We start from the raw sequence: 93,684 nt of genomic DNA on the forward strand, positions 1-93,684 counted from the left end.
CAGCACGACCAGCGCTGCATGCTGGAGGCTCGTCTCGAAGGCCGGCAGCCGGTGGCGGTGACGGACCACGCCGCGACGCTGGAGCAGGCGGTCCAGGGCGCCGCGCAAAAGCTGGCGCGTCTGCTGGACAGCACGTTCGGGCGGATGCACGACCATCGCTAGAAGACGTCCGGCCTGCCCTTGTCCTATTTGCGCGGCAATGATTTGTTGTCTGCGTTTTCTTTTATCTGAAGAGTAAATACATCATGTTACATACGCTGAAAGATTTAGAAGGCTTTGCCATTCATGCCGCTGATGGCGATATTGGAGCAACCAAAGAATTTTATTTTGACGACAAGCAGTGGGTGATTCGTTATTTGGTGGTTGAAACGGGCCATTGGCTGGCCAGCAAAAAAGTATTGCTTTCACCAATCTCAATAAAAAATGTAAATCTCGAAGGTAAGACACTCACCGTCTCTATCTCCAGAGAACAGGTAAAAAACAGCCCCGACATTGACACCCAAAAGTCAGTTTCGCGGCAGCATGAAGTGGATTACCTCGGATATTACGGTTATCCACCTTATTGGGGTAATACTGGCCTCTGGGGTGGTTATTCTAGCCCGTATATGATTGCGCCGGGCTACTCTAGTGTGGCTCCACAGCCAGATGAAGGTATTGATATGTTTGCAGACGCGGATGCTATCCGACACCGCAATCAAGACCGTCATCTCCGTAGTAGTCTTGCCGTGATGGGTTATCACCTTGAGGCAACGGACGGTGACCTGGGCCACTTGCAAGGCATGTTGATAGACACCGACACCTGGGCTATTCGTTATTTGATTATTAACACCAGTAATTGGTGGCTGGGTCATCAGGTTTTGATCGCACCGAACTCGATTAAAGAGGTGAGTTGGGGTACCTCTAAAATTTATGTTGATATGACACAGCAACAAGTGAAAGGTGCTCCACTTTTTGACCCCGCCATCCCGTTCAATGACGAATAGGCGCTGAAGAAGATGGCATGATTGGTTATCTATAAGAGCAGGAGTTGTCTAATCGTCATTCGAATCCACAATCCAGGAAGAAATCTATAGCCTGCATGAACATCATTTCCCGATGCCGGAGCCTCTAGCAGCCTGTCGGACTTACCACTGATCTACTGCGGAAAAGCCGACTTTGGTCATTTTTCGTCCTCTTTTTTGTTAAATAGAACCACTATTTTCCTCAAAAGAGCTCAAAAACTGCCTCAAATCGGACTTTCCCTCACTACGACCGGCCAAGTCCGACAGGCTGCTAGTGAGGCGGCAGGTGTTGAGTCATGCATGCGCCTCAGGAGGAAATATGCAAAAGCTGGCCTTATTACTGATCGCCCCCGGCGCGCCTTTGTCGGACGTTCTGACGCTGCTGGCCTGGATTCGACTAGCTCTCCATTACTTCACTGATTGAACAGCCAACTTGACCTGGCTGATGCTCTGCTCGGTCGGAGCGCCACTGACGCGGGCGATGATCTGCCCTTCGGAATCCAGAACAATCACGTAAGCACTCGCGCTTCCCGTCGGAATATTGAGCGCCGTTTCAAGGCTCGTTTCATCGAGGATCCAGGTCTGGTCGTAGTAGCGAGCCGGAATCTTTTCCTTGGCGCGCCCTATGGCGTCGGCCTCGCTCATGAAGAACGGCAGATCGACAGCCAGCACGTCGCGGATGCGGATTGACTTCGGATCCAGGTTCTCCCGCAGCGCATTGGCCCACTTTCGCGTGTCTCCGGCAGCAGCTTTGCTGGGTGTGATGATCAGGATCATCGGCTGGCCGATGAGCTTGGCGTCGGTGATCTTCTCACCGCTCAGCGCGGTTGCCTCGAACGAAGGAATTGGACTGTTCGGAGCCGCACCCACCCAGGATGCGGTGAACAGGGCGCAAGCCGCGGCAACGACGAAGTAGGTACAAATATGACCTACAAACACCCAACGATCTTCCATCTCAGCCATGGCTTAATTTCCTCATAGGCATTCCAGCCTAAGTGCCACGAGCACACCAGCGCGATAAAGGTCGCGAATCCTTGGCGCATGTTTGACAACTTACGGTATATTCAGGAATATGCGCAGCACTGCGCGGTTCATATTTCAATGCAAATCACTACCATAATCGGATCAGCATTCAGTGCGATTTAACAGGGTCACCCATTAGCGCTGCTTCGTCCCCATATCCATATGCTCACCAGAAGCGTCGCTGCTGCTTACGCTGACATTTGGAAGCTCCAGAACCACCCGGTACGCATCCATTTCACGGCTGAGAAAGGCCTGGGCCGAGCCCCATAGATACAATCGAAAACGACGATAAAGCATCTCGCCCCAACGGCTGACTATTTCATCGCGAGCGTCCTCCAGACGCTCCGCCCAGATCTTGCACGTGAGGAAGTAGTTATGCCGGTCGTTATACACCCCCAACACATCCAGTTCGCTCCTGGCCACTTCTGCCAGGAAAGCGTGCAGGCAGAAATAAGCATGGTCGCCCGGAAAGATATAGCGGGATACGAAGGTAGGCTTGGAATACTTTTCCCGATATGCGCTGGCATCAAGGTACACGCGCCCCCCTGGTTTCAGCAAGCGTTGAAGATGCCGTAGAACGGCCGGATAGTCGGGCAGGTGTTCCATCACCCCAAGGATTACGATGGCATCGTAAGGGGCCGGCGATGTGTGTTCCCAAAAGTCTTGATTCAGCACCTTGCATGGGAGTTGCAGCCGCTCGATCAAGTCTGCCAGAAAAGCTTCGGACTGTTCTGAAATAGTCAGCGATGTGACGTGAATTCCGCGTCGTCCTGCATGCTCGGTGAAACTGCCCCAGCCGCCACCGACATCCAGGACGCGATCTCCCGGCTTCAACCGGCAGGCTTCGATGGCAAAATCGAGCTTGCGGTGCTGGGCTGTTTCCAGTGACTCGTCGTCGTGCTCGAATACCGCTTGCGAATAGCAGCGGCTAGGGTCCAGGAATTTGAGATAGAACTCGTTGCTGAAATCATAGTGACCGGCAATCGCCCGCCGGTCGGTCTGCTCCCGACCTACGAACAGTGGCGCAATCCGCAACCACAGAGCGTGCAGCGGATGATGGTCGCGCAACAGCCCGCGCAGACTGGCGAATCCCAGCATATCGCCCGCGACATCCAGGTTACCTGCCATGTAAGCTTCGCAAATTCTCACCTCATCCAGGTCTCTGAGGGCAGCCAGCCCGTGACGATTCTTGACCAGGATCTGGATTACGGGCTCGCCTTTGCCTAAACGATAGCTGTGGCCACCCCACAACTGGATTTCGACGGGTAGTTTTATCTTGTCGGCTACCCGCTTTTGAATCAGCCTGAATATTCTGTCATACGGCTCTGTCAATGCAGCATCAACAAATTGTCCCATCAATTGTACCTCCCCAAAGAATCAGCATTTCATCCACGCCTTCATGCCTGGTTTACTTTCGTCAGCGCGTCGCTTCGTGCCAGGATTTTGCGAAAGATTGCGCCCCCTCGCGCTGAACGGCACGTCTGCAGCCGGGAACACACTGAGAAGAATATCCGCCCCGACAGGACATATCTGTGCGTTACCGTACACAGACGGATGGTACGGGCACATCGATGCCGAGAAGGCCCGTATGGTGCAATAAATCGAACGGGTACGGTATTGCCCTTCCCGAAAACTCATACGCTCGGCTGGTGTTTGCAGTTCTGAGGTAATCCTTGAACTCACGTTGCACGTAGCCCGGCAATTCCCTGCCCTGCACCGCCAAATGGGCGTGAATGCCGAGTAGTGTTACTCAACGATCAGGTAGAGAAGGGTCTGCTCGGGCCGGTGACGCTGGTAACTGCCAGCCGGCCACTCCCCCTCGACACTCCTTGCCGCAGCGGTGAAAGGCATGATCCGCGTCCTTACGATACTGGGCACCTCGATTAACCGATATTTTTCGCTACATTTAGCAACAGCCGTACGACGACGACAAAAACAGGGTAATTTCCCCGGCAAGTGAAGGTTCATGTCACCATTTAATGCCTATCCGTAGATCGAATCACCCCTATTGGGCGCCATTCGACCCACAGCGGCCATCAGAAGGCCTCGATTCCGGCTCGGCGTAAATACACCAACCGCTTCAGATTGTAGCAGGTCGCCATCATCGTCATTTTTACGTTCGCCCGAGCCTGGCCGATGGTGCGTATCAGCATGCCTCCCATCTGTTCGATGGCCCCGAACACATGCTCCACCCGAGCACGGATCTTGGCGATGCGGTGGTTGCGGCGTTTTTAGCAGTCGGACAGTGGGCGGTTACGCGCCCCTTTGCGCTGAATTTCAGGGCGATTGCCACGCTGCCTGAGATCCGCTTCCCGCGCCTGGCTGGCATAGCCTCGATCGGCGTAGACATTCTGGCTGGTGTTATAGGGATCAAGTACCTGCTCGAAGTGGCGGCTGTCATGCACCGAGGCGGTGCTGGTCTCAATGGCGCGGATCACCTTATAACGCTTGTTCACGTTGATCTACAGCTTGTAGCCGAAGTGACTCTTGCCATGCTTCTTGGTCCAGGTGGCATCCAGGTCCTTCTGGCGGCGCTGGGCCGGTTTCCAGTCGGCGGGCGTGGCCTGCTGCTCGATGATGTATTTTTCATGGCGGCGGATATGCTGCTTGGGCGCAGGCACCAGGGTCGCATCAATGATCTGACCGCCGCGCGCAATATAGCCCGGCGCATCAGCTGATCCGCCACACCGTCAAACAGGGCTCTGGCGCCCGCTTCACCGATCCGGTTCTCAAACGTCCGGATCGTGGTGCGGTCCGGAATATTACTGACCTGCGTGAGTCCGCAAAAGCGCTGGTAACTCATGCGGTCCAGCAGTTGGTATTCCATCTGCTCGTCGGACTGGTTGTAAAGCCGCTGAGCACCATAATCCGCACCATCGTTTCCGTCGGGAAGGGAGGCCGGCCACCCTGCGAGCTAACCGGACGCGGCGCAACTCGATCAACGGCTGCCGCCAGGGCAGAAAAGTCGATGTGCAGATTGATCTCCGCCAGCGGATCGCCCAGGCGGTCGATCTTCTCCCGGTGCTGATCGGCGGCAAACAAATCGGTCTTGAGGGCGCTGCGTAGCTTCTTCATCGGTGTCAGTCCGTGGCTGTATCAGACGCTGTGAATTTTACCCAAGGGTACAGCTGGTCGGCGAGGTTTTTCGAGGTGCCCATTAGTACATAGCCATCTAAAAGCCCCGCATCTCAATCGCTTCTTTGACCCGTTCTACAGCTATCAAATAAGCCGCTTCACGATACGTATTCGATTCCTTTTGCTTCCGTTCCAGTACGGCATCCCATGCCCGCCTCAGCGTTGCTTCCAGTTCATGGTTCACGCGTTCCTCATCCCACCGGTATCTCTGCCGGTTTTGCACCCATTCGAGGTAGGAAACAATGACACCACCTGCGTTGGCAAGGATGTCGGGGATCACGGGAATCCCGCTGTCCGCCAGTATATTCGTGGCCTTGCAGGTGATCGGCACATTGGCAGCTTCAACGATCATCCGCGCGTTTACATCCTTGGCGTTCTCGTCCGTAATGGCGTTTTCCATGGCAGCAGGTATCAGGATATCAACGTCGAGCGAGAGCAATGCCTCGTTATCGAGCTTTTGGCCATCGACCTTCAAGTCGTAGAGCGACGTTCGACGATCCGTCTTTTCGGCCGCCTCGAAAAGCGATGCAGTGTTCAGTCCATCTTCGTTATATAACCCACCTTTGGAATCACTCACCGCTACGATGGTAGCGCCGTAGTCGGATAGAAACTTTGCCGCGAAACGGCCTACATTCCCGAAGCCCTGTATCGCCACAGTGGCACCTTCCAATTCAATGCCCTCCATATCAGCAGCCCATGACGTAACCAGGGCAACCCCTCTCCCCGTCGCCGCCGTTCTGCCCTGGGACCCACCGAGCTGAATGGGCTTGGCCGTTACGACCGCGGGTTCAAGCCCGTGTACGAGGCTATAGGCATCGTAGATCCAAGCCATGGTCTTTGGATTCGTCCCTACGTCCGGTGCCAGAATATCCACATCAGGGCCGATTACGCATTCAAGTCGTTGCGTAAGCTTCTTGGTCAGTAATTCAAGTTCGCGATCGGATAGCTGGCGGGGATCGCAATTGATTCCGCCCTTGGCGCCGCCAAAGGGAATGTCTACCAGCGCCGTTTTCCACGTCATGAGCTGGGCGAGTCCTTCGAAATGTTCACGATTGACGTCGGGATGGTACCGCAACCCTCCTTTGAAAGGCCCGCGACTGTGGTCGTGCTGTATCCGATAGCCACTGAAAACCCGCAGGCTACCGTCACCCAGCGTGATAGGGATCTCAAAACTGATTTCCCGGTGGGGTGAGCGAATCAGATGCTGCATCTGCTCATCAATTGCAAGCACATCAAAGGCGCCCTGGAGAAAGGATTCACTGCATATTTTGGGTGTCGATTTGCTCATGGTATCTAGTCCTTAACGTTGAGTCCTGTCGGGCTGAGTGGAAACATACAGGGTCTTGATGTTGACAAATTCCTTGATGCCATAGGAGGATAGCTCACGACCAAATCCGCTCTGCTTGATTCCCCCAAAGGGTAAACGCGGATCGGATTTAACGAACTCGTTGATGAAACAACAGCCGGCCTGCAACTCATGCTCCGCGATTTGCTTACCCCGCTGTATGTCGCGAGTAAACACCGTAGCACCCAATCCAAAGGATGTATCGTTGGCCACCGCCAGCGCCTCCTTTTCATCGGCCACAGAGATGACGGCAGCGACCGGGCCAAAAACTCCTCCTCGTAGGCCGGCATCCCCGGCGCGATGTCCGTTAGAACGGTTGGAGGGTAGTAGGCGCCCTTTCCATCAGGTATCGCTCCACCCAGCAGACACCGGACACCTTTTTCGATGCTGGCTTCGACTTGCGCATGCAGCGCATCTCTCAAATCTACCCGTGCCTGCGGTCCGATATCCGTCGAATCGTCCCTCGGGCCGCCCACCTTGGCGCTCTTCATGTTCTCGACGACCTTCGCTTCGAACACATCGCGGTTCTTCTTGGTAACGATGAACCGCTTCGCAGCGATGCAGCTCTGCCCACCGTTGTTCAGCCTGCTCTTTACACAGGTCTTTGCCGCATGATCGACGTCGGCATCATCCAGGATTACATAGGGATAGCTACCGCCCAGCTCCAGAACAGGATCTTCAGCTTGTTCCGCTGACGATTGCAGAAGATAAACCAAGCCTCGCTCAGCGGGTTGAGTTCGAGCACATCGCTGACGAGCAATGCCAGGCCATCGATTGATTTGCCCATCTCGGTCGCGCCGGCCACCAGGTAGATGTCGCCGCGTGGGATCATCGCAAGGCAGCCACGAGGCGTTGCAGGGTATCGGGTTCCAGCGCGGCCGAAAATGCCAACTGGCAGCCGTTGGGCAGGGTCAAGGTCAGGTGATGAGCCTGGTTATGTGGTCCTGGTTCAGACACCACCACCGGATGGATAGTGTGATACCGAAATGTCTCAGGCGCCTTGAGTTTAGTGGCCCAATAGTAAAAGGTTGACGGACGGATACCTTGGCGCTGGCAGAATGCGGCCTTGCTGAGGCCACTATCTGCCTGGGCTTGCAACTGGGCTTGCCAGTACTGACGTTTTTGCTGTGGGGTCATTGTCATTCCTCTTGTTGAGAGGAATAGCGTGCCGCAACGACGTTAGCGCGAGAAGATGGGGTTAATTAGCCGCTTACCTCTTTACCCGGAGATAGCTTCATGGTGACACCCAAGGGTAATGCATCATAGTTCAAAAAACGTACAGATTAATAGGGTGGCATTAGACCAAACAATAATGTGACTCATTCGAGGCTTTATGGTTTGATAAATCCTATGTATTGTTGATTGATTTATGAGCGATAGGCAGCTCAAAACAAGTCAAGCTTGTTCATAAAATGATCATGCGTCGGCCCTGTGGTAACACCCTGTTACGCACCCAAGATAAGGCCCCGTAATGAAAAAACGATACTGGCTGCTGGATATGAATCGCTATCTTAATTTATAAACGCTGACCGGGCGTTGCTTTCCCCGAGGGCTTGGGCTAGGGTATTGATACTGCTTTTTTATATATTTTTTAGTTACTTGGAATCTTCACTACTTACATAAGCACACACTCTCAGAGGGTTTTATGTATAAGTATCAGATCAATTTTCCGAGCCCAGCCCCCTTCTGCCCGGTTTAAGCCGGATGCTGTTTAGCATCCGGCCTGAATTCTGCGGCCGAGAATCACGGCCTGCCCCATCTTTATTTGGTATTGCCTGACCAGCACATCATAAGGAGATGCAGCCTTGAAGTATTCAGCCTGCCGTGCCCCCCTTTAAATGGGTGTAGCTCGAGTCTATTCAACTTGAGCTTATGAAAAAGTCTATTTTACAGGCCAGCGAGAAAAGAAAGCGGCGCTTTTCCGGCGGCCCGTCATCAAGGAGCTTGATCATGAGTAAGGAAAAAATAAAAAAGAAAGCGGAAAAGTCCCTGAAAGAAAAGCGTCAGGAGAAGCGCGACAAGCGCAAGAACCAGGAATAATCCCGAAGTTGGCCGAAAGGCCAACCGGTTTGCAGGCACAGGAGCCAGTGTCTGCGAGCCGACGTAGTAAAATGAGTAAGTAAAGTCGTATGGATAGCAAGCACGATCCAGTTGGGCGCCTCTCGGCGCCCTTTTTATCGGCGTCCGTCTTTGGCTACAGGTAAAAACTGTCGGTAAAAAATACAGCCTTATTCTTTTGCGGCCGAGGTTGCCATGCCGGCCAGCGCCTGCTCTATTTTCGATATCACCTCTTCGCAGCCGGTAATATCGTGTCTTTTCGCTAGATATCCCGGCTCGTTATAAGATATCCAGACCTTGTTTTCTTCATCTTGCCAGATCAGGGCTTTTTGCGGCAGGTCGATAGCCACACTTTGCCGGCACTTCATCAGCGGGCTGCCTACCTTGGGATTCCCGAACACGAGCAGCTCGGTATCTCGCAGCTCGACGCCGACGTTACCGGCACCCTGTGCGTGATCTATTCGATTGAATACCGTCATCCCTTTCTCTTTCAGGATGTGTTCCATTCGATCTGCCGTTTCCTTCACGGTAAACGTACTTTCGATATCCACCATGCCATCCGCTGCCTGGGCCGACACAGCAATAGTAACGGCGAAGAACAGGCTGAAAATTGATGTTTTCATGATCCTTCCTTTGATGAGTGGGACCGTTTCACGATGACATCACCGGGAAGAAACTAACAGCCGAAAGTAGATCTTATACCAAACAGATTAAAGAACTGATCTATTTGGTTGCTCTGCAAAGGTCGGACAAATGGCCCGCTCCGCCGACACGCCGTGAATACCTCCATGTAGGCTCCGCCGCGCCATCCTTGGCGCGGAGGGTCGGCGGAGCAGCTCCCTTTATCCTCCCTGATGCCAGGGAGTTGCCTGTTGGCATCGTCTACAAACAACTCGGTACTTGAGAAGAGGCAACAGAGATCGACTACCACGACCGTGAAATGCCATGGCCGAAAAATGCTCCTGCCGTTCCGGCATTCCCGCCCTCCCTGCCGGTCAGACGGCATTTCCCGAGCCCTCAGGGCGCGAGCTTGTCTCGCCGTGACGAACGGTTGCAGCCTGACCGAACATCCAGTGAATGCTCGAAGTAGGCTGCATGGTGAGTGTCATTTACCAGTGGCGTGTCGTGGGAGGCGGCTGTGTTGCCTCTGAGCTCGGGTTTAAAAATGATCAGATGTTTATTCAAATTGGTATTAGCCGACAACGGCAAACAAAAAGGGGCGCAAGCGCCCCTTTTCTCATCGTGCCTTACGCCAGATGGCGGTCAGCTCATTCCCACTCTATTGTAAACAAGAAAAACAAACATGTATATTTCAGTGACTTAATAGAGGGACATACTGTAATACCATAATATATACCATTGCCAAAATTATTTGCTACTGATACCTAATTTTTTGTGTTTTCAGTCAAATCTGTACGATAACTGACGATTTGAGCATGCCCCCGTAGAGCGTGCGGCTCGTATGCATAAGTAAGGCCGCATAACAGATGTGGATGTATAACTCTCAGGAATCAGCGCTGCTGGGCCATATGCACGAGTGCTTCCACATCAGTTACGCATGGTTACTTATGAGCTATATCCGTTCAAACGTTTAACCGACAATGTTGAATTCTATACTGGACAATGTGCCACGCTCTCCCAAAGCTTGGAAGTAATGAATAAATGATCGGCTTAGATAGTTAAATATGCAATATCAGTATATTAATGTAAATCGCATAACTGAAAACCATTGCCCTTCATAATAACGCATCCTCCTCAATTCTAGTCACTAATAATGTGAATATAATAAGTGGTTAAATATATCTACCCATAATTATATTTCATAAAAACATACGTTACTAAAGCGTATAGTTTTTAGAAAAAGAATTATTAACTGTGAAGACGAAGGACTCTTGTGCCAGCTTAATTAATCTTAGTCTTTCTATTGTTATATCCGAAATTGCGTTAAAACCAGATTTACGTGCTATATGATCTAGTGGGATCTGACTATCAGTCTCCATCAAAATACATTTTCTAGTGCATCCATATTCACTATTAAGCTCAGATATAGCTTGAGCTGTTGTCCCTGAGCCTGCAAAAAAATCAAGAACAAGTGCGTCTGTTGAAGAACATATATCAATTATTTTTTTAATAAATTCTAATGGCTTAGGTGTATCAAAAATCTTAGAGCCAAACAGCTTATTAATTTCGTTTGTTCCTCGTTCAGTATAAAATTCAGGCTCCGTCCAGAGGGTTCTTACTTTGGTCCTTTTTTCAGTAATGCCATCTCCAGCATAATTTTTAACATAAATCACACCATTCTTACTAGCATACAGCTGCCAAACCCGCTCTTTAGCTGTACCAGATCCCCATAGCCAGCGTCTTTCTATACCTTTTGAATCTACTGGATAAGTAGTCTTCCAGTTATCAATAGGCTCTACGGACACTTGACCACTAGTGGGATTAAAATAAAGCGGATAGTACATATTTGGCCTATCGGTTCTCAGACTAGCATCACCTTTTTTACGAAACAAACCATCTACTCTATATTGACCAAATTCATCTTCTTTATCGTATTCAGACTCATCAAGCTGACCGCGTAAAGAAGCTTTTTTTGATTTTCCATAAATTAGTAAGTATTCATGATTTGAAGCAAGATGTTTTTTACTTCCTTTACCATTTTTAGATCTACACACAATAATATTTCCGATAAAATTATCTTCTCCGAAAATATTATCCATTAGAATTTTTAGATGAGCATATTCATAATCATCAATACTGATAGCAATGATACCTGTATCTTTAAGCATTTCCCTAGAGGTAACCAAACGCGGTAACATAAACTCCATCCATGATGCATGTGATCCAAACATACCGCCTTTATCAGACCTCCGATTATCATTGTAGAGAAATTTTGATCCGGTATTATATGGAGGATCGATATAACACATATCTACAATTTCTGGACTATTGAGTGCAAACCCCTTCAAATAGGGCAAATTATCGCCAACAAAAAGTGTCGTATCAGCACTAGACCAGCTTTTGCAAACATCTGGACTATCATCTCTGCCCTCAAGAAGAAGGTTATGCTGAGGCTCTAGCCCTAGCGCCCTCTCTAAACTGCTGATTTTTAAGTCTATTTTTGATAACATGTCAACCTCCCTTAATAAAAGTATTATACCCTCGTTTGAGCTCAATATTTACAAAAGGATAAAAAATGCGGCTTCGCAAAGAAATTCTTGACACTTCAGAACAACTAGAAGAGTTTGATCAATGGCTTACGGCCAAATTGGACAGGATCAAGGACAGTGATAAGTTTACTACAGAGATAAAATCTCTCTGTGACTTTATTAAATCTATTTCAAGTTATCTTGATGACTTTTCGGATTATGATGATTGTAGCGTTAATAAATTATGCGATGCAGTTATTAATGCGAGTGAAAAAATAATAGTTGGTGATTGTTTTTTCAAAGACGAACAGAGAATATCTGACTTTTATGAAGCCTTCTTTAATTTGCTGTTTTTAACTTCAGGCGCAACTGATAACAACTTAAAAAACCACTTCTTGATAAAGCTAAATGAAGATGATGTAAGATCACTTATACCAAGAAGAGGGACATCTAGAAAGAATATAACCTTTATCCTACAGGAAATCCCTTCAACTACAAAAGCTGATTACATTGCAAAAACTTTAGCGTCTTGTTTCGTAGGATCACATGAAACATATAAGCTCTCCATTAAAACTGAGCCTTTACTCGACTTAAGTGTCTACCTAAAAATATTACTAAGAGAGTATGCAAGCCTCATCCTTGATGACTATGAGGATACAATGCAATTCTGGGCAATCTGCCGTTCATATGTATATTTGAATGGCCTATCACCTGATTCATCTTTAGGGAAATACTTACTTAATTCCTGCACAATATTTAAAGTTAGGGGTAGTGTATCTGCTTCTGGCGGACATATACCAGAAAATACTCTGAGAGAAAAATTATCCAAAATCGGACTTCGTCCTAACTCTGACTTTAATACGAATGACGTAAACATCGGCGAGGAGGAGATTGTAGAAGATGGTAAAAGAAAAAAGAAAACTAGAGCCTATGACTTTATTCTTCCTTACAACATAGATAACTGGGCCCCTAAGCCTAAACTATTTATTCAGTCACAATTTTACGCTGGGGATTCGGGCAGCGTTTCACACAAGGTGATTGACCAAACGCAAAACTCTAGAGCCTTCACTCTTGAAAAGTACGAATCTGCAAGGTTTGTAGAGTATTTAGATGGAGCTGGTTATTACGCATCATTACGCGGAGATCTTACTCATATGTTATCGTTCGATAACACAGCTTCATTTTTTCAAGTGAAAAGTATTCTTGTTAGGTTAAGACGAGAATTACAGAGCATTTACTTTCTAACTCCTATTGAGCTCGAACATTCGATATTAATGAGTGAAGACGGACTAAATAAAAGTGTTTATAAAACACTTGAAGACGACGGGTATCCGACAACAGAGATAGCACGTGTTATTTCAGTTTGCATAGAGCTTGGGTATATAACAGAAGACGATGGGAAATTAAAAATATCCCCTGGACGTTATAACATTTCAAGGCGCCTCTTAATTTTAGATATAGCTGCAAACTATGCATCTAAAATAACTGACTCGCAGAGAAAGAGTCAGAAATATTTATTAGTACCTGGGTACGGTGCTAATTATGGAATTCTAGAATCGGAACTAACAACTCTGGCTTGTTCTATGTGTAAGCAGTTTAATATAACTGCACCCACATTCTCTAGTGACATAGAATGGCTCTTGGATGAAGGTGTATTTAAACGCCGCTAACTTTTGTCAATGACAAATTAATGCCTAGGGATAGTTATTCTAGCGTATGATATTGAAGAACTGACAGGTACTCATCTTATTTCTACACCTGTCAGATTATAAGAATGCAGTTTGCCAGATATAGATTAGTCAGCGTATATTCTTATCTTCTTGTTCATAAGCTAGGTGCCGGACATCCCAGATTTCTACTACCCCGCTATCGCACTTCCATCTTCTAGGTGCGGCGTTACTCGGCGTACGTTCTTCGCTTCTTGTTCATAGGCTCTGTGCCGAACGTCCCAGATTTCTACGGCATGCTGAATATTGAGCCAAAACTCTGGGGTATTGCCTAATGCTGCAGCTAGCTTGATGGCCATAGGTGCAGTTAGTGTGCCCTTGTCGTGCACGATGCGGCTCAAGGTGTTTCTATGCACGCCCATGGCGTCTGATAGTTCGCTTATTTCGATGTTCATGGGTTCCAGAAATTCTATCACCAGCATTTGTCCAACTGTTACTGGGCGACGTTTTGTATTTCTCATAATTTCATACCTCCAAACGTGCTCCAACACACGCTTAACTATCCTTTGTACGCATGCGGGTCTAAGTATGTCTCTTGGGCTACGCCGTCTTCCCAACGGAAAATCAGTCGATATTGCTTGTTCACTCGGATCGAACACCAACCTGCTAAATTGCCCTGTAAATGTTCAAACCGATTACCTGGCGGAATCCTCAAATCTGACTCCTGAGTGGCAGCGTCCAAGATCTGTAGCTTTCTAAAGAGCGCACTTTCGATAGTGCTGGGTATCTTTTTGTAACTCTGATCGTCTTCGTAAAAGGCTTCTAGCCATGTGTCTTTAAATTCAATCGCCCATAGTGCCTAATCACTTTTCATTTATTGTATGCACAACATCATTGTGCGTCAAGATTGATAAAAACAAGAGTCCTTCTGTAAACGCGGTAACTTATCCACGCGCGATCACCCCCTGCCCTTCGCCTTCAATCTACGCATAATCCGACCCCCTAGCTTCAATCTACGCATAATCGCCCCCCTAGCATTTAGGTTTTTGCCAAAGGAAAGAGATCACAGATCTCTAAAACGATTAAGACCTAAAAGCGTTTAAAGCGACGCCAAAAGGAAAAACTAACAGCCTTCTGGACATAGCGAAGACCCATCTATTTCTTGTTCGTCGCGGTAGCGACTGCCAGCCTCGCAGAGCAGGGGTACCGTTGAGAGCCTCCGGCGCGAATAAGGGAAAGTGAAGTTAGTTAATTGGCTCCGCCGATTAGCTAACTTCACCTATCCTGCCCGGTACGTTCACATTATTAACCGTGAAAAATATGAAGCACTTTGTGAAAAACACTGAATTATGCGTGAGATATGTAGTGTTAAAACGTGAAAATAAGGGATTACAACATGAAAACGCTGCATTACAACGTAAAACTCAACTTAAGCCCGTAACAGCTCCGTTATCTTCAGTTAGTTATACTCGGTAGGGCATCACGTTGTAGTAGCCGTTCAAAGCTTTGTTACAGCGACCTAGCCCCGTTTTGTATGTTGTAGTGTCATGTGTTCTAAAACCTATCCGTTTATCAAGCTTGAGAGCCTGTGAGGAGCCGTAGATAACCCGTAACGCGCACCAAAGAGCAAAGCCAAGAAAACATATAGCTTTGCTGCTCTGCAGCCTTGTATGTGCTTTTAAGGGCTTATAAAAATGAATTGTTTGTACGCCAGAGAAAAATGGAGCACTGATGAGACGGCAGGCGCTTTTGACCTGATATACCAACTCTACCCATCCACTCGTGAATAATTGCAGCACTGTTATGTGAGCTGTGGTTTTAATGCCCTTCTCTTGGCGTTAAGCCGTAGGCCGATTGATAAAGTCCGTTAGGACTTTAATTGGTAAAGATGAAGGCGCCCACTAGGGCGCTGAAAGCTGCGCCTAGTAGATGATCTTAGATAGATCATAGATGGATTTTTTAGCCAATCGCTGTAAGCCTTTAGTAGCAAGGCTTACAGCGATTTTTAGCCTACCTAAAATGTGACGGTTATCATGGCGTTTGTGACCGTTAACGTGGGCTTTGTGACTGTTAACGTGGGGATAATACCAATATCGTGGCCCGAGTTATCTCGTACTTGCCTCGTGCATACTCGGTTATAGTCCAACCTAATGCTTCTATTTCCGGCAACGTCGCACGCACCCTTTGACGGCGTTTACGCATAGCTACTTCGTTAGCTTCTTCTGGCCACGCATAGCTACACAGTGTATCCAAAGTCACTTTTCCACGCTTATTAGGAGCAATCCAGCCACATAGTCGCTGATGCAGCAGACGAGCGGTGTCACTCTTTAACGCCCGCACCTCTTCCATACTAATGTGGATATGTTGTCCCCCGCATATAACCGCTTGGGCAATTAGCGGATTTAAAGCAACGAACAACCGCCCCTTGGTATCGTCGCTTGCATAATCGGCTAACAGACGAAAGCCTTGTCTCTTACGTCCATTCTGCGCAATGATTGAGACCTTCCACAGCCGCTCGATACAATCTCTGATCGGCTTAGTATCATCAATATTGGCATAGCCTACCTCTCGGGCAAGCGCACGGTAACTTCCCTTCACCACCATGGCGTTAGCATCCGTAGCTTCCCACCTTGGTTCTAGTAACAGCCGCAATTGCTGACCGCTCTCAGTTTTTGCATCAGGACCCAGCATCAGACCACTTGGCCCAGCCATGGCAATCAGCCCTTGTAGAATACGTAGATCATCTGCCCCTAGCGGCTCAGGACCACTAAATTCGATATACTTACCGTCACCATATTTATAGATAACGTCGAGCTTACTATGCTTACGTTCGCCCCGTTTGAGAGCACGGAACAAACCAGGGGCTAAGCAATGAGTCGGATCATGTCTAACGTGTGTCAGCTCGTACTTAGACTTCTTCACGCAGCTTCCCTTTAGCCTTACGCAGCGGCTCCAAAACCGCGGGCTTCAACACTCCGCCCTCTTGGCGTCTGAACCAACGTTCTTGAAAAGGGGCACCGTAATTTACCTTACTGACTCCATATCGAACGAAGTAACCACGCTGGCTATCATCAACGCCCCAGTCTCTGGCCTCGGACTGCGTCATACCGGATAAGTAAGATTGCCACCGAATATTATCGACAAGCACAGATGAACCGCGGCTAGCCTGTTGCTGATCGACGCCGCCCATCATGACCGTGCCTTTACTGGCATGATGCAAGAACACGATAGAACAACCCGTATCGGCAGCTATGGCTTCCATACAGCCAATAACTTGAGCCATGGGGCCACTGGCGTTCTCTTCTTCAAGATGAAACCTGCGTAAAGTGTCCAATACCATTAGGCGTCGCCCCTGGGCTGCTCGTTTTAAATAGTCGAACCAATCTTTATTTATGATATTGGGGCATTTGCCGATCAGTGGGTCTATCAGTAAAGCGTCAGCCACTATTTGCTGCTGTTCCGCTTTTAGATAAGTCCCTAAAGCATGCAAGCGATGATGAATGGCCACAGGTGGATCTTCTGCTGGCAAATATATTACTGGTCCAGTAGGCAGATCGCCGATGCCCAGTAGATCAGGCCCTCCTGCTATTTGCGTAGCAAGCTGTAGAGCAAGCATTGATTTTCCCGCTCCCCCTGGCGATACCAGTGCGCCCACCGTGCCAGCAACCATATTGGGCAGAACGTAATCAATGGGTGACGGTTTTTCAGTGAAAGCCGCCATAAGATCGAGAGCCATATTAATAGCCTCTTATGTAGCCAGGACGAGCAGCTCGAATACCTGACAATTTTCGTGACTCTATCCATTCCTCAACTTCGGTTAAATACCACACAACGTTACGGCTGGTTAAGGCAATGCGCTTCGGGAATTCTCCTCGTTGCTCAAGATTGTAAATCGTACGCTCGCACAGCGGAATTATCGCCAGCAAGGTCCTTTTATTGATAAGTGTCTTGTTTGTTATTGCTTTCATGGTTGACCTCCCATACTGATGAGTGCTGTATGGTGCCGGTTAATTCAACTTGCTTGAGCAGAGCTTTTGGACTATAAAGTTGACATGGAAAATAAAGTTAAAAAAAAATCCGCCCTGCCCAACGTAACTATATGGGAAAGCTGCGATGCATCTATCTCTATAGCTATAGAGGAATTTAGCGAGCAATCAGCACCCTATTCTACCTTTTCACGGCGCTATCCTATTTTGCGCTTGATAAAGGAAGTGATCGATCCTGCTGTGGTCGCTTATATGAAAACTCTTCCAGGCGACTATATGGGCTTTGTTCCAGGCGCGGGCAGAGAGATGCGGTACAGTGAAGTAACTCGATTGTTGGGCTTTGATATTATGGTGCGCGTACAACGCCAGTTGCTACGACACTTTTTAAAGACGAGAGATAAACATACCTCTAGAGATAAGTGCTTTATAGCGACGCTCGAATCCTTAGCCGACTTAATTTTTTTCTGCATGTATAAGCAGCCAAAAAATTCAACAGCCGCAGCTGATATCAATCTAAACACGCAACGTAGACAGGGTTTCTGCGAATTCTGTGGGAACTTAACGGAGCTCTCATCCTTCATTGAGACACTGATGACTGGAAAGCCCAATAACATAGAGCTTACTGAGGAAATAAAATTTGAGTTAAGCCACAAGTACTGTACTGAGCATAGGCCCCAGTTAATGAGTGGCGAGTGGAATCCAGCTTACAAACAAGCAAAACGTTCACTAACACAGTTTAATGTCGAATTAAGGCGTCTTAGCCTTCAATGTGCTCTGCGAGCAATACCGAATGCTCAGTCAGGAGATCAGCTGGTCGACGCTTATTTTTTCCAATACATGTTAAGCCAAACTTTATCTCCATCCGATAAAGCCGAGTTACGTAATCTAGCGCGGCTAATGGTAGACTCCAAACTATCAGACAATAAGAAAAAAATGCTGGTACTCCAGAAATTTGGATTCAGTCAATATGAGATCGGTCAGAAACTGCTAAGTAGAAAACAGCTGCCAATGACGCGCCAAGCAGTGTCTAAAGCACTATCAGCTATTCGCAAGCCGTTCCTGTTATCTGGTTAGAAAAGTATTTAGATAATTTTTTAGCCATGACAATTAACATACATGTTAAAAACACGCCAGCATTTTTAAACATTGTAGGTAGACCATATTATTAAAGACTGCTAAACATTTAATTTAAAAACCAAAACCATAGTTACATTAAAACAACATCAGAATAAAAAGTAAGCTTTAAATTATTTAGATAATTAAAAGGGGCAAACACCCCTTAAAATTACATTTGATCTTCAATTTTACGATCATTAAGTTTAGTATGAAAATCATTAATGAACATTACATTACTAACAATCACCTTACCAATACTAGTTATTTGAAGATAACTTAAGAAGAATATAACAGCAAAGCCAAAAGGTTTTATATATTTTACATTCTGCGCATAAAACTCTAAACCGCTAAAAGCAGTCTTAATTACAAAAAACAAAACAATACCAATAATCACCACTGCCGAAGTAACGATAATACCTACCAGCATTTCAATTCTTCTAGCGTCTTGTTCACCCGCAATATATTCCACACTCCCTGGTTTCACTATCGCTGTAATCGCATTAGGATAAATGTATGCTAGCCAAATACCTACAATTGTAAATATCATAGCTGAAGCATTTTTCAATATATCTATAAGATCTTTTAGATTTTCATAAACTAAAAAACTCTGAATTTTATAGCTAAACCAAAATATAACGGCTAAAAAAATAAAATTTAAAAATATTTTCACTGACATAGATCTATGCTTTTTCCGACTGTAGCTTTTCATATTCGACTACCTCTTCAGCCTCAATTTCTTCCTCAACACTTACTTCAGATTTTTTTGTAGTAATTTTATTAATTAGTCGTTTTCGTTGAGCATTAATAGCTACTAAGATTTGTTCAGCTGTATAAACCTCACTATCTACTTTAGTAATATTGAGCTCATCTCTTAGAACAAATTCATCAAGCCAAATAGTGGTCTCACTTCGCCCACCAACTTTTAAACCAATATTATTCCAAATAGAGTCTTCATCGTGCTCTTCAGTATATTTTTCAATCAGACTTGTTAATTCCTCGCCATTAGGTGATGCGTCAACAATCACTTCGATATGGCGTTCCGACTTCAAAGGCGGAGCTTTAATACCCATTGCAGGGCCAATAACATCGCAAATTTTTGCCCATGAAGGGCGACTATCGTCTATCTTTGCTGAAATTGTATCTCTATACACGATTTGAGTTACGTCTTTAGCAAGTTCAACATAGTTCAAAGATGAACTAGCCTTCTTGTAAAGCTGAGTTCTCATCTTAAACTTTGCGTGGAATATTTTATCTTTTTCATCTTTATATTCAAAGGTAAAAGACTTTATCTTAATCTCTCTTCCAGATAATGGATGAGTCATCATTCTTTCTGAGAATTTCTTATTGGGAAAATCACCTCGGAAGTCTACAAAAGCTTTGATATAATGTCCCAAAGAGTCTGTATCCGCAATTGAGTTGGCAAACTTTATAGATGCCACTTTATTCTCTTCTGGAATAATCCAGTAGTAACACGGCTGCCCCCAAATAACCTCTTTACCCGGCTCCCCAGCACTAGTAATGACTTCATTGAAAGCATCACTACCGACATCACTGCTTGCATAAGCTCCATGAACATTACCACTGCTATCACCCACTGCTTTCCACAATACCAATACCGTATCATTAGTAATAGAGTCAACCTTATAACTTCGGCAGTACATCTTAGTTCTTCTTTTATTCGTATCTACATCCCAAGGGATTGTATTTACAAGCATTTTCCCCTCAAGCCACATTACTAGGGACGCAACTACATCAGGGATTGTCCCGTCTATATGCTCTGGATTCTTACCTTGTCTTAATCGATAGAAACCAAACTCTTTGAGATCGAAGTAGGTTATAGATGCTTTTATCATCACATTAGGCATAATTAGCTCATAATTGAAATTATTATTTCCCATAAATATACACGCAAAACTATGTACTATCTATAAATAATTATAATGTAAATATCTAACAAATAATAAATCTTCACCTAGAAATTACAACAAACTATTTTATTACTGAGTGCTCAGGCTCATTGGATAGCATTTACAAACAATTAGAACATATCAATTAATTACTATAATTTAATAATTAAATTGTCCATCCATCAACCATATCCGCCCAGTCTTGCAACATAGCTGTACGCTGCTCACGGTATTCCGCTTTGTTGTACACCGCCCTGACGCCCTTTTGTTCGTGTGCCAGGCATTTCTCAATCCAATCGGTGTTATAACCAGCTTCATGCAGTAAGGTGCTGGAAGTACGACGCAAGTCATGGGGCCCAAATTTAGCAAGGGGCTTACCATCCTTCTGTGCCGCTTGGTATGTCAGATTCAAAACTCGATTAAGCGTGGCATTACTCATACACGCATCAGGACTGTATCGAGAAGGCAGTACATAGTTTGAACTACCCGCAAACGTTTTTAAGGCTATGAAAAACTCCATCACTTGTTGGGATAGAAAGACTACATGTGGATTACGTCGTTTCATTCGTTCTTTGGGAATTGTCCATACTGCTTCACTAAAATTAACCTCGTCCCAAGTGGCCTTAGTCAGCTCACTTTTACGAACCATAGTTAACAGCAATAATTTCACCGCGATTCTTGTTATTGGCGTGGTGCCTACTCGCTCTAAATAGTGGTACATCAAACCTATTTCTTCTGGCGTTAAAGTGCGATCACGCGGCTCAAACTTGGCGATAGAATTTGGTCGTACCTGTAAGGCAGGGTTTTCAACCTTTTGTCCTCGTTCAATAGCCCAGCGAAACACTTGCAGCACAATATCGCGGGCATGCACTGCGGTAGCGGGTGCTCCTCGCGCCACGATGGCGTCAGTTAAGGCCCGCAAGTCTTCAGCGGTAATTTCCATTAACTTGTGGTTGCCAAATTTTGGCATCAGCTCTCGCATATAGACTGATCGACGCATGTCTCGCGTGGAGTCAGCCATTTGATAACCAAGCAGCCACCGATCTCCCCAGGCACCAAACGTCTCAACGTCTTTAACTCTCGCTTTTTTTCTGGCTTTTTCTTTAGCGGGAGACTTACCTTCTATCACCATTTTTTTCGCTTCGTTTAGCTTTTCTCGTGCTTCAGCAAGCGTAATACCAGCCGCACCATAGCGGCCAAAGGTAATGGTTTCTTGTCGGCCGTGGATAGCATAGTTGTAGCGAAATGAAATAGTGCCCGCCGGAGTAACCGCTACGTAGAGGCCATCGCGGTCATTTACCTTAAAAAGTTTGTCTTTGGGTTTGAGGTTACGCAGCTTGGTATCAGTCAACATAAAGCGTCTTTCCTTGTAGGTTTTAATACCATGCATGAATTGAAACTTTAACTTTAAAATCATGTAGTTACACAACTTTAGTGCCATGACAAACGAGATAACACTGCATGGTATTAGGGCTCATCAAATGGCATTGATAAGGGATAATACCAACTTTAATACCACACACAAACTGTGCTTGGCGTTGCTAAACTTTGCCTGATAGTGCTTAACCAAAAAACAAAAAAGCCCATGTAAACATGGGCTTATGAGTCATTTTTGCTAGTTGATGCTAGCTAGTACCTAATGTGAGATCATTCCCACTCGATGGTGGCTGGCGGTTTACCGGATATATCGTAAACCACGCGGCTGATGCCATCGACTTCGTTGATGATGCGGTTAGACACATGACCCAGGAAATCGTACGGCAGGTGCGCCCAATGCGCGGTCATAAAATCGACCGTTTCTACCGCACGCAACGAGACTACCCAGTCGTATTTACGGGCATCGCCCATTACGCCCACGGAGCGTACCGGCAGGAACACGGTGAAGGCCTGGCTGACCTTGTTGTACAGGTCGTGCTTGTGCAGCTCTTCAATGAAGATGGCATCGGCCCGACGCAGCAGGTCGCAATATTCCTTCTTCACTTCGCCCAGCACGCGCACACCCAGACCCGGCCCCGGGAACGGATGACGATAGAGCATGTCGTAAGGCAGACCCAGCTCCAGACCCACCCGGCGGACTTCGTCCTTGAACAGCTCTTTCAGCGGCTCAACCAGCTTCATTTCCATGTCGTCCGGCAGGCCACCCACGTTGTGGTGTGACTTGATCACATGAGCCTTGCCGGTGGCAGAGCCGGCAGACTCGATCACGTCCGGATAAATGGTGCCTTGGGCCAGCCATTTAACGTCCTTGATCTTGCCCGCTTCTTCGTCGAACACTTCGATGAAGACGCGACCGATGATCTTGCGCTTGGCTTCCGGGTCATTTTCACCGGCCATGGCGTCCAGGAAACGGTGTTCGGCATTCACGTGCACTATGTTCAGGCCGAAGTGATCGCCAAACATGTCCATAACCTGCTCGGCTTCGTTCAAGCGCAGCAGGCCGTTGTCCACGAACACACAGGTCAGCTGCGGGCCAATGGCACGGTGCAGCAGCATGGCGGTCACGGAAGAGTCAACACCACCAGACAGACCCAGCAGCACCTTGTCGCTGCCTACCTGCTCGCGGATACGGGCAACCGCATCGTCGATGATGGTCGCAGGGGTCCACAGTGCATCACAGCCGCAGATGGTGCGAATGAAATGCTCCAGCATACGCGCGCCCTGACGGGTGTGGGTTACTTCCGGGTGGAACTGCACGCCGTAGAAATGACGGGTCTCGTCCGCCATGGCGGCAAAGGGGCAGCTGCCGGTCTGAGCAACCTTGTGGAAACCTTCGGGCAGGGCCACAACCTTGTCACCGTGACTCATCCACACATCCAGCAAGGAGTTACCATCGGTGTCGAGGGCGTCTTCGATGTTGGCGAACAGGGCGCAGTCGGCAACCCGCTGCACCTGGGCGTAACCGAATTCACGCTCGTTGGAGCCGGATACGGCACCGCCCAGCTGCTGGGCCATGGTCTGCATGCCGTAACAGATGCCAAATACCGGCACACCGGCGTTGAACACGTATTCCGGTGCGCGTGGGCTGCCGGCTTCGGTGACCGACTCGGGTCCCCCGGACAAGATAATGCCATTCGGATTGAAGTCACGGATCTGGGCTTCGGTGACGTCCCAGGCCCACAGCTCGCAATAAACGCCCAGCTCCCGAACCCGGCGGGCAATCAGCTGAGTGTACTGAGAGCCGAAATCCAGGATCAAGATCCGGTTATCATGAATATTTTTGGTCATCGTCTTCCTACTCGTTACAAAGACCGCCTGTGGGGGGCCAGACGGCAATAGAAAAACGGGGGGAACCAGCCCCCCGTCTACTGCGTTTCGGGATCAACCCAACCGGTAGTTGGGTGCTTCCTTGGTAATGGTCACGTCGTGCACGTGTGATTCCTGGATGCCCGCGCCGGATATCTTAACAAATTCTGCCTTGGTGCGCAGGTCATCAATGGTCGCACTGCCGGTCAGACCCATGGCACTGCGCAGACCCCCCATCTGCTGATGGATAATGGCCTTGAGCATGCCCTTGTAGGGTACCCGGCCTTCGATGCCTTCCGGTACCAGCTTGTCGGCGGCGTTGTCGGTCTGGAAGTAGCGGTCGCTTGAGCCCTTGCTCATGGCGCCCAGGGATCCCATGCCGCGGTAAGACTTGAAGGAACGGCCCTGGAACAGCTCGATTTCACCGGGAGATTCTTCGGTACCGGCAAACATGGAGCCCATCATCACGCAGTTGGCACCGGCGGCCAGCGCCTTGGCGATGTCACCGGAGAAGCGGATACCGCCATCGGCGATCACCGGAATATCCAGCGCCTTGAGCGCTTCAACCGCATTGGCCACGGCGGTGATCTGGGGCACACCACAACCGGTCACGATACGAGTGGTACAGATGGAGCCGGGGCCGATGCCCACCTTGACCGCGCTCACGCCGGCTTCGGCCAGGGCCAGGGCACCGGCGGCGGTGGCCACGTTACCGCCAATAATCGGCAGGTTCGGGAAAGCGGCACGGGTTTCGCGAATACGTTGCAGCACGCCTTCGGAATGACCGTGAGAGGAATCGATCAGCAGTACGTCGAGGCCCGCATCAACCAGCGCCTGAATGCGCTCTTCGTTGCCCGGTGCCGCACCGACTGCCGCGCCCACACGCAGGCGGCCCCGCTCGTCTTTACAGGCGTTGGGCTTGCTTTCGGCTTTCTGGAAGTCTTTGGCACTGATCATGCCGGTCAGCTGGCCGTTGGAGCCAACCACCAGCACTTTTTCGATACGATGCTGCTGCATCAGGGCTTCAACCTGGTCACGGGAGTCACCGGCCTTCACGGTAACCAGACGAGATTTATCGGTCATCACCTCGCTTACCAGCTTGCTCATGTCCTGTACGAAACGAACATCACGACCGGTAATGATGCCTGACAGCTCCCCCTCGGCACTCACCACCGGGTAACCGGCAAAACCATTCAGCAGGGTCAGTTCACGCACCTCGGCAATGGTCATGTCGGGGCGAACAGTGACCGGATCGGACACTACACCACTTTCGAATTTCTTGACCTTGCGAACCTGGGCGGCCTGGGCTTCAATCGACATGTTTTTGTGAATGAAGCCGATTCCCCCTTCCTGGGCCAGCGCGATCGCGAGATCGGCTTCGGTCACGGTGTCCATGGCGGCGGAAACAATGGGAATGTTAAGATGGATGTCCCGGGTCAGGCGGGTACGAAGATCCGCGGTGTTGGGAAGTACGGTGGAATGAGCTGGGACCAGCAGTACATCATCAAAGGTCAGGGCGTCTTGGGCAATCCTAAGCATCGCAATATTCACCATCAGTTGGGGGGAAAAATATTGCCGAAGAATTTTAGGCATCGGACCCCCTTCGGTAAAGCTATTTTTGTGATTTTGGCAAATTAAGCGCAAAATAGCCGGAAAACCGGCTTATTTTAATATAAAGATACTCATCAGGGGCCATTTTGCATCAGGATAAATTAACAGAGGTTTATACGGTCACCCGTCTTAACCGGCATGCGCGAATGCTGCTGGAAGGCGAGATGGGCGCGGTCACCCTGAGCGGGGAAATATCCAACCTCGCCACCCCCGGATCGGGCCACTGGTATTTTTCGCTGAAGGACAATCAGTCCCAGCTGCGCTGCGCCATGTTTCGCGGCAACAACCGCAACGTCGGCTTTCGGCCTAAAAATGGCGATCAGGTGCTTATCTTCGGCAAAGTGACGCTTTATGAACCGAGAGGCGACTACCAGCTGGTGGCGCAAACCATGTCCCCGGCCGGTGAAGGTTTGCTCAAACAGCAATTCGAGGCCCTCAAGCGCAACCTGGGCGATGAAGGCCTGTTCGACCAGGGTCGCAAGCGCCCGCTGCCCGAGCATCCGACCCGCATCGGCATCATCAGCTCCCCCACCGGGGCGGCGTTACACGACATTTTGACCGTGCTGGCCCGTCGAGCCCCCCATTTGCAGGTTATTCTCTATCCCAGTCAGGTACAGGGCGAGCCCGCAGCCATGCAGCTGGTGTCCGCCCTGGCCACCGCCAATCGCCGCGCCGAAACCGACGTGCTGATCCTGGCCCGCGGCGGCGGCTCGCTGGAAGACCTCTGGTGTTTCAACGACGAACGGCTGGTACGCGCCATCGCCGCATCACAGTTGCCGGTCGTCAGCGCCGTGGGTCACGAGGTGGATATCACCCTGAGCGACCTGGTGGCGGATCTACGGGCCCCTACTCCGTCCGCCGCCGCCGAGCTGATAAGCCGGGACGGCAGCGCCCAGCAGCAACAATATCAACAGTGGCAGCAGCGCTTGCAACAGGCACAGCGTCGCTACCTGTTGCAAAGCAGCAACCGGCTAACCCGCTTGAATGCTCGCCTGCAATTACAACATCCACGACAACAGCTGCAACAGCAGGCCCAGCGGCTGGACCAACTGCAGGCCCGACTGCAACGTGCCCTCCGCCAACGACTGGAGCAGGCTCAACAGCGCCTGAGCAATGGCCGGCTGAGCTTGCAACACCAACACCCGGCCCAACGACTGCAGAGCCGCCAGGCGTTGCTCAGCGGCCTTCAGCTGCGTCTGAACAGCCTGTTGAAAGCCCGACTCGACCACAGCGCCCACCGACTGGCCCTGGCCGGCTCCCGGCTCAACGCCATCAGTCCGCTGGCCACGCTCGCTCGTGGCTACAGTATCACCCAGCTGGACGCGCGAGTGATTACCGATGCCGGCCATCTGCAACCGGGCGACACCATACGCACCCGTCTGGCCCGGGGTGAAGTCATCAGCCAGGTGCTGGAAAGCCATGAGACGTCAGGGATCTGAATCAAAGCCCCATATGAGGCATTTCAAAGTCAACTTTAAGCAGGCGAGCTATACTGAAGGGGCAGCTAGAGAAGGCGGCCGATATGGCCTTGCCTTCGGGAGGTAGCTATGGGTATGTCAATAAAACTGAAACAATATCTGGATCAACATAATATTCCCTTTGAAACCGTGCACCACAGCTATGCGGAAGGCGCGACCCAAAGCGCTATCGCCAGCCGTGTTCCGCTCGCCCAGATGGCCAAGGCGGTTATTCTGGAGCGTGACGATGGCAAATCAGTCATGGCCGTGCTCCCTGCCGCCGACACCGTGGACTTTCAGCGCCTGAATTACCTGATTCACAGCGAGGTGCACCTGGCACCGGAACGCGTTCTGGTCCAGTGGTTCGCTGATTGTGATCCCGGCGCCATTCCCGCCCTCGGTGAGGCCTATGAGCTGGACACCCTGGTGGACGATGACGTGCTCGGCATGGCCGACATCTACATGGAAAGTGGTGACCACAGGGATTTGATCCACATGAAAGGCGACGACTTCCGCCGTCTGGCCAGTCGCTGGCAACACGGCCAGTTCAGCATCAAGCCCGATCCCTGGAGCCGCGTCGAACGGATGTGACACGAAACGTCAGTCGTGAGGCGTGAGGCGTGAGGCGTGAGGCGTGAAAATACGCGCAATAAAAAGGAGCCTTTCGGCTCCTTTTTTCTTTCTTCCAGCTTAAAGCTTATCGCTTAAAGCTGACAGCTTCGCTGTTACCAACCGGTTACTTCACGCAGTGCCTGACCGATATCGGCCAGGGAGCGTACGGTTTTGACACCGGCGTCCTGCAGGGCGGCAAACTTCTCGTCTGCGGTGCCCTTGCCACCGGAGATGATGGCGCCCGCATGGCCCATGCGCTTGCCCGGAGGCGCGGTTACACCGGCGATGTAAGACACCACCGGCTTGGTGACATGCTCCTTGATGTAGGCGGCGGCCTCTTCTTCGGCGGTACCACCGATTTCACCGATCATCACGATGGCTTCGGTTTCCGGATCTTTCTCGAACAACTCGAGAATGTCGATAAAGCTGGAGCCCGGAATCGGGTCACCACCAATGCCGATACAGCTGGACTGACCGAAACCTTCGTCTGTGGTCTGCTTGACCGCTTCGTAGGTCAGGGTGCCGGAGCGGGATACGATGCCCACCTTGCCCTTCTTGTGGATGTGGCCGGGCATGATGCCAATCTTGCACTCGTCGGGGGTGATCACGCCGGGGCAGTTGGGGCCAATCATGCGCACGCCGGTTTGTTCCAGCTTTACTTTCACGTCCAGCATATCCAGGGTCGGCACCCCTTCGGTGATGGTGACGATCAGCTCTATGCCTGCGTCGATGGCTTCCAGAATCGCATCTTTGCAGAAGGCCGCCGGTACATAAATCACGGTCGCGGTGGCGCCAGTCACTTCAACCGCTTCGCGCACGGTATTGAACACCGGCAGACCCAGATGTGTGGTGCCGCCCTTGCCGGGTGACACGCCGCCGACCATTCTGGTGCCGTATTCGATGGCCTGTTCGGAATGAAAAGTACCCTGGCCACCGGTGAAACCCTGACAAATCACCTTGGTGTTTTTGTTGATCAGAATGCTCATGCTGTTATTTCCCCTGTGCGGCGTTGACGACCCGAACGGCGGCGTCGGTCAGGCTGGTGGCGGCGATGATATTCAGGCCGGATTCGGCCAGCTTGGCGGTACCGGCTTCGGCATTGTTGCCTTCCAGACGCACCACCACAGGGACTTTGACGCCCACCTCTTTCACCGCACCGATAATGCCGTCGGCAATCATGTCGCAACGCACTATGCCGCCGAAGATGTTCACCAGCACCGCTTTCACATTGCTGTCGGAGAGAATAATCTTGAATGCTTCGGTTACCCGTTCCTTGGTGGCGCCGCCGCCTACGTCCAGGAAGTTGGCGGGTGAGCCGCCGTGCAGGTTGACGATGTCCATGGTGCCCATGGCCAGACCGGCACCATTTACCATGCAACCGATGTTGCCATCCAGAGCCACGTAGTTCAGCTCCCACTTGGCGGCGTGGGCTTCTCGAGCATCGTCCTGGGAGGGATCGTGCATATCACGCAGCTTGGGCTGGCGATAGAGGGCATTGGAGTCGATGTTGATCTTGCCGTCCAGGCACAGCAGGTCGCCGGCCTTGGTGATCACCAGAGGGTTTACTTCGAGCAGAGCAAAATCAAGGTCCAGGAACATCTGTCCCAGGCCGAGATAAATTTGGGTGAACTGTTTGACCTGGTTACCCTTGAGGCCCAGTTTGAATGCCAGTTCACGGCCTTGGTAAGCTTGCGGGCCTACCAGAGGATCGATGGCGGCCTTGTGGATCAGTTCCGGGGTCTCTTCGGCCACCTTCTCGATTTCCACACCACCTTCGGTCGATGCCATAAACACCACCCGACGGGTACCCCGGTCAACCACGGCACCCAGATACAGCTCTTTGTCGATATCGGTGCAGGACTCGACCAGTATCCTGGCAACCGGCTGACCTTTGGCATCGGTCTGATAGGTCACCAGGTTTTTACCCAGCCAGTGTTCTGCGAATTCTCGTATCTCTTCTTTGGTGTTAGCCAGCTTGACGCCACCGGCCTTACCGCGGCCTCCAGCGTGAACCTGACATTTCACCACCCACATACTACCGCCGATCTTGCTGGCGGCTTCCACTGCTTCCTGTGGATTGTCACATGCATAGCCTTCTGAAACGGGCAGACCGTATTCAGCAAACAATTTCTTTGCCTGATATTCATGCAAATTCATGTTGTATTTCCGTTGTTGTGTAGGGATTCAGAGTATATTTTTTTCCGTTATCTAATTGATATTCAGGTATAAAAAAAGGCCGGGCCGAAGCCCGACCTCATTATCGGTGTATATGGGTTTAAACGTCCAGCAATAAGCGGGTCGGATCTTCCAGCAGTTCCTTGATGGAAACCAGGAAGCTGACCGACTCACGTCCGTCGATGAGACGGTGATCGTAAGACAGTGCCAGATACATCATCGGCAGGATTTCGACCTTACCGTTAACAGCCATGGGGCGGTCCTGGATTTTGTGCATACCCAGAATAGCGCTCTGCGGCGGGTTGATGATGGGCGTCGACATCAGAGAACCGAACACACCACCGTTGGTGATGGTGAAGTTACCGCCGGTCATGTCGTCTACGGTCAGCTTGCCGTCACGACCCTTGATGGCCAGTTCCTTGATGCTCTTTTCGATGTCGGCCAGGCTCAGGCGATCACAGTCACGCAGCACAGGAGTTACCAGACCACGGGGGGTGGATACCGCTATGCTCACGTCGAAGTAGTTGTGATAGACAATATCGTCACCGTCGATCGACGCGTTCACTTCCGGGAAGCGCTTGAGCGACTCGACTACGGCTTTCACGTAGAAAGACATAAAGCCCAGACGAATACCGTGACGCTTCTCGAACACTTCCTGATACTGCTTGCGCAGGCTCATGATCGGACCCATGTTGACCTCGTTGAAGGTGGTCAGCATGGCGGTGGTGTTCTTGGCTTCGAGCAGACGCTCGGCTACACGCTTGCGCAGGCGGGTCATGGGCACCCGCTTCTCGGTACGCTCACCCAGCGGTACCACAGGGGCTTCGGCCTTGGCGGCAGGCGCCGCGGCTTTCTTGTCGCCACCCTTGATGAAGGCTTCCACATCTTCCTTGGTGATGCGGCCGCCCTTGCCGGAACCGGACAGCTTGGCCACGTCGATGCCGTGCTCGGCCACCAGGCGGCGAACCGCCGGGCTCAAGCTGTCATCGTCAGACTTGGCGTCGGCCTTGCTTTCTTCCTTGGCTTCACCATTGGTGGAAGAGGCAGCCTTTTCTTTGGTCGCTTCACCGGCCACGGCACCCTTCTTGAGCCTGCCGATCAGCTGCTGACCCAGCACGGTGGCGCCGGCGTCTTCGATAATGGCTTCCAGAATACCGGCTTCGGGCGCCGGTACTTCCAGTACCACTTTATCGGTTTCGATGTCGACGATCACTTCGTCGCGTTCAACCCGGTCACCCGGCTGTTTGTGCCAGGTGGCGATAGTGGCATCGGCGACGGACTCTGGTAAGTCGGGAACCTTGATTTCGATGGTCATCAATATGTCCTTTGTGCGTTATGCTTTGGTCAGCGTCAGTGCGTCTTCGACCAGCGCTTTTTGTTGTTGTAAGTGAACAGAGGTGTAGCCCACTGCCGGCGATGCGGAGGCTTCGCGACCTGTATAACGCAGGTTCGCTCCCGCCGGGATCGCAGCACGGAAGTGGTGCTGGCTGCAATACCAGGCCCCCTGGTTTTGCGGCTCTTCCTGACACCAGACGAAGTCGGTCACGTGCTGGTAGTCGGCAAAAATCGCGGCAACCTCTTCCTGAGGGAACGGATACAATTGTTCGATCCGAATAATGGCCACATCCGTTTGTTCATGCTTGCGCCGTGTTTCCAGCAAATCGTAATACACCTTGCCAGAACACAGAACAACACGCTTGACGCCTTTGGGATCCAGATCATCAATTTCGCCGATGGCATTCTGGAAAGTACCGCTAGCCAGGGTTTCCAGCTCGGAAACTGCCAGCGGATGACGCAGCAGCGACTTGGGCGTCATCACTACCAGCGGGCGGCGCATGGGTCGTATTACCTGACGACGCAGCATGTGGAACACCTGTGCCGGTGTGGTAGGCACACAAACCTGCATGTTGTGCTCGGCGCACAGCTGCAGATAACGCTCCAGACGCGCACTTGAGTGCTCCGGGCCCTGACCTTCATAGCCATGGGGCAGCAGCAGGGTAAGACCGCACATCCGGCCCCACTTCTGCTCACCGGAACTCAGGAACTGGTCGATCACCACCTGGGCACCGTTGGCAAAGTCACCGAACTGGGCTTCCCATACGGTCAGGCCTTCCGGCTCGGCGGTGGCATAGCCGTATTCGAAGGCCATGACCGCCTCTTCGCTCAGCACAGAGTCATACACCTGGAACTGGCCCTGGCTGTCGGACAGATGACACAGCGGGGTATAGGTGCTGGCATCGTTCTGGTTGTGCAGTACCGCATGACGATGGAAGAAAGTGCCGCGGCCGGAATCCTGACCGGTGAGGCGCACTTCATAGCCGTTGTCACACAGGGTGGCGTAGGCCAGCACTTCGGCAAAGCCCCAGTCCGCCAGTTTCTCGCCCTTGGCCATCAGCTTGCGATCGGCATAGATCTTGCCTACCTGACGCTGCAGGGTATGGCTCTCCGGGTACTCGGTGACCCGCTCGGCCAGCTCTTTCAGCTTGTCCAACTGATAGTCCGAGTCGTAGTTCATGTCCCACTCGTGACCCAGGTAGGGAGACCAGTCGACGGAGTGCTTCTCCATCGGACGCCATTCCTTGACCACACACTCGCCACTGTCCAGCAAATCACGGTATTCGTTGATCATCACTGTGGTGTCTTCCGGCGAGATGGTGCCCTTGGCAATCAGCTGATCGGCATAGATCTTGCGCGGAGTCGGGTGTTGCTTGATTTTCTTGTACATCAGCGGCTGGGTCGCACTCGGCTCATCGGCCTCGTTGTGACCATGACGGCGGTAACAGACCAGATCGATCACCACATCACGACCGAACTCGTTACGATAATCCAGCGCCAGCTGAGTCACCTGTACCACGGCCTCCGGATCATCCGCATTAACGTGGAAGATCGGCGCCTGCACCATCTTGGCGATATCGGTACAGTATTCGGTAGAGCGGGTATCGCGCGGGTTGGAGGTGGTAAAGCCAACCTGGTTGTTAATCACGATACGCACTGTGCCGCCCACACCGTAGCCTCGGGTCAGCGACATGTTGAAGGTTTCCGCCACCACGCCCTGACCGGCAAAGGCCGAGTCGCCGTGAATGGTGATCGGCAGCACCTTGCGGCCATCCGGGTTGGACAGTCGGTCCATGCGCGCACGCACCGAGCCGATGACCACCGGGTTGACGATTTCCAGATGCGAGGGGTTGAAGGCCAGCGCCAGATGCACGGAGCCACCCGGAGTCTCGAAGTCGGAGCTGAAGCCCATGTGGTACTTCACATCGCCCGAACTCTGTACTTCGTACTTGCCGGCAAATGCATCGAACAGGTCCTGAGGACGCTTGCCCAGCACGTTAACCAGCATGTTCAAGCGGCCACGGTGGGCCATGCCGATCACGACTTCACGACCACCATTCTCACCGAAACGGCGGATCAGCTCTTTGGTCATGGGCACCAGGGCATCGCCCCCTTCGAGGGAGAAACGCTTGGCGCCGGGGAACTTGGCGCCCAGGTATTTTTCCAGGCCTTCGGCCGCATTCAGGCTGTCGAGAAAACGCAGCTTGTCTTCCTGGCTGAATTTAGGCTCGCCGACTACTGGCTCAAGCTGACTTTGGATCCAGCGCTTTTCTCTGGTGCTGGTAATGTGCATATACTCGGCGCCAACCGGGCCGCAGTAAGTCTTTTTCAGCGCCGAAACCAGATCCTTCAGCTTCATGGTTTCCTGGCCGATGGCATAGGAACCCACGTTGAAGGTGGCGTCCAGATCGGCGCCAGTCAGGTTGTGGAACGCCGGGTCCAGCTCGGCCACCACCTTGCGATCCCACAAACCGAGCGGATCCAGGTTGGCATTCTGATGGCCACGGAAACGATAGGCGTTGATCAACTGCAGAACCTTGACCTGCTTGGCGTCAGTGTGGGGATCACTGACAGGAGTAGCATAGCGGGAGGTGTCTTTGGCAAGGCGGCGGAAGTAATCTCTTACTTGCGAATGAGGTTGATCCGGTACGTTCTCTTCTTGCACCGGCAGGCCGTTGAATACGGTCTGCCATTGCTCGGGAACGGACTCAGGATCGGCAAGGTAAGCCTCATAAAGGTCTTCTACATAGGTCGCATTGGCACCGGCCAGGTAAGAAGATTCCAGCCAGGCTTGCATTACGCCATTGTGCATCTTTATCCCTTTGTTACGTCTTGACAGGGCTACTGTCGTTCTGGTCATCGAGTCAAAGCCGCCCTCGCGGGCGGCGGATTATCTAGCTGGGACGATTAAACCGCCCGTTTCAACAGCATGGACTTGATGTGACCAATGGCCTTGGTGGGGTTCAGGCCTTTGGGACATACATTCACGCAGTTCATGATGCCATGGCAGCGGAATACGCTAAAAGCGTCATCCAGTTCGGACAGTCGTTCGTCGGCAGCGGTGTCGCGGCTGTCGGCCAGCCAGCGGTAGGCAGCCAGCAAACCGGCCGGGCCGATAAACTTGTCCGGATTCCACCAGAAAGACGGACAGGCCGTTGAACAGCAGGCGCACAGAATGCACTCGTACAGTCCATCCAGCTTGGCGCGTTCTTCCGGTGACTGCATGTGTTCCCGTGCCGGCGGTAATTTATCATCGGCAATCAGGAAGGGTTTAACCTTTTCCCACTGGGTGTAGAACTGGCTCATGTCGATCACCAGGTCACGCACCACCGGCAGGCCCGGCAGTGGCCGAATCACCACCTTGTTATCCTTGCCCAGCAAGTCGGACAGCGGCGTAATACAGGCCAGGCCGTTCTTGCCGTTCATGTTCATGCCATCGGAGCCACAGACACCTTCACGACAGGAACGACGGAAAGACAAGGACGGATCCTGTTCTTTCAATGCCAGCAGGGCATCCAGCACCATCATGTCGGAACCTTCGGCTACGTCCAGCCGATAGTCTTTCATGTAAGGCTTGGCATCGGTTTCCGGGTTGTAACGATAAACTGAAATAGTGACTTGCATCTTTATCCCCTCCCCTTAGTAAGTCCGCGCTTTCGGCGGGAATGCGTCACGAAGATTCGGTGACATATTCACGGACCGTCTGCTCATGGACTCGGTTTCCGGGCTGTACAGGGAATGACACAACCAGTTTTCGTCATCACGCTCCGGATAATCGAAACGAGAGTGAGCACCACGGCTTTCGGTGCGGAAGTTCGCGGCCACGGCGGTGGCGTAAGCGGTTTCCATCAGGTTGTCCAGTTCCAGACATTCGATACGCTGGGTATTGAAGTCACGGCTGGTATCATCCAGACGGGCGTTTTTGAGGCGCTCACGAATCTTCTTCAGCTCGGCCAGGCCGGACGCCATGGCATCACCTTCGCGGAATACCGAGAAGTTGTGCTGCATGCACTGTTGCAGATCTTTCTTGATCTGTGCCGGATCTTCGCCGTCGCGATTATTTTCCCAACGGTTATAACGGGCCATGGCCGCGTCTATATCCGCATCGGTAGCGTCTTTGATATCGGTCAGCTCGTTCAGGGCTTCAGTCAGGTGGCGACCCACTGCGCGACCGAACACCACCAGATCCAGCAGTGAGTTACCGCCCAGACGGTTGGCACCGTGTACCGATACGCAGGCAATCTCGCCGACCGCAAACAGACCTTTCACCGGCACATCTTTACCATCGGCATCGGTGGTCAGCGCCTGGCCGTTCACGTTGGTCGGAACGCCGCCCATCATGTAGTGACAGGTAGGAATAACCGGAATCGGCTCTACCACCGGATCCACGTGAGCGAAGGTGCGCGACAGCTCGCAGATGCCAGGCAGACGGGATTCGAGTACGTCCTTGCCCAGGTGATCCAGTTTCAGCTTCAGGTGCGGACCCCAGGGGCCATCGCAGCCGCGGCCTTCGCGGATCTCGATCATCATGGAACGGGCGACCACGTCACGACCGGCCAGGTCTTTGGCGTTGGGCGCATAACGCTCCATGAAGCGCTCGCCGTCCTTGTTCAGCAGATAACCGCCTTCACCGCGGCAACCTTCGGTCACCAGGGTACCCGCGCCGGCGATGCCGGTGGGGTGGAACTGCCACATTTCCATGTCCTGCACCGGCACGCCGGCACGCAGGGCCATACCCACGCCGTCACCGGTGTTGATATGTGCATTGGTAGTGGACTGGAAGATCCGACCGGCACCGCCGGTAGCCAGAATAGTGGCCTTGGCCTTGAAGTACACCAGCTCGCCGGTTTCGATATCGATGGCGGTACAACCCACCACGTCGCCGTCCTGGTTTTTCACCAGATCCAGCGCATACCATTCGGAGAAGACGGTGGTCTTGTGCTTGACATTTTGCTGATAGAGGGTGTGCAGCAGGGCATGACCGGTACGGTCGGAGGCCGCGGCGGTACGCGCCGCCTGTTCACCACCGAAGGCCTTGGACTGGCCGCCGAAGGGACGCTGATACACCTTGCCGTTGTCGAAGCGAGAAAAGGGCAGTCCCATTTTTTCCAGCTCGAGAATGGCTTCGGGGCCACTCTGACACATGAATTCGATCGCGTCCTGGTCACCGATGTAATCGGAGCCCTTGACCGTATCGTACATGTGCCATTCCCAGTTGTCCTCGTGGGCATTACCCAGCGCTACCGTAATACCACCCTGGGCGGATACGGTATGAGAACGGGTAGGAAAAACCTTGGACAAGAGCGCACAGCTCTTGCCGGACTCGGCTATTTGTAGCGCGGCACGCATGCCTGCTCCACCGGCGCCGATCACCACGGCGTCGAATTCGCGAATTGTAATAGTCACCTTATACACCCCACAGTACGACGATACCGGTCAGTACATAAACCAGCAGTAACACCACTATCCCAAACTGGGCCAGACCGCGCCACAAGGCCGGTTTGACGTAGTCAGACAGCACCTGCCAGGCACCAATCCAGCCGTGCATCAGCATGCTGAACAGCGCCAGTAGCGTAAACACCTTGGTAAAGGTCTTGTCGAAGAAGCCCGTCCAGACATCGAAGGTGATGTCGTTGAAGGCGATAAAACCCACCAGGTAGAGGGTGTATAAGGTCAGAATAACGGCCGACGCGCGCATCAACATAAAGTCGTGTACGCCGCTGCGACCAAAGGTTGCAGAATTGGTTACCATACCATTACCCCCGCCAGCAGTGACAACACGATAGTCACACCGAACGCCACCTTGGCGCTCAGCGCACCCGACTCCAGCTCTTCACAGTAGCCCAGGTCCATAATGAGGTGGCGAATGCCGCCTACTATGTGGTAGGCCAGCGCAGTCAGGACACCCCAGAGGATAAAGCCGACGAAGAAACCGTCGAGAATATCCACAACTGCCTTAAACCCGTCTTCGGAAGAAAGCGAGTAACTCAGCAGCCACAACAGGATGGCAAGTGCGAACAGCGTGATGACACCGGAAACCCGGTGCAGGATGGATGCGATTGCAGCGACAGGTTGGCGAATAGTCCGTAGGTCGAGGTTTACAGGTCTCTGTTTTTTAGTCACGGTCTTGCCCACTAGCTCCATTGAGCACGTTAGTTATTGTTTTAACGGATAAAGCCCGGATATACGAAATGGGATATGAGAGAAAATGCGCACGGAAATCCGGATGCCCGAGGGCGTTCTGAACACCAGTGATTACATTTACAACAGACCCAAAACTGCACCATATATCCTCGGGGTCCAGTATATGGAGGAGAAAAATAATTACAATGAAGGGTCTGCTGCAATTGCCAAATGTGTAAAGCCGATCGCACAACGACGTCAACCCCTTGTCCACCGCGTCGAGGAAAATTGACATTACCCCCCGGTTCTGTTTTCAATATGCCCGCACCATGGGAGGCAATAGTAGTTAGATATTTAATTGAACTATGTAAAAATGCCTATCCGTGGACCTATTATAAGAAAGCGAAGGAGACGTGCTATGGCTGACCAAAAGGCCACTCTACACTTGCCCGGCAAGGAACCCATTGAGCTTCCAATCGCCTCAGGCACTGCTGGTTATGATGTGATTGACATCACCACGCTGGGCTCACATGGGTACTTCACCTACGACCCCGGTTTTATGGCCACTGCGTCCTGCCAGTCCGAAATCACCTATATCGACGGTGACAAGGGCATACTGCTGCACCGCGGCTATCCCATCGACCAACTGGCCCAAAACGCCAGTTACCTCGAAGTCTGCTACCTGCTGCTGTACGGAGAGGCGCCCACCGCCAAGCAGTTCGATCAGTTCCAACGCCTTATCATGCGTCATACCATGGTACACGAGCAGCTGTCGTCCTTCTTCAAGGGCTACCGCCGTGACGCTCACCCCATGGCTATCGTCTGTGGTGTTATTGCCGGCCTGTCGGCCTTCTACCATGATCCGATGGACATCAATAACCAGGAACACCGGGAAATTGCCGCGCATCGCATGGTTGCCAAGATGCCGACCATCGCCGCCATGGCTTACAAATATTCCATCGGCCAGCCGTTCGTTTACCCGCGTAACGACCTGAGCTATGCGGCCAACTTCCTGCAGATGATGTTTGCCGTGCCGTGCGAAGACTACAAGGTCAACCCCATCGTCGAGCGCGCCATCGACCGCATCTTCACCCTGCATGCGGATCACGAGCAGAACGCTTCTACCTCGACCGTGCGCCTGGCCGGCTCCAGTGGTGCCAACCCCTTCGCCTGTATCGCCGCCGGCATTGCCTCGCTGTGGGGCCCCGCTCATGGGGGTGCCAACGAAGCTTGCCTGATGATGCTGGAAGAAATCGGCTCTGTGGATCGTATTCCCGAGTTTATCGATCGCGCCAAGGACAAGGACGACCCCTTCCGTCTGATGGGCTTCGGTCACCGGGTTTACAAGAACTTCGACCCGCGTGCCACCGTGATGCGCGACACCTGTCACGAAGTGCTGGACGATCTGAAAATCGAAGATCCGCTGCTGGACGTGGCCATGGAGCTGGAGCGTATCGCGCTGTCAGACCCCTACTTCGTCGATCGCCAGCTGTACCCGAACGTCGATTTCTATTCAGGCATCATCCTGAAGGCCATCGGTATTCCGACCTCCATGTTCACCGTGATCTTCGCCCTGGCGCGCACCGTGGGCTGGATGTCACACTGGAACGAGATGATGTCCGATACCAAGCAGAAAATCGGTCGTCCGCGCCAGCTGTACACCGGTGCACCCGAGCGTGAGTTCAAATCTCAGGTCGAGAAATAACCGCCGTTAAGCATTACCGCTAAACAGCAAAAAGCCGGCATCAAGTGCCGGCTTTTTTAGGGTGAAGAGAAAGCGCAGCGCCTGCGTTGTATGCATATTGCACGAATGTAGGCACTGCTTTAGCTGTGCAATATCGCGCTGCGATATCCCAACTCAGGTTTTTTCTGTACCGCTCTAAATGTTAAACCCACAGACCCATTCGGTGGCATGAGAACTCGTGCACCAGAACCTGCTGCGCAGGTTTTCGCGGCTAAAGCGCGCGACTACATTCGTGCAATATGCATGTGACGACGCCGCCGATATTTTCATACAGCCACAACAACAACACCGAACCTGTCGGGTTCGGTGTTTTGTATTTTACTTACAGCTTATCGCTGACGGCTTACCGCTTTGTGTTCGCTTATTCCGCTTCGTGGCTGGAATACTCAGCCATCAGTTCACCGGCCTTGTCGACCATCTTGCTCGAGCCCACAAAGTAGGGGGTGCGCTGATGCAGCTCGGTCGGCTTGATTTCCATGATACGGCGGAAACCATCGGTCGCCTTGCCACCGGCCTGCTCGGCCATGAACGCCAGCGGGTTACACTCATACAGTAACCGCAGCTTGCCCTTGGGGTTGCTGGTGCCGGACGGATAGATATAGATGCCGCCCTTGAGCATATTCCGATGGAAGTCCGATACCAGAGAGCCGATATAACGTGAGCTGTAGGGGCGCCTGGTTTCTGCATCTTTTTCCTGACAGAACTTCAGGTACTTCTTCACCCCTTCCGGAAACTTGATGTAGTTGCCTTCGTTGATGGAGTAGATGGTGCCCTGCTCGGGAATACGAATGTTCTCGTGAGACAGGCAGAAGGAGCCCAGGGTCGGGTCGTAGGTAAAGCCGTGCACGCCGTTACCGGTGGTGTAGACCAGCATGGTGGAAGAGCCGTACACCACGTAGCCGGCGGCCACCTGGTTCACGCCCGGCTGCAGGAAGTCTTCGATACCGACCGGCTGACCGGGCTCGCTGATGCGACGGTAGATGGAGAAAATGGTACCGATGGACACATTCACGTCGATGTTGGAAGAGCCGTCCAGCGGATCCATCAACACCACGTATTTGGCATTACACTGACTCTTGTCATCGAAGGCCACAAAGTGGTCTTCTTCTTCAGACGCAATGCCACAGACTTCGCCACGGGCTTCCAATGCCGCTTTAAATACGTCATTGGCGAACACATCCAGTTTCTGCTGTGTTTCACCCTGCACGTTTTCACTGCCATTGCTGCCACCAATAATGTCGGTGACAAGGCCGGCCCGGTTGATTTCCCGGTTCACCACCTTGGCGGCGCGACGGATAGACGACAACAGCGACGACAGCTCGCCGCTGGCGCTGGGGTATTCAGCCTGATTCTTAATGATGTATTCACCCAGGGTAATCATATAGTTCCTCGAACGTTTTCTTGAGACGCTTAGCCGCCATAACTGCGGGGCAATGTACCCCGTTAACGCTTTTATTGCATAATTTTTTGCTTATCGGACTGAGCCCGGCGTCAGCGAACAGCCAGCTGCCGACGTACTGCTTCCAGATCCTCCGGGGTATCAACCCCCGGCGGCGGTATCTCACAGGCATCGGCCAGCGCTATCGACTCGCCATGCCAGAGCACTCGCAGCTGCTCCAGTTTTTCCAGCTGCTCCAGCGGGCTGACCGGCAACGCCAGGTAGCGGCGAATAAAACCGGCCCGGTAGGCATAGATGCCGATATGCCGTCGGCAGTGGCCCAAATCCGGTGTGCCGTCGGCCATGCCATCCCGGTCGAAGGGAATGGCGGAGCGGCTGAAATACAGTGCTCGTCCGGCGTCACTCTGCACCACCTTGACCACATTGGGGTCGGTCAGCTGAGCTACGTGCTCAAGCGGGGTGGCCAGTGTCGCCATGGGCGCATCGCTGTCGGCCAGCAGGCCGGCCACCTGATCTACCAGAGTCGGCGGCAGCAGCGGCTCGTCACCCTGCACATTCACGACGATGTCATCCGCCGCCAGCCCCAGCAGTTCAACCACCTCGGCCAGGCGTTCGGTGCCGGACTCATGATGGGCGCCGGTCATGCAGACCTCGACGCCGCTGTGTGCCAGCGCATCGCGAATACGAACATCGTCGGTGGCCACCACGACCCGGCCGGCGCCGCTCTGTTGCGCCTGCTCCGCCACTCGCAGAATCATCGGCTTGCCGTGAATATCGGCCAGCGGCTTACCGGGCAGACGGGTCGAACTGAAACGGGCGGGGATCACCACGACGAAGCTCATGCGGGCAGCTCGTCCAGGTCCAGTTTGCGGGCCCGATTTTCCAGCAGTACCGGAATATTTTCGGTAATGGGATAAGCCAGTCGATCGAAGCGGCAAACCAGTTCGTTATGGGTCCGGTCCAGCTGTAACTTGCCCTTGCATACCGGGCAGGCAATAATTTCCACCAGTTTGGCGTCAATCGCCATGATCTAGCTCCTTGAGTCGAGTTAAAAGCAGTTGTTCGAATTCGGCGGGCAATCGGGCATCCACCGGCACAAACCAGGTATTGTCATGACCCCCCGGCCATTTGACGGCGTCTTTTTCGGTAATCAGCAGCGGCGCCGACTGCAAGCCGGTGAGTTGCTCAGGGGTCACCGCCTTGTGATCGGCCAGCGCCAGCCGCTGTTCCAGTATAAAGCCCAACTGCTCCAGGGTCGTAAAAAAACGCGGCGGATGACCGATGCCCGCCAGGGCATGAATGCGGTCGCCCGGCTCGGGGGTGGCCTGTGTGCCGCCGACCGCTTGCAGGGCACCGGGTTCGAGCGTCATCTGGTACTCTCCGGCATAGACCGGGCCGCCATTATTGATAATCGCATCCACCCGGTCCAGCCGCCACAAGCCCTCGCGCAGGGGGCCCATCGGCAGCAGGTGGCCGTTACCGAAGCGTCGCTTGCCATCCACCACCACCAGTTCGATGTCCCGGGCCAGGGCGTAATGCTGCAGGCCGTCGTCGCTGATGATGATATCAACTCCCAGGGACGCCAGCAGGGCCGCCGCCTCTCCCCGTTTGGGGCCAACGACCACGGGGCAGCCGGTGCGCCTGTGGATCAGCACCGGCTCGTCACCGGCCTGCCCGGGCCCGGTGTTCGCCTCAAGCAACAGCGGATACTGCTCGGCTTTGCCGCCGTAGCCGCGGCTGATCACCCCGGGGGTATAACCCTGCCGGCGCAGCCACTCTACCAGCCAGACAACCAACGGTGTCTTGCCGTTGCCGCCCACGGTCAGGTTACCGACCACCACCACCGGCACCGGCGCCCGGTACACCGCCTTGCTCCCCCGCCTGAACAGCCAGCGGCGCAGGCCGCTGACCAGCGCAAACAGCACGCTCACGGGGGCAAGCAACCACAGCCAGGTGGCGGTTTTGTACCAGGCCTGCATCAGCCCTCGCCGTACTGAATGCTTCTGAGCTGGGCATACACGCCCTGGCGCTCAAGCAGCTCGAGGTGAGAGCCCCGCTCCACCACCCGGCCTTCGTCGATCACCAGGATTTCGTCGGCGTTTTCGATGGTAGACAGGCGATGGGCAATCACCAGCGCGGTTCTGTCTTTGCGCAGGGCGTCCAGCGCCGCCTGAATATGGCGCTCAGACTCGGTGTCCAGCGCCGAAGTCGCCTCATCCAGGATCAACAACGGCGCATTGCGCAGCAGGGCCCGAGCGATGGCGACACGCTGACGCTGACCACCGGACAGGCTGGCACCGTTTTCGCCGATAATGGTGTCGTACCCCTGTTCCAGCTTGTTGATGAATTCATCCGCATAGGCCACCTTGGCCGCCGCGATAATTTGCTCCCGGCTGTATTTGCCTTCGGCCGCATAGGCGATATTGTTGGCGATGGTGTCGTTGAACAGATGTACCTGCTGGGACACCAGCGCAAACTGACGGCGCAAATCGCTCAATTTGTACTCGCGCAGGTCCACGCCGTCGAGGCGGATTTCGCCGGCATCGATATCGTAGAAACGGGTCAGCAGGCTGGCGATGGTGCTCTTGCCGGAGCCGGAGCGACCGACCAGTGCTATGGTCTTGCCGGGCTCAAGTGTGAAACTCACGTCCTTCAGCGCCGCATTTTCCTTGGTGGGATAGGTAAAGCCGACCCGGTCAAATTCGATCTGGCCACGGGCCCGGTCCAGAGGCCGGGTGCCCTGATCCTTCTCTCCTTCGCTATCGATCAGGCCGAACAGACTCTGACAGGCGGCGATACCGCGCTGATAGGAGGCATTGACCTGGGTCAGGCTCTTGAGCGGGCGCATCAGCATCATCATGGAGGTGACGATGACGGTAAAAGTGCCGGGGGTCAGTTGGTCCTGAATGTTGTCGAAGGTAGAGACATACAAGAGGATGGCCAGGGCGCTGGAGGCAATCACCTGTACCAGAGGGGTACCGATGGAGTCTGCCGCCACCATCTTCATGTTCTGCTGGCGCACCGCATTGCTGACCCGGTGAAAACGACCCGACTCCACCTTCTGGCCGTTGAACATCAGCACTTCTTTATGGCCTTTCAGCATCTGCTCCGTGCTGCTGGTGATGTTGCCCATCGCATCCTGCATGCCGCGACTGAGGCGACGAAAACGACGGCTGATCACCGCTATCATGACCCCGACTACGGGACCGACCGCGAAGAAGATCAGCGACAGCTGCCAGGAATGATAGAACATCAGCCCCAGCAGGCCGATCACGGTGGCGCCTTCGCGCACCAGGGTCACCAGGGTCGAGCTTGCCGCCGACGACACCTGAGAGGCGTCGTAGGTCACCTTGGACAGCAGGTTGCCGCTGTTATTGCGATCGAAAAAGGCCACCGGCATCGCCATCAGCTTGCCGAACACCTGCTGCTGCAGCGACATCACCACATGGTTGCCGACCCAGGCCATGCAATAGCCAGACAAAAAGGTACAGACACCGCGCAGAAATACGATGCCGATAACAAACAGCGGCATCCATTTCAGCACGTTGGGATCCTGACCGGTGAGTCCTTCATCGATCAGTGGCTTGATGGAATAGACAAAGGTGGTATCGACGGCCGCATAGCCCGCCATGCCGATAATGGCGGCCACCAGACCGAGTTTGCGCTCCTTCACATACCCCAGCAACCGCTTGAGCACGGGCCAGGAAGAGGAGTGGTCATCTTGGGACATAAAGTCTCTGCCTTGAAAAACGAGGCGCTATTCTAACGGCTTACTGGGTCTCCCGCCAGTCGTCAACCAGGCATTGAGCCGATGATACCAGGGGCCGGGCCGCCGGGACTGCAGCAGCCGCCAGCGGTGACCGTCTGAGACCAGGTGCACCATGCCATGATCTCCCGTGATCAACTGGGTCACCCCCTGGCGGTTGAAGCGGGCCACCACCTCGGAAGACGGAAAGCCCCAGCGATTGGCAAAACCGGCGGTATGCACCACCCAGTCCGGTGCCACCGCCCGGATAAAGGCGTCGCTGGAAGAGCTGCGACTGCCATGATGGGGGCTCAGCAACAGCTGGGCCCCCACCGGCTGACCCAAAGCCAGCAGGCCCTGCTCGGCCTTGGCTTCTATGTCTCCGGTCAGCAGCAAAGACACTGTGCCATCCCCTATATGCAGCACACAGGAGTCGTTGTTGCGATGGCCACTCGGGGTGACCGGCCACAGTGCCCGCATCGTCAGTATCCCCCAAACTTCCACTTGCCCCGCACGACAATGCAGCCCGTCCGGCCAGACACCCCGTCGAAAGTGCACCGGCAGAGTCGCGGCCAGATATTCCCGGTTTCCGCTATGATCCCGGTCGTCGTGACTGACCACCAGATAGTCGAGCTCGTCGATGCCCAGTCGGGTCAGCAGCGGCAGTATCACCCCGTCGGCCATGTTGAAACCCGAGTCGAAGCGGTTGCCGGTGTCATAGAGCAGCGCCCGCCGGCCCTGGGTCACCAGTACCGAGAGCCCCTGCCCCACATCCAGTATCCGCACCTCCCAGCGGGGCTGTGGCCCTTGTTTAAGCAGGATCGGTTGAAGTACGCCCGGTTGCAGCAAGACCAGATACATGCCCAGCGCCATCAGCCAGCGCGCCCTGGGTAACAGCCCGGCAAGCGACAGCAAAAACAGCAACAGCCAAAGCCCCTGGGCCCGGGCCGACAAAGCCTGCCAGGGCGACAGGCTGTCATTCAGCCAGTGCAGCCCATTCATCAAGGGCTCGAACAGGGCGTTCAGCAATACCAGCACCGCCATGGCAATCCCGGGTGCCGGCAGCAACAGCAGACAGGCCAGCAGCAACAGCGGGATCAGCAGCAGCGAAAACAAAGGGATCAACAGCATGTTGACCGGCAACGACAGCCAGCTGATGCCGCCGAACAGCAGGATAATCAGCGGCAGCAACAGCAGACTCAACCCCAGCTGCAATCGCCACAGGCTGCGTCCCTCAAGCCAGCCGGCACTCACCAGCAGGGCGGCCACCGCCAGCACCGACAGCCAGAACCCCAGATCCAGCGCCAGCCAGGGCATGACCGCCAGCAGCAGCGTCATGGTCAGCAATAACAGGCGTCGGCCGCTCCAGAAGCGTCCCCAGCAAAACAAGCCCAGCCACAGCAGCAACATCAGCAGCGCCCGCTGGGTGGGCACCGAAAAACCCGCCAGCCAGGCATACCCCAGTGCCAGCCCTCCCGCCACCACAGCGGCCAGTAGCCGACTGCCACTCAGGCGCCCGGCCAGCAGCCCCAGCCCCGCCACCAGCCCGATATGCAGGCCGGAGATGGCAAATAGATGGCTCACCCCCAGACCACGCAACATATCCCAGTCTGCCTGCTTCAGCCCGCTGCGATCCCCCACACTCAGGGCCAGCAGCCAGCGCCGGCCAGGCAAGTCGGCCGTCATGGTCCCGATATGTCGTGCCAGCCGGGTACGGTTTGATGCATCGGCGGCCTGGTGTCCCAGGGTGCCGGTCAGATAGCCACGGGCCGTGATCCCCTGCCCCAGCAGCCAGCGTGCACTGTTGAAGCTGCCCGGGTTATGCAGACTGTGGGCTGGCTGTAACCGACTGATCGACTGAATATTATCCCCGACGGCCGGCATCTCGTCCGGGCCATACCAGGACAGCAGCACCCGCGGCCGGGGGGAAAGTGCTTGACCATTCAGGCTTTTCAGACTGACAATCAGCCTACTTGCGCCACGCTCCCGGTGCTGAACACTGTCTACCGTACCGGCGACAAGCTGGCTGCGCTGGAACAAGTCGGGAGAGTGCAGCCAACTCAGTTGCCAGTGGCTGTAACACAGCGCCCAGACCAACCCGAACAACAGGCAGGCCATCGCCGGCCTTGGCCGCCAGCACAAGCAGCCCAGACAAACCAGTGGCAACCACCAGTCCCAGGCGGGAAGCCAGGGCCAGATCATGATGGTTGATATGCCGAAGCAGAAAAAGAACAGCCGCTTATCCATCCGATAAGTATTGCGGACCTGGAACAGATGCCAAAAAAGACGTTAAAACGCCTGATGCCCGATCCGGGCACCATTAAAAACCACAAGTACCTGAGCCTGCTTGGCAGCAGACTGCACGACAATAACCTGTGGCATCTCAATCGGCATTCGGCCGCCGGCGCCTTTGCCGTCGGTCTGTGTTGTGCCTGGCTGCCCATCCCCTTTCAGATGGTGCTGGCCGCCGTGCTGGCCATGACCTTCAGGGTCAACCTGCCGCTGTCGGCGGTGCTGGTCTGGATAAGCAACCCGCTGACCATGCCGCCGATGTTCTATTTTGCCTATCGGCTCGGCTCTTTTCTGCTCGACAGGCCCCAGCAATACAAACACTTCGAACTAAGCCTGAGCTGGCTAAGCAGCGCCATGACCACAGCCGGACCCTCTTTACTGCTGGGCTGCGGGGTCATGGCCCTGGTCAGTTCGGCGACCGGCTTCATGGTGATCCACGGGCTCTGGCGCTGGACGGTGTCGCGCCGCTGGAAACTGCGCAGGCGTCACCGCTGATGCTGCGCCAGTGGTTGCGAGACCGGATGCCAAGCCAGGACACCCTGCGTCAGCATCGCATACTGGCCCTGTTCGGCGAACGCCTGCTCGATCCCGACTACTGGTGCTGCAACCGCCATTCTGCCGCCGTGGCGGTGGCCGCCGGTCTCTTTGCCGCCTGGATGCCCCTGCCCATGCATACCCTGGTGGCCATTGGTCTGGCCGTGCAGTTTCGCGGCTACCTGCCGCTGGCCATCGCCATGGTGTGGGTCAACAACCCGCTCACCCTGGCACCGATGTTTTACTTCGCCTACCGGCTCGGCGCCCGGTTGCTGGATACCCCCGAACTGGTGTTCAACGGCTCACTGGAGCAAGAGGCCCTGGCCATGGCGATCCCCCTGCTGACCGGCACCCTGCTGATGGGGCTGAGTTGCGCCCTGCTGGGCTGGATAATCACCCGACTGGGCTGGCGCTGGAAGGTACAACTGGCCTGGAAACTACGGCGAGAAAAACGGCGGGAACAATAAGCAACAACACCCCGCCTCCCCCTGGTGAATATCCGCTGTTATGCCTGTCACGCCGCTGCCAAGGGGGAGGAGCAATTCGGCTCTGGTGATCAGCCTAACTCTGTGTACTCCCTCCCCTTAACCCCGGTCTGTCAGAACAACAGCGGGGTGCAACGCAAGGGGAGGGTCGGGGTGGAGTTACTGCATATCACTCATTTCTTACAGCTTATCGCTTAAAGCTGCTTTTAAGCTTCTCCCAGCAACTGCCTTGGCAGCAGCTTGCCCGCGCGCCAGGCCGGATAAAGGGTGGCGATAAAAATCAGCACCAACGCCGAACCGGTCACCAGCCATAAATCCGCCCAGTGAAACTCGGTGGGAATGAAGTCGATGAAATACACCTCCGGGTTCAGGAACTGATGCCCGGTCAGGCGTTCCAGACCCGCCACCAGCTCGGACAACCGGGTCGCCAGCAGTAGCCCCAGGGCGCCGCCGATCAGCACGCCGGTTACGCCGTTAAGCAGGCCCTGCACCATGAAGGCACCGCGGATCTGCCAGGGCCCCGCCCCCATGGTCTTGAGGATGGCGATATCGCCTTTTTTCTCGTTCACCGCCATCACCAGGGTCGAGACGATGTTGAAGCTGGCCACCGCCATCACCAGCAGCAGCACCACTATCATCAGGGTGCGCACCAGCTGTATGTCTCTATAAACATTGCCCTGGCTTTCCATCCAGCTGCTCACATAAAACGGCGCCGGCAGGCCCATGCCCGCATTCATGGTCAGGCGGTCGGCTGCCAGCACCTCATTCACCCGCAAATGAAAGCCGGAGATAGTATCACCCAGCTCTTTCAGCTCCTGGGCATCCTGCAGATGGGTATAGCCCAGCACGGTGTCGAGCTGACCGCCGATGCTCACCACTCCCTCCAGAGTAAAACTGTGCCGCCGGGGCGAGCCAAAGCCCTGACTGCCCGGCGAGGGCAGCAGCAAGGACACCCGGTCGCCTACCTCCAGCTCCAGCTGCTCGGCGATGGCCTTGCCGAGGATCAGCCCCCGCTCACCAGGAACCAGCACATTCAGGCTGGCGCCGCCGAGGTAGGGCGTCAGCTCCGATACTTTCGACTCAAGCTCCGGCACCACGCCCTGCAGTTGCACCGCCTTCAGCTTGTCGCCCCTGCTGAGCAGCCCTTCCAGCGGCACATAGGGCGACACCGCCAGTATGCCGGGTGCGGCCTCCATCTCGCTGACCATGTCGCGCCAGCCTTCGACCGGCCCCTCGGCGGTATGAAGCTGGCCGTGAGGCAGCACCGACAGGATGCGGTTTTCCAGCTCGCGTTCGAAGCCGTTCATCGCCGACAACCCCAGGATCAGCGCACTGACCCCGATGGCGATGCCCAGAATCGAGGCCACCGAAATAAAGGAAATAAAGCGGTTGCGCCGCCGGGCCCGGCTGAAACGCCAGCCCAGAAAGACACTTAACGGACGAAACATCAGCCTTGCTCCTGCTGTCGGCTATCAACCAGGCCGCCGTCCACCAAGCGGCCATCTACCAGCCGGCATTGTCGGTCGAGCCGGGCGGCCAGCGCCAGATCGTGGGTCACCACCACCAGGCCGGTGCCCAGCTCGCTTTGCAATTCGGCCAGCAGCGCAAACACCTCGGCGGCGTCTGTGGGCGTCCAGGTTACCGGTAGGCTCATCGGCCAGCACCTAGCCGGGGGTCTTGTTGACCAGGGCCCGGGCGATGGCCACCCGCTGGCGCTCACCGCCAGACAGGGCCGAGGGTCGGTGATCCAGCCGGTGACCCAGCCCCACCCGCCGGAGCAGGGCTTCGGCCTGCTCTTTGGCCTCGCTTACCGGCCGACCGGCAATCAGCAAGGGCATGGCGGCGTTTTCCAGGGCGCTGAACTCGCCCAGCAGGTGATGAAATTGATAGACAAAGCCCAATTTCTGGTTACGAAACCGGGCCTGGCTGCGGGCCGACATCTGGTGCAGGTCTTCCCCTTCCACCAGCACCCGGCCATGGGTCGGGGCATCCAGGCTGCCGAGCAGATGCAGCAGGGTACTCTTTCCCGAGCCGGAACTGCCCACCACCGCCAGGCTTTCGCCGGCGGAAAGTTGAAGGCTGATGCCATCCAGTATGGTGACCGGTTGCGCCCCGTCCTGATGGGTTTTACCCAGATTCTCGACCACTAACAGGGGGTTATTCATAACGCAAAGCCTCGGCTGGATGAACCCGTGACGCCCGCCAGGCCGGATAAAGGCTGGCCAGAACGCACAGTAATAAAGTGGAAAACAACACCATGATCAGTTGCCCCGGCAACAGTAACACCGGCAGCTGGTTGCCCCCGGCGGCGGAATAAAAGTTGATGCCCATCAGGTTAAGCACCCCGTCCAGATTCAGGCTCAGCAGCAGGCCCAGAGCAAAGCCCAGCAGGCTGCCCAGCACGCCGCTGAAACCGCCCTGGATCATGAACACCGCCATCACCCGGTAACGGCTCAGGCCCAGGGTTTGCAGCATGGCGATTTCGGCTTCCTTGTCGGTCACCACCATCACCATGGCCGACAGAATATTGAAGGCCGCCACCAGGATGATCAGCGCCAGCATCAGGCTCATCAACCGTTTCTCCATTGCCACCGCCTGAAACAGCTCACCCCGGCTCTGCTGCCAGGTTTCGTATTTCAGCCCTTGTGGCAGGGCCGGCAGCCGTGACAGCTCGAAGGGGTCGGTCAGCCACAGACGCAGGCCGGAGGCCTGACCCGGCGCATAGCGCAGCAGGCGGGCCGCATCGTCGAGCCGGGCCAGCACCAGCTGCCGGTCTACGTCGTTACCGGTACTGAAGGTGCCCACCAGAGTAAAGAGTCGCTGGCTCGGCACCCGACCCAGGGGTGTGAATCGGCTGCCCTCGGTCACCGTTACCCGCACCTGATCGCCAGGCACCACGCCAAGGCTTCGGGCCACACCCGCGCCCATCACCAGGCCATAAGGCAGATATTCGAAATATTCCCGGGTGCGCGGATCCAGCCCCTGCAGCAATTTATCCTGGTTATTGGCCGGATCCAGGCCGTAGAGCTCGACCCCGGTCAGATGACCCGGGCCCTGCACCATGGCCTCGGCACTGATAAAGGGCGTGGCGGCGGTCACCACCGAATCGGGAGCAAACAATTCCCGGTACTGGTCCGGCTCGTCCAGTCGGCGCTGGTCGTTGGTCACAATGGCATGGGGAATAACACCGAGCATGTGATCTTTCATCTGTTGCTCGAAGCCGTTCATCACCGCCGACACCAAAATCAGGGCGGTCACACCCAGCAGAATACCGATGGTGGAAAAGCCGGAAACAAAGGACGCGAAGCTGCGTCGCCCCCGGGCCCCGGCATAGCGTAAACCCAACATCAGCGTCAGGGGTTGAAACATGGTGTAATCTTCCGTTTTTTAAAGGGTTTTACGTCACCCGCAAGTTGCGGAATAATAAAGGCATGTGAATGGCGCAACAAGAGCAGCGAATGATGGCAGCCCCTTATTTCAGCATCGACTACCAGGATCAGGTTAACCTGATCCCCCTGACTGATGGCGAAACAGTGCCCGATGCGGACGCCCTGGAGGCCGAAATACCCGCGCCGTTCAAGCTTATCAGTGAAGTGACTCACATCGATACCAATAATGCCCTGATCCGCGCCAGCCTGCAGCTGCAGGCCAAACAACTCAAGGCCCGTGCCGAACGCCGCGCCCAACAGGACGATGCATCACGCCCATGATACAAATTCCCAGCCCCACTCCCCGCCCCAGAGCCAGCCTGGGCCAGCTGATTGGCAGCAGCCTGGCGCTGGCCATCGCCGAACAGGTCAGACAACAGCAACAGCTGGTGCTGCTGGTGGTTCCCGATACTCCCACGGCCCTGCGCCTGGAGCAGGAAGTACGCCACCTGCTGGCCGACGAGACACCGGTAGCGCTGTTTCCGGACTGGGAAACCCTGCCCTACGATCAGTTTTCGCCCCATCAGGACATCATCTCCCAGCGGCTAGAGACCCTGTATGGGTTGCCGGCGCTCAAGCGCGGCCTGCTGATTGCGCCCATCACCACCCTGATGCTGCGCACCCCGCCGCGCGACTGGCTGGAGCAGAACAGCCTGCTGCTGAACACCGGCGACAAACTGGACCTGCACGCCCTGCGCAGCCGGCTGGAGCGCGCCGGTTACCGAGCGGTGGAGCAGGTGCTGGAGCACGGTGAGTTTGCCGCCCGGGGCGCCCTGCTGGATCTGTACCCCATGGGAGCGAACGAGCCCGTGCGCATCGACTTTTTCGATGACGAAATCGACACCCTGCGCCCCTTCGACCCCGACACCCAGCGATCCAGCGACAAGGTGAAGCAGGTGCGGCTGCTGCCGGCGCGGGAATTCCCTACCGACGACGCCGCCATCGAGCGCTTTCGTGGCCAGTACCGGGAACGCTTCGCCCTGCGCAACGAGCCGGAGTCGCTTTATCACCGCGTGAGCCAGAGCCAGTTCCCGCCCGGTATCGAGCACTACTTTCCGCTGTTCTTCGAGCAAATCCAGACCCTGTTCGACTCGCTACCCGAGCAACTGCTGGTACTGGGTGTCGGCGAGCTGAACGAAGCCGCCGACGTCTTCTGGCAGGATGTACAGAGCCGCTATGAAGACCGGCGCCACGACCAGCTGCGCCCGCTGCTGTCCCCGGACGAGCTTTACCTCAAGCCCGACGCCCTCTTGCACCAGCTCAACAAGTGGCCCCGGCTGCAACTGAGCGCTACCCCGGTGCTGGAAAAAGGCGAGCGGCAAAACGCGCCTATCAGCGCCCTGCCCACGCTTGAAGTAGAGCACCAGAAAATCGAGCCTCTGGCCCGGCTGCTGAGCTTTTGCGAAAACTTCAAAGGCCGCATCCTGTTCTCGGTCGAAAGTGCCGGTCGGCGCGAGGCGCTGAGCGAGCTGCTGGCGGGCAGCTCAATCAAGCCCTGGCCCTGTGATAACTTCTCACATTTTCTGGCCGGCAAAGACCCGATTGGTCTGCTGGTCGGCCCCCTGTCTCAGGGCTTTATTCTCGACGACAAGCTGGCGCTGATTTGCGAAGGCGACCTGCTCGGCGGCCGGGTCATACAGCGCCGGCGGCGGGAAAAGTCCGCCAGCCTGAGTCCGGACACCCTGATCCGCAACCTGGCGGAGCTGTCCATCGGTCAGCCGGTGGTGCATCTGGATCACGGCGTAGGCCGCTACACCGGGCTGCAAACCCTGGACGCGGGCGGGCTCAAGTCCGAATACCTGACCCTGGAATACGCCGGTGGCGACAAGCTCTATGTGCCGGTCACCGCCCTGCATCTGGTGGGCCGCTACAGCGGCGCCGACGATCCCAATCTCAACCGGCTTGGCAACGACACCTGGGCCAAAGCCAAACGTAAGGCGGCGGAAAAGGTGCGTGACGTGGCCGCCGAGTTGCTGGATGTATACGCCCGTCGGGCCGCCCAGCCGGGCCAGGCCATCGTTCACGACAAGGTGGCCTATCGCCAGTTTGCCGACGCCTTTCCGTTTGAAGAAACCGACGATCAGCTCACCTCCATCAACGCCGTGCTCACAGACATGACCCAACCCAAGGCGATGGACCGGCTGGTGTGTGGCGACGTGGGCTTTGGCAAGACCGAAGTGGCCATGCGCGCCGCCTTTGTGGCCGTGCATGGCGGCAAGCAAGTGGCGGTACTGGTGCCCACCACATTGCTGGCCCAGCAGCATTACGACAACTTTCGCGACCGTTTCGCCAACTGGCCGGTGCAGGTAGACATCATCAGCCGCTTCAAGACCGGCAAAGAGCAGGACAAGGTGCTCACCGGCCTGACCGACGGCAGCATAGATATTGTGATCGGGACTCATAAACTGCTGAGCCAGGATGTGCGTTTCAAGGATCTCGGCCTGCTTATCGTGGACGAAGAGCACCGCTTCGGCGTTCGGCAGAAGGATCAGATCAAGGCCCTGCGCGTCGACGTGGACATTCTGACCCTGACCGCCACCCCGATTCCCCGTACCCTGAACATGGCCATGGGCGGCATGCGTGACCTGTCCATCATCGCCACCCCGCCCGCCAAACGGCTGGCGGTAAAGACCTTCGTGCGCGAGTCGGACCCGGCTACCATCCGCGAGGCCATACTGCGCGAGCTCAAGCGCGGCGGCCAGGTCTATTACCTGCACAACGAGGTGCAGACCATAGAGAACAGTGCCGACGCCCTGCGCGCCCTGGTGCCCGAGGCCCGCATCGGCATCGCCCACGGCCAGATGCGCGAGCGCGAACTGGAACAGGTGATGTCCGACTTCTACCATCAGCGCTTCAACGTGCTCTTGTGCTCGACCATCATAGAGACCGGCATCGACGTACCCAGCGCCAACACCATCATCATGGACAGGGCCGACAAGCTGGGTCTGGCCCAGTTGCACCAGTTGCGCGGCCGGGTGGGGCGTTCCCACCATCAGGCCTATGCCTATCTGCTGACGCCCCACCCCAAGCGCATGACCACGGACGCCAAAAAGCGACTGGAAGCCATTGCCGCATTGGAAGACCTGGGCGCCGGCTTTGCCCTGGCCACCCATGACCTGGAAATTCGCGGCGCCGGCGAGCTGCTGGGCGACGAACAGACCGGTCAGATCACCGCCATCGGTTTCAGCCTCTATATGGAGATGCTGGAGCAGGCGGTGAAGGCGCTGCAATCGGGCAAGGAGCCGGCGCTGGATCAGCTGCTGCGCGCACAAACCGAAATAGAGCTGCGCCTGCCCGCCCTGCTGCCGGACGACTACATTCCGGACGTGAACATGCGGTTGTCCATGTACAAGCGCATCGCCGCCGCCGAAGACGAGGCCGCCCTGCGCGAGCTGCAGGTAGAGCTGATTGACCGCTTCGGCCTGCTGCCGGAGCCGGGCAAGAACCTGGTGGCGCTGGCCGGACTCAAGCTCAAGGCCAACCTGCTGGGCATCGACAAAATCGACGCCAGTGCCAACGGTGGCAGCATCGCCTTTGCGCAAGATGCCAAGGTGGACCCCATGTATCTGGTGAGCCTGTTGCAGAGCCAGCCGCGCATCTACAAGATGGAGGGGCCCACCAAGTTGCGCTTCGCCATTCCCAGTGACGATGCCAAGAGCCGGCTGGCGCTGATTGGCGACATGCTGAACGAGCTGCATGCCCATCAGGCCTAGCCCTGCGTCATCATTGAATCATGATTTACCCCCACGGAAGGGATAAGATAGCGGCGCAGCCGGCCCCAGGGCCGTTCTGCTGCGCCAGGCCATGAACCATCAGCATCCTGACCGAGAAAAAATGAACGCGAATATTTGCCATACCTCCGCCCAGCGCCCGCTTAAAGTCGGCATTCTGGGCGGCGGTATCGCCGGTGCCACCGTGGCGTTGCGACTGGCGGACATGGGCATTCAGACCCTGCTTATCGAGGCCAGCAGCGGCCTGGTAAACGGCCCGCCCATCTGCCACCTGCACGCGGGCGGCAACCTGTACCGGGAAATCAGCGACCAGCAGTGCCTGACCCTGCTGCGCCAGTCCATCGCCTCGGTGCGCGCCTACCCCAACAGCATCAACCGCCGCCCCACCGTCATCGCCACCCCGATAACCGATCCGGGCGATGCCGAGGCCTTGTTGCCCCGGCTGAAACAGGTGGCGCAGGAATATCAACGGCTGGTGGACGAAGACCCGGCCAACAAGGTGCTGGGCGAACCGGACCAGTATTATCGCTGCTACAGCCGCGAGCAGTTCGAGGCGCTGGCCACTCGCCCCATGCCGGCACATGCCGAGTGTCAGGACGACTGGCTGACGCCGCTGGCCCACCATCTGGACCCGGCTACATTGAAGTTTCCGCTTATTCTGGTGCAGGAATACGGCTGGAGCCTGTTTCGCATGGCGGCCACCGCCACCCTGGCGCTGAACACCGCGCCGAGCTGCGAGCTGCATTTTCATACCCGGGCCACCAGACTGGAGCAATGGCCGGACGGCTGGACCATTCACGGCACTAACCAGGACGGGCAGGAACAGCCGTTCAAGGTGGACTTTCTGGTCAATGCCTGCGGCTTTCGTACCGGGCTGGTGGACGACATGGCCGGTTATCGCCGACAGCGGTTGGTGGAGTACAAGGCCGCCTACGTGGCCCGCTGGCAGACGAGCGGCGACTGGCCGGAGGTGATTTTTCACGGCCAGCGCGGCACGCCCAACGGCATGGCCCAGCTGACCCCCTATCCGAACGGCGTGTTTCAGCTGCACGGCATGACCGACGGCATCACCCTGTTCAAGGGCGGCCTGGCCGCCAGCTGCGACCTTAGCGCCCAGCCCCGGCTGCCCCAACCTTATGTGGCCCAGCTGGACAACGGCTGGCAAACGCCGGACATAGAAGTCCGCACCCAGGACGCCATCGCCCACCTGGCCCGCCTGCTGCCCGCCTTTGGCAAAGCACAGGTCGGCGGCAAGCCGCTGTTCGGTGCCCAGCAGATTCCGGGCAGTGACCCTTCGTTGCGGGCGGCGGACGTGTCGTTTGAGGGCAATCACTATGCGCGGGTAGAAATCGTGAAGGCCAGCTCGGCGCTGACCGCCGCCGACCGCATCGTCGGCCGGCTGGCCGAACTGGGCTGGCTGGAGATGGACGAACAACCCCTGTCACCGAGTCTTGCCCTCACCGAAAGCCAGGATGCCGCCGAGGTAGAGCAGGAAGCCATACGCCTGGCCCGCGAACGCGGCTACCCGGACGAACTGGCCCTGACCATGGGGTAAAGGGGAAACAAGAGGACAAAGGGCCCGCTCCGCCGACTCGCCTCGAGACCTGCCACTCACTGTATCAGCCTGCTGCGAACATTCACCGGATGTTCGGTCAGGCTGATACAACTCGTCACGGCGAGACAAGCTCGCCCCATGTACGCTCAACACATGACATCCCTGTCATGTGATGGTCGGCTGAGCAGATCCCTTTGTCCTCCTGTCGGTTCCTGCGTGGCCTGCAGAAACAAACCGCAACACCCGAACTACTCCGTAGCCGCCGCTTTAGCTGGCGGATCAGACCACTCTGTAGAAACAGGAAGCACAGCGGAAAATGGGGCACACCAAAAAAATCTGGTAAATTAGCCGGATCATGACTGACAGACATAAAGGAGAGTCAATGCGCAGTCACCCGTTGCGTGAGCAGATCATCGCAGAGGTTCATGCCCGACCATTTCAGAAGCTGCAGGCCCCGCTCGGAATGCGGCATATTGCGGTGGTGTATGACGGCGCCCCGCTGAAGGAAATACAGCAAAGCGTGCTCCGGCTCGGCGATATGCTGGGGCTGAAGGAGACCACCGGCAAGTCGCGGTTCTGGCAGGCCGAGAATGCCGACCTGGCACTGCGTTTTGAAGCTCACCACGAATTTTACACCCTGACACTGACCGCACTGAACACACAGGAACTGCCACAGCTGCCGGACGAATGGCTGGCGTGCGTGCCGGGCAGCTTTCTCTGCGGTGCCGAGATCCTGTTCCGCACCCATCAGGCAAATGCCGATGAAGATGCCTGGCTGAATCGGCACTTCGGTGACTATCAGGTCAATAGCTCCATGGTGATGTCTGGCGTCGGCCAGATGTGGACCGACTTTTACCCCCGTGAAGACAGCGGCATGGTACGGGTACTGGTAGAAGACCGCGGCCTGCAGCTACAGCAGGCCGGACGTTTGCTGCAGCGCATCTGCGAAATAGAAACCTATCGCCATGTCGCGCTGCTGGCGCTGCCACTGGCGAACGAAGTGGTGCCGGTGATCAACCAGCTTGAAGCCGAGCTGGTCGACCTCTCGACCCGGGTCGCGCTCGAAGAGCCCTCTGTGCTGCTGCATCAACTGATGAATCTTGCGGAGCGGCTGGAAGCACTGTCGGCAAAAACCTCCAACCGCTTCTCGGCGGCGGATGCCTATTTCGCGCTGGTGAACAAACGGATTGGCGAACTGCGCGAAACCCGCATAGAAGGCCGCCAGACCGTGGAACAGTTTATGGATCGCCGGCTGGACCCCGCCACCCGTACCTGCCGCACCGCCGGCCTGCGCATAGAGCAGCTCTCTCGCCGGCTGGCCCGTACCACCCAGCTGGTGCGATCCCAGGTGGACTTGTCGGTCGAGCAGCAGAACCGCGACATGCTCTCCAGCCTCAGCAAGCGGGCCGGCGAACAGCTGCGGCTGCAGGCCAAGCTGGAAAGCTTCTCCATTATCGTGGTGACCTATTACGCCTTTGACCTGATTGACCGTACGCTGCGCAACCTGGTCGAAAATGAAGAACACCGCCACCTGATGGAAGCGGGCCTGAGCCTATCGGTGCCCTTCATCGCCCTGATGCTCTGGCTCTATATCCGCCGTCTGCTGCGCGGCGTAGGTGAAGACTGACAAGAAAATCAGCTAGGTTTTGCTTCGCTCACAATTTTAGCCAACCATTACTTAGCCTATTATTTGGGCGTTAGCCGGTAAGGATAACGACATGCATATCGGTATTCTGACCATGACTTTTTCTCTGCCGGGATGTGGCTCTCTAAAAGAAAAACGCCAGCGTATAGGGGGCATGCACGAACGGTTCGGGCGCAACCCGGCGGTGGCGGTCTGTGAGAGTGGTGAACACAACAAGCACGATGCCAGCGAATGGTCGTTTGTGGTCGTGGCGGCCTCGAGACGCGAGGTCGAATCCCAGTGCAGCCAGATCGAAGACAAGATACAGCGCACCGTAGAAGGACGCGTGATCAAGGTCACCCGTGAACTCCTCTAGTTAAGTCATAAAATGCACAGGACCCACTATGAACAAAATACAGATAGATATCGTTTCCGATATCGCCTGCCCCTGGTGTGCTATCGGTTATGCCCGGCTGGAACAGGCCATGGAACGACTGGCACCAGAGTATGAGTTCACCATTCAGTGGCATGCATTTGAGCTGAACCCCGACCACACCGGCCAGGGGGAGCCCATACTGCCAGCCCTGGCCAGAAAATACGGGCGGAGCGAGGAAGAGATGCGGGAAAATCAGAGTCGTATGATGACGATTGCCGCCGATCTTGGCCTCAACTTCGAGAAGATACAGCAGCGATTTACCTGCAACACCTTCGATGCCCATCGGTTGGTGAAGTGGGCAGGTGAACAGGGCCGGCAAACCGCCATGAAACAAGCCCTGTTCGACGTGTATTTTGGCAAGGCGATGGATGTCTCCGATCACACTGTGCTATTGAGTTGCGTTGCGGCGCTGGGGCTGGATCCGGCAAAGGCCAAACAGGTACTGGACTCGGATCAATACACTGCCATGGTGCGAGAAGAGGAAGCCACTTACCAGCAGGCAGGTGTGACGTCCGTGCCGGCATTCATTATCAACAACAAGTACCTCATCTCCGGCGCTCAGGAGTCCGATGCCTGGGTGCGGGCATTGCAGGAGGTTGGCGCCGAATCCGCTTGAACTTACCTGACAGGCTTACGACTTAACGCTGCCCGCAGGGCCCATAAATTTTGTTGGCCCAACGGGTCAGGCCGGCGGTAACGCTGCCGAAGTGGTCACCGATCACGATGGGCGTATGCTGAAATTGCTGTTGCAAGAACTGATTCAATACGGGTGACTTGGCGGTACCGCCGGTCACGAATACCACATCCGGCTCACAGCCGGCCTGGGTTATCGCATCGGTCATGAGCGCGGCTATGGTACTCAGTTCTCGGTGGCAGGCCCTGGCAAAGCCGTCTCTGTCCAGATTTACGGTCAAGCCCTTATCTATGTCGGATAAATCGACGAGCTGCTCGGTGCAGTCCGTCAGGGCAATTTTGCTTTGTTCTGCGGCGTTGACCACGCGATAACTGAGTTTATGTTTTTGCACGGTCAACAAGCGCGATAACAGCTCAGGCTGTTCTGCATCACGGACCAGCTGCTCTAAAAACCGGCCATTGGCGGCACTGTAAAATTCGGTTTGATTATGAATGTTGTTAATGGAGACGGCTTGCGAGTAACTATTGGCCGGCACGGGCTTACCGGTTTTCAGCATGCTGTCCAGGCCAAAGCTGGGCATGATGCCTTTAAGCGCAAAGGTAATGTCAAAGTCATTACCACCAACACGTTCACCGGTGTGGCTTAACAAGTCACCGCTTCTGTCTTGTGAAGCCGCCTGTTTCGGCCCCATCAACAGCATGGAGCAATCGGTGGTACCACCGCCGATATCGACCACCAGCACCCGGGTTTCTTTAGTCAGGCAGGCTTCATACTCGAAGCCGGCGGCCACCGGCTCGAATTGAAATTCAACGTCTTTAAAGCCAACGCGTTTTGCGGCATTGGTCAGTATTTGCAGTGCTTGCCGGTTGCTTTCGTCACCTCGCAACCCCTGAAAGTTGACCGGGCGGCCAATCACCGTTTGGCTGACACTTCTGCCGAGTGCCGCTTCGGTTAGCGTTTTTACGTTACTCATCATGGCCGCAACAATGTCTTCAAATAATTCAACTTGTTGTGGCAGCAAGCCCGTCGCACCCAGGAAAGACTTGGGGGATTTGATGTAATAGCCTTCATCGGGCTCTTGCAGATAATGATTCAATGCTTGCTGGCCAAACGACAATTCAGTCGGGTAGCCATCCAATGCCAGCTCTTTTAATTCAATCTGCCCTTTTTGCAGTTGTCTTTGGCGTTGCTGCTGAAAGTTTTTCTGTTCTGCCACTGGCAAGTGTTTGTACAGCCAGTTGACAATAACGTCACGACTCGGGGCATACAACGTTGACGAGATATATCGACCATGATCACCTAGCGTTAAAATTTTCGGGTTATTTTCTTCCATAACGCCGACAGCACAGTTTGAGGTACCGTAGTCAAATCCGATCATGCAGACATCCAAAAACAAAAAGGCCGCGTAGAATACAGGGATGTTCAGCACCAGGCAAGTTGGTGGCGGCAACACCTCGGACAAAGAGCCCGCTCCGCCGACTCGCCGTAAATCCATCCGTGGAGGCTCTCTGTTTCATCCCTGAAACAGAAGGTCGGCCGAGCAGATCCCTTTGCCCTTCTGTTAATCCCGGCGTGCTCTGCGGAAAAACACAACATCAGAGTCAGAGCCTACCCTGTAGCCGCCACTTCAGTTGGCGGATCAGACTACTCCGTAGCAACAGACAGTACTGCGCAATATTGGCGGCAACACGTCGGACAAAGGGCCCGCTCCGCCGACTCGCCGTAAATCCATCCGTGGAGGCTCTCTGCTTCATCCCTGAAACAGAAGGTCGGCCGAGCAGATCCCTTTGCCCTCCTGTCAATCCCAGCGTGCTCTGCGGAAAAACACAACATCAGAGTCTACCCTGTAGCCGCCACTTCAGTTGGCGGATCAGACTACTCCGTAGCAACAACCAGTACTGCGCGATATCGGCAGCAACCTGTCGGACAAAGGGCCCGCTCCACCGACTCGCCGTAAATCCATCCGTGGAGGCTCAGCCGCGCCATCCGTGGCGCGGATGGTCGGCCGAGCAAATCCCTTTGCCCTCCTGTCAATTCCGGCGTGGCCTGAAAAAGAGGCCCCTTCCTCGAACCGCCCACAAAACCATCAACTAACCGTTATGCATCTCACTTTTTCATTTTTGCAATTGCCCTTCCCCACCTCTGCGGCCAGAATAGACGCATTTGAAAACCGGTGTAGCAGGGAATGACGGCCTGAAACGTCAGGGCGGTAGCGTGGGTGAATGATACGATTGGCATACCTGCCCGACCATCCAGACGACTGCATGTGCAGCATATTTAACAGCCATCTGGAAATGATGCGTGAAATCACCACAGGCGATGCGCATTTATCACCCATTGTAATGAGAAATTATCTGCAGATCAGCGGGTTAAGAAAACGTCAATGTTGATACTGCGCACATCTCGGAACAAATATGCGCATGCGTGTATATGAGCATGCGTAGTATTAAAATGTTATACCTAATAATCGAATCAGGAGAATTTATGATGAAGTGGCTATGGGTAGTTGCCGCAACTGTATTATTACAGCCTTCAATTGTAGTAGCAGAAGAAGGCTACATGTGCGGGCACTATTACAAAAACATTCAGAGAAAAGAGAAAAACATTAAGAGCTATGGCTCTGATCTATCTTCCATCGCTAGGGACAAGCTATTTGAAGATTTGAAATTTGACACTACACAGTGCATATCTGAATGCGAAGGTCAGAAATTCAAATATTGCAATGAGATAGCAAAATGGATTTCCAAGTAAGGTATAACAAGGCGCAGCAATCTGACTCCGCAAACCTTGTCACCTTTTCTGCATTCGCAGCAAAGCCGCCAAGTTTGCTACGCAGCTGTGCTAGGCGTTAGGCTTATCCGAGGAGCATATGGACGAAATGGATGATGAGTTAGCTCAAGTATTCGGATATGAAAGTACTGAGCATTACAGGCGTGAAACCGAAGAGCGTGAGCGGGTTTTTAACAAGTCAAGAGACTTTTACAATAAACCTCCGGAAGAATGGCCTGCTATAAAATTTAACTGGGATTACCGATTAGAATCTCAAAGATTTTGCTTTGATGGTCTAACACAGTCTGATTTTGAAAAAATGTATCCTGACGGACTGGTTCTTGGCCATATGCCTCTAAAAGAATTTGATAAATATTTGTGTCATTACAGTCGGCGAGATGGCGACGAATTATGGGAACTTGGCTGTCAATCGAAACTAGCCAAGATGATAGTGTATTTATCTGAGGGAAACCCTATTACTCCTCCTGTAATTAAGCCTATAGAGAATAACGAAGTTATTTTTCAAGGTGGTCATCATCGCTACGCTGTAGCTAAAGCTATAGAAAACGAAGAGGTTTTGTTCTATGCGTACCGTGAACACATTCCAAAACTTAATCAGTTTATGAATATACTTTGGGCATAAGCCTAACAAGTTATTGCAACAGGGAAAATAACAGTAGGCTTTGCTCCTGCGTCGCAAATTATAGCCAACTATTATTTTCCTCTGAGTGAAGCGTCATGCGTAAAGAGAAGGGAATCATGGATTCAGCATTTTCTTAATTAGTAAACTCTATCGGTCTGGAGGCCATAAAAATTATTGGGTCCGCCGCTGTCGCGGCATAATTTATTGCGCTACTTTTACATTTTAATTTCTAATTATTTTTACATTAATTTCATTTGAGGTGTGCCGTGGTTTTGTTGAATTTAGCTAAATTTTTTGTTTTACCTGTGTTAACTCTTATATCTTTCGGAACAAATTCTGCTGATTTAAACTTAAGGAAAGGGATGGGTTTGAATGATGGTAGTTATGTTCCAGCAGCTATAATTATTAAAGGTGATATTTCTCAGGGTGATTATGATAAGTTTTTCGGATTGTTTGTTGATTCACTAACGCATGAATATCCTGTTGAGGATATTGTTATTACTGGGTCTAATGGAGGAGATCTGGATGAGGCTATTAAAATAGGCAGGTTTATAGATAGGTTTTATTTGCCAGTTAAGTCGTTTGGTGATTGCTACAGTGCATGCTCGTTTATATTATTTTCGGCAAAGTATAGAATTTTTGTTGGTAGGGTTGGTTTGCATCGTCCATATTTTGATAAGGCATATTACGCTGGGTTATCTGCCGGTAAAGCACAGTTAAGATATAAAGAGATGAGTGCAGTGGTTAGAGAATATCTAATTGAACAGGATGTGGCGGTAAATGTTATTGATAAAATGTTTTCTGTGTCTTCATCGGATATGTGGATTCTTAATAGTAATGAGGCGTTTGAAATTTTTGGTATTATGAAGCCATCTTTTCATGAGTGGGTGAAAGCTAAGTGCTCAGGTGGTGGCTCAGTATATCTGGATGTCGATTCTGAATGTTTGAACAAGGTAATGTGGTCAGCAAAAAATGAAGAACTATTAAAGTGGCTTGAACAAGGTCTGGAAAGTATGTGATAGATACTTTCGTGACTTGGGAATAAAGAGCAATCTTATATCCGTCATTCCGCACCTAATTCCCGGATTTAAAATTGTGACGATTATCTCAAAATCACCGTCAGTATTAGGTTCTAGCTGACACTAGGAAGGGTATTGTGTATTAATGCTCGGTTACGCTATTTTTATCCCAAATTCAGGAGGTTGAAGGTTATGTCCTTCCTTTCGATAGCTCTGTATTACACATCGACATCAAAACCGCTAGTTCGCTTATTTTCTTAAAACGAGTAGACATCTTCGCCGAAAATAAATCTAAAAATAGGTGCGGAATGTCGGTTCATATTAAATAGAGCATCACGCTTGATCATCGGCGGGTACAGCTGCCACGAAAGAAATATATCAGCATTTTATCTATACGCGGCAGCGATTTCCCTGCAGATGAAAATGTGTTACCAGCTGCCTAGGGAAAATCTACCCACGATATCTGTGTTATAAAAATACCAGAGTCAATGCACAACGATATGACACACGACGGGCCTGACTGATTGAAATAAAAAATTTTATAATTAGTTAAAAATCATGTAAATAATGTGACCTGCGTAGAATAAAGCAAAGCCTAACAAGGCCAATCACAAACGCCAGCAAGCTGGCTGGACTCGCTGACGCTCGCCCGTGTTGGCGGCGTTACCTGACTGTAATACCAGCTCACGCCAGTCTACAAAAATATAAAGCGGGAAGGTCGCCCTCCCCGCTTTTTGCTTTCAGCCTGTTCTCTCTGGAAGTATTAATCAATCTGCTTGTCTTTGGTTATGGATAAAACGCCGATGCACACAACTGCCACGGCGATAAATCCGGCCAGAATAATCACGGGCATGGCGGCGTAGCCCAGTATATGCCATATAACGTATTCCAAGGTGCTCATCGCTTTCCCCTTCTTGTTTCCGGTCTCCGGTATTTATACCCATCGGACTAAAGATCTGATCGTTGCTGAGCTCGGTGGGAGCCCTTCTTTATTGCCTCTTCACGAGCGCCGAGCTATCTGTAGACGATACCAGCAGGCCACTCCCTGCCGTCAGGGAGGATAAAGGGTGCAGCTCCGCCGACCCTCCGCGCCATGGCCGAAAATTGCTCCTGCATTTTCGGCATTCCCGCCATCCCTGGCGGTCAGATGCGCGGCGGAGCCCCCATGGGGCGCGCTTGCTCGCCGTGACGAGATGTTTCAGCCCGACCGAACATCCGGCGAATGTTCGCAGCGGGTTGAAACATCGAGTGCCATGTCTTTACGGCGTGTCGGGGGAGCTGGCCGTTTATCCGACCTTTGCGCAGAGCCACCAAGCAGATCTGTCGTTTAACCTGTTTGGTATTATTGCCAGCCTTCCACGTCTCTCATGTCCGGCAGTTTATGGGCAATGCCCTTGTGGCAGTCCACACAGGTTTTGTCGCCAGCAGCCAGAGCGGTAGAGTGTTGGCTTACTGCACGCGGGCCCTGCTCCGAGAAGTCCATATAGTCGAACTGGTGACAGTTACGGCACTCCTGCGAGTTGTTTTCTTTCATTCGTTGCCACTCGCGGTGCGCCAGATGCCCGCGCCGTTCCTTGAACTTTTCGTCCGTATCTATGGTGCCAATAAAGTGAAAGGCCAGCTCTTTGGATGCCTGCACCTTGCGCACTATCTTATCGGTCCAGTTATGAGGAACGTGGCAGTCGGAGCAGATGGCACGCACACCCGAACGGTTGGAGTAGTGAATGGTTTCACGGATCTCCTTCACGATGGGGGCGTGACAGCCGGAACAGAACTGCTCCGTGTTGGTGGCTTCCATTCCGGTGTTAAAGGCACCCCAGAACAGTAATCCACCGATAAAGCCCATCAGCAACACAACCCCTGCCGCGGCCTTACTGGGTGTGGATAAACGCTTCCAGAATCTTTTTAATAATTTCATGACTCTCACTCTTAAGTCGCGCTTTATTACCGCAATGAATCGACGCTCTGGAAGCTGTTATCAACCAAAGGTTTTGCGTCTGCCTGTGGCACGTGACACTGCAAACAGAAGTAACGACGCGGCGACACATCCGACAGTACCTGTTCCTGACGATTCACATAATGAGTGACGCTGATTTTGGTGGCGCCCATTTCCTTGGCGTTTTTCCAGCTATGACAAGAAAGACACTTGTTGGCGTTTAACGACACTTCATAGTTACGGATGGTATGAGGCACAAGGGGTGGCTGATACACATAGTTACTGTCTAATTGGTGATCTTTGGGGAAGCGCTTGAAGTCGTCCGCAGGGCGCGTAGTTTCAATTTCGCTCATCCCACGTAAAGAGCCCACACCACCGATGCCGCCCGGATTACTGGCAGCCTGTGTGTAGATATCGTTGGCATCTTCTGCCTGTACTGCACCGAACAGCAGCGTACTTGCCGCGACCAATGCCATGATGATTTTTTTCATAACCTGCTCCGATTCTTTTTTGATCACCCAATACCACATGAATGGATTGGGTGATTGTCGGTGATGACGTTATACGCTCGCGATTCGGGTGATTTTCACCGGACACTTTTTGTAGTCCGTCTGCTTGGATAGCGGATCGGTGGCATCCAGAATCAACTTGTTGACCAGAATGCGCGCATCAAAGAAGGGAACGAATACCAGGCCTTGCGGCGGGCGGTTACGACCACGGGTTTCAACTCGGGCACGCACTTCACCCCGCGGTGACTGAATAAGCACTTCATCACCACGGCGCAGGTTACGCGCCTGGGCATCATCAGGGTGGATATAGCAATTCGCATCCGGTACCGCTTTGTAAAGCTCGGGCACACGACGGGTCATGGTACCGGTATGCCAGTGTTCCAGCACGCGGCCGGTACATAACCACAAGTCGTATTCATCATTGGGCACCTCTGGTGGTGCTTCGTAAGGCGCCGAAATGATCAGGGCCTTGCCATCGGGCTGACCGTAGAAGTCCCGGCCTTCACGTTTGGCATAGGGGTCATATTCGGGGTTGAAACGCCACAGGGTTTCCTTGCCATCCACCACCGGCCAACGCAAACCACGCACGTTATGATAAACATCGTAGGGGGCCAGATCGTGGCCGTGCCCGCGCCCAAACTCGGCATATTCTTCAAACAGGCCTTTTTGTACGTAGAAACCGGCATCCTTTGCATCGTCGTTCAGTTCCTGTGCTTCGGTCAGTGGGAATTGATCCACCTTGCCGTTGGCAAACAGGATGTCATACATGGTCTTGCCCCTAAGCTCTGGCGCCTTGGCCATCAATTCTTCATCCCACACTTCTTCGATGTTGAAGCGCTTGGCGAATTCCATGATTTGCCAAAGATCGGATCTTGCTCCTTCCACCGGCGACACCTGCTGGTACCACACCTGGGTACGACGCTCGGCATTGCCATAGGCCCCCTCTTTTTCTACCCACATGGCGGTAGGTAAAATCAGATCCGAGGCTTGTGCGGTCACCGTTGGGTAGGGGTCTGAACACACAATGAAGTTGTCGGGGTTGCGGTAACCCGGCAGGCGTTCGGTGTTGATGTTCGGGCCCGCCTGCATGTTGTTGTTACACATGACCCAGTACGCATTCAGTACACCGTCTTTGAGCATCCGGTCTTGCTGCACCGCATGAAAGCCCGGTTTTGGCGGTATGGTGCCTTCCGGCAGCTTCCAGATTTTTTCTGCAATCTTGCGGTGTTTTGGGTTGGCAACCAGTAAGTCCGCTGGCAGGCGGTGTGAAAAGGTGCCTACTTCACGGGCCGTACCACAAGCCGACGGCTGACCCGTTAACGAGAAGGGGCTGTTACCCGGCTCCGAGATTTTACCGGTGAGCAGGTGCAGGTTGTACACCAGGCTTTGCATCCACACGCCACGGGTATGCTGGTTCATGCCCATGGTCCACAGCGACATGACCTTGGTATCGGGATCCGCGTATTGTTTGGCCAGTGCAATCAGGTCTTCCGGTAGCACGCCGGACATTTCCGCCGCTTTTTCTACCGTATAAGGCGCAACCGATGCTTTATATTCTTCAAACGAAATGTCCGAGATATCGCCCGAGTTGGGGTTCTTCGCTTTAACCTGTAATGGGTCATCATCACGCAGGCCATAACCAATATCGGTCTGCGCTTGCTTGAAGTGGGTGTGTTTATCAACAAAGTCCCAGTTAACCGCGTCGTTTTCAATGATGTAGTTGGCAATAAAGTTGGCAATGGCCAGATCCGACTGCGGATGGAAAATCATGCCTCGGTCGGCCAGTTCAAAGCTGCGATGGTAATAGGTTGAAAGCACGTTCACTTTGACATGGGAGTAACTCAAGCGACGGTCGGTGATGCGCGTCCAGAGTACCGGGTGCATTTCGGCCATGTTGGAGCCCCACAGCACGAAGGAGTCGGCATGTTCAAAGTCGTCATAACAGCCCATGGGCTCATCGATACCAAAGGTACGCATAAAGCCGACCACGGCAGAGGCCATACAATGGCGGGCATTGGGATCCAGGTTGTTGGAACGGAAACCCGCCTTCATCAATTTAGAGGCCGCGTAACCTTCCATTACGGTCCACTGACCCGAACCAAACATGCCCACACTGGTGGGGCCTTTTTCCTTGAGGGCTTTTTTGAATTTCTCCGCCATCACATCAAACGCCTGATCCCAGGACACCGGGGCGAAATCGCCGTCTTTATCAAACTGACCATTCTTCATGCGCAGCAGTGGTGTGGTTAACCGGTCTTTTCCGTACATGATTTTCGACAGAAAATACCCTTTAATGCAGTTCAACCCCTTGTTGACGGGGGCTTCGGGGTCGCCCTGGGTGGCAACCACGCGGCCATTCTGGGTGCCGACCAGTACAGAACAGCCGGTGCCACAAAAGCGGCAGGGTGCCTTGTCCCATTTAATGGCGGTTTCATCCGAGCTGACGATCAGATTGGTGGCAGAAATGGGGAGGCTTATTCCGGCCACGGCCGCGGCAGAAGCGGCCGCATTTGCCTTTACAAAGGCACGTCTGGTTAATTTCATGGCTTGTCCTTAAACTTCCGTGTTCTTGTCTGCGGCACTGATTTCATCGTCGAGGTCATGCTCAATTTGATGAAACACCAATGCGGTACTTAATACGTGGTCTAGTTGATTTATCGCATCTATGGTGTCGGTGATATAACCCTGATTTCGGGTTTCTATTACCACCACCAACTTCCCGGCTGCGCTTTCGCCATAAATTTCTGCACCGTCAAACGCTTCAATCTGGCGTTTGATGGCGTTTAAATGTTGGGGCACGGCGTGAACCACCAAACTTGAGATATGAACTTCATTCAGTGACATTGGCGCTCTCTTGAAAGGTGTTCTTGATGGTGATCGCGGAGGTCGGACACACCGACACACAGGCGCCACATCCGGTGCAGCTATTCATGTCTATTTGCGGCTGTGCCACTCTGCCCACCGCCAGTTTGAAAGTAATGGCGAAGGGTTCACAGCTGTCACCACAGCTTCGGCAATCCACGTTTTTCATCGCCAGGCAGCTGTCTTCAATTACGGCCTTTGCTTGCCAGGCTGGTTCGGTTTTTGGCAAAAACAGGGGTTCGGGGCACGCCTCTGCACATTGGTAACAAAAGGTACATTCGCCGACTTCAAAATCAACACGGGGGAAGCCGCCATCGGAGGGGCGAATGATCCTGGCAGGGCATTGCTTTATGCACTCACCACATTGGGTACACAAGTCGGTAAATTGCGCTTCTTTTACCCATGGCAGTGAGGGGGTATCCATGATTTTTTGGCGAGTAAACAGTCGGCGCCTGGAAAGATTAACCTGAGAATGTGACATACCAACCCAACCACCCTGTCGAAATTGCCGTCGAAACCAAGAGTTTAAACGCGACAAAAAAAGCTCTGAAATCCAAGCCTTACCAACCCTAATTCATTGTTGTTTTAATAGCCAAGGCTGAATAGCGGCCAAGAGGAATTTGAGAGATTCCTTTGATTTGGATCAAGTGAGCCACCAATAAGGGGCCCGGGATTGCGTGGCCAGAAAATGAAAAAGCGGGAAGGTCGCCCTTCCCGCTTTCAACTTTCAACTTTCAATTTTCAACTTCTGGCTGCGGTTTTAATGCAGTTTCAGGCGGGGCCGCAGGAAGCGGTTGATGCGCCCTACCAGCATCATCAGACCGGTGCGGGTGTAGCCGTGCAGCGCCACCTGGTGCATGCGATACAAAGACACATACACGGTGCGGGCGATACGGCCTTCTACCATCATGGAGCCACGCATCAGGTTGCCCATCAGGGAGCCGACGGTGGAGTAACGGCTCAGGCTCACCAGAGAGCCGTGATCCTTGTAAACGTAGGACTTGAGCGGCTTGTTGTTGAGCCGCGCCAGTATGTTGTCGTAGACCAGGCTCGCCATCTGGTGGGCAGACTGGGCCCGCGGCGGAACCGGCTTGCCGTTTTCCTGCATGCAGTGAGCGCAGTCGCCGATAGCGAAGATACTGTCGTCCCGGCTGGTCTGCAGGGTCGGCTTGACCGTCAGCTGATTGATGCGGTTGGTTTCCAGGCCGGCGATCTCTTTCAGGAAGTTCGGCGCCTTGATGCCAGCGGCCCATACCATCAGGGTGGCCGGGATCAGCTCGTCATCCCTGGTTTTCAGACCTTCGGCGGTGGCTTCCACCACCATGGTATTGGTGCGTACATCCACCCCCAGCTCACGCAGTTCCTTGTGAGCCATGCCGGAGATGCGCTCGGGCAGTGCCGGCAGTATGCGCGGGCCCGCTTCCACCAGAGTCAGGCGCAGGCAGTCACGGCTGAGCTTCTTGAAGCCATAGGCGCTGAGGTGTTCAACCGCATTGTACAGCTCGGCAGACAGCTCGACGCCGGTGGCGCCGGCGCCGACGATGGCGATGTTTACCTTGTCGTCGACGGCCTCGCTTTCACCGTACTGCAGGAAGCGGTTCATCAGCTCGTCATGAAAACGCTCGGCCTGCTGCGGGCTGTCCAGAAAGATGCAGTGGTCGCGCACGCCCTGAGTGCCGAAGTCGTTGGAAACCGAACCGATGGCCAGCACCAGAATGTCGTATTGCAGGGTGCGCTCACTCAGCATCGGCCTGCCGCTATCGTCCAGCATCGGGGCCAGGGTAATGGTCCTGGCGTCCCGGTCGATGTAGGTGAGCGACCCCATCTGAAAACCGAAGCCGTGGTTATGGGCGTGGGAGCGATAGCTCAGGCCGTCGATACCGGGATCCATGGCGCCGGTGGCTACTTCATGCAGCAGAGGCTTCCACAAGTGAGTCCGGTTACGGTCTACCAGTGTCACTTCCGCCTTGCCCTTGCGGCCCAGCTTGCGACCCAGTTTGGTGGCAAGCTCAAGACCGCCGGCGCCACCGCCGACTACGATAATCTTTGTCATGTTTGACCCCTGGATAATGTAAAAAACCTGCGGCTATGGCGGATGTGTGTCGCAGCCATAGCCGAAGACTCTTGCGATGGCCTCCCTACAGAGGCCATATTTTAAAAGTCGAGGCTGAAAGTACAACTGTATTTTTACATAAAATTAACTATCAAAGACCCCGTTTGCTCAGCCTTCCAGCCGGCGCAGCCGTTCACTTGCCTCGCGCCAGCGACGGCTGCCATACAAGTTACTGGCGACGGCCGTCTCACGCTTGCCCAGGGCAGACAAATCGCGTTTGCGCAGAGAAGACAGGTCCCGCTTTATATCGTGAGGCAAAGCGTCGATGATCTCGACGGCGCCGGCCCTGTGATTACAGGCCAGCAGCAGGTCGCAGCCTGCCTGCAGGGCGCTATGGGCCCTGTCGGCATAGCCACCCGCCACGGCGGCGCCTTCCATGGTCAGATCGTCGCTGAAGATCAGTCCCTTGAAGCCGAGTTTTTGCCGCAGCACCTGTTTCAGCCAGAAGGATGAAAACCCGGCCGGGTGCGGGTCCACCGCCGAATAAATGACGTGAGCCGGCATCATGCCCTGCACCAGGCCGGCGGCGATAAGGGCGCGAAACGGCACCATGTCCGCCTGCTCTATCTCGGCAAAGTCGCGGGGGTCGACCGGGCTTTCCTTGTGAGAGTCGGCGCGCACGCTGCCATGGCCGGGAAAATGCTTGGCCACCGCCGCCATGCCGGCGGTATTCATGCCCTTGATGTAAGCGCTGGCATACTCGATAACCGGTTCGGGATCGGTGCCGAAGCTGCGATCGCCAATCACCTCGCTGCCCCGCTCCAGATCCAGCACGGGCGCAAAGCTCAGGTCGATATCATGGGCCAGCAGCTCGGCCGCCATCATCCAGCCGGCGTCTTCCAGCAGGGTGAGTTTATCCGGGCTGTTCAGCGCCGCCAGTTTGCCCGGAGCCGGCAGCGGGAAGAAGCCGTCGCGAAAACGCTGCACCCGGCCCCCTTCGTGATCTACCGTCAACAGCAGGCCCGGTTTGACCGCACGAATGGCCTTGACCAGGGCTCTCAGCTGCGCCCGGTCGTGATAGTTACGACGGAAAAATATGACCCCGCCCACCGTCGGGTGCGCCAGCAACTCACGCTCTTCGGCGTCCAGCTCACAACCCTGCACATCAAGAATAAAGGGGCCCATTACTACTCCGTTACCGCGCTTTATTACCGCGCTTTAGTGGTCAGTTCAATTCGATAGGCATTAGGGTCTGTTGACCTTTCACGGTGAAAGGTCAACAGACCCTAATGCCTGCGCCAGCCGCGCCAGCGCCCTGTGTTGCAGCTCAAGATAGTGCGGGGCCGGGTTACGCCGGTACTGCAGCGCCGCCCACAGGGCCGTCAGCCATTGTACCCAGAGCCGGCGCGCCTGAAAACGACGCCAGTCGAGGGGGCCGCCGGCAGCACCATAGGCCGCCAGCAGTGCCCGCTCCTGCTCGGGGTCCAGCTCGAAGCTGTCGGCAATCACCGCCAGCTCAAAGGCCGCATCGCCCCGGGCCGCGTATTCCCAGTCCAGCAACCAGGGCCGTTCGCCCAGCAGGTTGGCGGCGTTGAGGTCATGATGACAAAACACGGGGGTAAAGGCCGGATTCAGCACCGGCGAGGCAAAACGGGGCACAAATACCGCCAGTTCGGGTGCCAGCGGCGTCAGTTGCCGCAGATAATGACGCGCCTGGGCTGCCAGATCCAGCGGCGGCAGGTCGATGGGTATCTTGTGCAGCCGGGCGACCCGGCGCATCAGCAGGGGCAGGTCCGGCTCTCGCCCACGCCAGTCCGGCTCATCCAGCCAGTCCAGGATCAGCAGACCCTGTTCGGGTCGGGCATAACGGATCACGGGGGCAAGCCCCGCCTTGGCCGCGGCGGTGTGAGCCCGCAGCTCAAGGGTTCTGTCTATGCCCAGCAGGGACGGATTTTCGCAGCCCAGCCTGAGCCAGTAAGGGCCCCGAGCCGTGTCGAGCCGCCAGCAAAGATTGGTGTAACCGCCCGCCAGTGGCGTCAGCTGCCCCTGCCATTGCGGGGGCAGTGACGCCAGCAGCCGATCAGCGTTCACTCACGCTATCGGACCAGAGCACCTCGCCGCTGCTCAGTTCCATCAGTTGCCCTTGCAGCCTGGTGCCTCCGCCGTTGCGGGTCAGGGTGGTGGACAGCAGATAATCGGCGCCACTCTGTTTGCCCAGTCGTACCAGCGCCGCCATGTCGGCCCGGCCGCCCTGATAGGCCAGCTGCTGGCGCAGGCTGCTTACCCTGGCACCGTCGGCAAAGGTCAGGCTGCCACTCAGGTTGGCGCGCAGGCGTTCGGTCAGGCCCTGGGTATCCACCGGGCTGCCGACCTGATTGCCGATGTCGTCCAGCAGCACGGCTCCCTGCACTTCATTGACGGCGGAGCTGTTTTTGAGGCGGCCCGCGAGCCCGTCGACCAGCCGTTCCAGATTGGCGCTGCGCACCTCCGGCAGCGGCGCCACCGGGGCTGTGGGCATATCAATCACCGGTGGCTGCAGAACCGGAGCCGATTGGGGCACCTGCACAACCGGTTGTGCAGACTCCGAGCCAACCGGTCTGACCGGCGCCGGCTGGGATGAATAGGGATTGGGCATGGTACAGGCCCCGAGTGCCATGCCGGCGGCCAGCAATAACGTTAAGCGAAAGGGATTCATGATCTTCCTTATTGAGCCAGCATGGGGCCCAGCGGACGGCCACCCAGCAGGTGCATGTGAATATGGTAGACTTCCTGACCACCGTGACGATTACAGTTAATGATCAGACGATAACCGTCTTCACTCAGCCCCGCCTCGGCCGCCAGCTTGCGGGCCACGGTAAACAAGCGGCCCAGAGCCAGCTCGTGTTCGGCTTCCACTTCGTTCACGGTGGGGATCAGCACATTGGGGACGATAAGAACGTGGGTCGGCGCCTTGGGCGAAATATCGCGAAAGGCCGTAACCAGCTCGTCCTGATACAGGATATCGGCGGGAATTTCCTTGCGGATAATTTTGCTGAAAATGGTTTCTTCTGCCATTGCTGCTCTCCTTGAAATAAGTCGCCGGGCCGCGCCAGTCTGCCACAGTCCAGGATTCGCTATTATAGCCTTGTTGGTCGTCAAGGGAATGAAGTCATGCTGAATAAACTATTGATTAAAAACGCAACCCCGATCAACTGCCCCATAGTCCCCCGGCACCGCGTCACCACCCCGTAGTCCTTAGGCTAACGCCTGCCGTTCACCCGCCAAAAGTGCTGGGTTTAATGCTGGATTTAATGCTGATTGCACAGATAAACGGCAAACGAACCGGGCGACCCCGGTTCTGTATTGACAGCGTCGGGGGCATTACCTAATATCCGCCCCGTCGCTTACCGTGGTAAGTATGACGATGTCGGCGTGTAGCGCAGCTTGGTAGCGCACTAGCATGGGGTGTTAGGGGTCGGAGGTTCGAATCCTCTCACGCCGACCAGATTACCCTTTAAAAAACCCACCTTTAAGGTGGGTTTTTTATTGCCTGCGATTTGTGCTTGTCGTATCAGTTCCGAATAAAGGGGCCGCTCCGGCGTCGCCTCTGATACTTGAGGCAACAATATGATCAGCGCCAGCCTCTGTCACTGCCTCATCAAATCGGATTCAAGTAGTACCATTATCGGATACACTGTCAGGGTGTTTTACCGCTTCGGAGAACTGCCATGAAAATACTACAACGAAAGTCGCTGGCACTGGTGCTGGCCGGCACACTCACCACCCAGCTGGCCGCCTGCGGCACCGTCTTCTATCCGGAACGCAAAGGCCAGATCAGCGGCCGCATCGATCCGGTCGTGGCCATCGCCAACGGTGTGGGTCTGCTGTTCTTTATCGTACCCGGCGTTATCGCCTTTGCGGTCGACTTTGCCACCGGCGCCATCTATCTGCCCGGCGGCCGCCGCGCCGAGCTGCAACCGAATGCCACCCCCGACAGCCTGAACGACAGCCTCTATGCCAGCACCGGCCAGCGCATCGACTGGCAGCAAGACATGGTACTGGTTGAAGCGCTCGGCTCCGCCGACGAAGCCCAGCAGCGGCTGATCGCCTCCCGCTGAGTTGGTGTGCTCTCACCGTAGGGTCCAATTCATTGGACCAGTCGAGTCCGCGTGTAACGCCTTTGGTCGAATAAATTCGACCCTACGAAAGAACCGTTCGGTGTACTCCCTCCCCTCGAGCTCTGTTTCTGCAGCATGGCTGCGAGGTGCAACGCAAGGGGAGGGTTGGGGAGGGGTTTCTGCACGATTGTAATGACATCCCCACCCCGCCTCCCCCTGGCCAGACTACATATCTATGTCTGCTTCCCCGCTGCCAAGGGGGAGGAGCCGTGCGGTTCGCCCCGCTAATCAGTAGGCTCCGCCGATAGCCGGGCGCAGGTGTTCGTACAGCGGAATGGTTTTGTTCAGTTCGGCCACCGAGATCCCCGGCGCCAGCGTGGCCAGGCGCTCCCGTGCCCGCAAAATCCGGTTGCTGCGCAACAGCTGCACATTGGGATAAAGCCGCCGGGCTTCACCCAACAGCTGTTGGGCCTCGTCTTCCTCCCCCGCCGTGGCCAGCGCCAGGTAGGCATTGTAATAAACCCCCGCCCGAGGCGTGTGGGTCAGAAAACGCCGGGCCCAGCTCACGTAATCCAGCAACTGTTCTCTGTCTTCCGCCAGCAGGCCGCGGCTCAGCTGCCAGTGATGACGATAAAAAGCCACCCTGTCATACCAGATCAGGGGATTCACCACCGCCTGCAATTGCGCCTCGGTGCGGTCTTCATTCTGCTCGTAACGGGTCAGCTGCTGGCCCGCATAGAGGCCGGTGGCCATGAACAGCATCAGGCCCATTCCCCAGGCGCGTAACGGCCAACGGCTCCAGGCCAATGGTGCCGCCAGCAGACGACGCTGGCCGTATTCCGCATCCATGACATAAAGCAGCACCAGCATCATGAACCAGTGCGGCAGCGAGTGATAAAACGGAAATTCGGTCTGACTGTGAATGAAAATAGGGGTCAGTATTCCGACCCAGGCCAGGCTTTGGGCAAAGGGCAGCCGGTAGAGCAGCTGCAGCACCAGGCCGGTCATCAGCACCAGTCCCAGCAGCGGCACCACGCCGCCTTCGATGGCCCAGAGCAGAAACTCGTTATGGGGGTGCCCCATCTCGGTAAACAGCGGCGGTGCCCCCGGGGTCAGCTCGCGCCAGTCGGCATAGGTGCTATAAAACGACGACTCGAAACTGCCGTAGCCAAAACCGAGCCAGGGCTTGTCCAGCCACATGCGCAAGCCGTGGGCATAAATGTCGAAACGGCCATCGGCCTGGGTATAGATGCTCAGGCTGCGCTTGCTCATGTCGAAGGCATCCAGGCCGACCACTCCCAGCACGATACCGAGCGGGATCAGCAGCAGGCTGGCCAGCAGGCGCTTGGAGCGGGTCTTGATCAGGGTTTGCCAGATCAGCGGCTGCAACAGCAGCAGCCCCAGCAGCAACCCCAACTGACCGGCCCGGGATTGCAGCAGCACCACCAGCATGCCGCCCGCCCCCAGCACCGCAGAAAACCAGACCGACTTCAGCACAAAGCCGCGCCAGGGTGACTTGGCTTCGTGCAGCCAGAGGTACACCGCCAGCACCATGCCGGTAGCCACAAAGCTGGCCATGACATTGCGGTGCTGAAAAATACCATAGGGCGAACGCACCTCGGTGTTGTAGCCAAACCAGTTGCCCGGCTCCAGCACGAAGAACTGGGCCAGACCCAGAAGAATCTCTACGCTGACCGCCGCCAGCAGGCAATACAGCAGGTAACGGCGGCCCCGGCCGTTGAAGCGGCATTGCTGCAGGGCCAGATAAAACAACAGGCCGCCGCACAGGCCCAGCATGCGCGGCAAGGCCTGGCCGGCCACGGAATTGTTATGCCCATAGAAAAACGGCAGCCACAGCAGGCAACTCGCCGCCACCAGCCCCAGCCAGAAGCGGCTGGTCAACAGGCGCCGACGGTGCCAGTGCCAGAGCCCCAGGGTGGTCATCAGGCCGACAAAAAACCAGCCGATGACATTGAATGGCAGTTGCAGGCCGATACCGAACAGATGAGGTAAATAAAGGTGCATCGCCAGCAGGACGTAAAACGCCATGCAGACCAGCATGGTTTTGGCCAGCCGTTCCTGTTGCAGCAAAGGCGAAGACATCATCAGTTCTCTCCGCGAGAAACCCCGTCCTTTTAGGGCGGGGAGGGATAGCGATTGGCGCATAGCACCAACGGTTTCTATACTCAAATTGTCTCTTGCAGACCTACGGCGGGTTGCGCCGAATGTTAAGCCTGCGGAGTGGATGTGAGACTTAGGCGGATATGGGGTTGATTCACCATCGTAAAATCCGCCATTGCGCGGAATTTACGGCGAGAACCAAGCCCCCGCCCGAGCTGCCCACTGTGAAACAGGAACCTGTTAACCCGGTGACGGGTTAATCCCTAACGGGAATCTCCTTCCTTCAGGGAGGAGAGGACGTCAAAATGGAGCGTACTCTCGCAGGCCGAACTTAATCACAAGCCCCTACTTTACTCAAAGCCGGCACAAAAAGCATGAGCGGCGCGGTGCCGCCCCGGCAGTTTCTGCCACAGCAAATCTATTTAGTGCCTGGCGCCAAGGTAAAAGAAAACACCACAAGCCATAGATAGAGGCATCATTCCGGGCTGGCGACCGTATCTTTCTGCAAACAACACCAGACCAGGATCCTGATTTTCATCAGGATGACGGCCGGATTTGATATTGCTCTGGGCGCTCGGCGCCGGGCGCCACTACCTAAAACTCAAATCGATAGAAGATATCAATCGCCTGACTCAGACCACTGGTTGCCTGCAAATAGAGCCGTGGCAATAGCTCATAGCGCAGCCGCAGCTCGCCGATGGCCGAGAAGACCCCGACGCCATAACCAATCTGCAGCCCCGGCAACACATAGGCGCTGATATTCACCTCGGTATCGTCGCCGCTGCCGCCGGTATCCAGCGACACGTCCTGCAGCCCCAGTGCCTCGCCCACGTTGGTGACCAGGCCGCCGATTTTGCCGACACCGGCGCCCAGCAGCATCGACTGCACCAGGGCGTTACCGTCGGTTTCACCGCCGCCTTCGAGTCCCCGTCCGCGCAGCAGGTAAGACAGCTGCTCCACCTGCGGCATAGCGGGATCCGAGAACACTTCCACCTTGGGTTGAGCCGCGCTGCCCGAAACCCGTACCCCGGCGGTAATGCTGCTGTCGGACATGCTGGACGGGTTACGAATCGCCTCCACCCTCAGGTTGGGCTGATCCAGCGGGCCGCTGAACAGAATGCTGCCGTCCCGGATCAACAGGTTCTGACCGTAGGCGCGAAACTTGCCATCAATCAGCCGGATCTCGCCGTTGGCGCGCATGCTGCGTCTGGGCCGCTGCACGATACGCAGCTTGCCTTCCAGCCGGGTATCCAGACCAAAGGCCTCCAGGCGTACATCTTCGGTCAACCGCACATTGATACGAATATCCAGCGGCAGCTTGGGGGCTTTTTCGGGAATGATGCCCGATGCCTGCACTATGACCACGTCTGCCGAACGGGACACGGCGCTTTCGGGCAGCTCCTTGACCTCGATACGGGCCCAGGGGATCAGGATTTCGCCTCGCACCGTGGCCTGCTCGCCCAGGCCGATTTGCAGATCCGGGCTGACCCGCACCCGGCCCATGCCCGGATAGCCGGCCTCCAGCTCTGTGCCCTTGAGGCGAATTTCGCCGCTCACCGGCAACTGCCGCCAGTCCAGCTCACCGCTGATATTCAGCGGCCCATCGCCCATCCTGAGCTGACCGTTGAGGGTGGCATTGGTGCCCCGGATATCCAGCCGGGTACTAAAGTCACGCACCTTGACCATGTCGGAATAGGTATCTACCTCGCCGCCGGTCAGGCTGATGTCGCCAAACAGCAAGGGCGCCTGCAGGGTGCCGTCCAGTCGTGCCTTGCCGGCCAGAGTGCCCTGCAGGCGGGCCACTTCCGGCAGCAGCGGCGCCAGCCAGTCGAGTTTTAGCTGGTCAATGCTCAGGTTGCCACTGAGCGCTCGGCGTCCCTTGAGATCCGCCACATTGGCATCCAGCGCCAACCGGCCCAGCTTGGTCGAGCGAAAGGCCAGCGACGACTGCAGCCGGTTCTCCACCATCTCGCTGGTGAGTGACAGCGTCTGATAGTCGAGTCGGGTATCGCCGCTGACAAAGGTGCCCGGCGTGGTACTGATGTTGGCGTTAAGCGTGGGTGCGCCGTTTTTCCAGCGCAGATCCACCCGGCCACCCAGTATCGCCTCCCAGGAAAAGTCTCTGGGAAAGAACGGCTCGAGTCGGGCCAGATTGAGATCGCGGATATTTACCCCGGCCTGGCCTTCTTTGGCGCTGGCGGTGAGGGCGTCGAAACACAAGGACGCCTCGCCCGAGCCCCAGCAATGGGGCTCGGCGCGAAAACGCTGCTCCTGCCACGTCATGGCCACTTCCTGCTGCAGGGCCCAGCGTTCGAACGGAGTATCCAGCACGGCCCGGCTCAGCCGGCCGCGCCAACCGTCTTTGTTCAGGCTGCCGTCGAGGCGCAGCTCGGCCGCCAGCGGATCGCCCTCCACATTCAGCTCGAGTTGGTGCGCCGCCTCATTACCCTTGCCGGTCAGCAGCAGCTTTTTGAATTCCATCTCGCCAGCCCGAATGCGGTCCACCGTCAGCCGCACATCACCTCTGATGGCATCGCCCAGCGTGGCCTTGGCCTGCAACTTGATGTCGCGCGCTTCGTTATCGTTAAAACCGGCCCGGCCACCGGTGAGGCTGGCCTCAATCTGCGGCGCGGCCAGCTCGCCCCGTACCCGGATGTCGCCAGCCAGATCGCCGAACAGGCCGGGGGAATACACCGCCAACTCCGGTGCCTTCAGCACGCCGTCCAGCTGCCAGCGGTCTGTGATGCGACCATTGACCGTCAGCTGGTTGTTGCCGTTGATCAGCCGAAGCTGATTGATGCTGCCCTGCAATGCCTGATCCAGCACCACCTCGCCCTTGAGCAACAGCGGATAATCCCGCAACTGCCCATGAATATCGGGCCTGGCATTCAGCTCCCACTTTTTGCCCTGCAGCACAAAGCGGGTGTCCATCTCGCCGTTGAGGCGACCCTCCAGCCCGGCCACAAAGGCACCTGGATCGGCCTCGGTCAGCGTCAGCAGTCCCTGCCAGTCGATGCCCTTGGCCCAGCTCAGGGCGCCGGTCACCTTCGCCTCGCCCTGAGGCAGCGTCAGGGTCAGCGGGTTCAGGCGGGCCCCTTTCAGATCCCCCTTCGCCGCCAGCTTGATGCCCAGCGGCGGCAGGCTCGGCCCCTGACCTTCGGCATTCAGGGTCAGTTGATAGTCTTCCAGCTTGCCCTTGAGCCGTAACTTGCCCTGCTTCAGTCGCCATTGGGGATCGGTCAGCGGCCAGCCCAGCTGTTGCCAGTTCAGCGAGATATTGAACGGCAATTCGGGGTTCAGCGGTTGTGCCGTCAGGCTGGCATTGGCTTCCACCACCTCGCCCAGGGCCAGCTTTCCCTTGAGATTTTGCAGACTGTCGGACAAGGTCAGGGCCAGGGTCTGGCCTTCCAGTTGTCCGTTCAGCAGTGGTTTATGCAGGGTGCCGTTCAATGCCAGTTCGAGCGGATAGTCTCCACTCAGGGTGATATTACCGCCGAGGGTCACTTTGGCCAGCTCGTGGTCAAGCTCGGCTGTCAGAATTTTCAGTTCGCTGTCTTGACCTTCCAGCTCCAGCACCAGAGCATGCAGGGCCCGGGTTTGCCCGCCCTGAATAAGCCGGCTTTCGGTCAGGCTGAAGCCTTGCAGCTTGACCGGGAAAGGCAGTACCACCTCCGGCAGGGTCAGCGGTGACCTGGCGGCAACGGCGGGTTTTTCGCCTGTGGTTGCGGCATCCTCACCGGGTGTCAACGTCAGGGTCAGCCCCTGCATGTTGGGGCCCGTGATCACCATGCCGTCCGCATCCCAGTGGGCCGCCAGCTGCAGACTCTGCCAGGAGATCGTTTGCCCGGGCAGGGATATCTTTACCCTGTCGGCACGAATGTCATCCAGGTCGATACGCAGCGGTGGCGTTATCTGCCCCAGCGGCTCGGTCGATGCTGTGTCTTTGGCTGGCGGCAGCGTCTTGATGGTGACTTCGATGTCTTCGGCCACCAGCTGTTGCAACCAGAACCGGCGGTCGAGCAGCTTGCCCAGTTGCCAGTCTATGGTCACCTGTCGGGCCGAAAAGGCCAGCGAGTCCTGCTCGTAGCTCAGCTCGTCAAACTGCCAACCCCGGCCCAGCTGGCCCGAAGCCATGGTGCCGCTCAGGCCCGGCACCTGCTGCTTGGCCAGCCCCCATAGCCACTGATTACCCACATGGGTAAACAGCAGGCTGAACAACAGCATCAGCAGTAAACACAGGCTCACCACCAGGCCGGTGAAGATACGCGTAAAAATCATAGTTCGGGCCCCAGGGTAAAGTGTATCCGCATGGGGACTTGATCCTCCGATACGCCAAATGCCAGATCCAGGCGAACTGCCCCCACCGGCGTCAGCCAGCGCACCCCGACCCCGGTGCCTAGCTTCCAGTCTTCGGTGTAGTCGTTGGTCGCGGTACCTGTGTCGACGAAGCTGGCGACACGCCACTTTTCCGCCACCTTGTAGTCGTATTCCAGACTCAGGGCGGTGGCGTATTTGGCCCCCAGTCGATCGCCGTTTTCATCTATCGGGCTGATGTCTTGATAACCGAAGCCGCGCACCGTCATGTCACCACCGGTGAAAAAACGCAACGACGGCGGCAGCTTCTGCACATCCTCAACCCACACGGCGCCCTGCTCGGCCCGGGCGATCAGCCGTTGCTTTTCGGCGATGGTGCGCAACCACTTGCTGCGCCCCCACAGGCGGATAAAGCGGGTGTCCGATCCCCACCAGGGTTCGGACAACTCCAGGGTGGCCAGCTGGGCATCGCCCCAAATCGGATCCAGGCCACCACGTACCCGGGTTCGGCTGTAGGACACGCCGGGGATCAACAGAAAGCTTTCATCTTCCTGCTGACCCTGGGTATAGGTTTCGTATTCGGAGCGAATAAACACATCCCGGGTCCAGTCATCGGTGTCTTTGTCCCAGCGATGGATTGAGGCCACCAGACGATCACTCACGGTGTCGTCCTGATCCAGCATCTGATAGCCACCCTGAATGGTGTAGTAGTTGTTGAGCGGATTACCGCGAGGGATCTTGTAGATGACGCTGATGTCCTGCTTGGGCGCCGACAGTTTGAGGTTGGTCTTCAGGCTGTGCCCCAGACTGTTGATCCAGGGTTTGTCCCAGCTGGTCGAAACCCTGGGCCCTTCATCGGTCGAGAAGCCCGCACCCACTTCTACTTCGTTGTCGGCCTTGGCTCGCAGCACCACAGCCAACGGAATGCGGTAGTTTTCATCGGCCTCGCTCACCACCGGCAAGACTTCGACCTGACGGAAATAACCGGAGGCGGAAAGATCACGACTCAGCTCGGCCAGACGAATGGCCTGATAAGGATCGCCGGGTTTCACCTTCACCAGCGGCGTCAGCACCCGATCCACCGGCCGGTCTGCGTCCACCCTCAGTTCACCAAACTGGTAACGAGGGCCGGAGTCGAAGGTCAGTGTCACATCGGCGGCTTTGTCCTGGGGGTATACCAGTACCTGACTACGTTGATAGTTGGCATCGAAGTAGCCGCGCGCCAGGGCCAGACTGAGCAGGCTCGCCTTGATCTTTTCATACTTGTCGTGACGAAAGACATCGCCTTCTTTCAGTGTGAGCTTGTTGATCAGCTGTTCAAACTGCGGGTCAGACGCCGAGTCGCCCTGCAACAGCAAATCCAGGGTGCGAACACGCACGGGTTCACCGGCGCTCACCCGCACTGCAACTAGCTCCGGCTTGTCTTTGTCGGCGGTGATGTCGATGGTCGGGTTATAGTAACCCAGTGACTGCAGGCTGTTGATCACCGCCGTTTCTATGTCTTTGCGAAAGCGGGGTAGCTGCTCGGCGTCGATGGCGGGCAGCTGATCCAGATACACCTGGGTATTTTTTTTCAGCTTGCCCTTCAGCCCTTCCAGCTCGAAGCTAACGTCCTCTGCCCTGACATTCAGGCTGAGCAACAGCAGGACCAAGACTCCCCATATTCCTTTGCTCATGGCGCAACCCGCCTATTTTGTGTTTGTGTATTATATCGACTCGACGTGGCAGACTGAGCCTCTGTCGAAACCTTTCCGGGCGCCTTATGTCCCCATCTCATCATTCTAGTGCTCTGCTCGGTTTTGCCGGTTTCAGTGGCAGCGGTAAAACCACGCTGCTGCGGCAACTGGTCAGCCTGCTTACCCGGCGCCAATTGCGCATCGGCATCATCAAACATACTCATCACGATGTGGAGCAGGACCAACCGGGCAAGGACAGCTTCGAGCTGCGCCACGCCGGTGCCCGTCAATGCCTGCTGGCCGGGCCTCATCGTAGCATTCTCACCTGGGAAAACACCAAGCCGGAAGAACCTGATTTGAATGAATCTCTTTCACGACTCAGCCTGCACCAGCTCGATCTGGTGCTGGTCGAAGGCTTTCGCGAGGCGCCCATCGCCAAGGTTGAGGTGCACAGGCCCGACTGTGGCACCCCCCTGCTGTGCCTGCACGACCCGCATATTCTGGCGGTAGCCACCGATGTGCCGGACCTTGTCGCCCCGGTGCCGCTGCTGGATTTGAATAACCCCGTCGCCATCGCCGAGACTATTTTTCACTGGTGGCAATCGGGGCGCCTGCAAGTGCCTGCAGATTGAATCGTTCGCCGGCCGGATAACCGCACATACGGCGATAGCCTCCATAAAGCAGCGGATGCTGCCAGCTGTATTGCTGATGTCGGGCCGGGGCCGAGACAAAGGTCCCCACCGGCAGTATCCGCACCCGAACATCACGGCCGGACTCCAGTTCCAGCCTGGCCCGGCTTTGCTGGGCCCACTTTTGCTGCAGCGAACTCTGTACATAAAGCGCCGGGCTGAATTCGGCCCCCCGGTCGCAAAACTGGCCCTCGCCGTCAAACGTATCCACCGCCGCCCAGTACAGGGTCAGCAGCTCGCCGTAACTCAAGGTGTGGGGATCATACTCCACCCGCACCACCTGCCGCTGCAGGTGACGGCTGCCACTTTTCATCCAGCCCGTTTCGGTGCTTTTCACACCGGATCTGCCGGCAAACAGCGCCTCCATGACCCAGAAACTGCCACCGGCAAACACCGCCTGGGTCGCCTGAACCGGTAGCGCCAATAACAGCAACAGCATCATCAGGGTTTGTCTGACCACCCTCTCACTCCTTTACAAGCCGCTTTGGCTTACTCATAGTCTATCGATGTGTATGCTAACTGATTGAAACGATATGGAAACACTTTTCACTTACCGCTGGATACTGGGATCCTTGAGCTGTGTGTTGCTGCCACTGCTCGGCATAGTCGGCGTAGCCGGCACCCGCTGGCACTGGTGGCCCTATACCCTGGGGTTAATGCTGGTGGTAGCGGCAATGGGGCTGGCCCTGTTGCTGCTGCCCCTGGCGCTGTGGCACCGGCAGTGGCTGGCCGCCCTGCCGCCGGTTATTCTGCTGTTGCTGTTGTTCCCTTTTATTCTCCGTGGTCTGACCCTGCCCGCCATTCACGACATCAGCACCGATACCGAGCAACCCCCACCGCTGACCGCCGCCGCCCGCCTGCGCGGGCCCGGTGATCACTCCACCGACTACGCAGGCGAGGCGCTGGCCCGGCAGCAAGCAGCCACCTGGTCAACCCTGGCGCCCTTGACTCTGCCCTACCCGCCCGAGCAGGTTCACCGCCAGGTGCTGGCCCTGATCGCCAAGCGGGGCTGGATCCTGATCGCAAACAGTGAACGGCAGCTGGAAGCCGTAGTCAGCAGCCGCCTGTTCGGCTTTCGCGACGACGTGGCCATCCGCCTGACCCCCGTCGAAAACGAGTCCGACATCCACACCGGAGTCCATACAAGAGTCGATATGCGCTCCGCCTCCCGAGTCGGCAAAAGCGACCTGGGCGCCAACGCCGAACGCATCCGCGCCTTTCTGGTCGATCTGGAGCGACATTAAGGCTTAACCTCGGGATCAAGCATGCAACTATTCGGGCAACTGGCCTGGTTCTTCAAGGCCCACTGGCGCACCTACAGCCTGGCGCTGCTCATGCTGGCCACCGTGACGGTGATGAACATGAGCATTCCCTACCTGATCGGTAAAACGGTCGATCAACTGGTCTCCTCCCCCAGCGGCGAGGCCGAGAGTAGCCTGCTGCTGTTGATCCTGGGGCTGGGCCTGGCCGTGTATCTTCTGCGTCTGGGCTGGCGTCGCGTGCTGTTCGGCACCTCTTACCGGCTGGGTAACCTGCTGCGCCGTCGCTTCTTCGAGCGGCTCACCCGCCAGGGGCAGGCCTTTTACAGCAGCCACAACACAGGCGACCTGATGGCCCGCGCCACCAACGACATCGACGCCATCGAAATCGCCGCCGGTGAAGGGGTGCTGTCCGGCTTCGATGGCCTGCTGACCCTGCTGCTGGTGCTGGTCATCATGTTCGGACTCATCGACTGGCGGCTGGCGCTGGTGGCCCTGCTGCCCTTTCCGCTGATGGGGCTGGCGTTTTACCGTATTTCCAACCGCATTCATCATCACTTCAAGGGCGCGCTGGAACAGTTTTCCGTGCTCAACGACAAGGCGCAGGAAGCCATCGCCGGCATACGGCTGGTCAAGTCCATGGGCCGGGAGTCCATAGAAAGCCGTCAGTTTGGCGCCATTGCCGAGGCGGCCACAGCACGTAATTATCAAGTGGCCCGGGCCGAAGCCCTCTATGAGCCGGTAGTGTTTCTGTCGATGTCTGCCGCCCTGCTGCTGACCCTGGGCTTTGGTGCCTGGCTTATCTGGCACGCTCAGCTCAGCGTGGGCCAGCTCACCAGCTTTACCCTGTATCTGGCCCAGCTTATCTGGCCGATGTTCGCCTTCGGCTGGCTGCTCAATATCGTCGAACGCGGCAGTGCTGCCCTGACCCGGGTCGAGGCCTTGCTGGCCATTCCCGACAGCGTACCCGACCTCGGCACCCGCGAACCGCAAGATGCCGACCTCCGGGTCGAGGCGCTGAGTTTCAGCTACCCCGGCAGTCAACAGCCGGCACTGCAACAGCTCTCGCTGACGCTGGCCCCGGGCCGGGTGCTGGGCATCGCCGGCCCGACCGGCGCCGGCAAGAGCACCCTGCTGCAGTTGCTGATGCGCTACTGGGAGGCCGAAAGCGGACACATCACTCTGGGCGCCGTGCCCCTGGCCGACTGTAGACTGGACGCCCTGCGCCGCCAGTTTGCCTATGTGCCGCAAGACACCTTTCTGTTCAGCGCCGGCATTGCCGACAACATTGCCTTCGGCCGGCCCGACGCCAGCCGTGAAGACATCATGGAAGCGGCCCGCCAGGCCTGTGTGCATGAAGACATACTGCGTCTGCCCGGCGGTTACGACGCCCAGGTGGGGGAACGTGGCATGAGCCTGTCCGGCGGTCAGCGCCAACGGCTGGCCATCGCCCGGGCCCTGATAAGTCAGGCCCCGATACTGATACTGGACGATGCGCTGTCGGCGGTGGACGTGCATACCGAACAACGCATATTACAGCAGTTGCGCCGCCGTCGGGGCCAGAGCTGCATCATCGTCAGCCACCGGCTGTCGGCGCTGGAACATGCGGACAAGACCCTGGTGCTGCAGCATGGTCGGCTGCAACAGTCGGGCCGCCACACCGAACTGATTGAACAGGACGGCTGGTACAGCCGGATGTGGACCTATCAGCAACTGGAGGCCCGCCTCGATGACGACTGAAAAAACGCCGCCACCTCACGCTCAGGCCGGCGAGTCCCCGACCGATAATTCCAGGCGTCAAGGCAAGGGTACCTTCGGCCTGTTGCTGACCTATGTCTACCGGGACAAACCGCTGCTGATCAAGGTACTGCTGCTGTTGCTACTGGCCACCGCCGCCGATGTGGCGGGCCCGCTGCTGGCCAAGGTGTTTATCGACGACTATCTGCTGGCCGGGCACCTGCCAGTGTGGCCCGTGGCCGGGCTGGCCCTCGGCTATGTTGTCACCCAGCTGGCCGCCGCCTGGTTTCGCTACCGGCAGACCCTGCGCTTTACCGACATGGCGCTGGCCGCGGTACTGGATATTCGCAAGCAGGTGTTTGCCCATGTGCAGCAACTGCCGATGGCCTTTTTCGACCAGGCCATGACCGGCCAGCTGGTGAGCCGGATCACCAACGACACCGAGGCCATCAAGGATCTCTATGTGCAGTTTCTGTCGGTGGTGCTGACCAATGTGGTACTGCTGATGGGCATTATCACTGCCATGGCGTTGCTGAACGTGCAGCTGATGCTGGTGGCGCTGCTGCTGATCCCGACCGTGGTCGGGGTGATTTACCTGTACCAGAAACTGAGCGGCGCGGCGGTGGCCGACAGCCGCCAGCTGCGATCCGACATCAACGGCACCCTCGGCGAGTCCATTTCCGGAATGGCGGTACTGCAGGCCTGTGGCCTGCAGCAGGGGTCTGCCGAACGCTTCGAGCGCCTCAACCGGCGCTATTACCGGGCCCGCATGCGCACCATCAACATAGGGGCCGCCCTGCTGCGACCCGCCATCGATCTGCTGAGCGTGCTGGTGTTGCTCGGCATCCTCAAGGTGTTCGGCTGGCAACTGGTCAACGGGGTGGCGGAAGTCGGCGTCCTCTATGCCTTTCTCAACTTCATGGGCCGCTTTACCGAACCGCTGGCGGAAATTACCCAGCGCTTCAACCTCTATCAGCAGGCCATGGTGGCAGGGGATCGGGTGCATCAGCTGATGCAGCAACCCCGGCAACACTACGGCAAGACCGGCGATACCATTCACAGAGGCGCCCTGGCCTTTCACAAGGTCGACTTCGGCTATCGACCCGGCCAGCCGGTGTTCGAACAACTGAGCCTCGACATTCCCGCCGGCGCCTTTATCGGCGTGGTGGGCCACACCGGCAGCGGCAAGAGTACCCTGCTGAATCTGTTGCTCAACTTCTATCCTGTGGATGCGGGTAACATCAGCATCGACGGGCGGCCGCTGACCGGCTACAGCCAGGATGCACTGCGTCGGGGCATAGGGCTGATTCCGCAGGAGCCATTTATTCTGGCGGGCAGCATTTATGACAACATCGACATGGGCCGCAAGCTGCCCCGGGAGAAGATAGAAAACGCCGCCCGGCAGGCCCATCTGCTGGAGACGATTAACGGCCTGGAACAGGGCTTTGACACCCGCCTCGGCGAGCGCGGCAGCCGCCTCTCTACCGGCCAGCGCCAGCAACTGGTGATTGCCCGGGCCCTGGCCGCCGCCCCGCGCATCCTGCTGCTGGACGAGGCCACCGCCAACGTCGACAGCGAAACCGAACAGGTGGTGCAACGGGCGCTACAGGCCCTGCACGGCAAGGTCACATTGATCGTGGTAGCGCACCGTTTGTCTACCATCAACGAGGCAGATCGTATTCTGGTGATGGCCCACGGCGAGCTGGTTGAGTCCGGCAGTCATCGCCAGCTGATGACCCTGCCAGAGGGCCGTTACCGGGCCATGTACCGGCTGCAACAACAGGCTCGTCAAGTGGAGCTTGCCGAGCAACCCGACCTGTAGCATCATCGGCCCCATTCGGCCCGGCACGCACAAATAATTGTGCGCTATCAGCATTTAAGCCAGCCCGCCAAGCTACGCTTTTACTACAAGAAGCCCTGATACCAAGCATGGCGACAAGGGGTCCTTTATGGGTACTGTACCGCAGATTGAACACGCTTCCCTTCACGATGCCAAACAGACACCACGACTGGTGCGGCGGCGGCGCTGGCGTTTATTGTTGTGGCTTTTGGTACTGCTGTTGCTGGTGGTTTCCGGCGTCTTGCTGGCCTACGAAATGCGCACCTCCAGACTGCAAGCGCGGGAAATCACCCGCTATGCCCAGACCCTGACCTATTCACTGGAACCCGGCCCCAGCTCGGCCTTCAGCTATCCAGCCCTGGGCCCCTTCGATCAGCGGCTCGGCTACACCCGGCTGCCGGATCTGATCGCCCGGTTGCAACGCCAGCAATTTGTTATCGAGCAGCAGGTGCAGCTTTCGCCGGCGTTGCAGCAATACAGCCACCATGGCCTGTTTTTGCCCTATCAGGAGAAAACCCAGGCCGGGCTCTTTATCGGTGATTGCCGCAATGAACCTGTCTATGACTATCGCTATCCGCAACGCCATTACCCGGACTTTGCCGGCATAGCACCGCTGGTGGTCGGCACCCTGCTGTTTATCGAAAACCGGGAGCTGCTCAGCCAGGCACAACCGCAAATCAACCCGGCGGTAGACTGGCCACGCTTTACCAAGGCGGCGCTGTCGCAACTGGGGCGGGCACTGGAGATACAGGATGACTCGGCCGGTGGCAGCACCCTCGCCACCCAGATAGAAAAATACCGCCATTCGCCGGGAGGCCGGACGCCCTCTGCCAGTGAAAAGCTGCGCCAGATGATCTCCGCCAGCGTGCGCGCCTATCAACAGGGGCCCGAAACCCTGGCGGCCCGTCAGGGCATTGCCCTGGCCTACCTCAACTCTGTGCCCCTGGCCGCCGCCCCCGGCCACGGTGAAATTCACGGCCTGGGTGACGGCCTCTGGATCTGGTTCGCCGCCGAGCTGGATCGGGTCAACCAGCTGCTGGACACCACCCAGCCGCCGCCCGGATCGCTGGCCGAGCAAGGGATGGCCCAGCGCCAGGTAATGGCACTGATGATTGCCCAGCGTCGTCCTTCCTATTATCTGTACCGGGGGCGAGACGATCTGCACGACCTGACCGACAGCTATCTGCGGCTGCAGGCCCAGGCCGGCATGATAAGCCCGGCCCTGCGCGACGCGGCGCTGGCCCAGCGGCTGGTTTTCCGTCATTTCAGAGAAAGACCCGTCACCCAGTTTGTTGAAAACAACAAGACTCTGCAGGTGACACGCGGTCGCCTGGCCAGCCTGCTGGGCACCTCTTTCTATGAACTGGACCGGCTGGACATGTCTGCCCGCACCACCCTCAACGCCGAACTTCAGCAACAGGTGACGCATTATCTGCAGCAACTGGCCGATCCCGAGGTGGCCAGCAATATAGGCCTTTATGGTGAGCGCCTGCTGTCTCCGGAAAAAACCGCCGAGGTGCGCTACAGCTTTACCCTGTTCGAGCGCGGCGACGAAGGCTTTTATGTGCGGGTACAAACCGACAACACCCTGCAGCCGTTCGATATCAACGAGGGCAGCAAACTGGAACTGGGCTCTACCGCCAAGCTGCGGGTCATGGCCACCTATCTGGAAATTATCGCCGAGCTGCACCAGCGTTACGCCGGCTTTTCTCCCCAGAAACTGCATGCGCTCAGCCCCGAGCCTAACGATCCGCTCAGCCGCTGGGCCATCGACTATCTGCTGCTCCACCCGGATCACGCCCTGCCCGCCATGCTGAACGCCGCGCTGGAACGGCGCTATTCCGCCAGTACCGGGGAGCGCTTCTTTACCGGTGGTGGCCTGCACAGCTTCAACAACTTTCGCCGTCAGGACAACGGTCGCAATCCGACCATGATCGAAGCCTTGCGCGAGTCCATCAACCTGCCCTTTATCCGGGTAATGCGCGACATAGTGCGCTACAGCCTGTATCAGAGCGAAAACCGCGCCCAGTTGCTGACCGATGACAAAGACCCACGGCGTCAGGAATATCTGAGCCGCTTCGCCGACCGGGAAGGCCGGGTTTTTCTGCTGCGTTTCTGGCGCAAGTATCAGGGCAAAACCACCGAACAACGGCTCGACAGCTTCTTCGATGGCCTGCGCCCCACCCCGGTACGGCTGGCGGCGGTGCACCGCTATCTGCTGCCTGACGCCAGCCCCCGGGACTTTGCCGACTTTCTGCAACGACGGCTGCCTGAGGAGCGACTGACCGACAAACGGCTCGATGAGCTGTATCACCGTTATGGCCCCGGCGCCTACAGCCTGCCGGATCAGGGCTACATAGCCCGGGTGCATCCGCTGGAGCTGTGGCTGCTCGGCTATTTGCAGAACATGCCCGGCGCCGGTTTTGCCGATGCCGCCGACGCCAGCAAAGAAGAACGTCAGGAAGTGTACGGCTGGCTGTTCAAGACGCGCCATCGCAGCGCCCGCGACAGCCGGATCCGTACCATGCTGGAAGTCGAAGCCTTTACCGATATTCACCAGCGCTGGCAGCGGCTGGGCTTTCCGTTCGATCATCTGGTGCCGTCACTGGCCACGGCCATCGGCAGTTCGGGAGACAAACCCGCCTCACTGGCGGAGCTGGTGGGCATTATTCTGAATGAGGGTGTGCGCCTGCCTACGGTGCGTATGGATCAGCTGCAGTTTGCCGTCGACACCCCCTATGAAACGCATCTGGTTCGCCAGCCACAGCAGGCACAAAGGGTCATGGCCAAAGAAGTGGCCATGGTGCTGCGCGGCGCCCTGTCACAGGTGGTGGAAGGCGGCACCGCGCGCCGTCTGCAAGGCAGCTTTACCTTGCCGGACGGCAGCCCGCTGACCCTGGGCGGCAAGACCGGCACCGGCGACAACCGCATCGAAACCGTGAGCCGCTACGGTCAGGTCATCACGTCTCAGGCCCGCAACCGCACCGCCACCTTCGTGTTTTATCTCGGCGAGCGGCACTTCGGCACCCTCACCGCCTATGTGCCGGGGCAGGAGTCGGACAAGTTCAACTTTACCTCGGCGCTGCCGGTGCAGGTGCTCAAGGGCATGGAGCCGATATTGCGCCCCTACCTGCAACCGGACAGCCAGAGCGGTTGCCGGCCACAATCGGCCGGCGCGCCCGCTCAGGAAGCGCAGGCCTCTACCACCGAATTGGCGGCCAAAAGCTAAGGAAGCTGCGGTAAGCGGTAAGTAAAACAATCACGGCTGCAGATTTCACCGTGCACTTGTAAATATTGCCTTGTCGGCAGGCTTTACCGGCTGACATCGGCCCTGCAAACCACTCGGACTGCTTATGGCTGACAGCTTACCGCTTCAGGCTTTGTTTCCATCATTCCCCCCTCAGGTCAAATTTTGGTAGCATACGGAACCATCACTGTGAACGGATCCGTATCGCCATGTCTCAGCCTCTGCCTCTGCCCACCATTCCCGAGCTGGCCAACTCCGAACTGACCCGACAGCTGCTGCAGGTTATCGATCAAAAAACCAAGCCCCTCGGCGCCTTGGGTCGCCTCGAAACCCTCGCCTTGCAGCTGGGGCTGATCCAGGGCCGTACCAATCCGGTGATACAGCAACCGCAGATCCGGGTTTTTGCCGCCGATCACGGCCTGACCCGTCACGGCACTTCGGCCTACCCCAGTGCCGTGACCGCCCAGATGGTGCACAACTTTCTGCTGGGCGGCGCCGCCATCAACGTCTTCGCCCGCCAGCACAAGATAGGCCTGCAAGTGGTGGATGCGGGCGTCGATGCGGAGTTTGACTATCACCCGGCCCTGCTCGATTGCAAGGTTCGCAGGGGCAGCCGGGATGCCATGACCGAGGCCGCCATGACCGAGGCCGAGTGTCGGGAGGCCCTCGAACAGGGCATGGCGCTGGTGGAGCACCTGCCCGGTAACCTCCTGATAGTGGGGGAAATGGGCATCGGCAATACCTCCGCCGCCAGTCTGCTGCTGTCGCGACTGGGTGACCTTCCTCTTGCCGACTGCGTCGGCCGGGGCACCGGGCTGGACGACGAAGGGTTACGTCACAAGCAGCAGATACTGACGCAGGTGTTGCGACACCATCAAGAGGCCATCACGCCGCTGGCCGCCCTGAGGGCGCTGGGCGGGCTGGAAATCGCCATGATGGTCGGTGCGCTTATCCAGGCCGCCAGCCAGCGCCGCATTCTGCTGATGGACGGCTTTATCGCCGGGGTCGCCCTGCTGGTGGCCGAGCAACTGGCCCCGGGCGTGCGCCAGTATGCGGTGTTTGCCCACCACTCCGCCGAGCCCGGCCATGAGCACCTGCTACGCCTGCTGGACGCCGAGCCGTTGCTCAACATGAAGATGCGCCTGGGCGAAGGCAGCGGCGCCGTGCTGGCCTATCCGCTGTTGCAGTCGGCCTGTGCCTTTCTCAACGAGATGGCCAGCTTCACCGATGCCGGCATCAGCGGGCCCGCTGACGATACGGCAGAGTGACGATGCCACAGAATAAGACTCCTGAGAAAACCGGCTACAAGCCGGGCCAGATCCCGAGCCTGAATCTGGGCCAGGTGCTGCGCCACGAAGGCCGACTGCTGCTGGTTGCCACCCAGTTCCTCACCCGGCTGCCGGTGCCCCGGCTCAATGATTATCAGCCCCATTGGCTGCACCAGAGCAGCCGGCACTTTCCGGCGGTCGGCCTGCTGGTGGGGCTGCTGTGCGCCGGGGTGTTCTGGCTGGCCAGCCTGCTGTTCAGCCCCCTGGTGGCGGCGGTGGCCAGCACCGCCTTCGGCATCAGGATAACCGGTGCCTTTCACGAAGACGGCCTGGCCGATACCTGCGATGGTCTGGGTGGCGGCCTCACCAAGGAGCGGGCGCTCACCATCATGAAAGACTCGCGCCTAGGCACCTTTGGTACCCTGGGGCTGGTGCTGGCCCTGCTGCTGAAAGTCAGCCTGCTGGCAGCCATGCCCCTTCCGCTGGCGCTGGCCGCCCTGGTGGTGGGCCACAGCGGCTCGCGGCTGATGTGCATCAGCCTGATTGCCCTGCTGCCTTACGGCGGCGAAATCGAACACGCCAAGGCCAAACCCATGGCCCAGCAGCTGACCCCGGCCCAGGGTCTGATGGGCGCCGGCTGGGTGCTGCTGGCGCTGCTGCCCGTCTGGCTCTGGTTGCCCGAAGCCGGGATCAGCCTAGCTCCCTGGCACTGGCTGTTGCCGCTGGGGCTGGCACTGGTGGCCACCGACTACATGCGGCGGCTGATGAAGCGCCGCCTCGGCGGCTACACCGGCGATGGTCTTGGCGCCACCCAGCAACTGAGCTAACTGACGATTTATGCCGGGCTTTCCGCGCTGTTGTAGGCCCCTTGCTGGCTCTTTTGTAGGCCCCACTTCAGTGGGGCAATTCTGCCACAGACAAAACATTGCCCGGCTAAAGCCGAGCCTACAAAGGGAAAACCCTGCCGCTGGCGGTCGAATAAATTCGACCCTACTACGACAATGCGAAAGCAATCTGCTCCCTCCCCTTGAGCTCGAAATAAGCAGAATAACATTGGGGTGCAACGCAAGGGGAGGGTTGGGGAGGGGTTCAACA

Annotated in this window: 74 protein-coding genes, 1 tRNA gene and 3 pseudogenes; 26 read left to right on the top strand and 52 right to left on the bottom strand. The window is 55.9% G+C overall.

The genetic code is table 11. The features are described from left to right. Positions 1 to 245: 245 nt before the first annotated feature. Positions 246 to 983, top strand: coding sequence for a PRC-barrel domain-containing protein (locus tag UN63_RS06940; protein ID WP_104486051.1), 738 nt, complete (start codon positions 246 to 248; stop codon positions 981 to 983). A 426-nt stretch (positions 984 to 1,409) separates the two neighbouring features. Here the strand turns inward: UN63_RS06940 and UN63_RS06945 are convergent, their stop codons facing one another. The 9 genes and pseudogenes from UN63_RS06945 to UN63_RS06980 form a co-directional block, all read right to left on the bottom strand. Continuing rightward, entirely contained in the window at positions 1,410 to 1,964 is a 555-nt protein-coding gene (locus tag UN63_RS06945; protein WP_104486052.1) for a hypothetical protein, read from the bottom strand. Between the two features lie 195 nt (positions 1,965 to 2,159). Further along, entirely contained in the window at positions 2,160 to 3,380 is a 1,221-nt protein-coding gene (locus UN63_RS06950; protein ID WP_104486053.1) for a class I SAM-dependent methyltransferase, read from the bottom strand. A 680-nt stretch (positions 3,381 to 4,060) separates the two neighbouring features. Next, positions 4,061 to 5,099 (bottom strand): annotated as a pseudogene (locus UN63_RS06955) (IS5 family transposase). 97 nt (positions 5,100 to 5,196) lie between these two features. Further along, the gene (locus tag UN63_RS06960; RefSeq protein WP_104486054.1) at positions 5,197 to 6,447 is read right to left on the bottom strand and encodes a Glu/Leu/Phe/Val family dehydrogenase; all 1,251 of its coding nucleotides are present in this window, start codon (positions 6,445 to 6,447) and stop codon (positions 5,197 to 5,199) included. A gap of 12 nt (positions 6,448 to 6,459) precedes the next feature. Then, positions 6,460 to 7,220 (bottom strand): annotated as a pseudogene (locus UN63_RS17460) (aldehyde dehydrogenase family protein). Continuing rightward, positions 7,142 to 7,336 carry an IS66 family insertion sequence element accessory protein TnpB gene (gene tnpB / locus UN63_RS16940; protein WP_146084723.1) on the bottom strand — a complete coding sequence of 65 codons (195 nt, stop codon included), beginning with the start codon at positions 7,334 to 7,336 and terminating at the stop codon, positions 7,142 to 7,144. Before tnpB ends, UN63_RS17460 begins: the two are co-directional and overlap by 79 nt. After that, positions 7,333 to 7,641: an IS66 family insertion sequence element accessory protein TnpA gene (gene tnpA, locus UN63_RS06970; RefSeq protein WP_104486055.1), complete on the bottom strand. Its 309-nt coding sequence runs from the start codon at positions 7,639 to 7,641 to the stop codon at positions 7,333 to 7,335. The genes tnpB and tnpA overlap by 4 nt, the downstream gene beginning before the upstream one ends. A gap of 1,091 nt (positions 7,642 to 8,732) precedes the next feature. After that, complete coding sequence (locus UN63_RS06975) at positions 8,733 to 9,185, bottom strand: DUF302 domain-containing protein (RefSeq protein WP_104486056.1); 453 nt, start codon at positions 9,183 to 9,185, stop codon at positions 8,733 to 8,735. A 1,215-nt stretch (positions 9,186 to 10,400) separates the two neighbouring features. Next, positions 10,401 to 11,693, bottom strand: coding sequence for a site-specific DNA-methyltransferase (locus tag UN63_RS06980; protein WP_104486057.1), 1,293 nt, complete (start codon positions 11,691 to 11,693; stop codon positions 10,401 to 10,403). 65 nt (positions 11,694 to 11,758) lie between these two features. Between UN63_RS06980 and UN63_RS06985 the strand changes: the two genes are divergently transcribed. Then, positions 11,759 to 13,381 (top strand): hypothetical protein, encoded by a 1,623-nt coding sequence (locus tag UN63_RS06985; RefSeq protein ID WP_104486058.1) that lies wholly within the window; start codon positions 11,759 to 11,761, stop codon positions 13,379 to 13,381. A 188-nt stretch (positions 13,382 to 13,569) separates the two neighbouring features. On the opposite strand, the gene UN63_RS06990 is transcribed toward UN63_RS06985, so the two are convergent. The 5 genes from UN63_RS06990 to UN63_RS07010 all read right to left on the bottom strand — a co-directional run bounded on the left by UN63_RS06990 (position 13,570) and on the right by UN63_RS07010 (position 17,346). Beyond that, a complete protein-coding gene (locus UN63_RS06990) occupies positions 13,570 to 13,899 on the bottom strand; it encodes a HigA family addiction module antitoxin (protein ID WP_104486116.1) in 330 nt (109 codons plus the stop codon). A gap of 38 nt (positions 13,900 to 13,937) precedes the next feature. Next, complete coding sequence (locus UN63_RS17465; protein ID WP_104486059.1) at positions 13,938 to 14,225, bottom strand: type II toxin-antitoxin system RelE/ParE family toxin; 288 nt, start codon at positions 14,223 to 14,225, stop codon at positions 13,938 to 13,940. A 1,223-nt stretch (positions 14,226 to 15,448) separates the two neighbouring features. Then, complete coding sequence (gene repC, locus UN63_RS07000) at positions 15,449 to 16,300, bottom strand: replication protein C, IncQ-type (protein ID WP_104486060.1); 852 nt, start codon at positions 16,298 to 16,300, stop codon at positions 15,449 to 15,451. Further along, complete coding sequence (locus UN63_RS07005; RefSeq protein ID WP_104486061.1) at positions 16,287 to 17,114, bottom strand: helicase RepA family protein; 828 nt, start codon at positions 17,112 to 17,114, stop codon at positions 16,287 to 16,289. The genes repC and UN63_RS07005 overlap by 14 nt, the downstream gene beginning before the upstream one ends. 1 nt (position 17,115) lies before the next feature. Beyond that, positions 17,116 to 17,346 (bottom strand): helix-turn-helix transcriptional regulator, encoded by a 231-nt coding sequence (locus tag UN63_RS07010; RefSeq protein WP_104486062.1) that lies wholly within the window; start codon positions 17,344 to 17,346, stop codon positions 17,116 to 17,118. A gap of 66 nt (positions 17,347 to 17,412) precedes the next feature. Here UN63_RS07010 and UN63_RS07015 point away from each other — a divergent pair, with 66 nt between their 5' ends. Next, complete coding sequence (locus tag UN63_RS07015) at positions 17,413 to 18,438, top strand: LuxR family transcriptional regulator (protein ID WP_104486063.1); 1,026 nt, start codon at positions 17,413 to 17,415, stop codon at positions 18,436 to 18,438. 211 nt (positions 18,439 to 18,649) lie between these two features. Here UN63_RS07015 and UN63_RS07020 read toward each other — a convergent pair whose 3' ends face one another. From UN63_RS07020 to guaB, 5 genes are all read right to left on the bottom strand, one after another. Next, complete coding sequence (locus UN63_RS07020; protein WP_219821085.1) at positions 18,650 to 19,189, bottom strand: hypothetical protein; 540 nt, start codon at positions 19,187 to 19,189, stop codon at positions 18,650 to 18,652. Further along, positions 19,161 to 20,345, bottom strand: coding sequence for a hypothetical protein (locus tag UN63_RS07025; protein WP_104486065.1), 1,185 nt, complete (start codon positions 20,343 to 20,345; stop codon positions 19,161 to 19,163). Before UN63_RS07025 ends, UN63_RS07020 begins: the two co-directional genes overlap by 29 nt. A 208-nt stretch (positions 20,346 to 20,553) precedes the next feature. Continuing rightward, a complete protein-coding gene (locus tag UN63_RS07030) occupies positions 20,554 to 21,741 on the bottom strand; it encodes a tyrosine-type recombinase/integrase (RefSeq protein ID WP_104486117.1) in 1,188 nt (395 codons plus the stop codon). A gap of 293 nt (positions 21,742 to 22,034) precedes the next feature. Beyond that, a complete protein-coding gene (gene guaA, locus UN63_RS07035) occupies positions 22,035 to 23,612 on the bottom strand; it encodes a glutamine-hydrolyzing GMP synthase (protein ID WP_104486066.1) in 1,578 nt (525 codons plus the stop codon). A gap of 93 nt (positions 23,613 to 23,705) precedes the next feature. After that, on the bottom strand, positions 23,706 to 25,169 hold the full coding sequence (gene guaB / locus UN63_RS07040; RefSeq protein ID WP_104486118.1) for an IMP dehydrogenase: 1,464 nt from the start codon (positions 25,167 to 25,169) through the stop codon (positions 23,706 to 23,708). A gap of 158 nt (positions 25,170 to 25,327) precedes the next feature. Between guaB and xseA the strand changes: the two genes are divergently transcribed. Both xseA and UN63_RS07050 read left to right on the top strand, forming a co-directional pair. Further along, positions 25,328 to 26,680, top strand: a complete 1,353-nt coding sequence (gene xseA / locus UN63_RS07045; RefSeq protein ID WP_104486067.1) for an exodeoxyribonuclease VII large subunit — start codon at positions 25,328 to 25,330, stop codon at positions 26,678 to 26,680. A gap of 108 nt (positions 26,681 to 26,788) precedes the next feature. Continuing rightward, positions 26,789 to 27,289 (top strand): aminoacyl-tRNA deacylase, encoded by a 501-nt coding sequence (locus UN63_RS07050; protein ID WP_104486068.1) that lies wholly within the window; start codon positions 26,789 to 26,791, stop codon positions 27,287 to 27,289. A gap of 134 nt (positions 27,290 to 27,423) precedes the next feature. Here UN63_RS07050 and sucD read toward each other — a convergent pair whose 3' ends face one another. The 8 genes from sucD to sdhC all read right to left on the bottom strand — a co-directional run bounded on the left by sucD (position 27,424) and on the right by sdhC (position 36,955). Next, the gene (sucD, locus tag UN63_RS07055) at positions 27,424 to 28,296 is read right to left on the bottom strand and encodes a succinate--CoA ligase subunit alpha (protein ID WP_104486069.1); all 873 of its coding nucleotides are present in this window, start codon (positions 28,294 to 28,296) and stop codon (positions 27,424 to 27,426) included. A 4-nt stretch (positions 28,297 to 28,300) separates the two neighbouring features. Then, positions 28,301 to 29,467: an ADP-forming succinate--CoA ligase subunit beta gene (sucC, locus tag UN63_RS07060; protein ID WP_104486070.1), complete on the bottom strand. Its 1,167-nt coding sequence runs from the start codon at positions 29,465 to 29,467 to the stop codon at positions 28,301 to 28,303. Positions 29,468 to 29,585: 118 nt separating this feature from the next. Then, positions 29,586 to 30,800, bottom strand: coding sequence for a 2-oxoglutarate dehydrogenase complex dihydrolipoyllysine-residue succinyltransferase (odhB, locus tag UN63_RS07065; RefSeq protein ID WP_104486071.1), 1,215 nt, complete (start codon positions 30,798 to 30,800; stop codon positions 29,586 to 29,588). Between the two features lie 18 nt (positions 30,801 to 30,818). Further along, entirely contained in the window at positions 30,819 to 33,632 is a 2,814-nt protein-coding gene (sucA, locus tag UN63_RS07070) for a 2-oxoglutarate dehydrogenase E1 component (RefSeq protein WP_104486072.1), read from the bottom strand. A gap of 95 nt (positions 33,633 to 33,727) precedes the next feature. Beyond that, entirely contained in the window at positions 33,728 to 34,444 is a 717-nt protein-coding gene (locus UN63_RS07075; RefSeq protein ID WP_104486073.1) for a succinate dehydrogenase iron-sulfur subunit, read from the bottom strand. Positions 34,445 to 34,459: 15 nt separating this feature from the next. Further along, the gene (sdhA, locus tag UN63_RS07080) at positions 34,460 to 36,226 is read right to left on the bottom strand and encodes a succinate dehydrogenase flavoprotein subunit (RefSeq protein WP_104486074.1); all 1,767 of its coding nucleotides are present in this window, start codon (positions 36,224 to 36,226) and stop codon (positions 34,460 to 34,462) included. Position 36,227: 1 nt separating this feature from the next. After that, positions 36,228 to 36,572 (bottom strand): succinate dehydrogenase, hydrophobic membrane anchor protein, encoded by a 345-nt coding sequence (gene sdhD / locus UN63_RS07085; protein ID WP_104486075.1) that lies wholly within the window; start codon positions 36,570 to 36,572, stop codon positions 36,228 to 36,230. Next, a complete protein-coding gene (gene sdhC / locus UN63_RS07090) occupies positions 36,566 to 36,955 on the bottom strand; it encodes a succinate dehydrogenase cytochrome b556 subunit (protein ID WP_244905168.1) in 390 nt (129 codons plus the stop codon). Before sdhC ends, sdhD begins: the two co-directional genes overlap by 7 nt. 406 nt (positions 36,956 to 37,361) lie before the next feature. Between sdhC and UN63_RS07100 the strand changes: the two genes are divergently transcribed. Further along, a complete protein-coding gene (locus tag UN63_RS07100) occupies positions 37,362 to 38,648 on the top strand; it encodes a citrate synthase (RefSeq protein ID WP_104486078.1) in 1,287 nt (428 codons plus the stop codon). A gap of 400 nt (positions 38,649 to 39,048) precedes the next feature. Here the strand turns inward: UN63_RS07100 and fbp are convergent, their stop codons facing one another. The 6 genes from fbp to UN63_RS07130 form a co-directional block, all read right to left on the bottom strand. After that, on the bottom strand, positions 39,049 to 40,068 hold the full coding sequence (gene fbp, locus UN63_RS07105) for a class 1 fructose-bisphosphatase (protein WP_104486079.1): 1,020 nt from the start codon (positions 40,066 to 40,068) through the stop codon (positions 39,049 to 39,051). Positions 40,069 to 40,178: 110 nt separating this feature from the next. Continuing rightward, positions 40,179 to 40,928, bottom strand: a complete 750-nt coding sequence (kdsB, locus tag UN63_RS07110) for a 3-deoxy-manno-octulosonate cytidylyltransferase (protein ID WP_104486080.1) — start codon at positions 40,926 to 40,928, stop codon at positions 40,179 to 40,181. Next, the gene (locus tag UN63_RS07115) at positions 40,925 to 41,113 is read right to left on the bottom strand and encodes a Trm112 family protein (protein WP_104486081.1); all 189 of its coding nucleotides are present in this window, start codon (positions 41,111 to 41,113) and stop codon (positions 40,925 to 40,927) included. The genes kdsB and UN63_RS07115 overlap by 4 nt, the downstream gene beginning before the upstream one ends. Beyond that, on the bottom strand, positions 41,103 to 42,065 hold the full coding sequence (gene lpxK / locus UN63_RS07120; RefSeq protein WP_104486082.1) for a tetraacyldisaccharide 4'-kinase: 963 nt from the start codon (positions 42,063 to 42,065) through the stop codon (positions 41,103 to 41,105). The genes UN63_RS07115 and lpxK overlap by 11 nt, the downstream gene beginning before the upstream one ends. After that, positions 42,065 to 43,816, bottom strand: coding sequence for a lipid A ABC transporter ATP-binding protein/permease MsbA (msbA, locus tag UN63_RS07125; protein WP_104486083.1), 1,752 nt, complete (start codon positions 43,814 to 43,816; stop codon positions 42,065 to 42,067). The genes lpxK and msbA overlap by 1 nt, the downstream gene beginning before the upstream one ends. Positions 43,817 to 43,843: 27 nt before the next feature. Then, positions 43,844 to 46,078, bottom strand: a complete 2,235-nt coding sequence (locus tag UN63_RS07130; RefSeq protein WP_104486084.1) for a DNA internalization-related competence protein ComEC/Rec2 — start codon at positions 46,076 to 46,078, stop codon at positions 43,844 to 43,846. A 27-nt stretch (positions 46,079 to 46,105) separates the two neighbouring features. Here UN63_RS07130 and UN63_RS07135 point away from each other — a divergent pair, with 27 nt between their 5' ends. Next, entirely contained in the window at positions 46,106 to 46,618 is a 513-nt protein-coding gene (locus tag UN63_RS07135; protein WP_189618465.1) for a DUF2062 domain-containing protein, read from the top strand. 26 nt (positions 46,619 to 46,644) lie between these two features. Beyond that, positions 46,645 to 47,124, top strand: coding sequence for a DUF2062 domain-containing protein (locus tag UN63_RS07140; protein WP_104486119.1), 480 nt, complete (start codon positions 46,645 to 46,647; stop codon positions 47,122 to 47,124). A gap of 224 nt (positions 47,125 to 47,348) precedes the next feature. On the opposite strand, the gene lolE is transcribed toward UN63_RS07140, so the two are convergent. From lolE to UN63_RS07155, 3 genes and pseudogenes are all read right to left on the bottom strand, one after another. Further along, positions 47,349 to 48,590: a lipoprotein-releasing ABC transporter permease subunit LolE gene (lolE, locus tag UN63_RS07145; RefSeq protein ID WP_104486086.1), complete on the bottom strand. Its 1,242-nt coding sequence runs from the start codon at positions 48,588 to 48,590 to the stop codon at positions 47,349 to 47,351. Then, positions 48,590 to 49,307 (bottom strand): annotated as a pseudogene (locus tag UN63_RS07150) (ABC transporter ATP-binding protein). Before UN63_RS07150 ends, lolE begins: the two are co-directional and overlap by 1 nt. Further along, the gene (locus UN63_RS07155; RefSeq protein ID WP_104486087.1) at positions 49,300 to 50,511 is read right to left on the bottom strand and encodes a lipoprotein-releasing ABC transporter permease subunit; all 1,212 of its coding nucleotides are present in this window, start codon (positions 50,509 to 50,511) and stop codon (positions 49,300 to 49,302) included. Before UN63_RS07155 ends, UN63_RS07150 begins: the two are co-directional and overlap by 8 nt. Before the next feature lie 68 nt (positions 50,512 to 50,579). On the opposite strand from UN63_RS07155, the gene UN63_RS07160 reads away from it, so the two are divergent. The 6 genes from UN63_RS07160 (at position 50,580) to UN63_RS07185 (ending at position 58,532) form a co-directional block, all read left to right on the top strand. Then, positions 50,580 to 50,852, top strand: coding sequence for a hypothetical protein (locus UN63_RS07160; protein ID WP_229793520.1), 273 nt, complete (start codon positions 50,580 to 50,582; stop codon positions 50,850 to 50,852). Then, positions 50,849 to 54,283, top strand: coding sequence for a transcription-repair coupling factor (gene mfd / locus UN63_RS07165; protein WP_104486088.1), 3,435 nt, complete (start codon positions 50,849 to 50,851; stop codon positions 54,281 to 54,283). The genes UN63_RS07160 and mfd overlap by 4 nt, the downstream gene beginning before the upstream one ends. A 121-nt stretch (positions 54,284 to 54,404) precedes the next feature. Then, positions 54,405 to 55,856 carry an FAD-dependent oxidoreductase gene (locus UN63_RS07170; RefSeq protein WP_104486089.1) on the top strand — a complete coding sequence of 484 codons (1,452 nt, stop codon included), beginning with the start codon at positions 54,405 to 54,407 and terminating at the stop codon, positions 55,854 to 55,856. Between the two features lie 382 nt (positions 55,857 to 56,238). Next, the gene (locus UN63_RS07175; RefSeq protein ID WP_104486090.1) at positions 56,239 to 57,483 is read left to right on the top strand and encodes a DUF3422 family protein; all 1,245 of its coding nucleotides are present in this window, start codon (positions 56,239 to 56,241) and stop codon (positions 57,481 to 57,483) included. Between the two features lie 91 nt (positions 57,484 to 57,574). After that, positions 57,575 to 57,856 (top strand): DUF503 domain-containing protein, encoded by a 282-nt coding sequence (locus tag UN63_RS07180; protein ID WP_104486091.1) that lies wholly within the window; start codon positions 57,575 to 57,577, stop codon positions 57,854 to 57,856. A gap of 28 nt (positions 57,857 to 57,884) precedes the next feature. Continuing rightward, a complete protein-coding gene (locus UN63_RS07185; protein ID WP_104486092.1) occupies positions 57,885 to 58,532 on the top strand; it encodes a DsbA family oxidoreductase in 648 nt (215 codons plus the stop codon). A 22-nt stretch (positions 58,533 to 58,554) separates the two neighbouring features. Here the strand turns inward: UN63_RS07185 and yegD are convergent, their stop codons facing one another. Further along, positions 58,555 to 59,928 carry a molecular chaperone gene (yegD, locus tag UN63_RS07190; protein ID WP_104486121.1) on the bottom strand — a complete coding sequence of 458 codons (1,374 nt, stop codon included), beginning with the start codon at positions 59,926 to 59,928 and terminating at the stop codon, positions 58,555 to 58,557. Between the two features lie 1,106 nt (positions 59,929 to 61,034). Here yegD and UN63_RS07195 point away from each other — a divergent pair. The 3 genes from UN63_RS07195 to UN63_RS07205 all read left to right on the top strand — a co-directional run bounded on the left by UN63_RS07195 (position 61,035) and on the right by UN63_RS07205 (position 62,981). After that, positions 61,035 to 61,301 carry a hypothetical protein gene (locus UN63_RS07195; RefSeq protein ID WP_104486093.1) on the top strand — a complete coding sequence of 89 codons (267 nt, stop codon included), beginning with the start codon at positions 61,035 to 61,037 and terminating at the stop codon, positions 61,299 to 61,301. A gap of 118 nt (positions 61,302 to 61,419) precedes the next feature. Beyond that, positions 61,420 to 61,962, top strand: coding sequence for a transcriptional regulator (locus UN63_RS07200; RefSeq protein ID WP_229793519.1), 543 nt, complete (start codon positions 61,420 to 61,422; stop codon positions 61,960 to 61,962). 266 nt (positions 61,963 to 62,228) lie between these two features. Continuing rightward, the gene (locus UN63_RS07205; RefSeq protein WP_146084724.1) at positions 62,229 to 62,981 is read left to right on the top strand and encodes a hypothetical protein; all 753 of its coding nucleotides are present in this window, start codon (positions 62,229 to 62,231) and stop codon (positions 62,979 to 62,981) included. Between the two features lie 763 nt (positions 62,982 to 63,744). Here the strand turns inward: UN63_RS07205 and UN63_RS07210 are convergent. The 11 genes from UN63_RS07210 to hinT form a co-directional block, all read right to left on the bottom strand. Then, entirely contained in the window at positions 63,745 to 63,882 is a 138-nt protein-coding gene (locus UN63_RS07210; protein ID WP_104486095.1) for a TIGR02808 family protein, read from the bottom strand. 441 nt (positions 63,883 to 64,323) lie between these two features. After that, complete coding sequence (locus UN63_RS07215) at positions 64,324 to 64,899, bottom strand: NapC/NirT family cytochrome c (protein ID WP_104486096.1); 576 nt, start codon at positions 64,897 to 64,899, stop codon at positions 64,324 to 64,326. A gap of 26 nt (positions 64,900 to 64,925) precedes the next feature. After that, complete coding sequence (locus tag UN63_RS07220) at positions 64,926 to 65,408, bottom strand: nitrate reductase cytochrome c-type subunit (protein ID WP_104486123.1); 483 nt, start codon at positions 65,406 to 65,408, stop codon at positions 64,926 to 64,928. A 69-nt stretch (positions 65,409 to 65,477) separates the two neighbouring features. Then, positions 65,478 to 67,970, bottom strand: a complete 2,493-nt coding sequence (napA, locus tag UN63_RS07225) for a periplasmic nitrate reductase subunit alpha (protein ID WP_104486097.1) — start codon at positions 67,968 to 67,970, stop codon at positions 65,478 to 65,480. A gap of 9 nt (positions 67,971 to 67,979) precedes the next feature. Further along, entirely contained in the window at positions 67,980 to 68,270 is a 291-nt protein-coding gene (locus tag UN63_RS07230; protein WP_104486098.1) for a chaperone NapD, read from the bottom strand. Beyond that, positions 68,257 to 68,769: a ferredoxin-type protein NapF gene (gene napF / locus UN63_RS07235; protein ID WP_104486099.1), complete on the bottom strand. Its 513-nt coding sequence runs from the start codon at positions 68,767 to 68,769 to the stop codon at positions 68,257 to 68,259. The genes UN63_RS07230 and napF overlap by 14 nt, the downstream gene beginning before the upstream one ends. 279 nt (positions 68,770 to 69,048) lie before the next feature. After that, positions 69,049 to 70,341, bottom strand: a complete 1,293-nt coding sequence (locus UN63_RS07240) for an NAD(P)/FAD-dependent oxidoreductase (RefSeq protein ID WP_104486100.1) — start codon at positions 70,339 to 70,341, stop codon at positions 69,049 to 69,051. Positions 70,342 to 70,509: 168 nt separating this feature from the next. Beyond that, a complete protein-coding gene (gene nagZ / locus UN63_RS07245) occupies positions 70,510 to 71,526 on the bottom strand; it encodes a beta-N-acetylhexosaminidase (RefSeq protein ID WP_104486101.1) in 1,017 nt (338 codons plus the stop codon). A gap of 78 nt (positions 71,527 to 71,604) precedes the next feature. Then, positions 71,605 to 72,432: a phosphotransferase gene (locus UN63_RS07250; RefSeq protein WP_104486102.1), complete on the bottom strand. Its 828-nt coding sequence runs from the start codon at positions 72,430 to 72,432 to the stop codon at positions 71,605 to 71,607. Beyond that, a complete protein-coding gene (locus UN63_RS07255) occupies positions 72,422 to 73,036 on the bottom strand; it encodes a penicillin-binding protein activator LpoB (protein ID WP_104486103.1) in 615 nt (204 codons plus the stop codon). Before UN63_RS07255 ends, UN63_RS07250 begins: the two co-directional genes overlap by 11 nt. Before the next feature lie 8 nt (positions 73,037 to 73,044). Continuing rightward, entirely contained in the window at positions 73,045 to 73,395 is a 351-nt protein-coding gene (hinT, locus tag UN63_RS07260; protein ID WP_104486104.1) for a purine nucleoside phosphoramidase, read from the bottom strand. A 353-nt stretch (positions 73,396 to 73,748) separates the two neighbouring features. Here hinT and UN63_RS07265 point away from each other — a divergent pair. Beyond that, a tRNA-Pro gene (locus UN63_RS07265) sits at positions 73,749 to 73,825 on the top strand. 223 nt (positions 73,826 to 74,048) lie between these two features. Then, positions 74,049 to 74,438 carry a hypothetical protein gene (locus UN63_RS07270; protein WP_104486105.1) on the top strand — a complete coding sequence of 130 codons (390 nt, stop codon included), beginning with the start codon at positions 74,049 to 74,051 and terminating at the stop codon, positions 74,436 to 74,438. A gap of 288 nt (positions 74,439 to 74,726) precedes the next feature. On the opposite strand, the gene UN63_RS07275 is transcribed toward UN63_RS07270, so the two are convergent. From UN63_RS07275 to tamA, 3 genes are all read right to left on the bottom strand, one after another. Further along, on the bottom strand, positions 74,727 to 76,544 hold the full coding sequence (locus UN63_RS07275) for a PglL family O-oligosaccharyltransferase (protein WP_104486106.1): 1,818 nt from the start codon (positions 76,542 to 76,544) through the stop codon (positions 74,727 to 74,729). A gap of 609 nt (positions 76,545 to 77,153) precedes the next feature. After that, positions 77,154 to 80,837: an autotransporter assembly complex protein TamB gene (gene tamB / locus UN63_RS07280; protein ID WP_104486107.1), complete on the bottom strand. Its 3,684-nt coding sequence runs from the start codon at positions 80,835 to 80,837 to the stop codon at positions 77,154 to 77,156. Continuing rightward, positions 80,834 to 82,549, bottom strand: a complete 1,716-nt coding sequence (gene tamA, locus UN63_RS07285; RefSeq protein ID WP_104486108.1) for an autotransporter assembly complex protein TamA — start codon at positions 82,547 to 82,549, stop codon at positions 80,834 to 80,836. Before tamA ends, tamB begins: the two co-directional genes overlap by 4 nt. A gap of 86 nt (positions 82,550 to 82,635) precedes the next feature. Between tamA and mobB the strand changes: the two genes are divergently transcribed. Beyond that, positions 82,636 to 83,181 (top strand): molybdopterin-guanine dinucleotide biosynthesis protein B, encoded by a 546-nt coding sequence (gene mobB, locus UN63_RS07290; protein WP_104486109.1) that lies wholly within the window; start codon positions 82,636 to 82,638, stop codon positions 83,179 to 83,181. On the opposite strand, the gene UN63_RS07295 is transcribed toward mobB, so the two are convergent. Then, on the bottom strand, positions 83,132 to 83,698 hold the full coding sequence (locus UN63_RS07295; RefSeq protein ID WP_229793518.1) for a peptide-methionine (S)-S-oxide reductase: 567 nt from the start codon (positions 83,696 to 83,698) through the stop codon (positions 83,132 to 83,134). The genes mobB and UN63_RS07295 overlap by 50 nt on opposite strands. Positions 83,699 to 83,771: 73 nt before the next feature. Between UN63_RS07295 and UN63_RS07300 the strand changes: the two genes are divergently transcribed. The 6 genes from UN63_RS07300 to UN63_RS07325 all read left to right on the top strand — a co-directional run bounded on the left by UN63_RS07300 (position 83,772) and on the right by UN63_RS07325 (position 93,416). Next, complete coding sequence (locus tag UN63_RS07300; RefSeq protein ID WP_104486110.1) at positions 83,772 to 84,482, top strand: DUF1499 domain-containing protein; 711 nt, start codon at positions 83,772 to 83,774, stop codon at positions 84,480 to 84,482. Positions 84,483 to 84,503: 21 nt separating this feature from the next. Continuing rightward, on the top strand, positions 84,504 to 86,237 hold the full coding sequence (locus UN63_RS07305; protein WP_104486111.1) for an ABC transporter transmembrane domain-containing protein: 1,734 nt from the start codon (positions 84,504 to 84,506) through the stop codon (positions 86,235 to 86,237). Further along, on the top strand, positions 86,227 to 88,056 hold the full coding sequence (locus UN63_RS07310) for an ABC transporter ATP-binding protein (RefSeq protein ID WP_104486112.1): 1,830 nt from the start codon (positions 86,227 to 86,229) through the stop codon (positions 88,054 to 88,056). The genes UN63_RS07305 and UN63_RS07310 overlap by 11 nt, the downstream gene beginning before the upstream one ends. A 127-nt stretch (positions 88,057 to 88,183) precedes the next feature. Beyond that, positions 88,184 to 91,303 carry a transglycosylase domain-containing protein gene (locus UN63_RS07315; protein ID WP_104486113.1) on the top strand — a complete coding sequence of 1,040 codons (3,120 nt, stop codon included), beginning with the start codon at positions 88,184 to 88,186 and terminating at the stop codon, positions 91,301 to 91,303. A 227-nt stretch (positions 91,304 to 91,530) separates the two neighbouring features. Next, entirely contained in the window at positions 91,531 to 92,589 is a 1,059-nt protein-coding gene (cobT, locus tag UN63_RS07320) for a nicotinate-nucleotide--dimethylbenzimidazole phosphoribosyltransferase (protein ID WP_104486114.1), read from the top strand. A 2-nt stretch (positions 92,590 to 92,591) separates the two neighbouring features. Continuing rightward, positions 92,592 to 93,416: an adenosylcobinamide-GDP ribazoletransferase gene (locus tag UN63_RS07325; protein ID WP_104486115.1), complete on the top strand. Its 825-nt coding sequence runs from the start codon at positions 92,592 to 92,594 to the stop codon at positions 93,414 to 93,416. Positions 93,417 to 93,684: the final 268 nt, after the last annotated feature.

This window comes from Oceanisphaera arctica (assembly GCF_002936955.1).
Taxonomy (GTDB): domain Bacteria; phylum Pseudomonadota; class Gammaproteobacteria; order Enterobacterales; family Aeromonadaceae; genus Oceanimonas; species Oceanimonas arctica.

Excerpts from the sequence above, each read along its gene's own strand:
- UN63_RS07310 (WP_104486112.1), top strand. The coding sequence starts at position 86,227 with ATGACGACTGAAAAAACGCCGCCACCTCACGCTCAGGCCGGCGAGTCC.
- UN63_RS07135 (WP_189618465.1), top strand. The coding sequence starts at position 46,106 with ATGCCAAAAAAGACGTTAAAACGCCTGATGCCCGATCCGGGCACCATT.
- UN63_RS07305 (WP_104486111.1), top strand. The coding sequence starts at position 84,504 with ATGCAACTATTCGGGCAACTGGCCTGGTTCTTCAAGGCCCACTGGCGC.
- UN63_RS06950 (WP_104486053.1), bottom strand. The coding sequence starts at position 3,380 with ATGGGACAATTTGTTGATGCTGCATTGACAGAGCCGTATGACAGAATA.
- mfd (WP_104486088.1), top strand. The coding sequence starts at position 50,849 with ATGATACAAATTCCCAGCCCCACTCCCCGCCCCAGAGCCAGCCTGGGC.
- UN63_RS07010 (WP_104486062.1), bottom strand. The coding sequence starts at position 17,346 with ATGAAAGCAATAACAAACAAGACACTTATCAATAAAAGGACCTTGCTG.
- tamA (WP_104486108.1), bottom strand. The coding sequence starts at position 82,549 with ATGAGCAAAGGAATATGGGGAGTCTTGGTCCTGCTGTTGCTCAGCCTG.
- guaA (WP_104486066.1), bottom strand. The coding sequence starts at position 23,612 with ATGACCAAAAATATTCATGATAACCGGATCTTGATCCTGGATTTCGGC.
- tnpB (WP_146084723.1), bottom strand. The coding sequence starts at position 7,336 with ATGATCCCACGCGGCGACATCTACCTGGTGGCCGGCGCGACCGAGATG.
- kdsB (WP_104486080.1), bottom strand. The coding sequence starts at position 40,928 with ATGAGCTTCGTCGTGGTGATCCCCGCCCGTTTCAGTTCGACCCGTCTG.
- UN63_RS07100 (WP_104486078.1), top strand. The coding sequence starts at position 37,362 with ATGGCTGACCAAAAGGCCACTCTACACTTGCCCGGCAAGGAACCCATT.
- UN63_RS07220 (WP_104486123.1), bottom strand. The coding sequence starts at position 65,408 with ATGAAAAAAATCATCATGGCATTGGTCGCGGCAAGTACGCTGCTGTTC.
- UN63_RS07240 (WP_104486100.1), bottom strand. The coding sequence starts at position 70,341 with ATGACAAAGATTATCGTAGTCGGCGGTGGCGCCGGCGGTCTTGAGCTT.
- msbA (WP_104486083.1), bottom strand. The coding sequence starts at position 43,816 with ATGTCCCAAGATGACCACTCCTCTTCCTGGCCCGTGCTCAAGCGGTTG.
- UN63_RS07025 (WP_104486065.1), bottom strand. The coding sequence starts at position 20,345 with ATGCCTAATGTGATGATAAAAGCATCTATAACCTACTTCGATCTCAAA.
- UN63_RS07180 (WP_104486091.1), top strand. The coding sequence starts at position 57,575 with ATGCATATCGGTATTCTGACCATGACTTTTTCTCTGCCGGGATGTGGC.
- lpxK (WP_104486082.1), bottom strand. The coding sequence starts at position 42,065 with ATGCAGGCCTGGTACAAAACCGCCACCTGGCTGTGGTTGCTTGCCCCC.
- UN63_RS07130 (WP_104486084.1), bottom strand. The coding sequence starts at position 46,078 with ATGGATAAGCGGCTGTTCTTTTTCTGCTTCGGCATATCAACCATCATG.
- UN63_RS07175 (WP_104486090.1), top strand. The coding sequence starts at position 56,239 with ATGCGCAGTCACCCGTTGCGTGAGCAGATCATCGCAGAGGTTCATGCC.
- UN63_RS07155 (WP_104486087.1), bottom strand. The coding sequence starts at position 50,511 with ATGTTTCAACCCCTGACGCTGATGTTGGGTTTACGCTATGCCGGGGCC.
- lolE (WP_104486086.1), bottom strand. The coding sequence starts at position 48,590 with ATGTTTCGTCCGTTAAGTGTCTTTCTGGGCTGGCGTTTCAGCCGGGCC.
- sdhD (WP_104486075.1), bottom strand. The coding sequence starts at position 36,572 with ATGGTAACCAATTCTGCAACCTTTGGTCGCAGCGGCGTACACGACTTT.
- UN63_RS07115 (WP_104486081.1), bottom strand. The coding sequence starts at position 41,113 with ATGGCGATTGACGCCAAACTGGTGGAAATTATTGCCTGCCCGGTATGC.
- odhB (WP_104486071.1), bottom strand. The coding sequence starts at position 30,800 with ATGACCATCGAAATCAAGGTTCCCGACTTACCAGAGTCCGTCGCCGAT.
- napA (WP_104486097.1), bottom strand. The coding sequence starts at position 67,970 with ATGAAATTAACCAGACGTGCCTTTGTAAAGGCAAATGCGGCCGCTTCT.
- UN63_RS06990 (WP_104486116.1), bottom strand. The coding sequence starts at position 13,899 with ATGAGAAATACAAAACGTCGCCCAGTAACAGTTGGACAAATGCTGGTG.
- tamB (WP_104486107.1), bottom strand. The coding sequence starts at position 80,837 with ATGATTTTTACGCGTATCTTCACCGGCCTGGTGGTGAGCCTGTGTTTA.
- UN63_RS07230 (WP_104486098.1), bottom strand. The coding sequence starts at position 68,270 with ATGTCACTGAATGAAGTTCATATCTCAAGTTTGGTGGTTCACGCCGTG.
- sucA (WP_104486072.1), bottom strand. The coding sequence starts at position 33,632 with ATGCACAATGGCGTAATGCAAGCCTGGCTGGAATCTTCTTACCTGGCC.
- fbp (WP_104486079.1), bottom strand. The coding sequence starts at position 40,068 with ATGATTACCCTGGGTGAATACATCATTAAGAATCAGGCTGAATACCCC.
- sucC (WP_104486070.1), bottom strand. The coding sequence starts at position 29,467 with ATGAATTTGCATGAATATCAGGCAAAGAAATTGTTTGCTGAATACGGT.
- UN63_RS06980 (WP_104486057.1), bottom strand. The coding sequence starts at position 11,693 with ATGTTATCAAAAATAGACTTAAAAATCAGCAGTTTAGAGAGGGCGCTA.
- UN63_RS06940 (WP_104486051.1), top strand. The coding sequence starts at position 246 with ATGTTACATACGCTGAAAGATTTAGAAGGCTTTGCCATTCATGCCGCT.
- UN63_RS06975 (WP_104486056.1), bottom strand. The coding sequence starts at position 9,185 with ATGAAAACATCAATTTTCAGCCTGTTCTTCGCCGTTACTATTGCTGTG.
- UN63_RS07020 (WP_219821085.1), bottom strand. The coding sequence starts at position 19,189 with ATGAAAAGCTACAGTCGGAAAAAGCATAGATCTATGTCAGTGAAAATA.
- UN63_RS07195 (WP_104486093.1), top strand. The coding sequence starts at position 61,035 with ATGATGAAGTGGCTATGGGTAGTTGCCGCAACTGTATTATTACAGCCT.
- UN63_RS07215 (WP_104486096.1), bottom strand. The coding sequence starts at position 64,899 with ATGAAATTATTAAAAAGATTCTGGAAGCGTTTATCCACACCCAGTAAG.
- UN63_RS06985 (WP_104486058.1), top strand. The coding sequence starts at position 11,759 with ATGCGGCTTCGCAAAGAAATTCTTGACACTTCAGAACAACTAGAAGAG.
- UN63_RS07050 (WP_104486068.1), top strand. The coding sequence starts at position 26,789 with ATGGGTATGTCAATAAAACTGAAACAATATCTGGATCAACATAATATT.
- UN63_RS07210 (WP_104486095.1), bottom strand. The coding sequence starts at position 63,882 with ATGAGCACCTTGGAATACGTTATATGGCATATACTGGGCTACGCCGCC.
- UN63_RS07170 (WP_104486089.1), top strand. The coding sequence starts at position 54,405 with ATGAACGCGAATATTTGCCATACCTCCGCCCAGCGCCCGCTTAAAGTC.
- UN63_RS07255 (WP_104486103.1), bottom strand. The coding sequence starts at position 73,036 with ATGAATCCCTTTCGCTTAACGTTATTGCTGGCCGCCGGCATGGCACTC.
- UN63_RS07185 (WP_104486092.1), top strand. The coding sequence starts at position 57,885 with ATGAACAAAATACAGATAGATATCGTTTCCGATATCGCCTGCCCCTGG.
- UN63_RS07030 (WP_104486117.1), bottom strand. The coding sequence starts at position 21,741 with ATGTTGACTGATACCAAGCTGCGTAACCTCAAACCCAAAGACAAACTT.
- UN63_RS06945 (WP_104486052.1), bottom strand. The coding sequence starts at position 1,964 with ATGGCTGAGATGGAAGATCGTTGGGTGTTTGTAGGTCATATTTGTACC.
- UN63_RS07075 (WP_104486073.1), bottom strand. The coding sequence starts at position 34,444 with ATGCAAGTCACTATTTCAGTTTATCGTTACAACCCGGAAACCGATGCC.
- napF (WP_104486099.1), bottom strand. The coding sequence starts at position 68,769 with ATGTCACATTCTCAGGTTAATCTTTCCAGGCGCCGACTGTTTACTCGC.
- hinT (WP_104486104.1), bottom strand. The coding sequence starts at position 73,395 with ATGGCAGAAGAAACCATTTTCAGCAAAATTATCCGCAAGGAAATTCCC.
- UN63_RS07325 (WP_104486115.1), top strand. The coding sequence starts at position 92,592 with ATGCCACAGAATAAGACTCCTGAGAAAACCGGCTACAAGCCGGGCCAG.
- cobT (WP_104486114.1), top strand. The coding sequence starts at position 91,531 with ATGTCTCAGCCTCTGCCTCTGCCCACCATTCCCGAGCTGGCCAACTCC.
- UN63_RS07200 (WP_229793519.1), top strand. The coding sequence starts at position 61,420 with ATGGACGAAATGGATGATGAGTTAGCTCAAGTATTCGGATATGAAAGT.
- tnpA (WP_104486055.1), bottom strand. The coding sequence starts at position 7,641 with ATGACCCCACAGCAAAAACGTCAGTACTGGCAAGCCCAGTTGCAAGCC.
- nagZ (WP_104486101.1), bottom strand. The coding sequence starts at position 71,526 with ATGGGCCCCTTTATTCTTGATGTGCAGGGTTGTGAGCTGGACGCCGAA.
- mobB (WP_104486109.1), top strand. The coding sequence starts at position 82,636 with ATGTCCCCATCTCATCATTCTAGTGCTCTGCTCGGTTTTGCCGGTTTC.
- UN63_RS07005 (WP_104486061.1), bottom strand. The coding sequence starts at position 17,114 with ATGGCTCTCGATCTTATGGCGGCTTTCACTGAAAAACCGTCACCCATT.
- UN63_RS07160 (WP_229793520.1), top strand. The coding sequence starts at position 50,580 with ATGGCGCAACAAGAGCAGCGAATGATGGCAGCCCCTTATTTCAGCATC.
- UN63_RS06960 (WP_104486054.1), bottom strand. The coding sequence starts at position 6,447 with ATGAGCAAATCGACACCCAAAATATGCAGTGAATCCTTTCTCCAGGGC.
- guaB (WP_104486118.1), bottom strand. The coding sequence starts at position 25,169 with ATGCTTAGGATTGCCCAAGACGCCCTGACCTTTGATGATGTACTGCTG.
- UN63_RS07275 (WP_104486106.1), bottom strand. The coding sequence starts at position 76,544 with ATGATGTCTTCGCCTTTGCTGCAACAGGAACGGCTGGCCAAAACCATG.
- UN63_RS07140 (WP_104486119.1), top strand. The coding sequence starts at position 46,645 with ATGCCAAGCCAGGACACCCTGCGTCAGCATCGCATACTGGCCCTGTTC.
- UN63_RS07270 (WP_104486105.1), top strand. The coding sequence starts at position 74,049 with ATGAAAATACTACAACGAAAGTCGCTGGCACTGGTGCTGGCCGGCACA.
- UN63_RS07315 (WP_104486113.1), top strand. The coding sequence starts at position 88,184 with ATGGGTACTGTACCGCAGATTGAACACGCTTCCCTTCACGATGCCAAA.
- yegD (WP_104486121.1), bottom strand. The coding sequence starts at position 59,928 with ATGATCGGATTTGACTACGGTACCTCAAACTGTGCTGTCGGCGTTATG.
- sucD (WP_104486069.1), bottom strand. The coding sequence starts at position 28,296 with ATGAGCATTCTGATCAACAAAAACACCAAGGTGATTTGTCAGGGTTTC.
- UN63_RS07300 (WP_104486110.1), top strand. The coding sequence starts at position 83,772 with ATGGAAACACTTTTCACTTACCGCTGGATACTGGGATCCTTGAGCTGT.